Source organism: Mesorhizobium sp. NPDC059025 (assembly GCF_042739655.1).
Classification (GTDB): domain Bacteria; phylum Pseudomonadota; class Alphaproteobacteria; order Rhizobiales; family Rhizobiaceae; genus Mesorhizobium.
The window spans coordinates 57672-170261 of sequence record NZ_JBHYIM010000001.1; the positions used below are offsets into that span (position 1 = coordinate 57672).

Here is a 112590-nt window from a genome sequence, read left to right on the forward strand (position 1 = left end):
TCGCGCCCGCCGATGGTGCCGCGGCCGCCGGGAATATTGGCGTTGTTGTCACGCAGCGCCGCATTGACCTGATCGGCGGTCACGCCGAGTGCCAGCATCTTGTCGGGGTCGAGCGAGACCCGGATCTCACGGTTGACGCCGCCCAGCCGCTGCACTTTCTGCACGCCGCTGACCGCGAGCAACTCGCGGTTGATGGTGTCGTCGACGAACCAGGACAGTTCGACCGGCGTCATGCGCGGCGCCTTGACCGTGTAGTAGAGGATGGCGCTGCCGTCGACGTCGACGCGCGAGATCACCGGTTCCTGGATCGATTGCGGCAGATCCGAGCGGATCTGCTGGACTGCCTCGCGCACATCGTTGGTGGCGCGGTCGGGATCGACGCCGATCTTGAACTCGACCTCGGTGACCGAGGAACCGGTGGTGACGGTCGACTTGATGTGATTGACGCCGGCAAGGCCCGACGCCGCGCCTTCGACGCGTCGGGTGACCTGCGTCTCCAGCTCCGCCGGGGCAGCACTCGACTGCGTCACCGTCACTGTGACGATGGGGAAGCTGACATTGGGATTGGCGTTGATCGGCAGCCGCATGAAGGCGGCGAGACCCGCAAAGGTCAGCACGATGAACAGGACGATGGTAGGGACCGGCTTGCGGATCGCCCAGGCAGAGATATTGCTAGTGTGCATTTTTCATACTCGGTGGTCCTTCCGAAAATCGGTTCCGATTTTCGGGGCCTGTCATTTCTTCACGCTGCCGGCCTGCACCAGGTCGACGACCGTGACGGCGTCGCCTTCGCGCAGGGCCGCGCCGGCCTTGGCGACGATGCGTTCGCCGGGCTCAAGACCGGCGCGGATCTCGACCTTGCCGCTCTTGCGCAGGCCGGTTTCGACCGGTCGGCGCTGCACGCGGCCGTCATTGACGACAAAGACAGCGCAATCGTCGGTCCCACGGCCGTAGACCAGCGCGCTGTCGGCCACGACGATGGCCTCGCGCCTGGCGAAGATCACTTCGGCCTTGCCGAAGGCGCCTACAAACAGTGGCTCCCTGGTGTCGAGCGTGACTTGTGCCGATCCCAGTCGGGTCTCGCGATCTATCTTCGGGGCAACGATGCGCACCTTGCCGTCGATCTCTCCGGTACGGCCGGCGAGCCTCACCCTGACGGGCTGACCGATGGCGAGCGCCGGCAGATCGGCCTCCGGAACCTCGGCGGCGAATTCGACCGCGCCGTCGCGGATAAGGCGGATCAACGGTTCAGCACCGGCCTGCGCACCGGCACGCGCCAGGCGCTCGGAGACCACGCCGTCGGCGGGCGCGCGGACGACGGCGCGCTCGAGTTGCCGCTCCGCTTCGGCACGCTGCGCCTGCGCTTCGGCATTCTCCGCCCGCTGCACGGCAACAGCCTGTTTGGCCACTGCAACGGCGGAAGCGCGGTCCTCATAAGTCTGCTGTGAGATGGTGCGGGTCATTTGCAGCCGTTCGGCACGATCGAGTGCCGACTGGGTCTGCGCCAGCGTTGCTTCCTGCTGGGCAAGGGAGGCCTTGCTGCGCGCCACACGACCGTCCGATTCGCGCAGCTTGTTTTCCAGCATCGCCGTTTCCAGCCTGACCAGCACCTGGCCGGCCTTGACGTGTTCGCCGACTTCCACTTCGACCGCGGCGATGCGCTGGTCCTGCAGGGCGGTTCCCACGGCGATCTCGTCGCGCGCCACCAGCACCCCGGTGAAGGTCAAGGTCCATTCGGCAGGCTGCCGTTCCGCGATGAAGGTGGAAACGGTGCGCTGTGAGAAATCGGCCGTGGCTGCCGCGGCGCCTTCGGCCTGCAGCGATCCGATGCCTGCTGCGCCGATGAAAAGAGATGCCACCGCTGCCCGAACAAAGCGAGAAACGTAACGCATGGGTACTGTCGCCTATATCTGCGGCGTCCCCCGCCGCGCTCACTTATTTATTAGACTAGTCGATCTAATAAACGACTCTATCGGGTGTCAAGGCGCCGAAATGTGCTAATTTCGGCATTGACATGGCCCATATCGCTATTTATTAGACTGAGTAGTCTAGAAATAAAAAGGCGGAATTGAGGCGGAATGCGCAAGGTTGATCCCGAGAGGCATGAAGCGAAGCGCCAGCAGATTTTACAGGCGGCGGTCGCCTGTTTCGCGCGCAAGGGATTCCACCGTACCTCGACCGCGGAAATCTGCGCCGAAGCCGGCATGAGCCCCGGCAATCTTTTCTATTATTTCCCGAACAAGCAGGCGATCATCGCCGCCATCGTGGAGGAGGAGCGACGCCAGACCGCCGACTATTTCGAGGGCACCATTCAGTCGGCGGACCTGTTTGCCGAACTGCTCGACTTCATGGACATCGTGCTCGAGCTCGCTTCCGACCCGACCTATCTCAAGCTGGCGCTCGAGATCGCGGCCGAGGCAATGCGTGACGAAGGGATCGGCAAGCTTGTCACCAAGAACGACAACGAATTGCAGACGGCGCTGAACACGCTGTTGCGCAATGCTGCCGCCCGGGGGCAGGTCGATCCGTCGCTTGACCCTGCCGACAGTGCCCGTTGGATCGCGGCACTCATCGACGGCGTCTTCAGCCGGGTTGCCATCGACCCCGGTTTCAACCCCTTGGAGCAGCGGCCGATGCTGCGGCTCCTGATCACGCGCTTCCTGCGGCCAGGCGCGGCGCCGACGAGCTGAAGTCGGCGATCAAGGCGGCTTCCAGCATTGGAAAAGCCGCAAGTCGCATCCGGTTTTGGAAAGAAACGACGATGCAGATGCAGAAACGCTGGTGGCTGGGTTTTCTCGGCTTCATCGGCCTTTACAAGCTTCCCGACGTGATGGCGGCCTTCAGCGGGCAGGCCAGCGCCTGGGAGTACATCTACCTCTCCTGGCTGATCTGGCTGCTCTATTTCGTGCCCGAGAAAGCGCCGAAGCATGACGCCGCCGCACAGGACAAACAATAAACGTTCATCATCATGGCCGACGACCAAAAGGCACTGCGGCTGGCGCGCACGATCTGGCCTTATACCGGGCTCCAATTTGCCAGCATCACCGTTAATCTCGCCAACGCGATCACCGCGGTGGTCTATCCCTGGCTGGTCTACGACCTCTCGGGCAATGCCAGCTGGATGGGCATCATCGCGGCACTGACGCTGTTTCCGGCCATCTTCGGCTCGGCCTTGGGCGGCATCATCGCCGAGAAGGTCGGTATCCGCCGGATGGCGCTGCTTTCGGTGGCGATGGGGACTGTTGCCGCCATCGCCGCGGCCGCAGCGTATGACGCCGGCCTGCTTACCATTGGATTGCTGGCAAGCCTTGCCTTGCTCGGCGCCATTCTCGACGGGCCGGGCGGCATCGCCATCGAGGCGCGTGTGCCCGAGATCGCCAGGCTGGCGCGTCTGCCCCTGATCCGCGCCAACGCCATAGACGACCTCATCGACAACGGCGCGGCGATCGCCGGGCCGGCGATCGCGGCTTTCCTGGTCGCCGTCGCCAGCACGACGGTTTTGTTGTGGGTTATCGCTGCCATCAATCTTCTGGCCGCCATTCTGGTCGCCGTCAGTGTGCCGCGCTTCCGGCTGCGCCGTATCGCCGGCTCGACGCTCGGCCAGATGAAAGCCGGGCTCAGCTTCATCTTCGGCCAGCCGACGCTGCGTTCGGCGCTGATCCTGGCTGGCATCGGTACGAGCATCTTCGTCGCGGTCGAAGGCATTGCCCTGCCGGCGATCCTGCGCACGGAAGGCAGGTCGGCTGCATTGCTCGGCATGTTCTTGTCTGCGGCCGCCGCCGGCGCGATCGCCTCCAATGTCGCCCTGGCCTTCGCCAGCCAGGCGCCGTCGCTGCGTGGCATCTTTTCTACCGCCTTTGCCGGGCTCGCCGCTGGCGTCGCCCTGCTGCTGTTTGGCCGGTCGGTGCCGATCATGATCGCCTCGGGCGCCATGCTGGGCGTTGCCGCCGGACCGCTGTCGCCGGTCTTTGCCACCCTGTTGCAATCGAGTGTGCCGAAGGACCTGCGCGCCAACGTCATCGGCATCTCGCTGAGCCTGGTGCTGCTGGGCGCGCCGGCGGCAGCCCTCATTGCCGGGGTGGCGTTGGACACTTTCGGTGCGACCGCCGTGTTGGTCGCCTGTTCGGCTTTGCTGTCGTCATGCGCGCTTGCTGCGCTCGGCATGCCGGGCCTGCGCGGGGTGGCGGCCAGCCTTTCGGGCGAAGCGGCAAGGCCAGAGTAGCGCAACGCTTACGCTTGGCGGCTTGCACTTTCGTAGGGGCATTGCCACAAAGTACAATTCCTTTGCCTGATCAAAGCGATATCGTCATCCTTGCTCTATGCGTACGGGGATGATTCATCGTGCGGGGGCAGGCCCGTCTGCAGGCATATGCCTACAAAAGTAGCAGACGGGCTTTCCTTTGTCCGGCGTGCGGCCGGAACGGTCACCGCTTTCCAGTCTGCATCAATATTCAGTATCTCTGCGCTTCGGAGGGGCTGCGCATCCGTCGCTCTTCGACAAAGGGCAGCAGGTCACCGCCGAACAGGTGACGCACTGTTCTCAAAACATTGAATTGCCGCATCAGGTGATATGAACTATTCGGCGACCGCTTGGCGCCGGCCGAGGGGATCATATGGCCACCAGGGATATCTGGCGGCTTCCGGCGTTGGGAGCGTCTCTAACCATTGTCTCAAGGGATATTTCCATGACCAAAGTGGCCGTACTCGTCGGCAGCCTGCGCAAGGACTCTTTCAACCGCAAGATCGCCAAGGCGCTTGCTGCACTGACGCCGGGTCTTGAATTCGACTTCCTCGATATCGGCGCCGTTTCCTTTTACAATCAGGATCTCGACACAAATCCGCCGGCCGATTGGGTGGCCTTCCGCAAACACATCGCCGATGCCGATGCCGTGCTGTTTGCAACCGCCGAATACAACCGTTCTGTTCCGGGCGTGTTGAAGAATGCTGTCGACGTCGCCTCGCGCCCCTACGGCCAGGGCGCACTGAACGGCAAGCCGGCGGCGATCATCTCCACCTCGATCGGTGCTATCGGCGGCTTCGGCTCCAACCATCACCTGCGCCAGTCGCTCGCCTTCCTCAACATGCCGGTGATGGGACAGCCCGAAGCCTATATCGGTGGAGCTGCCAGCTTGTTCGACGAGGCCGGCAACCTGACCAACCAGGGTACCAAGGATTTCCTCATCGCATTCGGCAAGGCGTTTGCGCAACACATCGCCCTGCACGCCAAAAAGTAGCGGCAGGCTCCCTGAAAAGAAAAGGCCGGAGGAAAGATCCGGCCTTTTTTGTCTCGGCTGGGTTGCCTTGGTCAAAACCAGGCGATCGATGGTTTCGTCAGCATGAGCCAGAATATGGCGAGAACGCAGGCGAAGGCCGGCCAGCCGAAAGCGAACCAGATTCGATATAGACGGTAATACCGTTCGGGTAGCGGGCTCGCTGCCTCTGCAGCCTCCCGCGCGAGATCGCGCAAGCGAATTTGGATGACCACCACCGGTAACCAGAATAGTCCGGTGACGACATAAAGAACCAGCGAGAGAACGATCCAGCCTTCGGAAAGCGACCAGCCGAGTTGGTAGGCCAGAAGGGCGCCGGTGACTGGCTGCAGGATGACAGCTGTTGCCGTGAAGATCGTATCGGCTATGACGACCGTGCCTGCGACATGGGCAATCAAATCCGGCCTGAGGCTGCGGTGCGCGACGACCATGAAGAATGCGATGCCCAGGCCCGTGCCAAACAGCACCGTGGCGCCAAGCACATGGGCGAGCCGCAGAAGATCCACCATTGCTCAGCGTTCCTCGATGATGGCGAGCGCGACAACCGCCAGAACGATCTGCGGAATGACCTTCACCAGAACGCCGAGCGGGTCGAGCCAGAGCGAAGGTGCCAGCATGGACGCAGTCGCGAGATAACACAGCGAGAGGCCGATCATGCCAAGCAGAGCCGGGCGAACCGTGCGTCGCGCGGCGGCAGCCAGCCCCAGCCCGATATCCGCAAGACTGGTCGCGAGGGTGAGCAGCATAGCGCCCGCCAGAGGAACACCCACTTTTGTCAGATGAGTGCTGGAGGCATCGAAAAGGGTTAGTGACACCACGCCCGAGACGAACCAGAACAGTGACAGCGTGCCTATGACCAGCGGCTTCAGGAGATAGAGCCGAGCGAACCATAGATCCTGAGCTCCAGCGGGCTGGGCGTGGAGGGTTTCGTCGAGCGTTTTGGGGATGAAGGGCAAATTCACGTCGCCGGTGCTGGTCACCCCACCAGACGCGGCGACCATCGCTGTCGATCGCAAGGGCGAGCGCCATCCAAGCCAGCCGAGCCCATCGGCCAGGCGCGACACCGCCGATGCAACAAATATCGGGACAGCCAGGACAGATGCGGTCGGCAGGCCAAGCCACGCCCGGTGTCGCGCTACGATCTCTGCCAGCGTGAAGGTCTGCGGTGCGGCGACATGCAGATCGCGGCCGGCAGGAATACCGTTCTCCAGCGCCAGGATCACGGCGAGAGTGACGTCGTCCAGCGCAGTCACCTCGATCGGTGCGTCTGCATTCACCAGCGGTGTTACAAGTGGAAAGGCGGCCAACGCTCGCAGCAGCGATGAACCGCCGTAACAATTGCGGCCGATGACGAGTGCGGGCCGCAGGATGACGAACGGTAAACCGGACCGTGTCAGTGCTTCGTCAGCTTCTCGCTTGGTGGCAAGAAATTCTGTTGCTGCAGCGATCCCATCGGTCCGAGCCGAAATCTGCACCACAAGTTTGATGCCGGACCTCACCGAAGCATCATAAAGGGCGAGCATCGCGGTTTCCTGCAATGCCTTTACATCGTCGCGAGCTCCGTCTTGCAAAGCGCCTGCGCAATTGACGACGGCATCCATTCCCTTGAGCAAGGGTAGCCATGCTTCGGCATTGGAAAGGCGGGCGATGTCTGCCTTGCGCCAATCGACACCTGGCATGCGTCGCGATGCGGTAACGATATCACGCCCGATCGCCGCGAGTTCGTGACCGCGCCGCTTCAGCGCTAGCGTTACGGCCGAGCCTATCAATCCGCTGCCACCCAGAATCAAGACACGCATGTCTGTATGATAGCGGGTCACCCGGTGCGGTACAGTTGGGCGCTTTTCCCGTCGGCTGCCCGGCTGACAGGCGCGCCTCGCTCGCTTGTCGCTTCGTCAGCGCCAGATCCGTCAACAGATGCGCGTCCAGCTCACGCAGCGCCGCGCGCTGGCGTAGCCGCGACGATGGAGACTGGGCGAGATAACGCGCCAGTTCGAGGATGATGGTGCAGACTGGCATGGCGATCCCGGCTGGTGTGGTTCGCTATGATCGCGGGATGCAGCCTGCAAAGGAATTCTTGCATAGCTGATACAAAGCATTAGAATTTCTTTGCATGCGCGGGTTAAATCTGGACCAATTGCAAACCCTTCTCGATGTTGTCGAACTGGGCAGCTTTTCGGCCGCCGCTCGAAAGCAGGGGCTGACGCAACCTGCGATCAGCCTGCAAGTGCGGGAGCTGGAGAGACGGCTTGGGGTGAGGCTGATCGAGCGCATAGGTCGCAAGGCACAGCCGACGGCAGCGGGCATCGAGCTTTCCTTGCACGCCGAACGTATTGGTGCCGCGGCAGATGCCGCGCTGGACGCGATGGCGGGTCATGCCAGCAACCAGCCTGGCCGTGTTCGCATCGGCACCGGCGCCACGGCCAGCATTCATCTGCTGCCACCGGCGTTGAAAGCGTTGCGGGAACGCTTTCCCACAATGGAGATCACGGTGAACACCGGCAATGCGGCGGCGATCGTCGAGGCCGTGCAGGAAAACCGTATCGACATCGGACTTGTGACCTTGCCGGTCTCCGGCCGTTCGCTCGACATCAGGCCTCTGGTCGAGGACGAATTCGTCGCGGTTTTTGCCTCCGGCGCGCCGATACCGGTCGAAACGACACCCGAAACCCTTTCCGCCTTGCAACTCGTATTGTTCGAGACCGGCGGCAATGCCTACCGTCTCGTCGAGGGCTGGTTCGCGGCGGCGGGTATCCGCATGAAGCCTGCGATGTCGCTGGGCAGCGTCGAGGCAATCAAGGAACTGGTGGCGGCGGGGCTCGGCTGTGCGATCCTTCCCCGGCAGGCCGTGGACAACGAGCGGGACGCCAGGCGTTTCGGCATCAGGCAGCTGTCGCCGCCGCTTTCGCGTACTCTGGCCATGGTGCTGCGCACGGACAAGCTGCGCGACCGGGGGCTGCGCGAAACCGTGAAGGCTTTCGAGAGACTGGCAAAGTAGTCTCCGGTGGCAGCTATGTGACCAATGGGGTCTTGCCGTTAGCGACAGAATCTCCTTTGTCTCGGCCATGGAACTTTCACCCCAACAGGATGAGGCGCTGAAGGCGGTTACACGCTGGCTGAAAGTCGGCCAGCCGCAGGTCTTTCGTCTGTTCGGCTATGCGGGCACCGGCAAGACGACGCTGGCGCGTTATTTTGCCGAGCATGTCGATGGCCAGGTGCAGTTCGCGGCTTTCACCGGCAAGGCCGCGCAGGTGCTCCGTTCAAAGGGAGCGGTCAATGCCCGCACCATCCATTCGCTGATCTATCGCCCGCGCGGCGAAGAGGCCGTGGAGGACGAAACCACCGGCAAGACCTCGATAAACCCGACCTTTTCGCTCAACCGCCAGAGCCCGATCGCCAAGGCGGCGCTGGTGATCATCGACGAGTGCTCGATGGTGGACGAGCAGCTCGGACGCGATCTGCTGTCCTTCGGTACGCCGGTGCTGGTGCTGGGCGATCCGGCGCAGCTGCCGCCAATCTCCGGTGGCGGCTTCTTCACCGAGCATGAACCGGACTATCTGCTCACGGAGATCCATCGCCAGGCGCGCGACAACCCGATCATCCGACTGGCACTCGACGTGCGCGAGGGGCGTGAGTTCATGCGTGGTGATTATGGCGCCGCCCAGGTCATCGGCCGCGAGGAGGTCAACCAGGATCTTGTGTTGAAGGCCGATCAGGTGCTGGTCGGACGCAATCAGACCAGGCGGCGCTATAACCAGCGCCTGCGCGAACTGAAGGGTTTTACCGCAGACTACCCACAGGCCGGCGACAAGCTGGTCTGCCTGCGCAACGATCCGGCGAAGGGGCTGCTCAACGGTTCTCTATGGAAGGTGATGACATCTTCGCGCGAGACGGTGAAACCGGGTATCAATCTGCTGGTCTCGCCGGAAGAGGACGATCCCGATCGCGGAGTCGCCAAGATCAAACTGCTCAAGGTGGCTTTCGAGAATCCGGAAGAGGAGATTTCCTGGCAGCAGAAGAAACGCTTCGACGATTTCGACTTCGGTTATGCGCTCACCGTGCACAAGGCACAGGGTTCGCAGTGGAACGAGGTCGTGCTGTTCGACGAGAGCTTCGCCTTCAAAGAGACACGTCAGCGCTGGCTTTATACCGCCATCACCCGTGCTGCAGAGCGACTGACGGTTGTGCGCTGACCTGAGGACCGACGTGCGGCCACCTCACGCTGGCCAGGCAACGATTTCGAATAACACTGCCGTTGCATCGTCGCTTACCTTGAAGCGTGGATATTGCTGCCCGTCGGGATCCTCGTCGCGTTCGATGCGGCGCAGCTCTTTCATCAACTCGTGCAGACCGTGTTCTCCGGCGGTCCGGATCAATCCGGCGCCGTCATATCGCCCATATTTGTCTGCCAGAGCGGAAAAACCGTCAGTGCACAAAAGTCCGCGTGCCGGCAGGGCAGGGCCGAACCGGCGGATGGAAAGATGGGCGGCGGCGTCCGGCGCGCTGCCCAGCGTCCACACTGCGCCGCCGGGCTGGTTGTGGCGCGCCCGCGACCGACGCAGGGCTTCACGCACCACAGGCTCCTCGGCAAGCGAGCGCCAGGCGGCCAGGCCGCCAGCTTGTGCCACGGCGCGGCGCGCACCTTCGCTTTCCGCCTTGCTGTAGTCTCCATTGGTCTCGAACGCCGTGCCATCCGCGCCAGCCAGGAACAGCCGGCAATCGCCGAGACCGTAGACAGCCAATTCCCGGCCTTCCATGCGCACCAGTTGAAAGCTCGCTGTCGGCAGAGCCCAGGTTTCCAACGTGTCCCCGGCGGCGACTTCGACGATTCTTTGCCGGACACGCATGTTCACGTTGCGCACCACATCGGCGATCGGGTTGGTCATGTGGATTTCCGCTTCGAAAGCCTGTGCCGCAAAGACAGCAAGCCAAGCGGCGTCAGACGTGGCGTCGAGCAGGAGCTTGCCGCCGAGCCCCGTGGCGCCATCGATGACGAAAGCGCAAGCGGCGTTGCCACCGGCGATATCCTCATTGCGGCGAGCCGCGTTGCCGGGATCGGAAAGCGAATCGAGAATGCGCAGTGTCGGCATGGGAATCCTTGAGATGCTGCTCATCTTGCCTATCCAGCCCGAGCACGCAATCGAAAGCGGAAGGCTGGAACAGCCGAAAAGGATGTTGGTTTCGCCAGCGCTGGGCTATAGGTTCTGCCGCCCGCAACCGCCTCAAGGCCGACCATGCCCGCCAAGCTTTCCGTGAACCTCAATGCCATCGCGTTGCTGCGCAACCGTCGTGATCTGCCTTGGCCAAGTGTGACGGGTCTCGGTCGCGTTGCGCTTGCAGCCGGTGCGCATGGCCTGACCGTGCATCCGCGGCCCGATGAACGTCATACCCGTCATGCCGATTTGCCGGAGCTTCGCGCGCTGATCGACGACGAGTTTCCCCGGGCCGAGTTCAATATCGAAGGTTACCCGACCGAGGATTTTCTCGAGCTTGTGGAAAAGAACCAGCCCGAGCAGGTGACTTTGGTGCCGGACGATCCTGCACAGGCGACCTCGGATCATGGCTGGAACTTTGTCGAGCAGGCTGATTTTCTTGAACCCATCGTCAGACGTCTGAAGAAGGGCGGTTTCCGCGTTTCCCTGTTTTCTGATCCCGATCCCTCCGGTGCAACAGTGGCGCGTGATATCGGTGCTGATCGCATCGAGCTCTATACCGGCCCCTACGGCGGTTACCATTCCGATTCGGAAAAAGCAGCCAAGGAATTGGAAAGGCTAGGAAAAACGGCGGATGCGGCGATGGCTGCCGGGCTCCAGGTCAATGCCGGGCACGATCTGGTGGTGTCCAATTTGCCGCCCTTGGTGAAGCGCATCCCGGCGCTGGCGGAAGTCTCGATCGGACATGGCTTGACAGCCGATGCGCTGGAGTATGGCATGGCAGGCACGATAGGGCGGTTCCTGAAGGCGTGCGGGTGGTAGAGGCGATTTGTTCGAACCCGCGAATGTCAGCGTCATGACGCCGGGGCACTTGATATTGCATTGCGGCAAGCGTAGAGCACCGCGCGCTTGAAACGGAGTGTCACCGATGGCCGCTGCCAACCATGGCGCTGAGGCTGAAGGAACCGAACTGCCCGAGCATTCAGGGGTTGAGCAGCACAGCACCAAGGTGTTGATGCTGGGTGCTCTCGGTGTCGTCTATGGCGATATCGGTACGAGCCCGATCTATGCTTTCCGCGAAGCGCTGGTCGCTGCGTCCGGCAGCGAACTGTCCAAGCGCGAGGATGTGCTCGGCGTCCTGTCACTGGTGATCTGGGCGCTGACCATCATCGTCACCATCAAATACATCATGTTCGTGCTGCGCGCCGACAACCGCGGCGAGGGCGGCACGCTGTCGCTGATGGCGCTGGCGCGCGCCACGTTTCAGAAGCGCTCTGCAATCGTGCTTGGCATCGGCATGGTCGGTGCTTCGCTTTTCTACGGCGATGCCGTCATCACGCCGGCAATCTCGGTGCTGTCGGCCGTCGAAGGCATGAAGGTGGTCACCCCGGCGTTTGATCCCTATGTCGTGCCGCTGACGCTGGTGATCCTGGCGATCCTGTTTTCGGTGCAGCGGTTCGGCACCGGCAGCGTTGCCCTGATCTTCGGGCCGATCACCGCACTCTGGTTCCTTGCGATTGGTGTTTCCGGCATCGTCCACATCATCGACGATCCGGAAGTCCTGCTGGCGATCAATCCGTATTACATCGTGCATTTCCTCATCAATTCACCGGGCGTTGCCTTCGTCACCGTGGGTGCGATCTTCCTGGCGGTGACGGGCGCGGAAGCGCTTTATGCCGACCTCGGTCATTTTGGCCGCAAGCCGATTGTGCTTGCCTGGCTCTGGGTCGTCTTCCCCAGTCTGCTGCTCAATTACGCCGGGCAGGCTGCCTATGTGTTGGCGCGAGGTGGAGAAATTGGCCATCCGTTCTTCGAAATGAACGAAGGCTGGGCGCTGATCCCGATGGTGGTGCTTGCGACCGCCGCGACCGTCATCGCCAGCCAGGCGGTGATTTCGGGTGCTTTTTCGCTGACCCGCCAGGCCGTGCAGCTCAACATGCTGCCGCGTCTTGAGATCCAGCATACGTCCGAGAAACAGTCTGGCCAGATCTACATGCCGCGCGTGAATTTCATCCTGGCGATCGTGGTCATGTTGCTGGTTGTCGGCTTCCAGCAGTCGAGCTCGCTGGCCTCAGCCTATGGTATTTCCGTGACCGGCAACATGCTGGTCACGACCGTACTGCTGTTCGTGATCATGACGCGTATCTGGAAATGGCACCTCGGTGTCGCCGTGGCGCTGACGGCGCTATTTGCGTTCATCGATGTCGGCTTCTTCGTCTCCAACATCGTCAAGGTGTTCGAAGGCGGCTGGGCTTCGCTTGCTGTTGCATTCTCGGTGGTGCTGGTGATGTGGACCTGGGTGCGCGGCAGTCGCTATCTCTTCGAAAAGACGCGCCGCAACGAGATCCCGCTCGATTTCCTCGCCGGCAATCTGCTGAAGAAAAAGCCGCAGGTGGTTGCCGGTACGGCCGTGTTCCTGACCAGCGATCCGCTGAGTGCGCCGACCGCGCTCATGCACAGCCTCAAGCACTACAAGGTGCTGCACGAGCAGAACGTCATCCTGTCTGTGGTGACGGCGCCGCAACCGGTCGTGCCTGACAGCGAACGCGTCAAGATGGAGGCCATCAACGAGCTGTTCATGCGGGTTTCGTTGACCTTCGGCTACATGGAGCAGCCCAACATCCCGAAGGCGCTGGCGATATGCCGCAAGCAGGGCTGGAAGTTCGATATCATGACGACGTCGTTCTTCCTGTCGCGTCGGTCGCTGAAGGCTTCGCCAAATTCGGGCATGCCGTTGTGGCAGGACAGGCTGTTCATCGGCCTGGCGCGTACCGCCGCCGACGCGACCGAATACTTCCAGATCCCGACAGGTCGTGTCGTCGAAGTCGGTACGCAGGTGACGATCTAAGGATGGTCAGGCCGTGACCGAGGTCGCGGCCTTCAGGGCCGCGATCAGTAGGCGCAGTCGATCATCCAGCCTAAGACATCGGGGCGACGGATCACCGCGTTGACAGTCGCAGCCGGAGCGACAACTCTCGGTCGTGTTTCCACGAGGGTTACCATGCACGCCTTGTTCAAACGCTGTGCGGTTCTGGTTGGCGTTATCGTCACGGCCGTCTGGCCATTCAACGCCATCGCCGGTGAAACGGTGGTGACTTTGGAAAACGGCATCGTGGGTACGCTCAACCTGCCGGATGGCGCCGGCAGGGTGCCTGCGGTGTTGATGCTGCACGGCTTTGCCGGCAGCCGCGATGAGGTTGCTTCCATATACAAGCGCGAGGCGGAGGCTCTTGCCGCCACAGGTATCGGCTCGATGCGCATCGATTTCCGCGGCTTCGGCGAAAGCAACGGCAATGCAGAAGACCTGACGGTCGACAGCCAGCTGCAGGATGCACTCAGCGGTCTCGCCTTCCTGAAGGGCAATCAACGCATCGATGCGGCGCGGTTGGGCGTGCTCGGATTCAGCCTTGGCGGCGGCATTGCCATCCTGGCCGCGGACCGTCTGCCGGCTACCGTCAAGTCGCTGGCGACCTGGTCGTCGGTCGGCGATTTCCACAAGGACATGGTGGGTGACGTTGGCCAAACGGCTTTCGACAAGGCTGCCAGCAGGGGGGTCGCCGTCATCGACTTCGGCGATCACCAACTGGTGTTGAAGAAGGATTTCTTCGATAGCCTCGACCGGTTCCCGCTCGCACCGGCCATTGCCCGTTATTGCGGCGCCTATCTCGCCATCGCTGGCGATGCCGATTTTTCTGGAGCCTATGTCGAGCCTTTCGTGGCGTCTTCGGCGGCAAATCCCAAGGAGGCCCTGGTGCTGCCGGGCGAAGATCACATCTACCATGCGCTCAGCTTCTTCAGCAGCGGCGTCGAGCCGGTCATTGCCAAGACCGCCGACTGGTTCTCCAAGACGCTGTAGCCACGCATGGGTTTGCCTCTCGACATTGCGATCGCCGGTAGCGGTCCGGCAGGGCTCGCCGCGGCGCTTTATCTTCATCGCGCGGGTCACCGCGTCACCATCTTCGAGCGCTTCAGGGAGCCGTCGCCTGTCGGCTCCGGCCTGATCCTGCAGCCGACGGGGCTGACAGTGCTTGCCGATCTCGGCCTGCTGGATGCCATCCTTGCGCTTGGCAACCGCATTGAACGCCTGCACGGCGCCGACGCCGCGAGCGGCCGCACGGTACTCGATGTGCGTTACAACGCCCGGCCGGGTGGACGCTTCGGCCTCGCCGTGCATCGCGCGGCTCTGTTCGGCGTGCTCCATCGTGCGGTGGACGATGCCAACATCGGCATCGAGACCGGCGTCGAGCTGGCAACGCTGGAAATTGATCAGCAGGCCCACCTGGTTGGAGACAACGGGCGCAGGATCGGCCCCTTCGACCTGATTGTCGATGCTTCCGGCTCCCGCTCGAAGTTGCGGCACCATGCTGCGACGCCGGCGGAACCGCGTCCGCTCGCCTATGGTGCGTTCTGGGCTTCTCTCGGCTGGCGCGGCGAGGGCTTCGACGAACACGCACTCACCCAGCGCTATGATCGTGCCTCGGTCATGATTGGCGTGTTGCCGATCGGTCGCTCAAGCCTTGGCGGCGAGAAGATGGCGGCTTTCTTCTGGAGCCTCAAGCCGGCCGAGGCCGAGGTTATACAAGCGAGAGGGCTGGAGGCATGGAAGGAGCGGGTGCTTGCGTTGTGGCCGGAGTGCGCATCCTACCTCGCGCAGATCGACAGTTTCGACCAGCTGACGCTCGCTCGGTATGGCCACCATACCCTTAAGCGCCCAACTGGGCGGCGGTTGGCCGTCATCGGTGACGCCGCGCATTCAACGAGCCCGCAGCTTGGTCAGGGCGCCAATATGGCGTTGCTCGATGCCGCCGCGTTGAACCACGCGCTGAAGACGTGCAGCCACATCGAGGATGCACTCGCGTCTTATGCCAGCACACGGCGGCGTCACGTGCGCATCTTCCAGATGCTTTCCCTGATGTTCACGCCCTTCTACCAGTCGGATTCGGTGTTTCTGCCGTTCATGCGCGACCGGCTGGTCGCCATCGCGGCTCGCATGCCGCCCATGCCGCAACTGCTGGGCTCGATGGTGGCCGGAACGATGGTCGACCCGTTCCGGTTGATCGGCTTGACCGAACAGGACTGGACCAGGCTTGGCCTGACTGCTGCGAAGGCAGGATCGTGACAGGGCTTTGTTTATGCTGGGGCACTGCAAAATGGACAGGTTGGCTGTCATGAACTAGGTTGCCGTCAAGCAAACCATTCATGAACTGATTTCACAAAAACATGGCGTCCTCCCGCATCGACACCAACCGCCTCGGCGAAATGGATGTGTTTGTTCGCGTGGTGGGCTTATGCGGCTTTTCGCCGGCGGCCAGGGCGCTCAGGCTCTCGCCTTCCGCTGTCAGCAAGCTGATCGCGCGGCTGGAGGTGAGACTTGGTGCCCGCCTGTTCAACCGGTCTACCCGCAAGTTGGCGCTGACTGCGGAAGGCAATATTTTCTACGAGCGTTGCGTGCGTATTCTGGCTGACGTCGATGGCGCCGAACGCGAAGCCGCCGCAGGCGCAGTGCCGCGGGGGGCGCCTGAGGGTCAATTGCAATACTGCCTTCTCGCAATGGATGCTCACTCCGATCGTACCGGAGTTCCTGGCGCTCTATCCCGAGATCGTGCTCGACCTCGTTGTTTCCGACGTGGTGGTGGATCTGCTGCAGGAACACGCCGACGTGGCGATCCGCGTCGGTCCCCTTGCCAATTCCAGCCTGATTGCGCGCAAGCTCGGGGAAAGCAAGGCAATGGTGGTGGCTTCGCCGGTCTATCTGGAGCGTGCCGGCACGCCACGAACGCCGGCTGACCTTGCCAGCCACAATCTGCTCGGTTTTGGTTTTCCCCGTTTGATCGAAGGCTGGCCATTCCTCGATGAAAACGGGCAGGTGGTGCGCATCGCGCCGCAGGGCAACGCGCTGGTCAGCGATGGCGATACGATGAGACGGCTGGCCATTGCCGGCGTGGGTATTGCTCGCACAGCCCGTTTCCACATGGAAGAAGACCTTGACGCTGGCCGCCTTGTGCCGCTGCTGGAAGACTACAGCCCAGGCGAGGTCGAGCCGATCCACGCGGTCTATGTCGGACAAGGTGGTGTGTTGCCGGCACGTGTGCGTGCCTTTCTTGATTTTCTTGTTCGGAGGGTTAAGTTAATTTGATGTATGAATTTATACTGGAATTTGTAAGATTTTTATTGTAATATCTCGCAATAGATGGAGGGGATTTGCAATGAAGATTTATATCTCAGGATTTGTTCTGTGGAAATTTATTGCATTAATATCTGCGATATTTGTGTTTAATTTCATTAATGCAGCGAATGCATCGTCACTTTATGACGAGTTTATAAAAAATCGCAAAAATTTCCTTATCGTTCCGAATCTCATCCCCTCTCAGCAGATGTGGAGACAGGGCAACCATGAACGGTTGATGTCCATGATTGAGGGGGCTTGGCTGGACGCCAGCGCAAGGGCTCCCGGGTCGGAAGTAGATTTCAAAAAAAATTGCTCTGATTTCGGCGGTCTCTTCAAAAGAATAAATGGTTATTCATTCGAAATGATATTTAAGGATAGTTTAAGAAAAAGCAAATCAGACATCCGAGTCATTTATATATTTAAAGATGGTTTTGCATATAACGTGCGATATGATGTTGAAAAACAAATTGAGATGTTTGGGGAGCTTCAAGCTAAGGACTTTTTCAGGCGGGCAAATCAAACCAGCATTTTGATACTTATGTCTCCCAATGCGCTGTTGGAGATCAACGCCGAGACAGGTTTTCCAACATTATGGAGCCGATGCCTCCCATCCTGAATGCTCGAAAGCCGTATTTTCGCAAGCATGGGAGAGGTTGGTGCTACGGCGCGCCTTACGGTAGCGTCAAACATTCGTGCTGGGCTGCCAATTCTCCTCGAGCGGGATTGACGACGTCGGTTTCGGTTGTTAAAGCCGAACCGTAACGTACGGTACGGCGACGATCGACGATGGAAACGGACACCAATCAGGGCGGAGCGGAGGCGCAGAATGCGCAACCCGACGCGCTGACTGATCGCCAGAAGGACGTGCTGGACACCGTTTTGCGGCTTCTCGTTGAAGAGGGCGACAACCTTTCCATGACGACGGTGGCGCGGCGCGCCTCCTGCTCCAAGGAAACGCTCTACAAATGGTTCGGCGATCGCGACGGGTTGCTCACCGCGACCGTGCGCTGGCAGGCGTCGAAAGTGCGGGTCACTCCGGTCGACCAGGGTAATCCCGATCTGATTTCCCTGGTGGAAAGCCTGGAAGGCTACGCACGGGATTGGCTGAAGGTGATTGCCAGTGACACGTCGATCGCGCTGAACCGCGTTGCGGTCAGTCATGCCGGTTCAGGCAAGGATAACCTTGGCGCCATCGTTCTCGAAAACGGCCGCTTTGCACTCGCCAAGCGTCTGAAGCCGGTGCTCGATGCCGGCAGGCGGGCAGGGCTTCTTGTTTTCGAGGATGCCGAGACCGCCTTTCGTACTTTTTTCGGACTGGTCGCGCGCGACGTGCAGATCCGTCTCTTGCTCGGTGATTGGCCTGGTCTGACCGAAGCCACCATCGAAACCGACGCGGCGCGTGCCACCCAGCAGTTTCTCGCTCTTTACGGGCAAAACCCCGGCCGCAAGGCCTCTGACTTCAACGGGAAGGACTGAACAAATGCGTGTCTATTACGATCGTGATGCCGATCTGAACCTGATCAAGGGCAAGAAGGTCGCCGTCATTGGCTACGGTTCGCAGGGCCGTGCCCATGCGCTGAATCTCAAGGAGTCCGGCGTCAAGGAAATCGCCATCGGTCTCAAGGCTGGTTCGCCCACCGCCAAAAAGGTCGAGGCTGACGGTCTCAAGGTGCTCACCGTTGCGGAAGCCGCCAAATGGGCCGACCTGATGATGATGGCAACGCCTGATGAACTGCAGGCCGACATCTACAAGAACGAGATCGCTCCGAACATCCGCGACGGTGCCGCCATTGCTTTCGCGCACGGCCTTAACGTGCATTTCGGCCTGATCGAGCCGAAGGCAACCGTTGACGTGCTGATGGTTGCGCCGAAGGGCCCGGGCCACACCGTGCGCGGCGAATATCAGAAGGGTGGCGGCGTGCCCTGCCTTGTTGCCGTCCATCAGGACCCATCGGGCAACGCGCTCGACCTTGCGCTGTCCTACGCCTGCGGCGTCGGCGGTGGCCGCTCGGGCATCATCGAGACCAATTTCCGTGAGGAATGCGAGACCGATCTGTTCGGCGAGCAGGTGGTTCTGTGCGGCGGTCTGGTCGAATTGATCCGTGCCGGTTTCGAGACGCTGGTGGAAGCCGGCTATGCGCCGGAAATGGCTTATTTCGAGTGCCTGCACGAAGTGAAGCTGATCGTCGACCTGATCTATGAAGGCGGCATCGCCAACATGAACTACTCGATCTCGAACACCGCCGAGTGGGGCGAGTACGTTTCGGGCCCGCGTATCATCACCGCCGAGACCAAGGCTGAGATGAAGCGCGTGCTCACCGACATCCAGACCGGCAAGTTCACGTCGGAGTGGATGCAGGAATATCGTTCCGGTCTCGCTCGCTTCAAGGCAACCCGTCGTCTCAACGACGAGCATCCGATCGAACAGGTCGGCGAGAAACTGCGTGGCATGATGCCGTGGATCTCGAAGAACAAGCTGGTCGACAAGGCCAAGAACTGAGGCCTTACCGACCACTCCGCACCGGTGCGGAGCGCAGGATGCTTCGCGACGACATCCTCAAGTAATGTTCAGTCGCAAAAATCCAGGCCGGCGAATCACTTCGCCGGCCTTTTTCATGTGCCATTCCGGCACGGTTCCACCTGGCATGAAGGTCGCTTGTCGCTGGTTGGCGGCAGCAAGATCCTGAAATGGGTGTGCCGGGGTGGCCAAGCCCGGATGGTGACCGGGAAGCCAACAGTTCCGTACCGATGCGACCGGTCCCGCGGGGGGCTTCCGGTGGCGGTGCGAGAGCCGGCGCGGCGGGGGGCCGCGCCGGCTCGGTCATTTGAGCGATCTGCGTCTCAGTAGCGGTAAGGCGATACGCACTGCCGGCGCGGTCCGTAGTTGGGCTGGAAGGTGTTGTCCCAGGCCCGGTACGAACGATAGCGCGAATAACACCACTGCACGTGGCCGGATGCGCGAGGTGCGCGATAGATGCGCGGGCGCGGCCGATAGTAATAGTCGTCATAGAGCAGCCCGGAGCCGAGAAGGCCGAGGCCCAGGTAGACACCCGAATTGTTCCAGCCGCGACGGTGGTGACGATAGCGCCAACCGTCGTCCCGCCAGCCGCGACGCCAACCGCGATCACCACGCCAGCCGTCGCCACGCCAGCCGTCGCCACGCCAATGGCGGCCGCGCCAGCCATCTCCTCGCCAGGCGCGATCGCCGCGCCAGCCACGTCGCCATTCATAGCTGGTACTGCCGCGATCATTGCCGCCGGCCCAACTGTCGCGAACTTTTACGATGTCGGCGTTTGCTGCGGGTACAGCAGGTGCTGGCATCGGAACGGAAAGGGCCGGCGTAGCAAGGCCGACAAGCAGGCCGAGCGTCACGAGCCCGGTACGAAAGTTGATGAGCCGTTTCATAACACTCTCCAATGAAACACAGGCCTCCGCGCCCTTGGATTCCGAGGGAGGACGCGACAATGGGCTTCGATCCATGAACGGGCGATGAATGGAAAGGTTTCATCAACTATTCCAAACGGCTTGTCGCGTCCCGTTATCGAACAGGTTCAGCCTTGTCTTTGGTGCGGCTTGCAGGCAAAGCTCGGATCATGTCGCTGCGCCTCGCCACCTTCAATGTCGAGAACCTGATGAACAGGTTCGATTTTTCGGGCTATCGCAATCAGCTCAACGAGGATCGCACGCTGGCGCTCTTCGATATCCGCAGCGAGGCCGAGTACCGGCAGCTCGAACAGGCGCGGGTGATCGCCCATTCAGACGATACCAGGCAGCTCACGGCACTGGCTATCGCCGCGACACGGGCTGACATCATCTGCCTGCAGGAAGTGGACAATATCGAGGCGTTGAAAGCCTTCGAATACGGCTATCTGTTCAAGATGGTGGGTGAGGGCTATCGCCAGAAATACACCACCGATGGCAACGATTCACGCGGCATCGATGTCGCCGTGATGATGCGGACCGAAACCGCGCATGGCCAGCCGATCGACTTCGTGCGCATGACCAGCCATGCCTATGTCACCTTCGAGCAATTCGGCCTGTTCACGCCGGAGCTTGCGGCGCTCGGCTATGAAGCCAATGAGCGCATTTTTCGGCGCGATTGCCTGGAGATCGATGTTACGGTCGGTGGCGTGCCACTGACGCTCTATCTGGTGCATTTCAAGTCGATGGGGCCGCCGCGCAACGGGCTCGACGGCCGTGCCGCCACGATGCCGCTGCGCAATGCGGAAGCCCAGGCGGTGCGCCGCATCATCGAGCAGCGTTTCGGCGCCGAGCATGCCGCTGCCAAGCGCTGGGCGATCTGCGGCGACATGAACGACTATCGTCACCGCGTGCTGATCGGTGGCGATGCCTATGGTGGCTACAATTTCCAGCCGGTGGCGGAGACCGAATCCTGCCTGAACGTTTTCCTGGCAGATGGTTTTGCCGAGAACATCGTCGAGCGACGTCCTGAAATTGATCGCTGGACGCTCTACCATACGCGTGGGCCCCAGGAACGGCACCTCTGCCAGCTCGACTACATCCTGCTGTCGAAAGGCATGGCCGCGCGCAATGCGGCCATTCCCGACATCATCCGCAACGGACAGCCCTGGCGCACGCCATTCCCGCCCGGCCAGGAGATCGAGCGTTTTCCACGCATCGGATGGGACAGGCCCAAGGCTTCCGACCATTGTCCGGTGGCGGTCACGCTGGATCTCGTCTGAGAATGGCTCGCTTCGAGATTCCGCGCGGCACCATTGTGCCCGTTGCCTCGGTGGATGTGCGCCTCGACCCCGAACCGCATCCGTTCGAACTCGAGAACATGGTGCTCATCGAAGAGAACTGGCGGCGGGAGCACGCTGCCAATCCGCGTCTTTATGATGGCACCTTGACGCTGCCGTCGGAGTTGAAGCTCAACAGTCGGGGTGAACTGATTGGCCGCTGCCACGTGGCGCGGTTCGCAACGATGCTCTACTGGCGCAAGAATAAGGGCAGCCCGGACATTGAACATTGTTTTGCGCAGGCCGCATTGGTGGCAGGCGACGGTGCATTGATTGCGGTGCGCATGGGGCCGCACACGGCCAATGCCGGCCGTGTCTATTTCGCGGCGGGTTCCTTTGAACCCGAAGATTTTATTGATGGCCGCGCCGACACGGTGGGCAACATGCATCGCGAGGTTATGGAAGAGACCGGGCTCGACTTGACCCATACGCCATGTGAGCCGGGCTACCATCTGCATTCGATCAACGGCTCGACCATGCTGTTTCGCCGTTATTATCTCGACGAGGCTGCCGAAACCGTGGCTGACCGGATACGAGCCTTCGTCGCCTCTGAGGTCGAACCGGAGATCGAAGGTCCGGTGATCGTCCGTTCTGCACGTGATCTGCCCGAAGGAACGCTCAATCATCTCGCTGCTGTCGCACGCTGGCATTTCACCTGAGTTCACTGCGCGTCAGACAATCCTTGCTACCGGGATATCGTTACGTCACTGGTTGGCGTCGGCGATTTTGCCCGGCTGTTCCAGAAGGAGATCATGATCATGCAGATTGTTCGAAGGCGCCTTTTGTCCAGCATGGTCGCGCTGGCAGCAATGTCCTTGAGCGGTGCTGCGGGCGCTCTCGACAGCGGTAACACCGGCGCCAAGGTGGTCGTAAAGCCGTTGGCCTGGGCCACGACCACCGCCAGCGGGCAACCGATCGTTCTGCCGCAGAAAAACGTGCAGGTTCTGGTCTCGGCCTATGAGATTCCGAGCGGCGCTACCTTACCGGTGCACAAGCATCCGTCGGCCCGCTACGCCTATGTTCAGGGCGGCACCTTGCAGGTGACCAATGTCGAGACAGGCCAAAGCAAAACCTACCAGGCCGGCGATTTCATCGTCGAAATGATCGATACCTGGCATCAGGCCGTCAATCTGGGCGCCGATCCGGTCAAGCTGTTGGTCATCGACCAGGTCGAGGAAGGGACCGCGAACACGCTGCTGCAAAAATAGCTTCTGCTATTCGTGCCGCAACGCTTCGATCGGGTCCAGCCTCGCGCCGCGCAAGGCCGGGAAAAAACCGAACACCATGCCGATCAGGGCCGAGAAACCGACTGCGAGCAGGATGACCGCAGGGCTCGGCGAGAAGGGGATAGACATCGTCACGGCTGCCAGTCCGGCCAGGGACAGGCCTATAAGGATGCCGATGATGCCGCCGAGCAGGGACAGCACCGTGGCCTCGACCAGGAACTGGATGAGGATGTGACGTTCATGCGCTCCAATGGCGAGCCGGATGCCGATCTCGCGGGTGCGTTCGGTGACCGAGACCAGCATGATATTCATGATGCCGATGCCGCCGACCAGCAGGCTTACACCGGCGACGGCGCCCAGCATGCCGGTCATGGTCGCGGTGGCGCTCGCCATCGTGTCGGCGATCTGCGTCATGTCGCGGATGTCGAAGTCGTTTTCGCCATCCGGCGGCACACGCCTCGCATCGCGCAGCATGCCCTCGACACGCGGCAGAAGCACCGATGTCGGCGTCGCTTCGTCGGCGGCGACATAGATGTTGTCGACATTGCAGTTGCCGGCAATGCGCCGCTGGAAGGCATGCAGCGGCATCAGCACGACGTTGTCCTGGTCCTGGCCGAAACCGGTATAACCCTTTGCCTCGAGCAGGCCGATCACCTGGCAGCTCATCTGGTTGACACGGATTGCCTCGCCGACCGGGTCGCCGGCACCGAAGAATTGCTGCCGCACCGTCTCGCCGATCAGGCACACGCCCGTGCCCGAGCGGGTCTCTGATTCGGAAAAAGTGCGGCCGGAGGCGAGTTTCCAGTCGCGGGCATCGAGGAAGCCGCTCTCGGTTCCGGTCACTGCCGTGACCAGGCTTTCCGTGCCGAAGACGGCGCGAACCTGCTTCTGTGCTGCGGGGGCGATCGCACGCGCGCCGGACAATTGCCTGGACAGCGCCTCAGCATCCTTTTCCTCAAGTGGTCGTGCAACGGAATCGGAGCTTCTGGGGCCATTGAAGCGGCCGGAACGCACCACGAGCAGGTTCGATCCCAGCTTGGAGATGTCTGCCTTGACCTTCTGCGTCGTGCCGGAGCCGATGGTCAGCATGGCGATGACGGCGGCGACGCCAATGACGATGCCGAGCAAGGTGAGGAAAGAGCGCAATGCATTGCGGCGCACCGAGCGCAGCGCCAGACGAATGGTTTCCCAGATCATGGGGTCGCCTCCATGGTCGTCGCGTCGGAAGCAATATGGCCATCGAGGAAACGGATGGTCCTGCCGGCGTAAGCGGCGATATCGGGCTCGTGCGTGACCATGACGATGGTCAGGCCGAGCTCCTGGTTCAGCCGGGTGAGCAGGTCCATGATCTCGTGGCTGCGGGCAGTGTCGAGGTTGCCGGTCGGTTCGTCGGCCACCAGAAGGGTCGGGCGGCTGACGATGGCACGGGCAATCGCCACACGCTGCTGCTGGCCGCCGGAGAGCTCGGCCGGCGTATGGTGTTCGCGCCCGGTCAGCCCGACCTCTGCCAGGGCCTGCATGGCAAGCTGGCGGCGCTCGTTATGGGCGACGCCGCGATAGATCAGCGGCAGTTCGACATTCTCGACGGCCGTCGTGCGCGGCAGAAGGTTGTAGCCCTGGAAGACGAAGCCGATATGCAGGTTGCGCAAGGTGGCTCGGCGACCACGATCGAGCCTGCCGGCATCGACATCCATGAAGCTGTAGGTGCCGGCTGTCGGCGTATCGAGGCAGCCGACAATGTTCATAGCCGTGGATTTTCCGGAGCCGGAAGGGCCCATGATGGCGACGAATTCCCCGCGCGGAATGGCGAGATCTATGCCGGCCAGGGCATTTACCCGAGCCTCGCCTTCGCCATAGGTTTTCCAGACCTTGTCGAAGTTTATCAGGGGAGCCGCACGCATGGTCAGCTGCGCTGTTGCGCTGCTGTGATGACGAGATCGCCGTCGTCAAGTCCCGACAGAACCTCGGTCAGGTCGCCGTTGGTCGAACCCACCGTGACGTCCACGGGGCGAGGGCGGCCATCCTTCAGGATGAAAAGGCGCCGCGTGCCTTCCGGACCGCGAGCCTGCTGACGGTCGCGAGGTCCCGCATTGACGCGGTTCGGGCGGCCGGTGAACATCGACAGCAGGCTGAATTCCCGGTTGCGCGCATCCGCGGACGGGCGGAAGCGGAATGCTGAAGAGGGGACGGTCAACGCCCCCTTTGACTGCTTGGTCACCACGGAGACGGTGGCCGTCATGCCGGGGCGCAGCAGCAGTTCGCCATTGTCCACCTCAAGGCGTGCCTTGTAGGTGACGACGCCGTCGGTGGTGACCGATGCGTAAGCGATTTCACGGATCTGCGCGTTGAAAGGCCGCTCGGGGAAAGCATCCACGGTGAAACGCGCATTCTGGCCTGGCTGCACGGTGCCGATGTCGGCCTCGTCGATCGCGGCCTGCACTTCCATCTTCTTCAGGTCGGCGGCAATGACGAACAGGACGGGCGCCTGCAGCGACGAGGCCACGGTCTGGCCGGGATCGACTGAACGGGTGAGCACGATCCCGTCGATCGGCGCATAGATGGTGCTCTTGGCGAGATCGGTCTGCTGAGCCTTCAGGTCGGCGTTGGCGATGGCGAGGCTGGCTTCCGCGCTGTCCAGCGCTGCCTTGGCGCGATCGCGCGCTGCCTGCGCGGTATCCAGCGCCTGCTGGGTAGCCATGCCGCGCTTTGTCAGCTCGGAGGTGCGTGACAGACTCTGCTCGCTTTCACGCAGCGTCACCTCCGCCGTTTCGACGGCGGCGGCCGCCGCCTTGGCCGAGGCCGTCGCCCGTTCGATCTGGACTTCCAGCTTGGTGGTGTCGAGCGAAGCCAGCACGTCACCCTGTTTGACCTGCTGGTTCTCCTCGACGGCAACGGTACGCACGATACCCGACAGCTCCGAGGAGATGTCGACCTGGGTGAGGGGCTGCAAGGTACCGGTGGCAGAAACCTGGACAGTCAGATCCGCACGCGCGGCGGCCTGCGTGGTGTAGTCGATACGGGCAGGTGCGCCTGCATACCAGCGCCAGCCGCCAAGGGCCGCCGCAATGACAAGCACGGCCAAAGCCGCATAGAACCAGCCACGCCGGCGTTGCCGCCTTGCACCGGGTGTGTCGAGGTTGAGGGACGCCTTGATGGCGGAAGCCTCCTCCGCCCCTGGCTGCTTGACAGTCTGGTCCACGTTGGACCCCTATGCTGCTCGAAATGTCCCTGATTGCGACACATCAGGTTTTGTGCGGGCAATAGCAAATTAATTTTCAGTCATGTTGGCTGGCAGTCGAACGGGAATTCGTAAATGGCGGCGCGTAACTATCTGATTTATGACGTTTTTACCGATGAGGGCCTGGCTGGCAATCCTCTGGCCGTGGTGCTGGACTGCGAAGGGCTGGACCTCGATGCCATGCAGCGGATCGCGCGCGAGTTCAACCTGTCCGAATCGGTTTTCGTGCTGCCGCCGGAGAACCCGCGGCACCGCGCCCGTATCCGCATTTTCACGCCGGACTACGAGATGCCGTTCGCCGGCCACCCCACCGTTGGCAGCGCCGTGGCGCTGACAGAGCTGGCAAGCGGCAAGGAAGACGCCATCTTCGTGCTGGAGGAGAACATCGGGCCGGTGCGGTGCGCCGTAAGCCGCGGTGAGGGTGCCACCTTCGCCGAGTTCGACCTTGCCAAACTGCCGGAACAGCTCAAGCTCACGGCCGAGCCTGAAGCCATCGGTGCGGCGTTGGGGCTGGGACCGCACGAGATCGGTTTCGAGAACCACCGCGTCGCCTTCTTCAGCGCCGGCGTGCCCTATGTGACCATACCGGTCGCCAATCTGGCGGCTGCGGCCAAGGCGCGTCTCAACAACGACATGTGGGCTCAGCTGGCGCCAAAGAAGAGCGAATGGGCTTTTGCCAGCCCCTATGTCTACTGCCGCGAGACGGTGAACAAGGAGAGCGCCTTCCATGTGCGCATGATCGTGCCCGGCAATCCGTCTTACGAGGATCCGGCGACCGGCTCGGCGGCGGCGGCCTTCGCCGGCGCAATCATGCGTTTCGACCAGCCGGGCGACGGCATGACACGCTGCTGGATCGAGCAGGGCCTGGAAATGGGGCGTCCATCACGAATCCGTCTTGAGCTCGACGTCGCTGGCGGCAAACTGGCGTCTGCCCGCATCGGCGGCCAGGCAGTGAAGGTGGGCGAGGGCAAGCTGTTCGTCTGATCCGGAAGGCGCAAACCGGGCTCCAGACAGGTGCGGCAAAAAGAACCGTATCGATTTGTCGGGAAATGAAGCGACAGGGGCTGGACAGGAAGGGGAGTGGCGGCTATATGCCCGCCCAAGCTGGTTTTCACCAGCCCCGTGGGTGATTAGCTCAGTTGGTAGAGCAGCTGACTCTTAATCAGCGGGTCGTAGGTTCGATCCCTACATCACCCACCATTTCAACTACTTAGCATCCGCTCCGCCAGTGCCATTTTTGCAGGCTGCTCACGGTTTCGTGGATATCCGCGCCGGTTCTGTTCCGGCACGGATCGTTTTGACGATGTTGCTGCTGAGCGGACAGAAGCTGTGGCAGATCAGTCCCGATAGACTTCGACATCGATGAAGTCGGGATGGACCTTGACCCTGATCATCGGCGTACCGTTCACAATCGCCTGCCGGGACGCCTTGCTCGCCGTCCCCCGGTTCAGCATGTTTTCGAGCTTGGCCCGATTGCCCTTGTCGGAAAAGAACGAATCCGTCTCGTCCTCAGGGTCACCCTTTCCGTAGACATACAGATTGGCCCTGTCCTGGCGGATGATCGCGGCGACGCTGGTAAGGCGTTCGCCACTCGAGTTGAAATGGTCGGCGGCGCTCAACCTGGCGACATAGGATTCGATCTGCTGCGCGAAAGCAGCAGATGGCGGCAAGGCCAGCAAAAGACCGACAGACAAGAACAGTGATTTCATGATGCCCTCTTTTTCTCGCGGAGACTTACCCGCTCGGGCCGCGGCTGTCATCTGTGTCACGGGTAATGAGAGGCAGGTGATCGGGCTCGCCTCCCTCCAGACCGACCATGTTGCCTGAGCCCGCCGAGAACTGCTGTCAGGCGACCCCGATGAGCCGTGAAACTATCCGTCGCTGCAGACGCGACAAGTGCGACGATCGTCGTAGGCGCGGCTTGGAAGGGTCGACCGTCACCCCGTCGCCTAGGTGCACGCCGACAATTGTCGACAAGGCGGCCACGATAGTTGAAATACGCTTTTCCAATGCTTCGAACTTCAAGCCGCCCGACGGAAATCGCCGAGACAGAAGTTGCTTCGCCAAGCGAATGTCGCGATCGTCAGGCTGTCAGGATCTTGGCTTCCTTGGCTGCGGCTAGAAACGCTTGTCTGGCGATTTCAGGCTCGCTGCCTCCGCCAAGCACTCTCATGCAGGCCATGCGAGCCATTATGCGCTGCCCCGTCTCTCCGATCGGCCAGTCGTAAAGCAACAGTTCTGCCGCTTCACGCGTGCTCGTCACCAGCCTCTTTCCAGAAGGAAGCCGCACGGTCACCGGGTTTTCAAACGTTCCTGTTTCGCCGTGGTTCATCTGCAAGTCTCCAACGCGACCCCATGGAAAAGCATACGGCGGAATACCCGTTTCAGTTTCTTCACTTTCGGGCGCGTACGCTCACGTTGCGTGATGCATGGATGGCCAACCTCTTCAAAACCGAAGCCATGGCCCTCAACAGGTATGCGACCTGTTGAGGATGGGCTGACGCCAACTGGATGAGAGAAGGAGGTTTCGACGAGCGGAATTTATTGAACCTGGTTGGGTGGATCATCCCGTTCAGTCGCGTGCAGGGGGTATGAACAGTATTTTCGCTATACGCGCTACTTCCCGCAATAGCGGTCGTTGATGTCATTGACCGCATTGGCGTCAGGACCGACGCGGTGATAGGCGCAAGGGCCGACAGCCGTCGTGAACATCTGTTTGTCGTAATAGCGCGGGCCGCCGAACAGCATTTCGACAACGGTGCGTCCGGCCGGCACGTAACGCTCCTCGTGATGGACACGCTGCTTTTTGTGATGGTGCTTCTTCTCACCGGCGAAGGTTGGCGCGCTCAGGCCAATCGCCAGGACCGCCGTGAGTGCGCAGGTTGCGAAGTGCTTCATCGCCATCGAAAATCTCCATGCCGTCGGTCAGAAAGCAGCGGCCAGGGCGAAAGTTCCCGAGCATTGGAGATTCTCCGAAAAGCCGCGCATTGGCAATGCCGCGCTGGAGGCTTGCCACGGCGCCCGGAGGGCACGCTGCCTGCCATCCGGCTATTTTTCCGAAACACCTGCTTCCGCGAAGCTTGCCATGCCTGCGTGGCAGGCCAGCGCCGAGCGGACGAGATTGACGGCGAGGCAGGCGCCGGACCCCTCACCAAGCCGCATGCCAAGATCGAGCAGCGGTGTCAGGCCAAGCGCCTGCAGCAGGCCGCGATGGCCTGCTTCCGCCGAGACATGGGCAGCAAGGGTGTGGGCAAGGCCCGCGGCATGCAGCTTGGCCAGGGGGGCCGCTGCCGCGGTACACACGAAGCCGTCAAGCAGCACCGGCACGTTGCGGTGACGCGCGGCAAGTGTGGCGCCGAAGATGGCCGCCAGTTCGCGGCCGCCGAGAGCGGCCGCCGCCTTCAGCGGGTCGGCAAGCACCGCGGCATGACGGTCCAGTCCAGCTTCGATCGCAACGACCTTGCGCCTAAGGCCGGCATCGTCGACACCGGTACCGCGACCTGTCCATTTCTCGGCGCCGCCGCCGAACAGGGCAGCAGAGATCGCCGCCGCCGGCGTGGTGTTGCCGATGCCCATTTCGCCCAGGCAGAGCAGATCGAGATCCGCGTCCACGGCATCATAGCCGGCAGAGACCGCGGCGAGGAAAGCCGCTTCATCCATGGCAACACCCTGGGTGAAGTCGCCTGTCGCATGGTCAAGGTCGAGTGGGATGACATCGAGCTCCGCACCGGTCGCCCGGGCAAGCTGGTTGATGGCCGCGCCGCCATGGGCGAAATTGGCCACCATCTGCACCGTGACTTCGGAAGGGTAGGCCGAGACACCCTGGGCGGTGATGCCATGGTTGCCGGCGAAAACGAACACTTTCACCCGATCGAGCCTCGGCATGTCGCGGCCCTGCCAGCGCGCCAGCCAGGCGGCGATCGTTTCCAGGCGGCCCAGGCTGCCCTGCGGCTTCGTCAACGTGTCCTGGCGGCGGGCGACCGCAGCCGCGGCGGCCTCGCTGCCGGTCGACAGATCGCGGCAGGCTGCGCGCAGTTCATCGAATGATTTGAAGGGCATGACGGATTTGTCTCCGAAACGGAATCAGGTGAGTGCGACGGATGCAACGATGAGTACGGCGATTTCGCAAAGCTGCTGCAGGGCACCGGCGGCATCGCCGGTATGACCGCCGATCTGGCTGAGGCAGAGCTTGCGAAAACAAAGGAAGACCAAACCGAGCAGGGCGACGGCGGCAAGTGCGCCACCAAAGCCCAGCACCAGCAGCGCGACGGCACCCAGGATGATGCCCGCCTGCGCGGTGCCCAGCGAAACCGTGCCGATGCGGGAAGAGAGACCTTCGGCGGTGGCCGAGGGCAGCCAGTGCAGGAAAGCGCCGAGCAGGCCGCGCGAAGCGGCATGGGCAGCGACCAGCGCAAGCAAGGCGGACCAGCCGCTGGAAAACTCCGCCAAGGCACTCCAGCGGATGAGGATGCTCAAGCCGAGCGCGGAGGCGCCATAGGCGCCGATGCGGCTGTCATGCATGATCTCCAGCTTGCGTTCCGGCGTGCGGCCGCCGCCGAAGCCGTCGGCGACATCGGAAAACCCGTCCTCATGCAGGGAGCCGGTCGACAGCATCATGGCAGCCAGCGCAAGCGCCGCGGCTGGGCCGGACGCAACGCCGAAGCTTGTCGCCAGCGTGAAGGTGGCCGCGCCGACGATCGCCACCACCACGCCGGCGATCGGGGCTGCCCAGATCGCGTCGGCCAGCTTGCGGTCGCCGAAATCCAGAACCGGCAACGGCAGCCGCGTGAAGAAGACCAGCGACAGCGCGATGTCGGTGGCGATCCTGGCCGAGGCTGGGCTGGTGCTCATGGGTTCACCGCAATGGCGTGGAAAAACGTGCCGCTGACAAGGCCGCGCCGCGCACCGGAAGTGCCAAGCGGATTGCCCAGCCCGTCGGCAAGCTCGGCAAGCGGTTCATCCGAGCCAGCGTCTGTCACCTGTGCATAGTGGAATTCATGGCCGCGCACGACCGTGCCGGCTGGTCCAAGGGCGCAATCGCTCCTAAGCCGGGCTTCGCGATAGCCGAGATTCATCTTGCGCCTGGCAAAGGATGTCGAATGACCGAGCAGCCCGAGCATCGGGTGGGTGACGCCGTCGGCGTCTTCGAGCGCTGCGCCCAGCGTCATGAAGCCACCGCACTCGCCATGGATCGGTTTTGATGCCGCGAAGTGCTGCATGCCGCCGCGGAATCTCCCGGCCGCGGCGAGCCTGCCGGCATGCAATTCCGGATAACCGCCCGGCAGCCAGCAGACATGGCAGCTTGCATCCGGCGCCTCGTCGGCGAGCGGCGAGAAAGGCACGATCTCGGCGCCGGCGTCGCGCCAATGTGCTGCCACATGCGGATAGACGAAGGTGAAGGCAGCATCCTCGGCCAATGCGATGCGCTGGCCAGGTGGCGGCAGTGCTGCGCTGAAATCACCGGTTGCCGGTTGCAGCGGCGCGGCCAGCGCCATGATCGCGTCGAGGTTGAGCGAGGTTTCGGCCATGTCGGCCAGCCGGTCGAGATGCGACATCAACCCGGCATGCTCGCTGGCCTGAACGAGACCGAGGTGGCGCTCGGGCAAGGCAAGGGCTGAATCGCGCTGGATGGCACCCACCACAGGCAAGCCGAGAGCTTCGATGGCATCGGCGCAAAGCTTGCGGTGGCGTTCGCTGCCGAGGCGATTGAGCACGACGCCGGCGATGCGCACATTGGGGTCGTAGCAGGAAAAGCCCTTGGCGATTGCCGCCGCTGTCGTCGACTGGCCGGATACGTCGAGCACCAGAAGCACCGGCAGCCTGTAGAGTCGGGCAAGGTCGGCTGCCGAACCGGTGCGGCCGTCCGGCGACGGAATGCCGTCGAAAAGCCCCATGGCGCTCTCCAGCACCACCAGTTCGGCATCGCCGGCAGCGCGTGCCGCAAGGCCGTTGAGCAGGGAAGGCGGCATCGCCCAGCTGTCCAGATTGACGCCGGGAAGACCGGTGGCGGCGGCATGGAAGCCGGGATCGATATAGTCTGGGCCGGATTTCGCACCGCGCACGCGCACGCCGCGCCTTGCCAGCGCGCGCAGGATGCCGATGGTGACGCTGGTCTTGCCCGAGCCGGAACGCGGTGCGCCGACGATGATGGCGCTCATGATCTGGCCGCCAATCTTTCGCGCATGGCGACGATACCGCCAACGATGATGAGTGCCGGTGAAACGATCGCTTCCCGTGCGGCCGCATCCACCAGCGTGCCGAGGGTGGCGACGACGGTGCGTTCCTGCGGCAGCGTGGCGTTCTCGATCAGCGCTGCCGGCGTGTCGGATTCCAGCCCGCCGGCGAGCAGATCGGCGACGGTCGCTTCCATGTGGGTCAGGCCCATGTAAATGACGATGGGCTGGCCGGTGCGGGCGAGCGCCTGCCAGTCCGGGCGGTCGTCGGAGACCGCGGCAAAGCCGGTCGCCAGGATGATGGCGCCGTTGATGCCGCGCATGGTCGCCGGAATGCCGGCCGAGGTCAGCCCGCCGAAAGCGGAGGTCACACCCGGCAGGACACGATTAGGAATGCCGTTTTCGGTCAGCGCCAGCGTTTCCTCGCCGCCGCGTCCGAAAACATAAGGGTGACCGCCTTTCAGCCGAACCACCTTGCGGCCTTCCCTGGCGAGCTTCACCAGCAGCGTGTTGATCTCGCCCTGCGGGATGGACAACCGGCCGCCGCGCTTGCCGACGTAGAATTTTTCAGCCTGCCCGGCGACGTCGATGATCTCCTGCGAGACAAGCGCGTCATGCACCAGCGCATCGGCCTGGCTGAGTGCGGAGAGCACTTCCAAGGTGAGCAGGCTGGGGTCACCCGGGCCGGAGCCGGCCAGCCAGACATGGCCGGGCTCGAGCCTTGGCTTGTGTGCGGTGAGCTTTTCGAGCGTCGCGGAAAGCATCATAGCCGGTTCCTGAAACGGCGCTGGTAGTAGGCGTCGTAGAGCGAGCTTTCGGTGAAGTCCTCGGCTGCCAGCGAGCGCCCGACGAAGATCAGCGCGGTGCGCTCGATCGGATCGGCGGCCAGTGCGGCTGCCACAGTTTCCAAGGTCGCGCGGATGACGCGCTCGTCCGGCCATGTGGCGCGAAAGACGATGGCGACGGGACAATCGCCGCCATAGTGCGGGGTCAACTCCGTCACCACCTGCTCGATGGCGTGGATGGCGAGGTGGATCGCCAGCGTTGCGCCGGTGCGGCCAAAGGCCGACAAGGTTTCACCCGGCGGCATCTTGGAGGCACGGCCCGAAACACGGGTCAGTACCAGGCTTTGTGCCACTTCCGGGATGGTCAGTTCACGCTTGAGCGCTGCCGCGGCTGCGGCGAAGGACGGCACGCCGGGGGTCAGCGTATAGGCAATGCCGTTGCGTTCGAGGCGACGGATCTGCTCGGCGACGGCGCTCCATACCGAGAGATCGCCGGAGTGCAGCCTCGCCACGTCCTGCCCGGCCTTGTCGGCGGCAACATACTCGGCCTCGATTTCGTCCAGCGACATCGGAGCGGTGTCCACCAGTCTCGTGCCGGGCGCGCAATGGTCCAGCAGTTCCGGTGCCACGATGGAGCCGGCATAGAGGCAGACGGGGCAGGATGCGAGCAGCCTCGCGCCGCGCAAGGTGATGAGATCGGCAGCGCCCGGACCAGCGCCGATGAAATGCACGGTCATGCCGAGGCTCCGTTGACAGCGATGGCGCAGGTAACGGCGCCTGTTATGAGGCGCGGTCCAAGCAGTCGCGCGTTTTTGCCCGCCGCCGCGAGTGCCGCGCCTTCCGATACGGATGGCGAACCGGCAACGGCGAGGGAAGTATCGGAGCGGGTAAGCCCGGCCTGGGTGTTGCCCGCATCAGCGTCCTCAACGACGATCACCTCGAGGCCGAGCAGCTCCGCGGCGGCAAAGATGGCAGCCTCATCCTGCTTGAAAGTGGTGGTGGCGAGCGCGGAAAGCGCAGAGCGATCGAGGTCATGACTGAGAAGGGCTGCGTCGACCGCCGCCAGAACGCCGGCCGCGTCCACGCCCTTGCGACAGCCGATGCCCGCGACGATCATGGCTTGATCCAGCTCCATTGCGTTACCGGCAGGGCTGGCCGCCAGGCCTGCATGGTGCCGACGGGTGCCGCGCGCGAAATGGCGATGCGGGTCAGCGTGCCGCCCAACTCCGCCTGACGGGCGACCAGCAGCGCCTCCATCTCCAGGGTGACGGCATTGGCCACGCAGCGACCACCAGGCGGCAGTGCCTTCAGTGCCGCATCGAAGACACCGGCATCGGTGCCGCCACCGCCGATGAAGATGACATTTGGTGCCGGCAGGCCAGCCAGTGCTTTCGGTGCCTCGCCTTCGATCACCGTCAGTCCCGGTACTCCAAAAGCCGTGGCGTTGTACCGAATGCGCTCGGCGCGCTCGGCATTGGCCTCGATGGCAAGGGCGCTCAGCGAGGGATGCGACAGCATCCATTCAATCGCGATGGAACCGGAGCCCGCGCCGATGTCCCACAAGACCTCATCCCGACGTGGCGCCAGCGCGGACAGCGTTATGGCGCGCACTTCACGCTTGGTGATCTGACCGTCGGTTTCGAAGAGGTCGTCGGAAAGACCGGAGGCGAGGGGCAGGATCCGCGCCTGCGCTTCCGATTCAATTTCGAGCGCCAGCACATTGAGCGGATTGATGTTTTTGAGATTGAAATCGCTGGCTCTCGCGCCGCGGACGACCTCGTCCGGGCCACCCAGTGCTTCCAGAACGGTCAGCCTGGACGGACCGAAGCCAAGCTCGGCAAGCAGCGTCGCCAGCTTGGACGGTGCTGTCCCGTCAGAGGTCAATGCCAGGATCCGGGCGCCGGGCTGCAGCAACGGCCGGATCAGATCGTGCGGGCGACCATGCAGGGAAATCGTCTCGACCTCCTGCAGTGCCCAGCCAAGCCGTGAGGCTGCGAGCGAGATGGAGGAGGGTGCAGGCACCACCACCATGTCAGCGGCGGCGACCTTGCGTGCCAGCGTCAGGCCGACGCCGTGAAAGAATGGATCGCCGGAAGCAAGCACACAGACGCGTCGGCCGGCGCGATCGAGAACCGCTTCCATTTGCGGATCGAAAGGTGTCGGCCACTGGTGCATCTCGCCGGTGACAAGTGAGCCGGCGAGATCGAAATGGCGCTTGCCGCCGAAAACGAACTCGGCCTCCGCGATCAGTCGCTTGGCCTCGTCGCCCAGACCCGCTACACCGTCCTCGCCGATGCCGACAATGGCGAGCCAGGCTGGTACGGCGCGCGTTTCTTTCTCAGCAGGCATGATGTCCCACCGTATTCTCATTCTGGGCGGAACCACCGAGGCCAGGCAACTGGCCGGTCGATTGGCGGCAAGACCCGATGTTGAGTTGACCCTTTCGCTGGCGGGGCGCACGGAAAACCCGGTTGCCCAGCCTGTGCCGATGCGTGCCGGCGGTTTCGGCGGCGCCGACGGCCTCGCCGCCTATCTGAAGGACAACCAGACCGATCTGCTGATCGACGCGACGCATCCCTACGCGGCGCGCATTTCCACCAATGCGGCCAAAGCCGCGCGACTTGCCGGTGTGCCGATCCTGGCGTTGCGCCGCCCCGGCTGGGAACGACGGGAAGGTGACCGCTGGACGGAAGTGGATGGTGCTGCAAATGCCGCCGTCGCGCTCGGTCCCGCCGCTCGGCGTGTCTTCCTGGCGCTCGGGCGCCAGGACGTTGGCGTCTTCGAAGCGGCTGCCCATCACCACTATCTCCTGCGCAGCGTCGACCCGGTCGAGCCACCGCTCGGTATTCCCGGTGTCGACTATCTGCTGGCTCGCGGGCCTTTCGATGAGGCGGATGAGCATCGACTGTTGATCGAACACCGCATCGACGTCATCGTTTCCAAGAACAGCGGTGGCGAGGCGACCTACGGCAAGATCGCCGCGGCGCGAGCGCTTGGTATCGAGGTGGTTATGATCCGCAGGCCGGTTCTGCCGACGGTGCCTTCGGCGGCCGGCATCGTGGAACTGCTTGCGATGGTCGATCATTCCCTGCGTCCCGTCGCCGAGCGCGGTGTGTAGACCAGCGCTGGTTTGCCGTTGCGCTTGATGACACGGGTTTCGGGCGATCCGATGATCACGCAGGTTGCCATATCCGCCATATCTGCCCGGGCGAAGGCGAGCGAAGCAACTTCGATACGCTCGTCGGGACGGCCGGCGGCGCGACCGAAAATCACCGGTGTTGTACCCGGCAAAATAGCGGCGAGTGCCTCGAAGGCACGACCAAGCTGCCAGGGGCGGGCCTTGCTGATCGGGTTGTAGAGGGCGATCACGAAGCCGGCACCGGCTGCCGCCAGCAATCTGAGTTCGATCAGATCCCAGGGTTTCAGGTTGTCGGACAACGAAATGGCACAGAAATCATGGCCGAGCGGTGCGCCGGCACGGGCGGCTACGGCGAGCATGGCGGTGACGCCCGGCACGATCTGCAGGTCGATGTCACGCCATTCGGCAGGGCCATCCTCGATCGCTTCGCACACGGCGGCCGCCATGGCAAAGACGCCAGGATCGCCACCAGAGACGACAGCCACTGCATGGCCTTGCGCCGCCTTGACGATCGCCTCCTTGGCGCGCGCCAGTTCCTCGCGATTGTCGGAAGCGATCCGGGTCTGGTGCGGCTTCAGCTCGAGCCGGTCGACATAGGGTTTGTAGCCGTAAAAGAACTCGGCCTCAGCGACCGCAAGGTTTGCTTCCGGTGTGACCTGGTCGGCATTGCCGGGGCCGAGGCCGATGACGAAGAGACGGCCGCTCACAGGCTTGCCTCCGGGCGTCCGGACCAGCCGGCCACCAGCACCACGGCGAAATAGGGCGCCTTGTCGTCCGGCTTGTCCTGCAATGGCATCGACACCGAACCCGGCATCGTGCCGCGTTCGACATAGACGGCGCGTGCGAGCTTGCCGGTGGCGTCCAGCGCGCGGCGAATTTTCGCCAGGTTGCGGCCTACCTTCATGATGACCGCAGCGTCGGTGTCGGCAAGCCGCCGGGTCAGTTCGAACTCGTTCATGGTGCCGGGCAGGACGGTCAGCACATCGTCACCCTGCACGATCGGCAGGCCGTTGGCCGACCAGCAGCCGGACATGGCCGTCACGCCGGGAATGACCTCGGTCGGGTAACGATGCGCAAGGCGTACGTGCAGATGCATGTAGGAGCCATAAAAGAGCGGATCGCCCTCGGAGAGGATGGCGACCGTGCGACCCTGGTCGAGATGCTCGGCGACCCGCATCGTCGACTCCTCATAAAAACCGGTGATCGCCGCCTTGTAGTCGTCGCTGTCCTTGTCGATCTCAATGGTGACCGGGTAGACCAGCGGCAGTTCGATCCAGTCTGCCCGATAATGTGCACCGACGATGGTGCGGGCATTGCCGTTGGCGCCGCGCTTGGAAAAATGCGCGACGACATCGGCCTCGGCCAGCGCACGCACAGCCTTGAGCGTCATCAGTTCAGGATCGCCGGGACCGGTGCCGACGCCGATGAGGCGGCCTTTCGCCGACGCGCTCACAGGCCAGGCCTCGCCAGCGAATTCAGCGCGGCAGCCGTCATGGCACTGCCGCCCAGCCGGCCACGCACGATGGCGAAGGGCACGCCATAGGAGTTTTCGGCCAGGGCATCCTTGGATTCGGCGGCGCCGACAAATCCCACCGGCATGCCGATGATCGCGGCCGGTTTGGGTGCGCCGTCGCGCAGCTTTTCCAGGAGATAGAACAATGCCGTGGGCGCATTGCCGATGGCTACCACCGCACCTGCAAGCCGGTCGGTCCAGAGGTCGATTGCCGCAGCCGAACGCGTGTTGCCAATCGCCTTGGCTATGTCGGCGGTACGGGGATCGCGCAGAGTGCAGATCACGTCATTGCCGGCCGGCAGGCGGGCGCGGGTGACGCCATGCGACACCATTTCGGCGTCACACAGGATGGGCGCGCCTGCCTTGAGCGCATCACGGGCGGCGGTGGCGAAATCCGGCGAAAAGACGAAATGCTTGGCCGCCTCGACCTGGCCGCAGGCATGGATCATGCGGATGGCAATGTCGGCCTCGGCTTCCGAGAAGCGCGACAGGTCGGCCTCAGTGCGGATGATGGCAAAGGAACGCTCATAGATGGCGTTGCCGTCGTGGATGTAGTCATAGGCGGCCATACTCAATCCGTACCCAATCTCGCGAAGGCGTCGGTGATCGCCGCTTCACCCAACCGGGCAAGGCAGGTGGCGGCGGTTTCGTTGCCGCGCCTGGCACTGCCTGCCAGCGCGGCGACGCGGCCAATGCCGCGCGCGGCTTCATATCGCGGGCTGTATCGGGGCGGAAGAGCTTTCGCCGTCCCGTCCACGACAAGTCCGGCTCCGTTTTCGCCGCCGACCAGGGTGAGCGCTGCCGTCGCGGGATGCGCGCAGCCCTTGGCGCAACCGGAAACATGCAGGGTGAACGAGCCGTCGAGCAAGCCGGCATGGCTGGACGCAACCGTTTCGGCGATTTCGCGTGTCGCGATCCGGCCGGAGGCGCAGGCAGGCTCGCCGGGGCAGGCTGCTATATGCAGACGCGGATCGCCGGTTTCTGTCACGAAGCCGAGCCCATGGGCGGCCTGCTGCAAATCGAAACAGTCTTGTTCGCCTGGTATCAGGAACAGCAGGGTGCGCCGCGGTGCCGGGCGGATTTCGTCGGCGCCGCGTGCGTGTGCTTCCAGGCAGAGTTGTGCGATCCTTTCCGCAGGCATCGAACCGAAGGGCAGGGCGATGCCGACGGCGTGGGTATCGTCGGCCAGGGCAAGGATTCCGATGAGAGCAGAATCGCCTCGACGGCTTTGCTGATGTGTCGGTGCAGTGCCGTCGGCGGGCAAAGATGTGGCGCTCAAGTCGCGTGCGCGTCCCTCATGCCCGATCGCCGCAATGGCCTGGAGGATCGCTAGAACTCTATCGCATACGTCTGATTCATCCAGCAAAGCCAGCGGCCGCGCGGTGGCCGCGGTGCCGCCAATGGCTAGATGCCATCTCATGTTGCCGATGCCCCTGGCCGCGACGAGCCGGATGTCGGCCAGGATCGCATCCAGGCTGATGGCGCCGCCACCGTCGACGACGATGGAGACCTTCGGTCCGAGCCTGCCTGCCAGGTCCGTTTTTGCGATCGCCTGGCGGATCACTTCAGCCAGCGGGCGCGGATCGGCAATTTCCTGCGCATCCAAACCGGCCAGCGGGCCGGTTTCGACAGGAACGCCAGTTCGCACAGCGATGCCCAAGGCGTTTACTTCCGCGGCCAGCTGGCCGGCGCTTGCAAGGGTCAGGCCGCGGATCTGGATCGAACCTCGGGCAGTGACTTCCATGATGCCGTTGCCGTGCCGTGCGGCGGATTCCGTGAGTCCGATCAAGGCCTTGGGAGAAAGTCCTCCAGCAACCGGGTTGAGGCGCACCAAAAGCCCGTCGCCGGTCTGCATTGGCGTCGACAAGGCGGGGCAGGCACCGCGGCGCTGGAAGGCATTCATTCCGCCGCCTCCGCTCCCTTTGGTTCATGGCCTTGGGCTTCAGCGATCAAAGCAGCAAGGTCGTCGTCGACCGAGTTGCGCAGTGGGTGCCACAGGCCACGCCGCCTGGCCGACTGGAAGCGCTCGGCGATGAATTTGGCAGCCCGAGGGTTCTCGGCCAGCAGAAATGCCCGTACCACCTCATCGCCGAGGTAGGCATCGTGCACGGCACCGATCAGATTGCCGGCAATGGCATGGGTGGTCTCGGCGAAGCCGATCAGGCGATCGACCGTCTCGGCGAATTCCGACGCACCGCGCGGGCCGTGCCGCATCTGGCCCTCGATGAAGCGGCGGTTGATGGCGCGGGCCCGCACCACGCGTGTCACCGCTTCCGATACCGAGCGTGGCCTGGGTTTTGCGGGATCGGTCGTGTCGAGAACGATGACGTCCGCGCTTTTGCCCAGCGCGGCAAGCGCCGCGGAGAAGCCGCCAATGAAAGCGACGTCGGCCGAACCCTCGAGGATGTCGCGACCCGGATCGTCGCCCGTGTGGACAAGCAGATCAGCCTCGGCGATGCGCCCCGCAAAGGCGCCGGGAGCGGCGGAGCCTTCACCTTCAGCTCCGCCATAGGCATGCGAGGCGGCTTCGAGATAGGCGCGACCAAGTTCCTCTCGACGATCCCATTCGCCGCTGGCAAGCATCGCCTCCAGCCCGGCGCCATAGGTTCCCGGCGAGGAGCCGAAAATGCGCGGTTCGACCCGGCCTGCTGCACGCGTTGCCGCCGCAAGCGGGTTTTCGCTGTCGTCCTCGTCACGCTGGGCGACTGCGCGTGCCGCCGCATCGATCAGGGCGATCTGGGTGGGGAACATGTCGCGAAACAGGCCCGATATGCGCCAGGTGACATCGACACGCGGCCGCCCAAGCGTGGCTGGCGGCAGCACTTCGATACCTGTGACGCGACCAGTGGCGGCATCCCATTGCGGCCGGCAACCCATCAGCGCGAGCCCCTGCGCGATTTCCTCGCCGCCGGTGCGCAAGGATGCGGAGCCCCAGAGGTCGATGACCAGGGCCCGCGGCCAGTCGCCATGACCTTGCATGTAGCTGACCACGATTTCGTCGGCTGCCGCCTTGCCGAGATCGAAGGCGGTCGGCGTTGGCATGGTACGCGGATCGGCGGTGAACAGGTTGCGCCCGGTCGGCAGGACATCGCTGCGGCCACGAGCGGGCGCGCCCGCTGGGCCCGCAGTGACGTGGCGGCCATTGAGCGCCGCGAGCAACGCCGTCTTTTCGTTGGCCGCGCTTTGCAGGCGCAGCGGATCTGCTTCGCCCACCGGAGCACGACCATAAACGTGCAGGCCGTCCTTGACCGCGAAATCCTTGAGATCGCACAGCCAGGCATCGATGCGGCGCAGCGCTTCGTCGGGCGCATCGGTTTTGGCGACGCCGGCTTCCGAGGCAAGGCCGGTTTTAGCCGCGGTTTCGACAATCAGCCTGGCCAGCCGGTCGCGCCGGCGGCGGTCGAGCCCGTCGGCCTGCGCGTATTCATCTACGAGACGTTCCAGTTCCTGCTGGTGGTCGTCCAGGCCTGCGCCGGTCAATGGGGGTGGCAGATGACCGAGTGTGACCGCCGCGATGCGACGCTTGGCCTGCGCCGCCTCGCCTGGGTTGGAGACGATGAAAGGATAGATCACCGGCAACGCGCCGGTGACGATTTCAGGGAAACAGTTCGAGCCCAGGGCAACCGTCTTGCCGGGCAGCCATTCCAGCGTGCCATGTGCGCCGACATGGATGATCGCGTGCACGCCAAGCGATTTCTGCAACCACAGGCCGAAGGCGACCAGTTCGTGGCGCGGTGGCAGCGTCGGGTCGTGATAGTCGGCGCGCCGGTCGGCGGAGCGGCCACGATCCGGAGCCAGGGCTACGGTAACGTTGCCGAAGCTGGCGGCGCGGAAAGGAAAATCGGTTGACGAAGCTTTGCCCCATGCATCGACCACCGCCTGGCGCGCGTCGATCGGCAGGTTTTCGGAGAGCGTTGCGTAGTCCTCGGCATCAAGATGTTCGCCACCTTGTTCCAGGAGGTCGAGCAAAGCGCGCGCGGATTCAGGAATCTTCTCAACCGTGTAACCGTCTTCCTTAAGGTCGTGCAGCATGGAGAGCACGGAAGAGGGCACGTCGAGGCCAACAGCGTATCCGGTGCGTCCGGGCGCGCTGGGATAATCGGGGATGAGGATGACGACGCGTCTCTCAGCGGGTTCCGCCTGCTGCAGCCGGATATGAGCCACAATGCGGTCGGCGACGCGCTCGACGCGATCGGGTTCAGGCCTGTTGGCGAAAGGTCGGAAGGCAAGCGCCGAATCGGTCGCAACTTCGGCCTTGAAGGAAACCGCGCCGGCGAGGATGCGGCCGTCCAGCTCCGGCAGCACCACATGCATGGCAAGATCGGCCGGTGCCAGGCCACGCTGGTTGGTCTCCCAGGCGTCGCGGCGTGTCGTGGCGACGATGACCTGGAACACCGGCACCCCGGCACGGTCGAACAAGGTTTCGGCTCCCGGTTCCGCGCCGGAAGCGAATGCGGTGGCGGTGACGATGGCTGCCGGGTTCAGAGCGCCGAGTGTCTTTTCCACGAAACCCAGCGAGGCCTGGTTCTTCAGACTGGGCACGAAGATGGGTACGGCCGTGATACCGCGCACCTCCAGAGCTCCGGCCAGGGCATCGATGGGGGCGGCATCGGCCGCGAGCAGCATCGAACGATAGAAGAGGATGGGGACGGCCGGTTTGCCGGCGAAGATGGGAGGAAGCGCGTCCACGACCCCAACGCCGGGTTGATAGAAACCTGCCTTGGGCAGTTCGACAGGCGGGAGAACAGCGCGATCGTGGCCGCAAAGCCCAGCCAGTCGGCTGACCAGCGCAGACATGTTGGCCGGTCCACCCTGGCGGAAATAGGCAAGCAGGGCTTCCAGTTCGTCCGCGGGCAGGGTGGAAGCTTCGGTGAGGCGCGGATCCTCGTCGTGGGATTCGCCGGGCAGCAGCGCCAGCTTGATGCCCCTGGCGCGGGCTGTTGCCGCAAGCTGGTCGCAGCCGTAGCGCCACCAGTCGTAGCCGCCCAGGATACGCACCAGGATCACCTTGGCGTGCTGCGCAACGCTGTCGATCCACAGATCGACGGACATCGGGTGGCGAAGGTCGCGCAATGCCGCCAGCCGCATCGAGGGCAGGGCGGCGACATCCGCCTGCCAGCCGGACGCCAATCCGGCCAGATCGCTGTCGGTGAAAGACAGCGCCACCATCTCCGCCGGCTGCTGGCGCAGGTCTACCGGCTCGGCGATATCGTCGAGCGAGGCGGAGGTGGTGGTCAGGATATGCAAGGTTTATCCCACCAGGATCTTCTCGATGGCCGGGCGGTCGAGACCCTTGAGGCCAATCACCACCAGCCGCGAGCGACGGTCGTCGTCTGCCGTCCAGGCGCGATCATAGTAGTGGTTCACACGCGGTCCAACCGCCTGCAGCAGGAGCCGCATCGGCTTGGCATCGACTTCGACGAACCCCTTCACGCGCAGCACATTCTCCTTGTCCGCGGCTTCCGCGACACGGCGAGCGAGATCATCCGGGTTGGCAACTGCAGGAATCTCGACGACGAAGGTGTCGAAGTCGTCATGCTCATGGTCGCCCATGCCGTCATGGTGGCTCTTGCGGTTTTCGATATCGTCCTCGACGGCAAGACCGAGACCGAGCAACACGGACGGATCGACCTTGCCCTGTGCGGTCGGCACCACCTTGACCGCGCGGCCAACATGCTCGCTGAGAACGGCATTGGCGCGGGCAGCACCGGCCGCATCCAGCAGGTCGTTCTTGGAGAGGATGATCAGGTCGGCGCAGGCGACCTGATCTTCAAACACCTCCTCGACCGGATCGTCGTGGTCGAGTGAATCGTCGGCGGCACGCTGCGCGGCGAGCGCGTCCATGTCCGAGGCGACGCGACCTTCAGCCAGAGCCGGGCCGTCGACCACGGCGACAACGCCGTCGACGGTCACGCGGTTTTTCACAGTCGGCCACTGGAAGGCCTGCACCAGTGGCTTCGGCAGCGCGAGGCCGGACGTCTCGATCAGGATGTGGTCGACTTTCGGCGTGCGCGCCAGGATCTGGTCGAGCGCCGGTACGAAATCGTCGGCGACCGTGCAGCAGATGCAGCCATTGGCGAGTTCGACGATGTTCTCCTCCGGGCAGCTTTCAACGCCGCAGCCCTTGAGGATCTCGCCGTCGACGCCGACGTCACCGAATTCGTTGACGATGAGGGCCAGCCGCTTGCCCTTTGCGTTCTCGAGGATGTTGCGGATCAGCGTCGTTTTGCCGGCGCCGAGGAAGCCGGTGACGACGGTGCAAGGCACGCGGGAAACGGAAGCGGTCATATCTGGTCCTTCAACACAGCGAGGGGAGGGATACGCGCGACGAGGCCGCGCTTGAGGGAATCGGGACGGCCACGCCATGGGATGAGGCCATCCTGCGACGTTGCGAAAAGCTCTGCGCCAGTCACGAGGTCGGAACCTGATTCAACCGTCAGGTCGCCGAAGACGTAGCTCCAGCAATCGTTGCGCAGCAGTGCTGCCGAGAGGCGGCGCTTGCAGTTACCCAGGCATTCGACCGAGCGCACTTGAATGGTCTGGTTGCCCAGGGCGGCAGTCCTCGTGGCTTCGGCCAGCATCGTGCCGGCACGAGGATGGGCATCCGAACCGCTCTCGTCCCGACAGGACGAGCAGACGATGATGGTGACGGGGGCGGTTTCGACATCCGCCGTCACACTCGTCGTCCCGGCCGAGAAACTATCGCTGCGATCCAAATCAGGCTCCTTGCCCGGGACACCCGCCAGGCGTTGGGATTCTTGGTTTGACGGCAGGTCTCCTGGCTTGCGGGTCGCTGCCTCGGTGCCGCCTTCCCGGGAAATCCCAGTGGCTATCGGCCTTGGCTCGTCGCTCACAGTTGCGGGGACAGCCGCGGACTTGAAGCTTTGCCTCGCACCGCATTCCCTCTTCGCTCCTCCCGGTGAAGGGAGGAGACCGTCTTTGCCGGATTTAGGCTTGGGCAGGTGGCGCTGTCAACGCGCCGCAACGGCGGATCGCGTCGCAAGCGTGATGGTGCGGTTGGGCCACCGAGCCGACATCATGCCACGACGCAATCACGTTCCCGACTTTGAATGTGCAGATTGGCTGCCAGGAAGTCGATGAAAAGCCGTGTCTTTGCGAGTGGCAGGCGAGCTGCTGGCCAGACGATGTGGACTGGAATCGCGGGCTGTTCGAAGCCCTCCAGAATCACCTCGACGGTGTTGATGTCGACGAGATCCTGGATTTGCCAGAGTGGCACGCGGCCGATGCCGAGGCCAATGGCAACCGCCGCGTGGCTGGCGGCCGCGTTGTCGAGATGCAGCCGTCCGCCAACTTTCACGCTCAATGGCTTGCCGCCTTCCTGGAATTGCCAGGCGCCGGCATCACGATCGGTGTTGCGGAAGATACATTGATGTTCGGTGAGTTCGCGTGGGTGGCGTGGCCGTCCGTGTTTGCCGAAATAGGATGGCGCGCCGAAGACGACCCGGCGCATGACGCCGAGCCGGCGCGCCTTCAAGTCGGAATCCGCCAGTTCGCCAATGCGGATGGCAAGGTCGAGCCCTTCCTGGGCCAGGTCGACGAAGTGGTTCGACAGGCTGAGTTCTACTTCGAGCTTAGGGTGCATTTCCATGAAACGTGCGACGATGGGGATGAGATAACTAGGCCCCAGCAGTTCCGGTCCGCCAATCCTGAGCAGTCCGGTTGGCTCTGCGCTGCAGTTGCCAGCTTGTATCCTGGCTTCGACAATTTCCAGAAGCGCCGGTTTCACCCGCTGGTAGAAGTCATATCCCGCCTCGGTGGGCTGTGCCTTGTGGGTCGTGCGGTGCACGAGTTCGACGCCCACACTTCCTTCAAGGGCTGCCAGTGAACGGCTGACCGCCTGGAGAGAACGGCCGAGATGACGGGCAGCTGCCGACAGGTTGCCGCGTTCGACGATCGCCAGGAACGCCTCGACATCACCAAACCGATCCATAATGGTTCTCCGATTTTCGAGAGACCATATCACGAATTGACCATCTACCAATCGGCTGTCGAGAGATCGATGTTCCGACAAGTGGTTCCAACATGTCAGGAAAGCCGATGTCTGATCCGAACAGGAAAACCGTACTCGTGGTGGGCGCTTCCGGCCGCAGCGGTGGCTATGTCGCAGCGGAACTTGCCCGGCGCGGTGTCATCGTGCGGGCGCTGGTGCGCAACAAGGTCGCCGCGCGCGCGGCACGCGACAATGGCGCGTTGGAAATCGTGGATGGCGATCTGCGCGATGCCGAAAGTCTCGACGGCGCGCTCAAGGGGGTTCATGGGGTCTATCATGTCGGCCCGCCCTTTGTTGCGGACGAACCGGCACTCGGCATTGCCATGGTTGATGCGGCGAAACGCGCGGGAATTGGCAAGTTCGTGTTTTCGTCCGTCATCCATCCAGCTAACGGACTGGCCAATCATGCCAGCAAACTGCCGGTGGAGGAGGCGCTGCTGCGTTCCAATCTGGACTACACAATCCTGTACCCGGCGACGCTGTTCCAGAACATTGCCCCGGCATGGCAGGCCGTGGTTCGTGATGGTGTCTTCGCGGAACCCTTTTCGAACACGGCGCGGCTGGCGCGTGTCGATTACCGCGACGTCGCTGAAGTGGTGGCCAAGGCGTTGACAGGCGATCAGCTTGCCTATGGCTCTTTCGAGCTTGCAGCCGATGGGATGCACAACCGCATCGAGATCGCCGCCTTGATGGGCGCCTTGCTTGGACGCGCGATCGAACCGGTGGAACTCAGCTTCGAGGCATGGGCGGCAGCCGCCAAACCGCCTTTCGAAGGCGAGGCGCTGGCTCAACTGGCACGCGTATTTGAATCCTATACGGCGTTCGGCTCTGCCGGAAACAGCCTGACTCTGCGCGCCATTCTCGGACGCGAGCCCAGTACGCTGAGGCAATATTTCGAAGAACTCGGGGCTATCAATCCGGACGCTCTCCTGCGGGCCTGATACAGATTGTGCGAGCTCGTGACCTGCTCCACCTAAGGACTAGGGTGTCGCCAGACCAACTGAAGGATCCGGTCGACGGTCTTTTCGACCGGTGCGCTGGAATCAATCTCGTGGTCGGCCGACTCCCGAAGCAGCGGTTCGATCATTGCGATCAATTCGCCAATCCTGCGTCGTTCCTCATCGACATGACCGTATCTGCCCGGCGCTCGCGCGGACACGCGTTGCATAACCGTATCGATCGGCACAGAGAGCAGGATGATCGTGTCGATCAGCGGGAAAAGCTCGTCCATGTTCTCGGCACAGCCGCTGATGAAGAGTGCCTCGTCACGTGGTTGGGAAAGCAGCACGCGAACCTTGTCGAGCTGCCACACCCAATCCTTGCCGTCTCCGGGCGTCAGTGTGTCGCCAGGAGCGGCTTCGATCCAGTGTGACCACTCCGGCGTATCAAGGTCGTAGGCGGCATGGCCACGTGCAGCCAGTTCCCGGATCGTGGCCGATTTGCCGGTTCCGGACATGCCGGTGATCAAGACGCGTGTCATGCGGGTGCTCGAACGGCTGGCGGTTCAGAGATGAAGTGCGAGACGCTTGCGCATATAGACCGTGGTGCCTTCCATGTATGGCTCCCGTTCGGTGATGACGTAACCCAGGCGCTCATAGAGTGCGATGTTGGCTTCGAACGCGGCGTTGGTCAGCAGCCGGGTTTCGTTGTGGCCTGCCTGGCGAGCCATTTCTTCGGCATGATGGAGCAGCACTTTGCCGAGCCCTTTTCCTTGCTGAGCCGGCAAGACACAGACGTTCTCGATCCAGAGATGATCGTTTTCCTGGACGGTCTCTATCAAGCCGGCGATCTCGATGCCCAGGTAGAGCAGCGTGAACTGGTGCTTTTGCAGGGCCTCGTCATAGTCGGCTTTCATCGGACTCGGTTCGCGGCCGATCACCGGGATCCATTTCGAGTAGGCCGCGCGCACGATGTCGCGGACCAAAGCCACGTCTGCCGGAGTTGCAGCTCGAAATTGCGCAGCAGGTTCGTGCGGCATGGGGCAGTCTTTCGGTTGGCCGTTGGGCATTCGAAGATTCGGAGACGTGACGAGAGTGACACTGCCTCGCTGCTGGTCGCCAGCCGCCAGACAGAAATTTTGTCTGGCCATGTCGGAATGCGAAACGCTGCTTCGTCTTATTGTCAGCGTTACCGAAAACGCATGAGACAACCAACGGAGACCCCTATGTTCCGCGCATTGCTAGTTGCCGCTGCCTTTGTTCTCGCCAGTCCCGCCTTTGCCGGGACCGAACCCACCGGCGATCGTGTCGAGGTCAACGGTATGCAGATGTATTACGAAGTATCGGGCGCGGGCGAACCGCTGGTCGTCCTGCACGGCGCCTACATGAACATCCCCTCGATGGGCGAGATCATCCCGATGCTGGCCAAGACCCACAAGGTCTATGCGCTGGAGTTCCAGGGACATGGCCGCACAACCGACATCGACCGGCCGATCACCTATCCCAATCTCGCCGACGATGTCGCCGGTTTCATGGACAAGGTGGGGCTCAAGAAGGCGGATGTCTTCGGCTACTCGATGGGCGCGGCAGCAGGCCTGCAACTCGCCATCCGCCATCCTGAAAAGGTCAACAGGCTGGTTGCCGCATCCGTCGCCTATGATGCCAAGGGCTGGCAGCCCGAATTCACCGCCTTCGTCCCGCAGATGAACGTCGAGATGTTCGTCAACATGCCTTTCGCCGCCGAATACAAGAAGCTTGCCGCCAATCCGGACGGGTTCCCCGCTCTGGTTGCCAAGCTGATCCAGCTCGAAAAGGAGCCGATGGCGTGGGAGGCCGACGTGAAGGCGCTGAAGATGCCGGTGCTGGTCATCAGCGGTGACGCGGATGTGGCTACGCTCGAACACTCGGTTGCGCTGTTCCGGCTGCTTGGCGGCGGCGCCATGGGCGACATGGGCAAGCCGCTTGCCGCTTCGCGTCTTGCCGTCATGCCGGCAACGTCGCACACGGCAGTCATTACCCAGCCGGCGCTGCTCTCCGCCTTCACCGAACCCTTCCTGAAGGGCGAGACACCCAAGGGCATGTTCCAGTAGGCCGGATAGAGTGTGGCAGATGAGGAGGCGCTGCGGCGCCTCCTTTGCTTATTGTCAGGCCGCCCTTGCGGTCATGGCAATATCGGCGAGCGCCGGGCCGAGATCGCCAGCAGGCGTTATCTCGATACGTTCAAGGCCAAGCCAGTCTTGCATCAGCTTCAGTTCTTCGAACAGTTGGGCCGCGGTTTCCGGTGGCGCGCTGGGTTCGGCATAGGCCGCATGGACCCGCAGCACGCTGGCAGGCCGGTCGGCCTTGAGGTCGATGCGGGCAACGATCTTCTCGTCATAGAGGAAGGGGAGCACGTAATAGCCGTACTGCCGCTTGTCGGCCGGCGTGTAGATCTCGATGCGATAGCGGAAGTCGAACAGGTTCTCGGCGCGGCTGCGCTCGAACACCAGCGGATCGAAAGGGGCGAGCAGGGCGCGCGCTTCGACCTTGCGCGGCTGGCGCGCGTCCTTGTGCAGATAGGCCGGCTTGTCCCATCCCTCGACGCGAACCGGGATCAGTTCGCCGTCCTCGACCAGTTCTTCAAGCCGCCCCTTGGTGTCGTGCGGTGCGAGCCGGAAGTAGTCACGGAGACAGGAATACGTCGCCACACCATGTGCACGCGCCGACAGGCGCAGCAGTTCGCGATGCGCGTCCTCGGGAGAGGGGACAGGCATGTCACGCACGGCCTGTGGCAGCACGCGCTCAGACAGGTCGTAGAGGCGTTCGAAGCCGCGGCGCGAATGCGTGGTGATGCGCCCGGCCCAGAACAACCATTCGAATGCGTGCTTGGCGGCGCTCCAGCCCCACCAGCCACCATTGCCTTTGTGGCCCTCGATCTCGGAAGCGGCGATGGGACCACGGGCTTCGACCTCGCGGTAGATCTCCTCGATCATCGACGTGTTCTGGCAGCCCCATTTGGCGAGGCCCAGATACATTTCCTCACCGCGCCCGGCGCGTTCCATGCGCCAGCGCATCAGGGGATAGGTCTCGACCGGCAGCAACGAAGCCTCATGCGCCCAGTACTCGAACAACTGGCGCTTGCGGCCCGGCGCCATCGCCTCGTCGAGCATGGACATCGGGTAGGGGCCGAGACGCGAATAGAGCGGCATGTAATGCGCGCGCACCACCGCGCTGACGGAATCGATCTGTAAAAGGCCGGTGCGCGAAAGCACGCGGCCGAGGTGACGGCGGTCGGGTGTGCCAACTGGTCGCGGGTCGGCGAAGCCTTGTGCTGCAAGTGCGATGCGACGGGCTGTTCTGAGCGAGATCCTGTCTTTCATCCTGACGACATTTTGACTGTTGGAGTGAGCCGGAGCTGCCGGCGATTCCACCCATGCTAGCAGGGTTTGGCCGCCGATCCTGTCAGGAGAGAAAAGTGGAGTAAAAAGTGAAGGAAATCAAACGGGAGCCGATCGGACCAGTTTTGCTGGAAGAGGCGTCCACAGTCGCATTTTGAACAAGGTTTGACTTGCTTCGCCGAATGCGCTGCGCTAACCGTCGCCGCATTGCAGCATGGGCCCGTAAATCGGTTCAGCGGTTGAACCCACGTGCTTCCGCGCCAGGGTCATGTGCTGTATCAGGTGGATCAGCCACCAATGGAAAGTCGCAGCATGAACGCACTCCTCAGTTCGTATCTGCCCATCGTCCTCTTCATCGGTGTGGCGCTGGTCGTCGGCCTTGCCCTTATCGTGGCGCCATTCCTGGTCGCCTACCGCAATCCGGACCCGGAAAAGCTGTCGGCCTACGAGTGTGGTTTCAACTCCTTCGACGATGCCCGCATGAAATTCGACATCCGCTTCTACCTGGTGTCGATCCTCTTCATCATCTTCGATCTGGAAGTGGCCTTCCTGTTCCCGTGGGCGGTTTCTTTCGGCCAGATCGGCATGCTCGGCTTCTGGTCGATGATGGTGTTCCTCGGCGTGCTGACCATCGGCTTTGCCTATGAATGGAAAAAAGGAGCGCTGGAATGGGATTGAATGACAGTTCCGGCACGCTCGTCGCGCCGAAGCCGAAAGGCATTCTCGATCCGAACACCGGCAAGCCGATCGGTTCGGACGATCCGTTCTTCCTGGACATCAACAACGAGCTTGCCGACAAGGGCTTCCTCGTCACCTCGAGCGAGGCGCTGATCACCTGGGCGCGCACCGGCTCGCTGATGTACATGACCTTCGGCCTGGCCTGCTGCGCGGTGGAGATGATCCATAGCGCCATGCCGCGCTACGACAGCGAACGCTTCGGCATTGCGCCGCGCGCTTCGCCGCGCCAGTCGGACGTGATGATCGTCGCCGGCACGCTGACCAACAAGATGGCACCTGCACTGCGCAAGGTCTATGACCAGATGCCGGAGCCGCGCTACGTCATCTCGATGGGCTCATGTGCCAATGGCGGCGGCTACTATCATTATTCCTATTCGGTGGTGCGCGGTTGCGATCGCGTCGTGCCGGTCGACATCTATGTGCCCGGCTGCCCGCCCACTGCTGAAGCGCTGCTCTACGGCCTGCTTCTTCTGCAGAAGAAGATCCGCCGCACCGGCACGATCGAACGGTAAGCGATCATGAGTGAAGCCCTCAACGACCTTGCAGCGCATATCAAGGACAAGCTCGGCGCCACGGTGATCGACAGCGTTCTTGCCTATGGCGAGTTGACTGTGCTGGTCGATGCCGCCGACGTCGTCAAGGCGGCAACCTTCCTGCGCGACGATGCCAAGTGCCAGTTCATTTCGATCATCGACGTTTCCGGCGCCGACTATCCGTCGCGGGCTTTGCGTTTCGATGTGGTCTATCACCTGTTGTCGCCAAAGCAGAATCTGCGCATCCGCCTCAAGGCCCATGCCGACGAGGAGACTGTGGTTCCGTCCGTGACCACTGTCTGGCCGGGTGCCGACTGGTTCGAGCGCGAGACCTACGATCTCTATGGTGTGCTTTTCTCCGGCCATCCGGACCTGCGCCGCATCCTGACCGACTATGGTTTCGACGGTCATCCGCTGCGCAAGGACTTCCCGCTCACCGGCTTCGTCGAGGTTCGTTACGATGACGAGGCCAAGCGCGTGATCTACGAGCCGGTGGAGCTGAAGCAGGAATTCCGCAGTTTTGATTTTCTCTCGCCCTGGGAAGGCACGGAATACGTGCTGCCAGGGGATGAAAAGGCGAAGCAATGACCGGCGGCAAAGCGGCTGGCGGCTCGATCTTGCGCAAGGTGCTGTGGCTGGTTCTGGCCGGCGCCACCGCGTATGTCGTGGCTCAGCTCGTGAAGGCGCTCTAGGCAGCAAGGTCTGTGAAAACAAATGGCTGAGACCTCAGTTCGCAACTTCAATATCAACTTCGGCCCGCAGCATCCGGCCGCGCACGGCGTTCTGCGTCTCGTGCTGGAGCTGGATGGCGAGGTGGTTGATCGCGTTGATCCGCATATCGGCCTGCTGCACCGCGGCACCGAGAAGCTGATCGAGCACAAGACCTATCTGCAGGCAGTGCCTTATCTCGACCGGCTCGACTATTGCGCGCCGATGAACCAGGAGCATGCTTTCGCCCTGGCCGCGGAAAAGCTGCTTGGCATCGAGGTGCCGAAGCGCGGTCAGCTGATCCGCGTGCTTTATTCCGAGATCGGCCGCATCATGTCGCACATCCTCAATGTGACGACACAGGCCATGGACGTTGGCGCGCTGACCCCACCGCTGTGGGGGTTCATCGAGCGCGAAAAGCTGATGGTGTTCTACGAGCGGGCTTCCGGCTCGCGCATGCATGCCGCCTATTTCCGTCCGGGCGGCGTGCATCAGGATCTGCCGAAGCAGCTGATCGAGGACATCGGCAGGTGGATCGATCCGTTCCTGAAGTCGATCGACGATCTCGACGCCCTGCTCACCCCCAACCGTATCTTCAAGCAGCGCAACGCCGACATCGGCGTCGTCTCGCTGGCCGATGCCTGGGCCTGGGGTTTCTCAGGCGTGATGGTGCGTGGTTCGGGCGCTGCATGGGACCTGCGCAAGTCGCAGCCCTATGAGTGCTATTCCGAGCTGGAATTCGACATTCCGATCGGCAAGAACGGCGACTGCTACGATCGTTATCTCATCCGCATGGAAGAGATGCGCCAGTCGGCCCGCATCATGCGCCAGTGCGTTAATCTCCTGCTTGGCAAGGAGAGCGCTGGGCCGGTGTCGAACATCGACGGCAAGGTGGTGCCGCCGAAGCGTGGCGAGATGAAGCGTTCCATGGAAGCGCTCATCCATCACTTCAAGCTTTACACCGAAGGGTATCGCGTGCCGGCCGGCGAGGTCTACGCGGCCGTCGAAGCCCCGAAGGGCGAATTCGGCGTCTTCCTGGTCTCGGACGGTACCAACAAGCCTTATCGCTGCAAGCTGCGCGCGCCTGGTTTCGCGCACCTGCAGGCCATGGATTTCCTGTGCCGCGGTCACATGCTGGCCGACGTCACCGCCATCCTCGGCTCCCTCGACATCGTGTTCGGAGAGGTTGACCGCTAAATGTCAGTCCGTCGTCTCGCAGATGCAAGCGTCCAGCCAGCTTCCTTCGCCTTCAACAAGGCGAATGCGGCGTCGGCCAGGAAATGGATCGCCAAATATCCGAAGGGCCGTGAACAGTCGGCCATCATCCCGCTTTTGATGCTGGCGCAGGAGCAAGAGGGCTGGGTCACCAAGGCGGCGATCGAGTCGATCTGCGAAATGCTTGGCATGCCCTATATCCGTGGGCTGGAAGTCGCCACCTTCTATACGCAGTACCAGTTGAAGCCGGTCGGCACCCGCGCCCACGTCCAGGTGTGCGGCACCACGCCCTGCATGCTGCGTGGCTCCGAAGAGCTGATGGATGTCTGCCGCTCCAAGATCCACCACGACCAGTTCCATACCAATGCTGACGGTACGCTGTCATGGGAGGAGGTCGAGTGCCTCGGCGCCTGCGTGAACGCGCCGATGGTCATGATCTTCAAGGACACCTACGAGGATCTGACTCCCGAGCGGCTTGCCGAGATCATCGACGATTTCGAGGCGGGCAAAGGACATTCCGTGCCGGTGGGCCCGCAGAATGGCCGATATTTCTCAGCGCCGATCAGCGGCTTCTCCTCGCTTGCCGACGAGAAGGCGATCCTCAAGAGCACGCGCGACAAGGCTAGCAAGGCTGCCGCCAGAACCACCAAGGAAGCGCCCGCCGTTGTCGCCGAACCGGCCAAGGCCGCAGCTGTGCCACCCTCCAACGCTGCCAAGCCGAAGACCGATGCCGTTGAAACCAGTCCAGCGGTGAAGACGCCATCCAAGGTCAAGGCCGCTCCGGCCGCTGAAAACGCAGCAAGCGTCAAGGCTCCTAAGGCAAAGGCTGAAGCCAAGCCAGCCGCGGTGAAGGCTGAGATCGCCGCTGCGCCGAAGAAGGCGCCGGCAAAGAAGGAGGCGGCCCCAGCCAAGCCCTCGCTCGAAGACAACAACCGGCCGAAGGGTATCTCGAAGCCGGCCGCCGTCGATGATCTCGAACTGATCTCCGGCGTAGGCCCCAAGATCGCGGCCACGTTGCATGAACTCGGTATCTTCACCTATGCCCAGGTGGCGTCGTGGAAGAAAGCCGAGCGCGAGTGGGTTGACGGCTATCTTTCCTTCCACGGCCGCATCGAGCGCGAGGACTGGGTAAAACAGGCCAAGGCGCTCGCCAAGGGTGGCGTCGAGGAATACATCCGCGTGTTCGGCAAGAAACCGGTCTGAGGGACGAAAAATGCTTCAGGACAAGGACCGCATCTTCACCAATATCTACGGCCGCTTCGACCAGTCGCTGCAAGGCGCCATGGCGCGCGGGCAGTGGGATGGCACCAAAGCCATCATCGACAAAGGCCGTGACTGGATCATCAACGAGATGAAGGCGTCCGGCTTGCGTGGCCGCGGCGGCGCGGGCTTCCCGACGGGCCTCAAGTGGTCCTTCATGCCCAAGCAGAGCGACGGCCGCCCGAGCTACCTCGTCGTCAATGCCGATGAATCGGAACCGGGAACCTGCAAGGATCGCGATATCCTGCGCCATGACCCTCACACGCTGGTCGAGGGTTGCCTGCTCGCGGGCTTCGCCATGGGGGCCGTCGCTGCCTACATCTATGTCCGCGGCGAGTTCATTCGTGAGCGCGAGGCGCTGCAGCGGGCCATCGATGAAGCTTATGAAGCCAAGCTGATCGGCAAGGGCAACAAAAACGGCTACGATTTCGACATCTATGTCCATCACGGCGCAGGCGCTTATATCTGCGGCGAAGAAACCGCGCTGCTGGAGAGCCTCGAAGGCAAGAAGGGCCAGCCACGCCTGAAGCCGCCGTTCCCGGCCAATGTCGGCCTTTATGGCTGCCCGACCACGGTCAACAATGTCGAGTCGATCGCCGTGGCTCCGACGATCCTGCGCCGCGGCGCGGCGTGGTTCTCGTCGATCGGTCGTCCGAACAATGTCGGCACCAAGCTGTTCATGCTGGTGGGGCACGTGAACACGCCCTGCACGGTCGAAGAGGCCATGGGCATCACCTTCCGCGAACTCGTCGAGAAGCACGGCGGCGGCATCCGCGGCGGCTGGGACAACCTGCTCGCCGTCATCCCTGGGGGGGCTTCCTGCCCGGTCGTGAAGGCTGAGGATATCATCGACTGCCCGATGGATTTCGATGGCCTGCGCGAGAAGAAATCCTCGTTTGGCACGGCTGCCGTCATCGTCATGGACAAGTCGACGGATATCGTGAAGGCGATCGCCCGGCTCGCCTATTTCTTCAAGCATGAGAGCTGCGGCCAGTGCACGCCGTGCCGTGAAGGCACCGGCTGGATGTGGCGCGTGATGGAACGGCTGGTGCGAGGCGAGGCGCAGAAGCGCGAGATCGACATGCTGCTCGACGTCACGAAGCAGATCGAAGGTCACACGATCTGCGCGCTGGGCGACGCGGCTGCTTGGCCCATCCAGGGTCTGATCCGCAACTTCCGCCCGGAGATCGAGCGCCGCATCGATGAGTTCACCCGCAACGCACACCGTGCCGAGCCGGTGCTGGTGGCGGCTGAGTAAGGATAAGGCAAAAAACGGAAACCGGGACAAACCCGGGTTTCAAGGAAACGGCTGAAAGCAGGGCATCAGGAACGAAACGGCTTAGGAGTGAGCCAATGTCGATGTTTCCCATACCCGACACAGTGCCTGACAGGAACGAATTCGAGAAGATGACCCAGGATTTGACCAGGATGATGCCGCAGGAGATGGCCAATGCCGTCAACCTGTTCGCGCATCCGGTTGCAGGCGCCGCCGCTTTCTCGGCACTCGGCTTCGGTTTGGCCAGCCACGCCTTCGGCGTCTGGGTCGGCGCGCTGACCGGTGCCGCCGAAATGTCGCAGCGCCTGATGCAGCCGGTTCTGGACGATTTCCCTGGTTCCGCGACGAGTTTCGCGGACCGCGACGAAACACCCGCCGCCAAGGCTCCGGCAGCGCGGGCACGCGTTGCAACAAAAAAGCTGATCGCCGAGGTGCAGTCCGTGGCCGAGAAGATCGCGGAACCGGTCGTTGAGACGATGGAAGAAATCCAGTCCACCGAGACCGCCACGATTGAAGTGCCTGCAGTCGCCGTGACTGCCCTGATGCCGGAAGATTTCCGCAAGCCCGCAAGCATCGACAAACCTGCCGCTCCGGACGACCTCAAGGCGATCACCGGTGTCGGCCCGAAGCTTGAAAAGGTCCTGAACGACCTCGGTGTCTGGACCTATTCGCAGGTCGCTGCCTGGACGCCTGCCGAGGTTGCCTGGGTGGACGACTATCTGGGCTTCAAGGGCCGCGTCGAACGCGACGGCTGGCTGAGACAAGCGGCGGCTTTGACCGCCAAGACGAAAAACTGAGCGAAGGAAAGGCGACGGCGATGCAGGTCCACGACACGCGCGATGTGCTCGCCGTTCGCAACGCATACGAAGCGGCTCAGGCCGCCAGGAGCAATTGATGGCAAAGCTCAAGGTCGACGGGAAAGAGATCGAGGTACCCGACCACTACACGCTGTTGCAGGCGGCGGAAGCGGCGGGCGCCGAAGTGCCGCGCTTCTGCTTCCACGAGCGGCTGTCGATTGCCGGCAATTGCCGTATGTGCCTGGTCGAGGTGAAGGGTGGCCCGCCCAAGCCCCAGGCCTCCTGCGCCATGGGCGTGCGCGATCTGCGCCCCGGCCCGAACGGTGAACCGCCGGAAATGCTGACCAACTCCCCGATGGTCAAGAAGGCGCGCGAAGGCGTGATGGAGTTCCTGCTCATCAACCATCCGCTCGACTGCCCGATTTGCGATCAGGGCGGCGAGTGCGACCTGCAGGATCAGGCGATGGCCTTCGGCGTCGACTCCTCGCGCTTCCACGAGAACAAGCGTGCGGTCGAGGACAAGTATATCGGCCCGTTGGTGAAGACGGTGATGAACCGCTGCATCCACTGCACGCGTTGCGTCCGTTTCACGACCGAAGTAGCAGGCATTTCCGAGCTCGGGCTGATCGGTCGTGGCGAGGACGCCGAGATCACCACCTATCTCGAGCAGGCGATGACGTCGGAACTGCAAGGCAACGTCGTCGATCTCTGCCCGGTCGGTGCGCTGACCTCGAAGCCTTTCGCCTTCACGGCGCGTCCGTGGGAACTGACCAAGACTGAATCGATCGATGTCATGGACGCGGTCGGTTCGGCGATCCGCGTGGACTCCAGAGGCCGCGAAGTCATGCGCGTCCTGCCACGCGTCAACGAAGCGGTGAACGAGGAGTGGATCTCCGACAAGACCCGCTACATCTGGGACGGCCTGCGCACGCAGCGCCTCGACCGGCCTTATGTGCGCAAGAATGGCAAGCTGGCTCCGGCTACCTGGGCGGAAGCCTTCGAAGCCGTGAAGGGTGCGGTCGGCAAGGCGGCGCCAGAGAAGATCGGCGCCATCGCCGGTGATCTCGCCGCTGTCGAAGAAATGTATGCGCTGAAGCTGCTGGCGCAGTCGCTCGGCTCGACCAGCATCGACTGCCGCCAGGATGGCGCAGCGCTCGATCCGTCGCTCGGTCGTGCCAGCTACATCTTCAACCCGACCATCGAAGGCATTGAGCAGGCCGACGCCGTATTGATCGTTGGCGCGAATCCTCGTTTCGAGGCATCGGTGCTCAATGCCCGCATCCGCAAGCGCTGGCGCGTCGGCAATCTGCCGGTCGCCGTGATCGGCGAGGTCGGCGACACTCGCTATGATTATGAGGCGCTCGGCGCCGGCCCCGAAACGCTGAAGGACCTTGCCGAAGGCAACGGCAAGTTCTTCCAGACGCTGAAGAAGGCCGAACATCCGCTGATCATCGTCGGCCAGGGCGCGCTGTCGCGTTCGGACGGCGCCGCCGTGCTCGGCCAGGTCGCCAAGCTTGCCCAGGCGGTCGGCGCGGTGAAGGACGGCTGGAACGGCTTCGCGGTATTGCATACCGCCGCTGCCCGCGTCGGCGGCCTCGACATCGGTTTCGTGCCGGGTGAGGGCGGCAAGGACACTGCCGGCATCCTGAGCGACAGCGAAGTGCTGTTCCTGCTCGGCGCCGATGAACTCGACATGGCCAGGGCATCCGGCTTCGTCGTCTATATCGGCACGCATGGCGATGCCGGCGCGCACCGCGCCGATGTCATCCTGCCGGCTGCGGCCTATACGGAAAAATCAGCCACCTATGTAAACACCGAAGGCCGCGTGCAGCAGACCAACCGTGCCGGCTTCGCTCCGGGCGATGCCCGCGAGGACTGGGCGATCCTGCGGGCGCTGTCGGATGTGCTGGGCAAGAAACTGCCCTTCGATTCGCTGGCCCAGTTGCGGCAGAAGCTCTACGGCGAGTACCCGCATCTTGCCCGCATCGATCAGATCGCGGCAGGCGAGGCCGGTGATGTCGCCCAGGCGGCGAAGCTCGGTGGACGCCTCACCAAGACGGCCTTCACGTCTGCGGTGACGGACTTCTATTTGACGAACCCGATCGCGCGCGCTTCCGCGGTGATGGCCGAATGCTCGGCGCTCGCGAAGAACGGCTTCAGGCAGGCAGCGGAATAAACCATGGACAGCTTCTTCTCCTTCTACGTGCTGCCAGCGCTGATCATTCTGCTGAAGTCGTTCGCGCTGATCGTGCCGCTGCTCGTCATCATCGCCTTCCTTCTCTATGCCGATCGCAAGGTCTGGGCGGCGGTCCAGCTGCGCCGCGGCCCGAACGTGGTTGGGCCCTTCGGCCTGCTGCAGTCCTTCGCCGATCTGCTGAAGTTCGTGTTCAAGGAGCCGGTCATTCCATCCGGCGCCAACAAGGGCGTGTTCCTGCTCGCCCCGCTGGTTTCGGCGGTGCTGGCGATCTCGGCCTGGGCCGTCATCCCGGTCAATGCCGGTTGGGCCATCGCCAACATCAATGTCGGCATTCTCTATGTCTTCGCCATCTCCTCGCTGGAAGTCTATGGCGTGATCATGGGCGGCTGGGCTTCGAATTCGAAATATCCATTCCTCGGCGCCTTGCGTTCGGCGGCGCAGATGGTGTCCTACGAAGTCTCGATCGGCTTCGTCATCGTCACCGTGCTGCTTTGCGTCGGTTCGCTGAACCTCACCGACATCGTGCTGTCGCAGCAGGACGGCCTGGGTACCAAGCTCGGCCTGCCCAACACCTTCCTCGACTGGCACTGGCTCAGCCTGTTCCCGATGTTCATCATCTTCTTCATCTCGGCCCTGGCCGAGACGAACAGGCCGCCCTTCGATCTGGTCGAGGCAGAATCCGAGCTCGTCGCCGGTCACATGGTCGAATATTCGTCGACGCCGTTCCTGCTGTTCTTCCTCGGGGAATATGTGGCGATCGTGCTGATGTGCGCGCTGTGCACCATCCTGTTCCTTGGTGGATGGCTGCCGCCGTTCGACTTCGCGCCCTTCACCTGGGTGCCGGGTGTGATCTGGTTCGTGCTCAAGGTCTGCCTGGTCTTCTTCTTCTTCTCGATAGTGAAGGCATTCGTGCCGCGTTACCGTTATGACCAGCTGATGCGGCTGGGCTGGAAAGTGTTCCTGCCGATCTCGCTGTTCATGGTCGTTGCGACCGCGGCATTCCTCAAGATTACGGGATGGGCATGATGGGTGCTCTCGCTCAAGCCGCCAAGGCGCTGCTGTTGAAAGACTTCGTCGGCGCGTTTTTCCTGTCGATGCGTCAGTTCGTGGCGCCGAAGGAAACGATCAACTACCCGTACGAGAAGGGGCCGCTCAGCCCGCGCTTTCGTGGTGAGCATGCATTGCGCCGTTATCCGAATGGCGAAGAGCGCTGCATCGCCTGCAAGCTCTGCGAAGCGATCTGCCCGGCGCAGGCCATCACCATCGAGGCTGGTCCGCGCCGTAACGATGGTACGCGCCGCACCGTTCGTTACGACATCGACATGGTGAAATGCATCTATTGCGGCTTCTGCCAGGAGGCCTGCCCGGTGGACGCGATCGTCGAAGGGCCGAATTTCGAATTCGCGACGGAGACGCGTGAAGAGCTCTACTACGACAAGGACAAGCTGCTGGCCAACGGCGATCGGTGGGAGCGCGAGATTGCGCGCAACATCTCTCTGGACGCGCCGTACCGGTGAGTTTTGAAAAGTGGACGTGCCGCAACGGCTCGTCTAAGGACAACGCGGTTTCGCGACCGGAGGCGGGGCGAGACCGAACTGAATGGGGCAGGGCGTCAGCCAGGCCCGACAGGAACCCGGGGGAACCCCAATGTTGAACGGACTAGAGGCGGCTTTCTTCTACCTCTTCGCCTTTATCGCTGTGGCGTCGGCCTTCATGGTCATCTCGTCGCGCAATCCCGTGCATTCGGTTTTGTACCTGATCCTGACCTTCTTCAATGCGGCCGGGCTGTTCCTGCTTACCGGCGCCGAATTCCTGGCGATGATCCTGCTCGTCGTCTATGTCGGCGCGGTCATGGTGCTGTTCCTGTTCGTCGTCATGATGCTGGATGTCGACTTCGCGGAACTGAAGAGCGGCGCCTTGCAATATGCGCCAATCGGCGCGCTGGTTGGATTGATCCTGGCAGCCGAGCTCATCGTCGTGCTCGGTGGCTACACTTTTGCACCGCAGCTCGCCACGACGGTTGCGCAGAAGACGCCAGACATTGCCACCCGCACCAATACGGCAGCGCTCGGCGACATCCTCTATACGGATTACCTCTATTACTTCCAGATATCGGGTCTGGTGCTTCTGGTCGCCATGATCGGCGCGATCGTGCTGACGCTGCGCCATAAGCCGGGCGTCAAGCGGCAGTCGATCGCCGAGCAGGTCGGCCGCACGCCGGCGACGGCCATCGAAATCAAGAAAGTCGAGACGGGGAAGGGCATCTGAGATGACCGTCGGCATCGCACATTACCTCACGCTTTCGGCGATCCTGTTCACGCTCGGCGTGTTCGGCATCTTTCTGAACCGCAAGAACGTCATCGTCATCCTGATGTCGGTGGAACTGATCCTGCTTGCGGTGAACATCAATTTCGTCGCCTTCTCGGCGGCGCTGGGCGATCTCGTCGGCCAGGTCTTCGCGCTGTTCGTGCTGACAGTGGCGGCGGCTGAGGCGGCGATTGGTCTTGCCATCCTGGTCGTCTTCTTCCGCAACCGCGGTTCGATCGCGGTCGAAGACGTGAACATGATGAAGGGTTGAGCGAAGCTATCATGTATCAGGCAATCGTCTTTCTTCCTCTCATCGGCTTTCTGATCGTCGGGTTGTTCGGCAATTCGCTGGGCGCCAAGGCATCGGAATACATCACCTCGGGTTTCCTGGTGATCGCGGCGGCACTCTCCTGGGTGGCCTTCTTCACGGTCGCGCTGGGCTCGGGCGAAGCTTTCACCGTGCCGGTTTTGCGCTGGATCCAGTCGGGCGCGGTCGACGCCTCGTGGGCGCTGCGCATCGACACGCTGACCGCCGTCATGCTGGTGGTGGTCAACACCGTCTCGGCCTTGGTGCACATCTACTCGATCGGCTACATGCACCACGATCCGAACCGGCCGCGTTTCTTTGCCTATCTGTCGCTGTTCACCTTCGCCATGCTGATGCTGGTGACGTCGGACAATCTCATCCAGATGTTCTTCGGCTGGGAAGGCGTCGGTCTGGCGTCCTATCTGCTGATCGGTTTCTGGTACAAGAAGCCGTCCGCCAACGCCGCTGCCATCAAGGCTTTCGTCGTCAATCGCGTCGGTGACTTCGGCTTCGCGCTGGGCATCTTCGGCGTCTATATGCTATTCGGTTCGGTCAATCTGTCGACGATCTTCGCCAACGCCGCTTCGTTCGCACCCGCAGGCCATGATGCTGCTGCCGCCGCGACGGCACATGGCGAGACCGTGCTGACCTTCCTCGGCTATGCACTGGACAAGGGCGCGGCTCTGACCGTCGTCTGCCTGCTCCTGTTCATGGGCGCGATGGGCAAGTCGGCGCAGGTGCCGTTGCACACCTGGCTGCCGGACGCCATGGAAGGCCCGACGCCGGTTTCGGCGCTGATCCACGCAGCGACCATGGTCACCGCCGGCGTGTTCATGCTGGCGCGTCTGTCACCGCTGTTCGAGCTGTCGCACACGGCACTCACCGTGGTGACCTTCATCGGCGCCATCACTGCCTTCTTCGCGGCCACCGTCGGCCTGGTGCAGAACGACATCAAGCGCGTGATCGCCTATTCGACCTGCTCGCAGCTCGGCTACATGTTCGTGGCGCTCGGCGTTGGCGCGTATGGCGCAGCGATCTTCCACCTGTTCACGCACGCTTTCTTCAAGGCCTTGCTGTTCCTGGGCTCGGGCTCGGTCATCCACGCGATGTCGGACGAGCAGGACATGCGCAACATGGGCGGCATCCGCAAGCTGATCCCGACCACATATTGGATGATGGTGATCGGCACGCTGGCGCTGACCGGCGTCGGTATCCCGGCAACGGTCATCGGTACCGCCGGGTTCTTCTCGAAGGATGCCATCATTGAAAGCGCTTTCGTCGGCCACAACTCGGTTGCGATCTTCGCCTTCACGCTGCTTGTCATCGCAGCCTGCTTCACCTCGTTCTACTCCTGGCGTCTGATCTTCATGACCTTCCATGGCAAGCCGCGTGCAAGCCATGACGTCATGCATCATGTGCATGAATCGCCGCCGGTGATGCTGGTGCCGCTGTTCATCCTGGCAGTCGGCGCGATTGCCGCGGGCTTCCTCTTCCATGACTACTTCATCGGCGAGGCCTATGCCGAATTCTGGAAGGGCTCGCTGTTCACGCTGCCGGACAACCACATCCTGCATGACATGCATGGTGTGCCGATGTGGGTGAAGCTGTCGCCGTTCGTTGCCATGGTGGTCGGCTTCCTGGTCTCGTGGAAGTTCTACATCTCCTCGCCGCACATGCCTGTCGCACTGGCACAGCGCCATCGCGGCCTCTACGCCTTCCTGCTCAACAAGTGGTATTTCGACGAGCTCTACGACTTCCTGTTCGTGCGGCCGGCCAAGCGTCTCGGCTACTTCCTGTGGAAGAAGGGCGACGGCGCGGTCATCGACGGCCTCGGACCTGACGGCGTCTCGGCCCGCGTGGTCGATGTCACCAACCGCGTGGTCAAGTTGCAGACCGGCTATCTCTATCACTATGCCTTCGCCATGCTGATCGGCGTGGCGGCACTCGTCACCTGGATGATGCTCTGATGACCGACTGGCCAATTCTCTCCACGGTCACCTTCCTGCCGCTCGTCGGCGCGCTGCTGATCCTGTTCATTCGCGACGACAGCGAAGCAGGACGTCGCAACGTGCGTGCGATCGCACTGTGGACGACCATCATCACCTTCCTGGTGTCGCTGCCGATCTGGATCTATTTCGACAACTCCAGCGCCGGCTTCCAGTTCGTCGAGAAGACGAACTGGCTGGATAGCGGCATCTCCTACCACATGGGCGTCGATGGCATCTCGATGCTGTTCGTCATCCTGACGACCTTCCTGATGCCGCTCTGCATCCTGGCGTCGTGGAACTCGGTGGAGAAGCGCGTCAAGGAATACATGATCGCGTTCCTGATCCTGGAGACGCTGATGATCGGCGTGTTCTGCGCGCTCGACATCGTGCTGTTCTACGTCTTCTTCGAAGCCGGCCTGATCCCGATGTTCATCATCATCGGCGTCTGGGGCGGCAAGCGACGCGTCTACGCCTCGTTCAAGTTCTTCCTCTATACGCTGCTCGGTTCGGTGCTGATGCTGCTCGCCATCATGGCGATGTTCTGGCAGGCCGGCACCACCGACATCCCAACGCTGCTGACGCACAATTTCCCGGCCAATATGCAGACTTGGCTATGGCTAGCCTTCTTCGCATCCTTCGCGGTGAAGATGCCGATGTGGCCGGTGCACACCTGGTTGCCGGATGCGCACGTCGAGGCACCGACGGCCGGTTCGGTCATCCTGGCCGGCATCCTGCTGAAGATGGGCGGTTACGGTTTCCTGCGCTTCTCGCTGCCGATGTTCCCGCTGGCCTCCGAGTTCTTCGCGCCGATGGTGTTCGCGCTTTCGGTGGTGGCCATCATCTACACCTCGCTGGTGGCGCTGATGCAGGAAGACATCAAGAAGCTGATCGCCTATTCGTCGGTCGCCCATATGGGCTTCGTCACCATGGGCATCTTCACGATCAACCAGGAGGGCGTGCAGGGCGCGATCTTCCAGATGCTCAGCCACGGCCTTGTGTCGGGCGCACTGTTCCTGTGCGTCGGTGTCATCTACGACCGCCTGCATACCCGCGAGATCGCTGCCTATGGCGGCCTGGTCAACAACATGCCGAAATACGCCACGGTGTTCCTGATCTTCACCATGGCCAATGTCGGCCTGCCGGGCACCAGCGGCTTCGTCGGCGAATTCCTGACCATGCTCGGCGCTTTCAAGGTCAACACCTGGGTGGCGTTCTTCGCCGCCACCGGCGTCATCCTGTCGGCGGCCTATGCGCTGTGGCTCTATCGCCGCGTCATCTTCGGGGCGCTGACCAAGGAAAGCCTGAAGGGTATGCTGGACCTGTCGCTGCGCGAGAAGGTGGTGATCTACCCGCTTGTGGTCCTGGTCATCTTCTTCGGCGTCTATCCGGCGCCGGTGTTCGACGCCACGGCCGCTTCGGTCAAGTCACTCGTCACCAACGTCACCGCATCCATCGGCTCCGCGCAGACCGCGGCGGCGCACTGAGTAGAGCATCATGACCACGGATCTTATCTCCAGCCTTTCGCTCACCACGCCGGAGCTGATCATCGCCATCGGTGCGCTGGTCCTCCTGATGGTTGGCGCTTATTCGCGCGAAGCTTCGAGCGGAGCCATCACCGGGCTTGCGGTTGCGATCCTGATCGTTGCCGGCGGCTGGATGCTGTTCGTCTCGGGCGAAGGCAACGCCTTTGGCAGCGCCTTCGTACAGGACCCGTTCGCCCGCTTCATGAAGCTGCTCTCGCTGGTCGGCTCCGCGGTCACACTCATCATGTCGGTCCGCTTTGCCAAGGCAGAGCGTTTCGACAAGTTTGAGTATCCTGTGCTGATCCTGCTCTGCACGCTCGGCATGATGCTGATGATCTCGGCCAACGGCATGATCGCGCTGTATCTCGGGCTCGAACTGCAGTCGCTGGCGATCTACGTGCTGGCTGCCATCAACCGCGACAACGTCCGCTCAACGGAAGCCGGCCTGAAGTATTTCGTGCTCGGCGCGCTGTCGTCTGGCATGCTGCTCTACGGTATCAGCCTGGTCTACGGCTACACTGGCAATGTCTCCTTCGAGGCGATTGCCTCGGCGCTCGGACAGGGTGAGCGTCAACTCGGCCTGGTCTTCGGCCTGGTCTTCGTGCTTGCCGGTCTTGCCTTCAAGATCTCCGCCGTTCCGTTCCACATGTGGACGCCCGACGTCTACGAAGGCGCCCCGACCCCGATCACGGCGTTCCTGGCCGCCGCGCCGAAGATGGCTGCGATGGCGCTCATCGTGCGCGTGACGATGGGAGCTTTCGAGCCGATCGCCAAGGACTGGCAGCAGATCATCGTCTTCATCTCGATCGCCTCGATGGCACTCGGTGCTTTCGCCGCTATCGGCCAGACCAACATCAAGCGCCTGATGGCCTATTCCTCCATCGGCCACATGGGTTATGCGCTGGTCGGTCTCGCAGCCAACTCACAGGCCGGCGTGCGCGGCGTCGTCATCTATATGCTGATCTATCTGGTGATGACGCTTGGCACCTTCGCCTTCATCCTGGCCATGCGTCGCAACAACGAGAATGTCGAAAAGATCAGCGATCTCGCCGGCCTCTCCTCCACCAATCCGGCGATGGCCACCATCCTCACCATCCTGATGTTCTCGCTGGCCGGTATTCCGCCGCTCGCGGGCTTCTGGGGGAAGTGGTACGTGTTCCTGGCAGCCATCAACGCCAATCTCTATGCACTGGCGATCATCGGCGTGCTGGCTTCGGTGGTGGGCGCGTTCTACTACCTGCGCATCATCAAGATCATGTGGTTCGATGAGCCGGTCGGCGGCTTCCAGCCGATGGCCGGCGAACTGCGGCTGGTGCTGGGCGTTTCCGGTGCCTTCGTGCTGTTCTACGTGCTGATCGGCGGTCCGATCAGCGCTTACGCAGAAGCCGCGGCGAAGACGTTCTTTTGATGGGCTTCACGCTGGCGCCGACTGCGGCTTCCCAGGGCTATCGCCTCGAAGCGCATGACAGCGTCGGTTCCACCAATGCGCTGGCGCTGGAGCACGCCCGTGCCGGCGATCCGGGCAAGCTCTGGGTCGTTTCCAGAAAACAGGAAAGCGGACGCGGGCGTCGAGGGCGTGCCTGGGCGACGCTTGAAGGCAATCTCGCCGCTACGCTGCTCGTGGTTGTGGAAGGCGAATTGCGCACGGCTGCAACGCTCGGCTTCGTCGCCGGGTTGTCGCTGGCGGATGCGCTCGATGCAGTCGTGCCCAAGGGACGCGTCGCTGTCGGACTGGATGGTGCGAGTGCCGGTCGTAACCGTTTCGAACTGAAATGGCCCAACGACGTGCTGGCTTCCGGCGCCAAGCTTTCCGGCATCCTGCTGGAATCGGCGTTGTTGGATGGCGGCCGGTTTGCGGTGGCGATCGGCATCGGCGTCAATGTTGCTACACATCCGGAGGGGCTGCCTTATCCAGCCACGTCGCTGAAAGCTCTGGGCGCGACCTGCGATGCCGAGACCCTGTTCCTGGCGCTGTCTGACGCCTGGGCAGAAAATGCACGGCTGTGGGCTGAGGGGCGGGGGCTTGATGCCGTCCGCCAGCGTTGGCTCGAGCGAGCGGCGGGGCTTGGCGGCGAGGTCGCGGTCAGAATCGATGGCGATGTCGTGCGCGGCATCTTCGAGACCATTGACGAGGACTGCCGTTTTGTGATCCGCGAAAGCGGAGGACGCATGATAACAGTTGCCGCCGGCGACGTGCATTTTGGCGCGGTGGCTTCGACTGCCGCGCAATAGCTTCCGCGGCGCGAGTTACGCGCACGATGGAACGAAAGGAGAGACTGGATGGCGAAAGCGGATAACGCCGAACTCGTGTTCGTGCCGCTGGGCGGTGTCGGCGAAATCGGCATGAATTTCGCCCTCTATGGCTACGGTCCCGCCAACAACCGCGAATGGATCGTCATCGATGTCGGCGTCACATTTCCGGACCCGGCCCATCCGGGCGTCGACCTGATCCTGCCGGACACCCGCTTCATCGAAGACAAGCTCGCCAACTTGCGCGGCATCGTCATCACGCACGCGCATGAGGACCATTATGGCGCTTTGCACGATATCTGGCCGAAGCTGAAGGTGCCGGTCTGGATGACGCCATTTGGCGCCGGTCTCCTGGAAGCCAAACGTCAAGGCGAGGCCGACGCTCCGAAGATCCCTGTGACGGTCTACCGGGCAGGAGAGAAGTTCACCGTCGGGCCTTTCGAGATCGAGGCGATCCCGGTCGCGCATTCCATTCCCGAGCCGATGTCGCTGGCAATCACAACTCCGGCCGGTACTGTGATCCATACCGGCGACTGGAAAATCGATCCGGCGCCGTCGATCGGCCCGAAGACTGACGAAGCACGTTTCCGCGCTTATGGCGACAAGGGCGTTCTTGCGCTGGTGTGCGATTCCACCAATGCGCTCAGGGACGGGGATTCGCCTTCCGAGCAGGAAGTCGGCGCAAGCCTGAAAAAGCTGATCGAGGAGGCCAAGGGCCGTGTCGCCATTTCGACCTTCTCGTCCAACGTCGGGCGCGTGGTGGCGATCGCGCGTGCCGCTCGCGATGCGGGCCGACAGGTGCTGGTGCTAGGCCGTTCATTGAAGCGCGTCATCGATGTGTCGAGCGAACTGGGTTACATGGATGGGCTGCCGGAGTTCATCGGCGAGGAAGACTACGGCTTCATTCCGCGTGAGAACCTTGTCATCATCTGTACCGGCAGCCAGGGCGAGCCGCTGGCGGCTCTTGCCAAGCTCTCACGTGACGAGATGAAATCGGTCGCGCTGACTGCCGGCGATACGGTCATCTTCTCGTCGCGCACCATTCCCGGCAACGAGAAGGCGATCCTCGAGATCAAGAACCGCCTCATCGATCTCGGCATGAAGATCATCGAGGACGGCGATGCGCTGGTTCATGTGTCCGGCCATCCGCGCCGCAGCGAACTGAAGCGTATGTACGAGTGGGTGCGGCCTGAAATCGGCGTGCCGGTGCACGGTGAGGCCGCGCATCTGGTGGCGCAGGGATCGCTGATGTCGATGTCGGGCATCCGCCAGGTCGCGCAGGTGCGCGACGGCGATATGCTGAGGCTCTATCCGGGGGCTGCCGAAGTCGTCGACCAGGTGCCGTATGGCCGCGTCTACAAGGACGGCAAGCTGGTCGGCACCGACGAGGCGATGGGTATCCGTGAGCGGCGCAAGCTGTCCTTTGCCGGCCATGTCGCGGTCAATGTCGTGCTGGACGACAAGTATGAGCTCGCCGGCGATCCCGACCTTGTTGCCATCGGCGTGGCCGAGGCCGACGCTGCGGGCGAGCTTCTGGAAGACATCATGCTCGACGCGGCCGTTGGTGCGGTTGACTCCATCCCCCGCCAGCGCAGGAAAGACCTCGATCTGGTCCAGGAATCTGTACGGCGTGCCGTGCGCGCCGCCGCCAACGAGACCTGGGGCAAGAAGCCGCTGGTGACGGTGTTTGTGACGAGGTGAAAAAGGGATAGGCAATCGGCAGTCGACGGCTGAATGTCGTTTGCTGAACTGGCTTGGAGTCTTGATGCTCGGACGATTGAATCATGTTGCGATTGCCGTGCCGGATCTGGCCGCGGCCAGTGCGGTCTATCGCGACACGCTGGGTGCCAGGGTAACGTTGCCGCAGGCGCTGCCGGAACATGGCGTGACCGTCGTTTTCATTGACCTCGGCAACACCAAGGTCGAGCTGCTCGAACCGCTCGGCGAGAACTCGCCGATTGCGGCCTTCCTCGAAAAGAACCCGTCCGGCGGCATGCACCACGTCTGCTACGAGGTGGACGACATCCTTGCGGCCCGCGACCGGCTCAAGGCCGGAGGTGCGCGCGTGCTGGGTGACGGCAATCCGAAGATCGGCGCCCATGGCAAGCCGGTGCTGTTCCTGCATCCGAAGGACTTCGCCGGCACGTTGGTGGAGCTCGAACAGGCATGACTGGAGGCAGCATCACCCCGTGGGACTGGATTTCCATGGTCGCAGTCTACTTCGTGGTATGGTGGATCACGCTGTTCGCCATCCTGCCGTTCAGCTTCCGTCGGCAGGACGAGGAAAACGAAGTGGTGCTGGGCACCACGGCCAGTGCGCCCAAGAAACCCCGGTTCCTTTACGTTATCATCTGGACAACGATCTGGGCCTTCATCGTCCTGGGTGCTTACTACGGAGTGACTGCCGGCCTCGGCTGGACCGTCGATGACATTCCGCAGATCCTGCCCAAGTTCGATTGAGCCGGACAGCTTCCGGTGACTTTGCTGCGGCGCAGCATGAAATCTTCGCCGATGATTTTTTGACCAGCCTCGCAGTGGCGTGGATGAGGGGCCTGGCATGGCCATTTTTGACAATGTCATGACACTCGCGTGACGTTGCGTTCGCCATTGGATAGGCGGCAAGGGAGACCAATACCCCGTCAAGCATGGTCAGAAAAGCTGAGTAAATTCGGAAAGAAAATCCGGGCTGAACAGCAGACAAATACCGGCTGTCTGTCCTGAGCCGGCTTCACGGATTGCGTCATCGAATGAGGTCAATTTGCTGATTGCACAAAAAAAATGCAAGGCACGAAGCCTTGCAATTTAAACGCGTCCGATCTGCTTTCCGTTTCCGGCGGCTGCGAGTTACCGCGCCTAGATCGCATCCTCCCAAGACTTTGACCGCGCAGGAGAACAGGTCTTTAACCCGTCCTCTCGGTTATGTTGTCACAGTAGAACAGCGCGCATGAAAATGTCACGTTAAATTTTACGTCTAAACGTACTTTCCTGTGCTGCATTGCACAATAAAACGGCTTGGCTTGCTTAAGGAAAGAACAGCTTTTACCGGCGCGCACTTGCCACGGACACGCGGGTTTTCATTCCGCCATGAAATGGCTATGAAGCCCTTGCATTGAAGCCTGCTAAGCGCCGATTCCGGCGCGGCCTTCCTCATTTACGGACCAGCCCATGCGTTTGTCGCGCTACTTCCTGCCCATCCTGAAAGAAAACCCCCGCGAGGCCGAGATCGTCTCGCACCGCCTGATGCTGCGCGCCGGCATGATCCGCCAGCAGGGGCAGGGCTCCTTCACGATGCTGCCACTGGGCAAACGTGTGCTCGACAAGGTCTGCGCCATCATCCGGGAAGAACAGAACCGCGCCGGCGCGCTGGAAATCCTGATGCCGACCATCCAGTCGGCAGAGCTGTGGCGCGAAAGCGGCCGCTATGATGCGTACGGCAAGGAGATGCTGCGCATCAAGGATCGTCAGGATCGTGAACTGCTCTACGGTCCGACCAACGAAGAAATGGTCACGGAGGTCTTCCGTTCCTACGTCAAGTCCTACAAGGACCTGCCGCTCAACCTCTACCATATCCAATGGAAGTTCCGGGACGAGGTGCGCCCGCGTTTCGGCGTCATGCGCGGCCGCGAGTTCCTGATGAAGGACGCCTACACGTTCGACCTCAACTATGAGGGCGCCAAGGCTGCCTACTACCGCATGTTCGTGTCGTACCTGCGCACTTTCACCCGCATGGGCCTGAAGGCGATCCCGATGCGTGCCGATACCGGCCCGATCGGCGGTGACCTTTCCCACGAATTCATCATTCTGGCGGAAACCGGCGAAAGCCAGGTGTTCTGTCACAAGGACTTCCTGTCGCTGCCTGTGCCCAGCGAAAACGTCAACTATGAGAACGATGCCGAAATCGCCGGCATCGTTCAGGAGTGGACGACGCCTTACGCGGCGACCGATGAGATGCATGACGAAGCCGCCTGGGACAAGATCGCCGACGGCGAGCGTCTCTCCGCACGTGGCATTGAAGTCGGCCACATCTTCCACTTCGGCGATAAGTACTCGAAGCCGATGGGTGCCAAGGTGCAGGGGCCGGACGGCAAGGAACATAACGTTTCCATGGGTTCCTACGGCATCGGCCCGACGCGCTTGATCGCTGCGATCATCGAGGCGAGCCACGATGACGCCGGTATCATCTGGCCGGAGAGCGTAGCGCCGTTCGACATCGCGCTGATCAACATGAAGGCCGGCGATGCCGATTGCGACCGCACCTGCGACGAGCTCTATGCCGCGCTGACGGCGGCCGGAAAGGATGTTCTGTACGATGATACCGACCAGCGCCCTGGCGGCAAGTTCGCCACCGCGGACCTGATCGGTCTGCCCTGGCAGGTCATCGTCGGACCCCGCGGCGTCGCCGCCGGTGAGGTCGAGATCAAGAACCGCAAGAGCGGCGAGCGTGAAACGGTGCCGCTGGCGACCGCTCTACAGCGCCTGGGTGCTGCTGCATGAGCCAGACGGCGGCAGCCAAGCCGGCAGGCGCCGGACCTTTTTCGGGTTTCGAGCGCATGGTGGCATGGCGCTATCTGCGTTCGCGCCGCAAGGAAACGGTGATCTCGGTCATCGCCTCGATCTCCTTCCTCGGCATCATGCTCGGTGTCGCGACACTGATCGTCGTGATGGCGGTGATGAACGGTTTTCGAGCCGAGCTGCTGTCACGCATCCTCGGCATCAACGGCCATCTCATCGTGACGCCGGTCGATCTGCCACTGGAGGATTATGCCGAGCTTGCCAAGCGCATCAACGGCGTTCCCGGTGTCAAATATGCCATTCCGCTCGTCGAAGGCCAGGTCCTGGCGCAGGGCAATGTCGGTTCAGGCGGCGGTGCGCTGGTGCGCGGCATCCGCGGTGAGGACCTGGGCAAAATCATGCTGGTCGCCAACAACATCAAGCAGGGCTCGATCGTCGGTTTCGACACCGCCGGCGGCGTCGCCATCGGCCGCCGCATGGCCGAGAATCTCGGCCTTGTGCTGGGCGACACCATCACGCTGATCTCGCCGGATGGCGACGTCAGCCCGCTTGGCACCACGCCGCGGCTGAAGGGCTATCCGGTGACAGCGATCTTCGAGGTGGGCATGTCGGAGTACGACACCTCGATCGTCTACATGCCGTTCTCGGAAGCGCAGATGTACTTCAATTCGGAAGGCAAGGCGCAGAGCCTCGAGGTTTATCTCGACAATCCCGATGATGTCGAAGCGATCAAACCCAAGGTCGAAGAGGCGGCGCAGCGGCAGATCTATCTGACCGACTGGCGCCAGCGCAACCAGACCTTCTTCTCGGCGCTGCAGGTCGAGCGCAATGTCATGTTCATGATCCTCACGCTGATCGTGCTGGTGGCGGCGCTGAACATCATATCCGGCCTCGTCATGCTGGTGAAGGACAAGGGGCACGACATCGCCATCCTGCGCACCATGGGCGCGACGCGTGGCGCTGTCCTGCGCATCTTCCTGATGACCGGAGCCGCGATCGGCGTGGTCGGTACCGTCGCCGGCGTCCTGCTCGGCGTTCTCATCTGCCTCAATGTCGAGCGCATCCGCGAGTTCTTCTCATGGCTGTCAGGTACGGTCCTGTTCAACCCCGAGCTTTATTTCCTCAGCCAGCTGCCGGCCAAGATGGACGGGGGCGAGACGCTCTCTGTCATCGTCATGGCACTCGTGCTCTCCTTCATCGCAACGCTGTTCCCGGCCTGGCGGGCGGCGCGGCTCGATCCTGTTGAAGCGCTGAGGTACGAGTGATGGCCGAGCCGGTGCTGGAACTGAAAAGCGTCGAGCGGCACTATGTGCAAGGCCCGCGCAAGCTGACCATCCTGAATGGCGCCGACTTCACGTTGCGGCGCGGCGAGATGGTGGCGATGGTTGCGCCGTCGGGTACCGGAAAATCGACACTCCTGCACACCGCAGGCCTGCTCGAGCGGCCTGATGGTGGCGATGTCATCCTGTCCGGCAGAGCCTGTGGACGGCTATCGGATGACGAACGTACGGCAATCCGCCGCAATGACATCGGCTTCGTCTATCAGTTCCATCATCTGCTGCCGGAATTCTCGGCGCTCGAAAACATCATGATGCCGCAACTGATACGCGGCCTGTCGAAGCCGGAAGCCGCCAAGCGTGCGGCGCAATTGCTGGACTACATGCAGATCGGAAAACGCGCGCAGCATCGGCCGGCGGAGCTGTCGGGTGGCGAGCAGCAGCGCGTCGCAATCGCGCGCGCCGTGGCCAATGCCCCGTTGGTGCTTCTGGCGGACGAGCCGACCGGCAATCTGGATCCTGCGACGGCGTCTTATGTCTTCGACGCGCTGGAGGCATTGGTCAGGCAGTCTGGGTTGGCCGCCATGATCGCCACCCACAACCACGAACTCGCCGCCCGCATGGATCGTCGCGTGACGCTGGCCGAGGGCAAGGTCGTACCGCTGTAAGGAAGGGACACTTGGTTTCCATGGACTCCTACGGCATCGACCCGACCCGCCTGATCGCTCTGCAACACCTGGATGTCGCTGCATGAGCCAGACGGCGGCAGCCAAGCCGGCAGGCGCCGGACCTTTTTCGGGTTTCGAACGCATGGTGGCATGGCGCTATCTGCGTTCGCGCCGCAAGGAAACGGTGATCTCGGTCATCGCCTCGATCTCTTTCGTCGGCATCATGCTGGGTGTCGCGACGCTGATCGTCGTGATGGCGGTGATGAACGGTTTTCGAGCCGAATTGCTGTCACGCATCCTCGGCACCAACGGTCATCTTATCGTTTCGCCGGTCGATCTGCCGCTGGAGGACTATGCCGAGCTTGCCAAGCGCATCAACGGCGTTCCCGGTGTCAAATATGCCATTCCGCTGGTCGAGGGCCAGGTGCTGGCGAAGGGCAATGTCGGTTCAGGCGGCGGCGCGCTGGTGCGCGGCATCCGCGGCGAGGACCTCGGCAAGGTCACGCTGGTGGCCGACAACATCAAGCAGGGCTCGATCGCCGGTTTCGACACCGCCGGCGGTGTCGCCATCGGCCGCCGCATGGCCGAGAATCTCGGCCTTGTGCTGGGCGACACCATCACGCTGATCTCGCCGGATGGCGACGTCAGCCCGCTTGGCACCACGCCACGGGTGAAAGGCTATCCGGTGACAGCGATCTTCGAGGTCGGCATGTCACAATACGATGCCTCGATCATCTACATGCCGTTCTCGGAAGCGCAGATGTACTTCAATTCGGAAGGAAAGGCGCAGAGCCTCGAGGTTTATCTCGACAATCCCGATGATGTCGAAGCGATCAAACCCAAGGTGGAAGAGGCGGCGCAGCGGCAGATCTATCTGACCGACTGGCGGCAGCGCAATGAGACCTTCTTCTCGGCGCTGCAAGTCCAGCGCAATGTCATGTTCATGATCGTCACGATGATCGTGCTGGTGGCGGCGCTGAACATCATATCCGGCCTGATCATGCTGGTGCAGGACAAGGGGCAGGATATCGCCATCCTGCGCACCATGGGCGCGACGCGTGGCGCAGTCCTGCGCATCTTCCTGATGACCGGAGCCGCGATCGGCGTGGCCGGTACCGTCGCCGGCGTCCTGCTCGGCGTGCTCATCTGCTTCAATGTCGAGCGCATCCGTCAGTTCTTCTCATGGCTGTCAGGCACGGTCCTGTTCAACCCCGAGCTTTATTTCCTCAACCAGTTGCCGGCCAAAATGGAAGCCGGCGAGACGCTCTCTGTCGTCGTCATGGCACTTGTGCTTTCGTTCCTGGCGACGCTGCTTCCGGCCTGGCGGGCGGCGCGGCTCGATCCCGTCGAAGCACTCAGGTACGAGTGATGATCGAGCCAGCGCTTAAGCGCCATGCGTCGCCATGTGAGGGCACGTAAGCTGACCATCAGCGCCAGCCATAGCCATGAACTTGCCGCCGGCATGGACCACTGTGTGATATTGCCTGAAGGTCAGCTGGTACGCGGTAACCGGCTGACACCGGCTTGGCGTCCCGCCGTCTGAGACCTTTTTCATGGGGGCGGGCACGGGGCGCCTGTGAATTGCCGGCATAACCGGCGTCCCTTCGATCTCGTCAACCTTTCTTTAACCTTGGCTCCACGCGCCACCCGGAATCGTCCGATGGTGCTGCTTTGTTCCGTTGACTTTAGAACAAAATTAGAACAAATTACGTACATATTAACAACAGGAGCCAGCCATGACCGATTTGATCCAGGACGTTGCCTCTCTTGTCTGCATGAGCGCTTTCCTGGTCTCGATGGCGATGTGGATCGGCGCGATGTGAGGAAATCGTCGCGGCCGGCGGGCCGCGGCCCTATCACCGACGCTTCAGTCGACCACAAAAGACAGACTGCCAGTTTGGCCCGCTACGGACCTTTGGGCAAATCCCATCAGAACCAGCATTCATGAAGTCTAGGCGCGGTGTATCGCTCGTACGCTTGCGGTGATCGCAACGCGCTTTTCTTGGATATGTTCCTGCCTCGCTGCTTCCATAGCGACGATGGGAACCTTGTCAGGTCGTAGAGGCGGAGTTTGCAGGACTTTGCCTTGATCTCCAACTCTACAGGGCTTCAGCCTGCCTTGCGCTGCAACGCGACTTCGGGTGCCTCAGCAGGCCCGAATACGGTCTCGAAGCCTGCCTTCAGGGCGACGTCGAGATCAGCCATTGTCACCGGCAGGCCAAGATCAACCAGCGAGGTGACGCCATGATCGGTGACACCACAAGGAACGATGCCCCCGAAATGCGAGAGGTCCGGTTCGACATTGATGGCGATGCCGTGGAAAGACACCCATTTGCGCAGGCGGATGCCGATCGCCGCGATCTTGTCTTCAGCCGGGGCGCCGTCGAATGATTTTGGTCGGTCGGGTCGCACCACCCAGACGCCGACGCGGTCTTCCCGCCGCTCTCCCTTGACGTTGAAGGCGGCAAGGGTTGCGATGATCCACTGCTCAAGGGCTGCAACAAAGGCGCGTACGTCTTCGCGCCGGCGCTTGAGATCCAGCATCACATAGGCGACCCGCTGGCCAGGACCATGATAGGTGTATTCGCCACCACGTCCGGCTTTGAACACCGGGAAGCGGTCCGGGTCGATCAGGTCGCCTGACTGCGCACTGGTGCCGGCGGTGTAGAGCGGGGGATGTTCGACCAGCCAGATCATCTCGCCCGCAGTGCCCACGCGAATCGCCTCGGCGCGCGCCTCCATGACGTCGAGCGCGCGTGTGTAGTCGACAAGACCGGGCTCGATGCGCCACTCCACCGGCGCGGAGCCGGCAAAAGGCAGGAACGTCGTGGCTATCTGGCTGCGTTCGGTCATGGTGCTCACGGAAAGGCTGGACATCATATGGCGTCAATCCGCGCCGACGTCCAGTTCCGGCGATTGTCCCAGCCGTCTGGGAAATCTCGCAAGTTCGGGAAAGGGGCTGGCATTCGCCGTCCGGTCGAGCTGCGATACCTGCCTGAAATATGTCTCCCGGCTTGCATTGAGGTGAGACCTAAGATTTTTCAGTCGAAATAAATCGTTGAGAACCGCCTGTGAAGCACATGGTGTGGTTGAGGCACATCGCCCTTAGACATCAACACTTCTCACTCTTTCTTATCTCTTCTCACGGTTACGACGCTATATTAAGACGGCCCATGTGATCTCATCGCATATGAAAGGCGACGACGCGAGACAGGAGAGGAGCTGTCGTGCGGATAATGGTTGAGCCGATAGCCAAAGACACTGAAGCGTTTCCGCCTGGTAAACCAGACGAATTTTCGATTGGACACCACGTTCTTCTGAACGCTCTCAGTAACTGCAAAATTAATGGCACAGTGGCAATTTGCATAAATCACTTCGACGCCACGCTCGACAAGAGCAGTTCAAAAGGAAAGGTCTTTCTAGAGACCTAAGTTAGTCGAGGTTGGATACGCGGGTCGAACTTGAAGGAGAAGTCGGGAATATCTTTTTCGCCTCCGCGTTGATTGGATATCGTTGCGGCAGTTCATGCCGAATTTCATGCTGCAGGACTCCTCGAATCCGGTTGAGGCCTGAATAGCTCTACAAGATGTGCTAATGCAGATTGTCTTTGCCACTTCGGATTCGTTTGTCTTGATCGACGCGGTGATGTAAGCGGACTTTGCTTCTGCGGTTACCCCAGCATATTTTAGCATAAAAAGTTTTCTGCCGGCATGGAAACCGGCAGAAAACAAAATGTAGACGGTTCAGCCCGGAGGCACGGATGCCGGAGATCCCGGAACTGTATTTCCGATCAATTGGTTGTTCCCAAAGCTCTGCACATCGCCGCCAACGCCAATAGCATTGCCGGCAATCATCGAACTTCCCACTCGAATTGCAGCAGGGCTGACCGCTTGCAAGCCTATGTTATTGTTCGCGATCGTGGAATCGAGGATGTTCACACTGGTATTTCCACTAGCATTTATGCCGTGGCGATCGTTGTTAGACATAGAAGTATTTGTAATCGCTATTCTAATAGATCCAGATCCGCTATTGGCAACATTTATACCTAAGTCGTTATTGTCGATCGACGAATTTTTGATTAAGGCAGAGATGTTCGTTGCTCCAGTTGGCAAAAAGAGAATGCCGTGGCCAACGTTCGTTGCGCCATTTCTGAATATCTTGGTGTCGTTGATGACCACGCTCACGTTACCGCTAGATGGCGAGATCATGACACCATTTCCGTTGCCGGAACCTCCAGCTGTAAAGCTCTGAATGATGGCGTCCTCAATGATTAGGGTCTCGCCTTGCAGAAATCGAACGCCATTGATCCCAGGTGAGGTCGAAGGCGAGCCATTGATCGATAGACCTCGCAAGGTCACCGCAGCATTCGCGCCGTTCACGATAACGCCGTTAGTGGAAGATGAGAGGATGCTCCCAAAAGTACCTGTGCAATCGATTGTCATAGACTTTGTAATTGTGACTGCCCCGAAGCCGGCTGGATCTAAGCAGTTTATCTCACCACCAGTGGCGGTTTTGGATATTGCTCCAGCAAATGTTTTGCATGGAGCGGTGCGACTACAAGGGTTGGCATCATCACCTACTCCAGAAACCCAAGTGCGCGTTGCTTGAGCCGAAGCATAAGTCGCAGTAAGAAGCGCGCCTGCCGCAAACGCAGCAAACGCCAGAAAGACGTTGAATCTAGTCATTGGAATCCCCCCAAATAAACTATCACATAGTACTGCGAGTCCAACTTTCTGACAATGGTAACTGGCGGATCGAGAGAAGCCTCGGCCTTTTGTGTTTCTTGAGGAATGTAGGCCCAAAATTCTCACATTATACCCAAAGAAGCAATTATAGAGATCGTTCTCCCAACGTGTATACGCTGGATGAACAGTCTCGATCCGATCGGCTTTCAATTGAATGCTGGGATCGATTTTCTTGGCTAGGTAGCTTTGCTGCCGCTGTCATCATGTCGTTGTCATCGAATAAGATGGTTCTTTCTCTGAAATCATTGCACTGCTTTATGGAGTGCAGAAGATATCTGCAGGGTCGAGCATTAGACGTCCTTGTGTCGTTAGACTAGGGCCTCCTAACTAGTTAGGCCGCCTGAGTCACAGAGAGCTCGTAATGGGATTGGAGGCGATTGGGATTATTCTGGGACAGCGCTGCAACGGCCTTTTCGAAGCCTGTTAAGAATTTGTCATGTTCAGATCTGCCTGGATAAACTTGAATACTATCATCATGATTTTATGGTGTCGCGATCGCGTGGTTTAAGCCTTTGCCGCTAGCGTACAATCCAGCGGTTCAGGATCGAAAGTGCGCAAGTGATCGCGATTGACCAAATGACGTCGAAGCTACGCTGCAACTGCTCGCTAGCATCAATTGGTAGAAGACTTAGTTGGCCAATGCCGGAGGTACAGGTAATAGGAGATCAGTCCGACGAAGCGGATAGCTTTGCCGCCCATTTGATTGCCTGTAGTTGTCGCATGCTTCGGTAAGTAACGATCCAATAACGGCAGGGGGGGGCGAAAAGCGCAATTTCGCGGCCCTGAAGCATGGCGAGGTGGAGGATGTCACTCTTAGGCCGATTGTGACGGTGGCCTTGGATGCGAGTGATTAGAAATCCTAGGCACCGAAGGTAAGCGCCCTCTTTGGATTCACGTCAACCGTTCATGCGCAATCTGCGGGTGCGGCACCGATGTGCAGGATCATAACTAGTCAATCCAGTGCATCGGGAAAGCGCCAGCAGACAGTGCTTTTTTCTACAAAAAATGGTGCGGTCGAGAAGACTCGAACTTCCACGGGTTGCCCCACAGCGACCTCAACGCTGCGCGTCTACCAATTCCGCCACGACCGCACGTGGTAGGAGCCGGAGTGGACCGGCCCGCGGCGTGTAGCAAATCGTTTCCGGCGAAACAAGGCCATCTCAAGCAATAATCGCACTTCCGGCAAAGAGTTTTTGCCAACCGGAGCTGGCTGCTCGCGGAAGCCTGGATTGGCACACTTTTCCGGCGTTCAAACGGCTTCAATCCGGCGGCGTCTTGTTCTACACCGGCACTGACCCTTTCCCTTCAAACCGGTCGCGGGGAAATCATGCAAGGTGAAGAGCGCAACGAGGCCGAGCCGGTTCACGCCGAAATATACGGCGAGGACGGCGTCATCCGTGCGCCCTTCGTCGCCCATATCGGTGCAGCCATCGCCGACCGCGACATCCTCGCCCTCAAGCGGGAAGTGGGCGATCTGCACCAATCGGAAGTCGGCGATCTGCTGGAAGCGCTGCTGCCCGAACAACGCAGGGCTCTCGTTGACCTTCTCGGCTCCGATTTCGACTTCTCGGCGCTGACCGAGGTCGACGAGGCGATCCGCCTCGACATCGTCGACAACCTGCCCAACGCGCAGATCGCGCAGGCTGTGCAGGAGCTCGATTCAGACGACGCCGTCTACATCCTGGAGGACCTCGACCAGGAGGACCAGGACGAGATCCTGTCGCAGCTGCCGTTCACCGAGCGCATTCGGCTGCGGCGTGCTCTCGACTATCCGGAAGAAAGCGCCGGCCGGCGCATGCAGACCGAGTTCGTCGCCGTACCGCCGTTCTGGACTGTCGGACAGACCATCGACTACATGCGCGAGGACAAGGATCTGCCTGACCGCTTTTCCGAGATCTTCGTCATCGACGCGACATTCAAGCTGCTCGGCGCTGTCGGGCTCGACCAGGTGCTGCGCGCCAAGCGCGCGGTCAAGGTCGAGGAGATAATGCACGAGACCCGCCACGCCATTCCGGCGACGATGGACCAGGAAGAGGCGGCACGCGAGTTCGAACAATACGACCTTCTGTCTGCTGCGGTCGTTGACGAGAATGAACGGCTGGTCGGCGTGCTGACCATCGACGATGTCGTCGATGTCATCCAGCAGGAGGCCGAGGAAGATCTTCTGCGCATGGGCGGTGTCGGTGACGAAGAACTGTCCGACACGGTGGCGGCGACCTCGCGTTCGCGCGTGCCGTGGCTGCTGGTCAATCTCTGCACCGCTTTCCTTTCGGCATCGGTCATCAGCATGTTTGGTGCCACCATCGAGGAGATGGTGGCGCTGGCCGCGCTGATGCCCATCGTTGCTTCGCTTGGTGGCAATGCCGGTACACAGACCATGACTGTGACGGTGCGGGCGCTCGCGACCCGCGATCTCGACATCTACAATGCTGGTCGCGTCATTCGCCGCGAAGTGCTGGTCGGGCTGCTCAACGGGGCCATCATCGCGACCTTGCTTGGGCTGGTCGCAGGCACCTGGTTCCAGAATGTGGATCTCGGCCTCGTCATTGCGGCGGCGATGATCGTCAATATGCTGGCCGCATCCCTCGGCGGCATCCTGATCCCGCTTTTTCTCGACAAGTTCGGAGCAGACCCCGCGATCTCGTCATCGATTTTCACCACGATGATCACCGACGTGATCGGTTTCCTGGCTTTCCTGAGTTTCGCCAGCTGGTGGCTGCATCTGGGGTGAGTGCCATTCCGGGGCGCTAGCGAACTGGCCTGGCTCGCACTTCGCTCGCAGCAATCTGCTGTGAGCGAGGGCAAAGAGCATTCAAGCCGCTGAGTTACAGAAACAATTGAGGATTTTTGCCTGCAATTGACTTTTACGTAAATGCCGTGCGAAGCTTCAATGGAACCCGCATGCTGTTCGATTCTCGCATCATTCGTCTGCGAGGAGTGGCACGACGGACAACGGCGCAAGCGCCCGGAGTGACTATGCGGGAATACTACACGATCACCGAACTGACGCGCGAATTCGATATTTCGACGCGCACGCTGCGATTTTACGAAGACGAAGGGCTGGTTGCTCCGGTGCGGCGCGGGCGTACGCGTCTGTTTCGCCCCTCCGACCGCCATCTCATCCGTCAGATCCTGCGCGGCAAGCGGCTAGGGTTCGCCATCGCCGAGATTCGCGAAATCATCCAGATGTACAAGGAGCCGCCCGGCGAAGTCGGGCAGCTCAAGCTGATGATCAAGCGCATCGAGGAAAAGCGGGATTCGCTGCGCCAGAAGCGTCGAGACCTTGAAGAGACACTGGCTGAACTCGACCAGGCCGAGGAGTCCTGCGTGGAGCGGCTTGTGGAGCTGGGCGTCAGCACCTGAGCCCCGCCGGGTCTCATCCTTTGGTACTCCCCGGAACAGACGCCAAGCTTTTCCGTTGTACTCCCATCAGCGTCTCTGCAATGATCTAAGGGTTATGCGAGCTGGGGGGCTCGGGATTTGGATATGGACCTCAAGGGGCTCGACCTTGCCCTCGACAAGGTTGTGGAAGCAACGCTCATTCCGTCGCTTTGGCAGGAGGTGGTCGATGGTATCGCCCAGGCGACAGGCTCGCATGGTGTCAACATCATTCCGGTGGCAGAGCGAGCACCGGGGCTGATCGTATCGACCGAAAGCCTCGGGGGAGCTTTCGAGGACTATTTCAACAACGGCTGGTATGCGAACGAATGGCGGCTGCGTGGTGTGCCCTTCCTTCTGCGGCAAGGCACCGCCTGCGATCCAGAATACACGTCGCGTGATGATTTCGAAAATCATCCCTATTACCGCTTCCACGCCAAGCACGGTATTGGGCGCTCGTGCATGGTGGCCTTTTCGCGACCTGAGGACATGCTGGTCATGACGCTGCATCGCAAACTCACCGACGACTTCTTCAGCGATGAGGAGGTCGCGGTGCTGCGTGCGATGCGTGATCGTCTTACCATGGCATCGACGCTGATGCGCAGCGCCATGCAGCATCGAATCACCGGCATGATGGACGCTTTCGAGATGGCGGATGTGGCGGCCATCTTTTTCGACCGCTTCGGTAAGGTGACGAGTGCAAACGACACCGCCAGCCGGTTGCTGGGGGGCGAGCTGCAGGTCAGCAAAGGAGAACTGCGCTCGCGTCGTTCCGAAGAGACGAAGCTTATCCGAGAACGGATGCGCTCCGTACTCACCGAATCGTGGTTGCGTCCCGACGGTTCTGACGGCCCGATCCTGATAGCGAGGGAGGGAAAGCGGCCGCTGGCAATGCGCATCCAGCGGTTGGGCGGCAGCCTGCCAGACTTTTTCTCACCATCCGTCGGGGTTTGCCTCCTGGAGGACCCGGAGCGGCGCAACACGGCCGAGCCGCGACTTTTACGCCAGACCTTCGGGCTGACACGCACCGAGGCCGAAGTCGCCGCACTGCTCGGCCAAGGCTTGCGGTTGCGGCAGATTGCCGAACAGAAGTCGATCTCCTACGAAACGGCACGTGCGCATCTGCGTGCGATCTTCGCCAAGACCGGCGCCAGCCGACAGGCGGATCTCATCGTGCTGGCAGGCAATCTCGGAAGCGTCGGCTAGCTTCGCCGGGTCCTGTCGACACAGTCCTGTCATCGGCCAGCAGCTTGAATATCGCCACCTGTCCGCGGCTCTTCTGACGCCCTAATTCAGAGCGGGAAGCACCCACTCCAGCGCCGCGGTCACCGCAGCTCCCGCCGAAAACACGATCAAAGCAAATTTGTAGAACGGTGAAGGTGACGGGTCATACCCCCGAATTTTGTGTCCTGGATTACTCACAGTGATACTCCCCAACATCACTCAGCGTTCCAAAGCTAACACCGATGCGTTACCAGAAGGTACCAATGGCAATCCCTCCGAAACCCAAATCGAGCGGGATGGCTCGGCTTCGGATATTGCGCGCCCATCGGTGTCTCCGGGAGATCCGGGGCGGCTTCGAATACGCGATGAAGCCTGCGAGTTGCTCTCTTGCGGCGATCGCATCAGCTTGATGGAAGCGCGCATTCGCTTGCTCGACGGATGCTTGCCGTGTTCCGGCGATATATCGCTAAGTACTTTGGAGAAACTGGTACGCCCAAGGGGAATCGAACCCCTGTTACCGCCGTGAAAGGGCGGTGTCCTGACCGCTAGACGATGGGCGCAGCCAAGGCGGCTTATAGTGGCGTTGTGCGTGGCGGGCAACCCGTCAAAATCGGGTTTTTGCATTTTTTTCCAACCTTTTCGAAGCAGGCCCGAAACAGCAGGATTTGCAGGGTTTCCACGCCCCGATCTGCGTGGATGCCCCGAAATTGGTCTGGCGCAGCAAAGGTCGGAGCGCTGGCATGGTTGGCGCCGCATTGTTGCCGCCTTGTCCGACGCAGCGAGGGAACGTGACTTTCCGCGCGAACGCGAATCCGCCAGGGCGTGTGCGGCAAAGGTCGATGCGGCAGTCGGTTGGATATGGAGTATGCCATTGTTTTCGCAGGATATTGTTGATTTTTGGAGATTTCCTTTCGCAGGTTGCGACGTGCTCCATGACGACGACGCCTTTCTGCTCGCGATCAATCCTGCTCTCGACGAGGATGAGAGAGTGACTGTGCTGGAAACGACGGCAGGCAAGATCCTGGCGGCGGTGACGCCGTCGTTGGCCGACAAGGCTGGCCTTGATCGAGGGCAGCGGTTCTCGGTGCCGGTTTTCCACCAGAAGCTGGACAAGGCGGGAATCAGTCTGCACGGCGCCGACTATCTTTTCTATTTCCGCGAATCGGGACGGATCGAGCTTGCACTGGAAAGCGAGGATGTTGCTCGGCACTTGTCGCAACGAGACGAGGCCGTCTTCTCAGCCTTCCGGGCGGCAGCCTCCGAACAGGACCTCGATGACGCCTTTGTCGAACTCGATCACTGGGCGGTGTTCGGTTCCTTCCAGCAGGATCGACTGGTCAGCGCCGCCAGCGCCTATCCCTGGCGCGCCGATGGCCGGAATGATGCGCGGCTGGCAGATATCGGCGTGCTGACCCTCGCCGAATTTCGCGGGCGGGGACATGCGCGCAAGGCGGTGCGCACTCTCGCCAGGTACATCTATGAACAGGGCTACCATCCGCAATATCGCTGCCAGACCGACAATGTGGCCTCCGTCGCGCTGGCCAGGGCCGCAGGTCTGGCGCTGTTTGGCAGATGGCGTCTGATTTCGCCGGATTGCCTGGTCTGAACGTTTCGTTGCGAGCGTGCTATCCTTTCCAGAGGGAGAGGATGATATGGCGTTCGCGATCAAGACCGAGATTGCCGACCCGCAAGCAGAGCATTTTGCGTTCAGTGCGCAGAAGACGATGTATGGCGGCAAGGCCATTGCCGCCGGCGATACCATTTTTCTGTTCGCCAGCGAGAACGAGGGCGGAAATGGCCTGGTTGCGCGCGGTATCGTGCTGTCGGCCGAAGCCCTTGCGAGGCAGCCGGACATCGAGCGACAGACGCCGCGCGTCAGCATCACCGTCAGGCGTACCGCGCTTGCCAGGCGGTCGCTCGGCCGCAGCGAGCTCAGGCATTTGACAGACTGGCAGGATGGCCGGCCAGGAACCGAGCTCAATTTCAAGTTCTACCGCCAGGCGACGAACAAGATCGTCGGCCTCTCTGAGAGTGCGGCAGCGTTTCTGAAAAAGTTCTTCTAGGGCAGTTCCGGCAGGAATGCGCAGCGGAAACGCGCCAGGTCGACCTAACCGCGACGGCGGCAGCGCCAGTTCCAGTCGCGCTCGGGGCCAACGTCGACATGCACGGATTCTGTGTGGCAGTACGTGCCGACACCGCCGCGCCCCGGCAGCGAGCGCACATAAGTCGCCAGATCCCACTTGCTGACACCGGCGATCTGGATATCGGCTGCCGCGCAGTACATATGCAGCGAGTTCTTGGCGCCGCGCGCGCGCACATTGCGAGCCTGGTCACGATAGCCGGAAGTCACGATCAGCTTCTTGCGATAATGTCCTTCAATCTGCTTCAGCACGCGTACCAGCGATGGCTTGAGGCAGGCGACATCCACGCTTTCGGTCTGTTTGAGCAGGCCGTTGGGAGCAAGGCGTGCCATCCCGGCTGCGGAAGCCACCTGATATGCGCCGTCATCGTCCTCGTTCAGGTCGACGTCGCTGTCATCATAGGTACCCGAGCGGCGCGTGATCTCGAAGAGTGCGGTCTTGCGCACGCCAGGCAGATTGTTGAAGGCGGATGAACCGTCCACGGAGGCGAGCATCGCCTGCTTCTGGCCGGCTTCGGCTGAAGCCAGCGTGATGATCGGCTTGGCTGGCTTGTCTTCAGGAATGATCGCCTGCCTGGCTTCAGCCTGCTCGGTCGGCACGATCGGTTTCGGCTTCTCAGCAACCGGCGTCGCCTTGGCAGGCGATGAGCCGAACAGCGAGGCGAGGAAGCCTTTCTTTTCAGGTTTGGCCGGTGCTGCGGGCATTTCGCCCGCGGTCACATAGACCGGGTGATTCATTTCAGGCGTTGCCGCGCCGGCTGCTTGCGTTGCCGTGGCTGCCGGATCGGCCGCGCGCTGGCTTGCCGCGATGCCTTGCTGCGGCAGGACGGTGGTGGTTCCGGCCGCAACCTGCTGAGCCGCAGCCGCCGTCTCCTGGGCGCTCTGCTCCGGTGCGACCAGTTGCTGGGGAGTGGTGCCGGCGATCGCCTGCGCGTCGGCAGGAGCCGTCAGCGGGAATGCCGGCGTGCCGGGCTTTGCCGTGGGCAGGTAGGCGATCTGCTCGGGCAGGGCGGTATCGCCCTCGGCGGTCATCAACGCCTGCGATGTCGTCGTCGCTGCAAGGGCCGGATCGGTGGTGTTTTGCGCGGTGGGCGCGGCTGGATTCGTTCCGGCCTGGGAAGCCGCATAATTCGGATCGGCAACGCCGAGGTCAGGGGCGCCGGTCGAGGTGCAGGAAGCCAGCAGCAACGCGCACAACGCGGCCATGACGGCGCGGCGTTCTCCTTTCGCGAAGCGCGAGCTGTTTGCCCTCAAATCCAAATTCCCCCTCGCTAGCCGATACGAACCGTCATCTCAGGCGCTGGAGCGCCGCCGAATGATCGAGTTTCCGCAATCGGAAACGAGACCTGTGACAAATCCGCAAGCTTCCTTCTGAAATCGTTCGAGCCTGCGTGATTTGCGTCAAAATGATGATTGACGTGACCATTTCGCCCGCTTTGGCGGACAGGTCAACTCACCGCATATTACAGATTGTTACACTCGCACCTTCACGTAGTCGCCTGGGGCATCGCCCAGCGTTTCCATGGTCTTGCCTGGAATTCGAGGGGGCACGCGCGTGCCATCCTTCGCTTCGATCCAGCGTTGCCAGTGCGGCCACCAGGAACCTGGGTTCTCCGTCGCAGCGGCAATCCAGTCCTCGAATCGTCCAACCGGCTTGCCGCCGGTCCAATGCTGGTATTTGCCGAGGGCAGGCGGATTGACGACACCGGCGATATGACCGGAGCCCGCCATCACATAGTCGACTTCGCCGCCGAAATACTGGCAGCCGAGAAAGACCGAACGTGCCGGTGCGATGTGGTCTTCCTTGGAGGCCAGATTGTAAACCGGAATTGTGATGTCGGAGAGCGAGACCGTGTGTCCGGCAAGCTCCATCTGGCCGCGTGAAAGATTGTTCTCGAGATAGCAATTGCGCAGATAGAAGGAATGGTTGGCGGCTGCCATGCGTGTGGAATCGGCGTTCCAGTAAAGCAGGTCGAAGGGAAGGGGCTCCTTGCCGCGCATATAATTGTTGACGACATAGGGCCAGATCAGGTCGCCCGAGCGAAGCATGTTGAAGGCGGTCGCCATCTTGGTGCCGTCGAGGAAGCCTTTGCCGCGCATGGCGATTTCGAGTGCCGCAATCTGTTCCTCATCGACGAAGACCTTGAGATCCCCGGCATAGGTGAAGTCGACCTGCGTGGTGAAGAAGGTGACGGATTTGACGCGATCGTCGCCTTCCTGTGCCAGGAGAGCGAGCGCCGCAGCCAGCAGCGTGCCGCCGACGCAATAGCCGATGGCGTTGACGCCGCGTTCGCCAGTCGCCTGCTCGACGACGTCGAGGCCGTATTGCAGCCCTTCACGGATGTATGCTTCCCAGTTCTTGGTGCCGTGGCGTTCATCCGGGTTGATCCAGGAGATGACGAAGACCGTGTGGCCCTGTTCCACCGCCCAGCGGATGAATGACTTCTCAGGATTGAGATCGAGGATGTAGAACTTGTTGATCCATGGCGGGCAGATCAGCAATGGTCGTTTCAGGACAGTTTCGGTTGCCGGGCTGTACTGGATGATCTCGGCAACGTCGGAGCGTCCGACGACCTTGCCTGGCGTAACCGCGATGTTGCGACCGATCTCGAATTTCGAATAGTCCGCCTGGCGCAGTTTCAAGTCGCCTTTGCCGGCGGCGATATCCTCGGCGAACATCTTCATGCCCCGCACCAGGTTTTCCCCATGCGACGAAACGGTTTCGCGGAACAATTCCGGGTTGGTGAGAATGAAGTTGGACGGCGAGATCGCGTTTGACACCTGCTTTACGTAGAAACCGGCCTTGTGACGCGTGTGCTCGTCCAGCCCTTCGGCATGTTCGACCAGGTCAGATGCCCAGCGCGAGGTGACCAGATAGGCCTGCTTGAGAAAATCGAAGAAGGCGTTCTTGCCCCATTCCGGGTCCTGGAAGCGCTTGTCGCCGCGTTCTGGCTTGATGCCGGTGGCGTCGTCCTCGACGCCGCCAACGCGGTGGATGGCGCTGGCCCAGACATTCATGTAGCCCGCGAACAGCCTGGTTTGCGCCTCCAATGCCCGCTTGGGGTCGGCCAGCCAATATTCGGTGAGCTTGGAGAAGGTCTTGACCATGTCGGCCATCGGCTCGGCAACGCTGTCGCGCACCTCGCCGCGTTCACGCGGTTCAGCCCAGGCCGAGGCAGCTTTGCCCGCCTGCTCAACCACGCGCGCGAGATTGAGCGCGAAACGCTCTGGATCCTTTACCAGATACTGCTCGACGGATGGCGGTTCATGGGTGTCCGTCTTGCCTGCATCGGGTCTGTCGGCCATGGTTTGCGCGGTTCCTCCCTAGGCATTTCTTGACATAGTATCATGCAAGGTCGAATAGGAGCCAAGATGCTTTTGCTCTCCCGTGACGGGAAAGTGAGCTTTAATGGCCATTGCGGGAAAGTAGTATGACAATTCGTTTTGGTCAGCTTCTGGTTGCCGGTGCCGAACGGTTGTCGCTGGCGCTCGTTGTCGCCGGTGGTCTTGCCATGGCTGGCTGCGCGAGTTCGAGCAGTGGCCCTTCGATGGCAGTACAGTCCGGTGGTTCGGTGACCGGTCCGAAAGACACTGGCACATTCCCCAATCTGAACATCAAGCCGCGAAATGCGGCCACGCAGTTCACGGAAGACGAGAAGAACGCCAAGCTTGCGCAGCTGGCGGCTGCGAAGTCCAATGTGCAGGCCCATCCCGGCGACCCAGCCGCCGCGGCGGATGCCGCCGAGCTCGACAAGCTCAAGGCCAGCCACGCCAAGAATGCCCTGAAGCAGATCGGGGCCAAGTGTGACCCCGCTCTCGACCCGAATTGCAAATAAGGCTATAGCGCGCCGCCAAAGCGCCTCTCGATCGGAACGAACATGGAAGAGTTTCACAAAGTCCGCCGTCTTCCACCCTACGTCTTCGAGCAGGTGAATCGCCTGAAGGCCAGCGCGCGGTCACGCGGTGCCGACATCATCGATCTGGGCATGGGCAATCCCGATCTCCCGACCCCGCAGGCCATCGTCGACAAGCTCTGCGAAGTGGTGCGCGATCCACGCACGCATCGCTACTCGTCCTCGCGCGGCATCCCTGGCCTGCGACGCGCCCAGGCCAATTATTATGCACGTCGTTTTGGCGTGAAGCTCAATCCCGATACCCAGGTGGTGGCGACGCTCGGCTCCAAGGAAGGCTTCGCCAACATGGCGCAGGCAATCACCGCGCCGGGCGATGTGGTGCTGTGTCCGGATCCGACCTATCCGATCCACGCGTTCGGCTTCATCATGTCGGGCGGTGTCATCCGTTCACTGCAGGCCGAGCCGAATGACGGTTTCATCCCGGCGCTGGAACGGGGCGTGCGCCACTCGATCCCGAAGCCGCTGGCATTGATCCTCAACTATCCGTCCAATCCGACGGCCTATGTCGCGACGCTCGACTTCTACAAGGACGTCGTGGCTTTCGCGAAGAAGAACGACATCATCATATTGTCGGACCTGGCTTATTCGGAGATTTATTTCGACGGCAACCCGCCCCCCTCCGTGCTGCAGGTGCCGGGTGCGATCGACGTCACCGTCGAATTCACTTCCATGTCGAAGACCTTTTCCATGCCCGGCTGGCGCATGGGCTTTGCTGTCGGCAATGAGCGCCTGATCGCGGCGCTGACGCGCGTGAAGTCCTATCTCGACTACGGCGCGTTCACACCGATCCAGGTCGCTGCCACCGCCGCGCTCAATGGAGACGGCTCGGACATCGAGGAAGTGCGCGATATCTATCACAAGCGCCGCGACGTGATGGTCGACGCTTTTGCCCGTGCCGGCTGGGACATCCCCGCGCCAGCGGCGACGATGTTTGCCTGGGCACCTATTCCGGAGCCATTCAAGCATCTCGGTTCGCTCGAATTCTCCAAGCTGCTGATCGAGCACGCCGATGTGGCGGTGGCGCCTGGCATCGGTTTTGGCGAGCATGGCGACGATTACGTACGCCTGGCTTTGGTCGAGAACGAGCACCGCATCCGGCAGGCGGCTCGCAACATCAAGAAGTTCCTGGCGACTACCGCCAAGCAACCCAACAATGTGGTGCCGCTGGCGGCGCATCGCTGAACCGCTGCCGCCAATCATCCTGAATGATCGAGAAAGAGGGGCCGTCCATCATGGCTGAATCCTTGCGTGTTGGAATTGCCGGCCTCGGCACCGTTGGTGCCTCGGTTGTGCGCGTGCTCACCGAAAAGGCAGCCGAACTCACCCGCCAGTGCGGTCGTACCATTACGGTGACCGCCGTTTCGGCACGCAACCGCCACAAGGACCGCGGCGTTGACCTTGCCAAGGTATCCTGGTTCGAAAACCCGGTCGATCTTGCCCGCTCTAACGAGATCGACGTGTTCATCGAACTGATCGGCGGCGACGAGGGACCGGCGCGTGACAGCGTCAGGGCAGCACTCGAGGGCGGCCGTCATGTGGTGACCGCCAACAAGGCACTGCTTGCCAAGCATGGCGTGGCGCTGGCCGAGATTGCCGAGAAGAAAGGCGTGCTGCTGAACTATGAAGCGGCGGTGGCCGGTGGCATTCCAGTCATCAAGACGATGCGCGAGGCGATGGCCGGCAATTCGGTCAATCGCGTCTTCGGCATCCTGAACGGCACCTGCAACTATATCCTGACCCGTATGGAGGCCGAAGGCCTGTCCTTCGAGGCATGCCTGAAGGACGCACAGCGTCTTGGCTATGCCGAGGCCGACCCGACCTTCGATATCGAAGGCAACGACACGGCGCACAAGCTCGCTATCCTCACCAGTCTTGCCTTCGGCCACAAGATCGCTGCCGACGACATCTATCTGGAGGGCATTTCCAACATCACCCAGGCCGACATCCGTGCCGCAGCCGAACTTGGCTATCGCATCAAGCTGCTCGGCGTTGCCCAGCGCACCGAAAGCGGCATCGAGCAGCGCGTGCACCCGACCATGGTGCCGACCGCCTCGGTGATTGCGCAGGTGCACGGTGTCATCAACGCCGTGGCGATCGAGACCGACATACTGGGCGAACTGCTGCTGTCCGGCCCCGGCGCCGGTGGCAATGCCACAGCTTCGGCCGTCGTCGGCGACATCGCCGACATTGCCAAGAGCCGCCCTGGTTTCCAGCATGGACCGGTGTTCGGCCGTCCTGCCAAGGAGCTGAAACCTTACAAGAAGGCCCAGATGCGCAGCCATGCGGGGGGCTATTTCATTCGGCTAACCGTGCATGATCGCGTCGGTGTGTTCGCTTCCGTGGCCAAGCGCATGGCAGACAACGACATTTCACTGGAATCTATCGTCCAGCACGCCGTCGGGCCGGAGGCGGTCGACAAGAAGACCGTCATCCTGGTCACGCATGAGACCACGGAAGCGGCGGTACGCAAGGCGGTTGAAGCCATCACAAAGGACGGTCACTTGACCGACAAGGCACAGGTGATCCGCATCGAACGGGCTGGCTGAGAGCGCATGCCGCAATGGTCCGACATCCGATGAGGGCCGAGAGGCTTCAGATCCAGCGGCGCACGCGTTTAGCGTAGTCGTGATACTTCTTGCCGAATTTGCCGGCGAGGGTCTTTTCCTCGCGCTGGATCACCAGCCTGCTTGTCACCAACCCTGCCGCAAACGCCAGCAGGATAAGCCAGACGTTGCCGATGATCAGCCCGATACCGATGACCAGGGTTGCCAGAGACAGATAAATCGGGTTGCGGCTGAGGCCGAATGGTCCGCTGGTCAACAGGTGTGCCGGAGTGGCGACCGGGTTCAAGGGCGTTCTGGCCCTGTACATCAGGCGTATGGCGGTGAACCACAACGCCACCGCGCCCAGCGCAGCCAGCCAACCGAAACCGAACAGGATGTCGCCGAGGACGTCTCCGAACCAGGGCAGTGGATAGAGAATGCCCAGGCCAACTCCGACGATCAGCGCAATCAGGAAGATGATCGGCGGCAACGGAAACGGCAGGCGCGGGGCGTCGGTCATTGCGGTTCCCCAGGGCTCATGGCGTCCTCGGTCTGAACCGTGCATGTGCTGGCGAGGTCACTGATGCGCGTCCTGGCCGAAGCCGGCTGGTCGCCCTTCATGATGCCTGTCAGCAGGCCGTCCTTCTCGACCGCGGTGAGCATGCAGCCACAATAGCGCACACAGAACGCGGCGTCTCGGCTGTCTAGGCACGATGCCTGGCACGCATTGGTGAAGCCGAGCTTCGGATCCTGTGCGGGGGCAGGCCATATCTGTGCGAACAGCCATACGCAGCCGATCAGCACCGGCTGGTGGATGAGGTAGAAGGCCAGGCTGTGGCGACCGATGAAAGTGAGCGGGCGTTCAAGTGTCCGGCCGAACGAGACGTTGGCCAGCCGGTCGAACAAGCCAGCTGCCTTGGCGGTCTTGGTCAGGCCGATGCCTACCAGCACGGCGCCGAACCAGGGAAACAGCGGCACATAGTCGTTCGAGCGCGGATCGGCCGACGAGAGGCCGACCCACAGGAGTTCGGGATGATCGAAAATGGGCGAGCGCAGATAGAATGGAGCTGCGATCACCAGTGCGGCGACGATGAATGTCACCAGCGCCGGCATGCGCAGGAACAGGAGGCCGAGAACGCTGGCCAGGGCAATCTGATGCAGGATGCCGAAGAAGATGAAGCTGCTGGGCGTTGCGAAATACGTTACCAGCGAGATCGCAGCGGCCGCCGCCACCACCATGGCGAACCGTTTCCAGAAGCCCGGCCAGCGGATGCGGTCGCCGTGCGCAAGCACCAGCGAGACGCCGACCAGGAAGAGGAAACTCGACGCAATGCAGCGCGCATAGAGCTTCCAGGGTCCGTGCGCCGTCAGTCCGGCGCTTGCATACCCGAAGAACTCAAGGTCCCAGGTGAAATGGTAGCTGGCCATCGCCAGAAGCGCGATGCCGCGCAGGGCATCGATAACGGTAATGCGACGGGAGGGATTTGTCTGCTGTTCGAGGCTCATGCGGCGGGATTCGAAATTGCAACCGCACAATGCCTAGCACGGATACGGCCCAAGCGAGAATGGTTGGCGGCGCTTCTTCCGGTCAACCGCTCGAGCAATGGAATTCTGAAACGTTGACCGGATCGCCGCCGCCGTCTAGCAATGCGATCATGAACGTTGAAATGATCGCATTCGTGGTAGGAAGGCGCATGGGCGGGGTGGTGTAACCATCCGGCGAAAGCACCCATGCGCGGCAAACAGGCTCCTGACGGAGCCTTTTTTATTGCCGTCGGATCGGGTCGGCCATGTCCGATCCGCCAACCTCCACAAAATCAAGGACGCGATCATGACGAAAGATCGTCATTTCCCGGACACGGGTATACCGGGTGCGGGGACTGCGGGCAGCATTTCGAAATCTCGATTTGTCATTCTTGTCCTGCTGTCCGCACTCTCGGTGCTGCCTGTCAACATCATATCGCCGTCGCTGCCCAAGATCGCGATGGAATTTGGTGTGGACTTCGAGCTGATCAGCCTTGCGGTCGCGGGGTATGCGATTGTGACCGCGCTCGTGGAACTGATCTCTGGCGCGATGTTGGATCGATACGGACGCAGACCCGTGGCGCTGGTCTCGCTCTCGATCTTCATTCTGGCTTCTATCGGTTGCGCGCTAGCCCCTGATATTGTTGTTTTCCTCGTGTTCCGCGCAATGCAAGCTTCGATTGCCGCCTGCTTTTGCGTGGCTCTTGTCGCCATCAAAGAAACATCGAATGAATATGAGGGGACGAGCAGGGTGGGCTACGCCGCGATGGCATGGGCCTTGGCGCCGATGCTCGGTCCTACCTTAGGAGGAACGCTGGATGAACTCTTGGGGTGGCGGACGATCTTTGTCGTTCTTGCGGCCTTTGGCGCAATTATTCTCTCTCTGTCGAAACGAGAACTGAGCGAGACACTCTCTCCAGTCAGGCGAAGCGGGGTCTATCTCGGCTCATATGGACGGCTGCTAAGTTCGGTTGTGTTCTGGGCTTACATAGTCGTGATGGCCTCATCGTCCGGGATACTTTACATCTTCCTGGCCGGTGCACCTCTGGTGGTCGGTGGATCGAGTGCGCTGCTCGGCCTTTTCATGGGGATGGTCCCCGCGGGCTTTATCTGCGGCAGTTTTCTGACCGGCCGTTATGGCTTGAGGGTGCCTCGGGCCACATTGCTCATCGCTGCTCGTTTGCTGACCTGTGGCGGGCTCCTGTTTGGCCTGGTTCTGTCCGCGTTCGATATTACGCATCCCTTGGCGTTTTTCGGCCCGTGCATGTTCATCGGCCTTGGCAATGGGTTGACGCTGCCCGCCGCCAATATGGGGGCCATGACAATCCAAAAGGGCATGGCAGGCACCGCAGCGGGACTGGCAGCAGCAATGTCGATCGGTGGTGGGGCGTTGATCGTCGCGGTGGCGGGGCAGTTCCTCGGCGCGTCGGGAACTGTCAATACGCTTTTGAGCTCGATGTTGATCGTCTCTGCGATAGCCTTGGCAGCCGCGGTTGCCGTGGCCTTTGTCGATCCAGGCTCACGAAGAACGCACTGATCGATCCTCACAAGCTTGATGCGGCAGCCTATCGTTGTGCCAGCCGGTGCAAAGTGGTTGGCCGGCTTCGCATTCCGGCGCTAGCGCGTCGGTTTCCTGCTACCGGCCCGGCCATCGGCGACGCAGATTTCCCGTTGCGAGTCGTTAGTTTGGGAATCCATGTCCACGCATGTCCGCCATCCGATCTGGCTACCGGCGGTTCCGCCGGCGGACGCGCGCACCTTTGCTTCGCTTTACGCCATCGAATCTGCCGCGCGAGCCACGGTTGCCTCGGTTATCCCGATCCAGGCCTATGAGATCCTGAGGAACGAGCAGACGGTCTCGATCCTCTATACGATCGTCTCGTTGCTTGGTCTCTCGGTCACGCTGTTCATGCCGATGCTGATCCACCGCTTCGCACGCAGATGGGTCTACACAGCCGGTGCGCTGCTGCTTGCGATCGGTTCGCTGTTCTTCGTCACCCATTCGCTGCCTGGTCAGATCATCGGCATGCTCTGCCGGGTAATGGGCGCGAGTGCGCTGTCGATCACGCTCAACCTCTACATCATGGACCATATCCGCAAGACCGACCTCATGCAGGCTGAGTCCCTGCGCATGGCGTGGTCGATGATCGCCTGGACGAGCGGCCCGACGCTCGGTATCTTCCTCTACACACGCTACGGCATTTATGCTGCGCATGGAGCCGTGGCCGTTTTTGCACTCTGCCTGCTTGCGCTGTTCTGGTACTACCGGCTTGGCGACAATCCGATGATCGTGCCGGGCAAGAGCCGCCCCATCAATCCGTTCGCCAATATCGGGCGCTTCGTCAGCCAGCCACGGTTGCGGCTGGCCTGGCTTATCGCTTTCGGCCGTTCCTGCTACTGGACCACGTTCTTTGTCTACGGCCCGCTGTTCATGGTCATTACCGGCCAGGGTGAACTTGCCGGGGGCTTGCTGGTTTCGGCCGGCAACGCTCTCCTGTTCGCTGCCATTTTCTGGGGCAGGGCAGGCAAGCGTTATGGTGCACGCAACGTGATGACGCTCGCCTTTGCCGGGATGGCGGTGTCGCTGTGGCTTGCCGGCGCCATCGGCGAATTCATCCCGCTCGCCACCGCCGGCCTGCTCCTGGTCGGCGCCTTGTTCACCATCGCACTCGATGCGATCGGCTCCACCGCCTTCATGCGCTCGGTGCGCGCCTACGAGCGGCCGCAGATGGCCGCAGTTTACCGCACCTACCTCGATTTCTCGGAGCTGACACCACCTTTGGTTTATTCGCTGGTGCTGGCTTTCTTCGGCCTGGGATCGGTTTTCGCCACGCTTGGTTGCCTTGCTGCCGTCTGCGCCATTGTTACCTGGAGATATCTGCCGAAATCGATGTAGCGACGACAGCAGGTCACCAATGACGCGGATGCGTCTGGCGATGGCGGAATTTGGTTTGCCGGGCGCCAGAATTCTTTCTATAGTTCCCGCCGTCGTCGGTCCCTTCGGGACCAAGAGGGAATACGGTGGGGAGGGGGAAACCATCCGAAGCCGTGGCTGCCCCCGCAACTGTGAGCGGTAGTCCTCTCCAATGCCACTGAGGCTTGTCTCGGGAAGGTGGAGAAGGGCGCTGATCCGCAAGCCAGGAGACCTGCCGGCGACGGCAATGACGGTAATGCCCTCGGGTGGAGGGCGAAAGGACAGACCATGAATACCGCTTCCGTTTCTCTCGGCGCTTCGACCTCTTCGCAGTCGCGCTTCCTTCAGCTGGCAATGGCTGGCCTGCTCGGCATCTTCGTCATCGGCTTCACCGGCTTCTCGCATATCGAGGCCGTGCACAACGCCGCCCACGACGCACGCCACTCGATGGCGTTCCCCTGCCACTAACTCAGGGGGAACCCACCATGTCTGTTTTTCGCAACGTCGTGTTTGTCGCGGCGATCGCGGGCCTGTTGGCCGGCATCGTTCTCGCCTGCTTGCAGGCCTATGCAACCGTTCCCCTGATCCTGAAGGCGGAAGTCTATGAACAGGCCGCCGGCGGCCATGAACATGCGGCTGCGCCTGCAGCCCCCGCTGCCGATGCCGGGACCAACGCAATGAGTTCGGCTGCGCCAGCGCCCGCGGCTGCTCCGGCCGAGGAAGAGGAAGGTTGGGCACCCGCCGACGGCATCGAGCGGTTCTCGTTCAACGTACTCTCCAATGTCGTAACCGGTATCGGTTTCGCGCTGATCCTTGTCGCCTTCTCGGAATTCGCCGGCGGCATCGGCAACTGGCGCCAGGGTGTGTTCTGGGGGCTTGCCGGTTTTGCCGTCTTTACGCTTGCGCCAGGCCTTGGCCTGCCGCCGGAATTGCCGGCGATGCCTGCTGCCGATTTGCTGCCAAGGCAAGCCTGGTGGATCTCCACCGTCGTCGCCACGGCCATTGGCCTTGCGCTCATCGCCTTCCGCCGATCCTTGCCACTTACCGTGCTCGCGATCTTGCTGATCGTCGCGCCTCACGTCGTTGGCGCGCCGCAGCCGGAGAGCTACGACACGCCGATCCCGGAAGGCCTGCATCACCAGTTCGTGGTGGCGGTTACGCTGACCAACTTGGTGTTCTGGGTTGTGCTGGGTGCGGTCGTCGGCGTTGTGCGCGGCCGCTTTACCGGGCAGGCATCGAGCCTTCGCGACAGCTTTGCCTGATCGCCTGACCTTCATCATCGGCGGTGCGCGCTCCGGCAAGAGCGCGCATGCCGAAAAACTGGTTACGGCGCTGCCGGCGCCCTGGACGTATATCGCGACCGCTCAGGCTTACGACGACGAGATGCGCGAACGCATCGCGCATCATCGTGCTCGTCGAGGCGAAGGCTGGGAAACGGCGGACGCGCCACTCGACCTTGTCGAATTGCTGGTGCGCCTGCCTGCCGGGCGACCGGTACTGCTGGATTGCCTTACGCTCTGGCTGACCAATCATATGCTGGCCGGGCATGATATCGAGGACGAATGCGCCAGGCTGACCGCCACACTGTCGAAACCGCGTGGTCCCTGGTTTGTTGTGTCCAACGAGGTCGGATTTGGCATCGTGCCGGACAATGCGCTGGCGCGTCGCTTCCGAGATGCTGCCGGGCGTCTCAACCAGCAGGTTGCGGCGGTGGCCGACGATGTGGTGCTGACCGTTGCCGGCCTGCCACTCAAGGTGAAATGACATGGTCGAGATCGATGACAGCGAAGCCGAGCGCCATCGCACCAAGATGGCCAAGCGCAAGGCGGTGCAGGACGCAGAGGTGGCGCAAAAGACCATCGAGAAGGGCCTGCTCATCGTCAACACCGGTCCCGGCAAAGGCAAGACCACGGCTGCCTTCGGGCTGGCACTGCGCATGCTGGGCTACGGCCGGCGCGTCGGTGTCGTTCAGTTCATCAAGGGCAGATGGCACACCGGTGAGAAGGATGCTTTCAAGGCGTTCGGCGATCGGCTGGTCTGGTATTCGATGGGCGAAGGCTTCACCTGGGAAACGCAGGACCTGAAGCGGGATGTTGCCGCCGCAGAAGCTGCCTGGATGAAGGTGGAAGAGCTGATGGCCGATCCGTCCATCAGCCTGCTGGTGCTGGACGAACTCAACATCGCACTGCGCTACGACTATCTGGATGTCGATCGTGTCGTGACTGCCCTGAAGGGGCGGCGGGAAGACCTGCATGTTGTCGTTACCGGCCGCAATGCCAAGCCGGCGCTCACGGAAGCCGCCGATCTCGTCACCGAGATGGGGGCGACAAAGCATCATTTTTCCGCCGGCGTGAAAGCGCAGCAGGGAATTGAATTCTAAAGGCCTACCAGAGCGCCAGTGCAATCACGCCAAACAGCGCGACGAGCAGCATGTCGGCGGTCCAGTAAAGTCTCAGCGCCTGGCGGATGTCAGCGCTGGTAACGGCGGTGCGGCCGCCTTCTCCCATATGGCGGCCTTCCACCAGAACACCGCCATAAGAACGCGGGCCGGCAAGCGCGAGCCCCAGGGCGCCAGCCATCGCGGCCTCCGGCCAGCCGGCGTTGGGCGAACGGTGATGGCGTGCATCGCGGCGCATGGCGCGCCAAGCTTCGGCTGGATCGGCGCCCTTGATGAAAAACGCGGCGGCAACGATCAGGAGGCCGGTCAGGCGTGAAGCGGGCAGGTTGACCAGATCGTCAAAGCGCGCCGCGGCCCAGCCGAAAGCCTCGTGGCGCTCGGTACGGTGGCCAACCATCGAATCCGCGGTGTTGGCGGCCTTGTAGGCAGCGCCGCCGGCCAGGCCGCCGACGCCAAGCCAGAAGGCGGGGGCAACAATGCCATCGGAAAAATTCTCTGCCAGGCTCTCTATGGCAGCCCGTCCGACAGCGGCTTCATCGAGCTTTTCCGGATCTCGGCCGACGATCATCGACACTGCTTTTCGCCCTGCGACAACGCCGCCGCTGTCAAGCGCATCAGCCACTGCTTCGACATGGCTGGCGAGGCTTTTCTGCGACAGCAGCGAGCTTCCCAGCAGCGCAACGACGACAATGCCGAATGGCAGGGCCAGCAGGGCAGACTCAGCGATCCGAGCGATCATCGCCGGCACGGCAACGATGAGCAGTAGCGCAAACAGGCCGGCGATGCGACGCGCCGCGTCGCTGTCGGCGGCGCTGTTGAGCCTGCGATCGAGACAGGATATCAGGGCGCCGATCCACGTCACCGGATGTCCGATGGCGCGAAACAGCCGGTCCGGATAGCCGAGCCGAGCTTCGATCAGCAGCGACAGAAAGGCGGTCAGGGCGGACATGAGGCTTCCAGGCGAGGCAATTGCGGCAGTTGATCACGGCGGAAGCCTTGGCCGGGCCCGGGCGCTGTTTCCTGATGCACCGGAGCCGTTTGTCGATCTCTCGACCGGGATCAATCCGCACTCCTATCCGCTTTTCGATCCGCCCGCCACAGCGTTCACTCGATTGCCGGAAGCTGCGCGCCTTGCCGAATTGCTGGCGGCCGCAGCGGCGACCTATGGTGCGCCCTCGGCAGCAAACATCGTCGCAGGCCCCGGCACACAAATCCTGTTGCCGCGTGTCGCCTCACTGGTGAATGCGGGACGCGTTTTGGTGTTGTCGCCGACCTATGCCGAGCACGCACGGGCAGCCGCCATCGCCGGCCATGTCGTTGCCGAAACCACTGATTTCGATGCGCTGGCCGAGGCGGATGTCGCCATCCTGGTCAATCCCAACAATCCGGACGGACGCATCGTTTCGCGCGAGCGGTTGCTCAAGCTCGCCGATGCCATGAAAGCAAAAGCTGGCCTGCTCGTGGTCGATGAAGCCTTCATGGATGTCGGCCCGTGCGATGCTAGTCTTGCCGCCGATGCCGGACATGGCGGACTGGTAATTCTGCGTTCCTTTGGCAAGTTCTTTGGACTTGCCGGCGTGCGTCTCGGGTTTGCGCTGACGGATCGGGCGACTGCCGCACGGCTCGAGAGCCAGCTCGGTCCCTGGGCCGTGGCAGGGCCGACGCTGGAGTACGGCATTCGCGCGCTAGGCGATATTGCCTGGCAAGAAGCGATGCGGCAGCAATTGAGCGAGGATGCCGCACGGCTCGATGCGTTGTTTGTGCGTCATGGCGTGCCGGTCGCCGGTGGAACGTCGTTGTTCCGCTATCTCGATTTCGGCGGTGCGCCTGGCCTGTTCCGGGCGCTCGGCCGACAGGGCATACTGTTGCGGCATTTCGCTGAACGACCGCACACGCTGCGTTCTGGCCTGCCGGGTTCGGAAGACGAGTGGCAACGGCTGGATGCTGCACTTGCCGGCTGGGCTGCAAAGACCGATGGTTCACAAAACAGGATACGCGCATGATCATCGTTTGCCCGCTCTCCAAGGTCGAAGCTACGGTCAACCGCGTCGGTGCCGAGCGGCTGCTGTCCTTGCTGGCAGCTGGTACGGACATGGTGCGTCCGGCAGCCATCCGGCCCGAAAACCATCTGCATCTTGTCATGCATGACATCGCCGAGGCGCAGGAGGGCATGACGCTGCCCGGCGAAGAGCATGTGCGGGCATTGCTCGGTTTCGCACAGGGCTGGGATCGGTCGCGGCCACTGGTGATCAACTGTTATGCCGGCATCAGCCGCTCGACCGCATCGGCTTTCATCATCGCGTCCGCTCTCGCTCCGAAGCGCGACGAGATGGAGCTGGCCAGGACATTGCGCTGGCTTTCGCCCTCGGCCACGCCCAATCCGCGTCTTGTCGCTGTGGCAGACCACATCCTTGGCCGCAATGGCCGCATGGTTGCGGCTATTGCCTCGATCGGCCGCGGTGCCGACGCATACGAAGGCGTGCCGTTCGAGCTGGAGATAGAGTGAGGGACGCTTTCCATCGAGAATGGACGCGCTTCGGCCTCAAAGCACCCAGTCGTTTAACTTTGCTCCGCGCACGTCCTTCAACAATGCGATGAAACCGTCGGCCTGATGCTCGGCGGTCAGCCGGCCTTTCTCAGCGGTGGCTATCGAAGCGTCGCCCACGACACCATGCGGGTTCAGATCTCGCGCGATCCAGGCGTAGGCGTGGGTGCCAGTCTGGCGCATCAGCGAAAAGGCCTTCTCAGCCTTGGCGACGTTGGAGACGAAGTTCTCGGCGTTTGCCATGTCGACCAGGTCCGGCCGGAAATGCAGCATCAGCGACGTCTCGACGTCGCCGCCGTGGATGCCGTGGCGATCTTCGAGTTCGGTGTACAGTCCCGCTGGGCGGCCGAAACGCTGCCAGCTGGTCTTCACAGCAAGCATGTTTTCGCGCACACGCAGTTCGCGTGTGACGATGCCCATGATCTCCTCATTGCCGCCATGCGAGTTGACGACGACGAGCTTCCTCACCCCGGCACGCGCAATGGAAAGACCAAGCTCGGTCCAGGCATCGATGAGAGTCGCCGGCGGCAGGGTGAGCGTTCCCGGCGCATGCACATGTTCGTTGGATTTGCCAACGGCCTGCACGGGGAGGATACGGATATCGATATCCGCTGGCAGCCGCTCGATCATCGTCACCAGCATGCCGTTCATGATGCTGGTGTCGGTGGATACCGGCAGATGTGGGCCATGCTGTTCGATCGCCGCCACCGGCAACACGGCGATCGTCGTCTCCGGGTCTATTGCGGCATATTCCGTGGTTCGGAAATCGCCCCACCATACGCGTCTTTTCGTCGTCACATCAGCCTCCGGATTGTCGGCAACTCATTCGAGCTACTCTGTCATAGGGAAGGGCGCAGGCAGCTCACCCTGCCGCAATCACCTCAACCTCGACCTTGAATTCCGGTCGGGCGAAGCCGCCGACGATCATCAGGGTGGAGGCTGGCGCCGGATCGGAAAAAGTGCGGTCGCGCACGGCCATGTAAGGCTTGAGATAGGCGCGATCGGTGACATAGGCATTGATGCGCACGACATCCTTCAGGCTGAGGTCTGCCTCGGCCAGGACGGCTTCGATATTCTTGAAGCACAGCTCCGCCTGTTCCTCGACCCCTTCTGGAATATGATCGTCGGCGGTGATCGCCACCTGACCGGCGCACAGGACGAGGCGCTTGCCTGCAGGGACCTCCACGCCGTGGCTGTAGCGGGCAAAAGGCGCCTTGATCGATTTCGGCATCAAATATCGGAACATCGCGATCTCCATTCGAGGCAGGGAAACTAGGCCGGGATGCAGTCACGATTCAAGCGCTGCTCGTGCGGTGACAGTATTACTTTCACCATGAACTATTCGTGGACAGTTGCCCTGAAAGTGGGCACGATGACGTTTGAAGCTGCAGGGCAGGGAACACCCAACACAATGCTCTTCCGGAATTGCGCGGCGGGCGTTGTGGCACGGCCTTTGCTTTGTCGGTCGATATGACGCTGTGTCGCGTGCGAGCGAAGGGGAGAGGAAATCGATGACGAAGATCTTGACCACGGCCACCGTGGCGGCCGCGGCGTTGCTCGGCGGCTGGATGTCCGCTGCGATGGCCAATGAGAAGGTGACGTTTGCCACCAACTGGCTCGCCCAGGCCGAGCACGGCGGCTACTACCAGGCTGTCGCAGACGGCTCCTATGCCGCATGCGGACTGGATGTAACCATCCAGCAGGGCGGCCCACAGGGCAGCGGACGGCCACTCCTGATGGCCGGCAAGATCGATTTTTATATGGGTGGCAACATGCTGCAGGCATTCGATGCCGTGCATCAAGGCATTCCGCTGCGCGTCGTCGCAGCCACTTTCCAGAAGGAACCGCAGGTCATCATGGCGCATCCGGGCGAGGGCCTGGACAAATGGGAGGACCTGCCCAAGGCCGACCAATACATCATCGGCGACGAGGGAGCGCAGAGCTTCTTCCTTTGGATGGTGTCGGAATTCGGCTTCGACGCGGCCAAGCGCGTGCCGTACACCTTCAATCCGGCTGCCTTCATCGCCAACAAGAAGTCGATCCAGCAGGGTTATGTGACCTCCGAGCCGCATGCCGTGGCCAAGGAGGGCGGATTCCAACCCAACCTGTTCCTGCTCGCCGACTACGGCTTCAACACCTACGCCACTACGATCGAGGCGATGCAGACCACGATCGACAAGCGGCCGGAAGTGGTTCAGTGCTTCGTCGATGGCTCGGCAAAGGGGTGGTACAACTATCTCTACGGTGACAACAAGGCCGCCAACGAAGCGATCAAGAAGGACAATCCCGACATCAACGATGAGCAGATCGCCTTCTCCATCGAGATGATGAAGAAGTACGGCATCGTCGATTCCGGGGACACCAAGAAGCTTGGCATCGGCGCCATGACGGATGAGCGCATGCAGAGCTTCTACGACAAGATGGTCAAGGCAAAGGTGCTTCCGGCCGGCATCGACATCAAGAAGGGCTACACGCTGCAGTTCGTGAACAAGGGCGTCGGTCTCGATCTGAAGAAGTGAGCGGTATTCCGGCAAATCGCGCGGCAGGCGCAGACCCGTCCTGCCCTCTCAAGGGGCGCTGGAGAGACGGGCGCTTATCCGCGGAAAGGCACTGATGTTGCAGACGGTAGCCGACAGGGATGACAGCTGGCAGCGCGGAACCGCGCCGCTGCTTTCATTCAAAGGCGTGGGCAAGGTGTTCTCCAATGGCGTGGCTGCCTTGGACAACGTCAATCTTGCCATTCGCGAAGGCGATTTCGTCAGTCTTCTCGGCCCTTCGGGTTGCGGCAAGTCGACGGCACTCAGGCTTATTGCCAGGCTTTCCACGCCGACCTCCGGCCATCTGGAGTGGCGCAAGGCGCTGGGAGACGATTGCGTCGGCTTCGTTTTCCAGGAGCCGACACTGCTGCCCTGGGCAAGCGTGTTCGACAATGTCTGGCTGCCGCTGCGCCTGCGCGGCGTCTCGCGCATCAAAGCCACGCCGGCGGTGATGGAGATGCTGGCGCGCGTCCACCTGGAAAATTTCGCCGATGCCGTGCCAAGGGAGCTTTCCGGTGGCATGAAGATGCGCGTTTCCATCGCACGCGCCATGGTCACCAAGCCGCGCGTGCTGCTGATGGACGAGCCGTTTGCGGCATTGGACGAGATCACGCGCTTCAAGCTCAACAACGACCTGCTGGAACTCTGGCAACAGGAGCGGTTCACCGCCGTCTTCGTCACCCACAGCGTGTTTGAAAGCGTCTTCCTGTCCAGCCGCATCGTGGTGATGGCCGCCAAGCCGGGACGTGTGTTCCGCGACATGACGGTCGATGCACCTTATCCGCGCGACGAGGCGTTCCGTACGTCATCAACCTATGCGGAGCTGTGCCGGCGGACGTCGGACGCGTTGAGCGCGGCCATGGATGCCAAGGTGGAGGCGCGACCATGAGCGCCGTCGAAAACCGGTCGGTCGTGCTCGACCCGGAAGAAGCGCGCCGCGTTCGCCAGCAGCGGCTGGAAAAGGTCGGCTCCTGGGTGCTGCCGCTTGCCATCATGGTGCTGGCCATCTGGTTCTGGGACCGGATCTGTGTGTGGAACGACATTCCGAAGTACATCCTGCCGCGGCCAGGTGTGGTCGTGCAGACCCTTCAGGACGATGCGCCGCTGCTGTTTTCCTCGCTGCTCGTCACCCTCAAGATCACGTTCCTCAGCCTTGCACTGGCGATTCTCGGCGGGGTGGGGCTGGCCGTCTTGTTCGCCCAGTCGAAATGGGTGGAAATGTCGTTTTTTCCTTTCGCAGTTATCCTGCAGGTGACGCCGATCGTCGCGATCTTCCCGCTCATCAACATCTATGTCGACAACCAGACTGCCAAGCTTTTGCTGTGCGCCTGGATCGTCGCTTTCTTTCCGATCCTTTCCAATACGACGCTCGGACTGAATTCCGTCGACCGTAATCTGCGTGATCTGTTTCGGCTGAATGGCGCGACGCGCTGGCAGGAACTGTGGCACCTGCGCCTGCCAGCGGCGATGCCCTACTTCCTGGGTGGCCTGAAGATCGCAGGAGGTCTTTCGCTGATCGGTGCGGTGGTGGCCGAGTTCGTCGCTGGCACGTCGGGCCAGGCGTCGGGTCTGGCCTCACGCATCATCGAAGCCGGCTATCGACTGAATGCGCCACGGCTGTTTGCCGCGCTCATCCTGATCTCTCTGACCGGCATCGTCATCTTTCTCGCGCTGTCCCTGCTGTCGCATCTCATCCTGCGCCGCTGGCACGAGAGCGCGCTGAAGCAGGAGGCATGATGGCAGCCGTTTCAGTCACTTGCCGAGGCTGCATTCCGTTCACTTTGAGTGACCGGGCTGTGGCGGACGCGGAGGTGCATTGAATATACTGCCGATCCCGCCATCTGGAGCCTATGTATTCGAAAATGCTAGCCTTCATGTTTCTCTGATCGTTGGCTTCGACGGCTTGGCAGACGCCGACGGCTTTGTGAGCGCAGATATCGCTGTTGACGGTGACCGCATCATCACAATCGCTCCACATCGTTTGGGGCCGTCGCCCGCGTCAGGAGCGATCGATCTCAAGGGGCGCATCGTGCTGCCCTGTTTTGTCGACTGTCACACCCATCTCGACAAGGGCCATATCTGGCCACGCAGCCCCAATCCGGACGGTTCGTTTGCCGGCGCATTGCGCGCAACGCACGCTGACCGGACCGCGCGCTGGAACGCGAAAGACGTTTCGCGGCGCATGGACTTTGCCTTGCGTACGGCTCTCGCGCATGGGACCAAGGCTATCCGCACACATCTCGACAGTGCCGCACCGCAGGATGGAATTTCCTGGCCGGTGTTCGAGGAAATGCGGGAAAAATGGCAGGGACGTATCGACTTGCAGGCCGCTTGCCTTGTCGGCATCGAGGAAACCCGCGACCAAGTCTGGTTCGCAGGATTGGCGCGACGCGTGGCAGCGGCGAGAGGCGTCCTGGGCGCTGTCACCTATATGGTTTCTGATCTTGATGCCTTGCTGGACCAGATGTTCGCCCTCGCCGTCGAGCATGAACTCGATCTGGATTTTCATGCCGACGAGACCGATGCTGTCGACGCGATCTCCTTGAGGAAAATAGCCGAAGCAGCGCTTCGTCATCGTTTCGAGGGAAACATCCTCGTCGGTCACTGTTGTTCCCTGGCGCGCCAACCCGACAGTGATGTGCGGGACACCTTGGACAAGGTGGCGCGGGCAAAAATGGCCGTCGTGTCACTGCCAATGTGCAATCTCTATCTGCAGGACCGCAGGCATGACGGGACTACGCCACGCTGGCGCGGTGTGACACTGCTGCATGAAATGAAGGCGCGGGGCATTCCCGTCGCGGTGGCTTCGGACAACACGCGTGATCCGTTCTATGCCTATGGCGACCTCGACATGCTTGAGGTTTACAGGATGGCCACCCGCATCCTGCACCTTGACCATCCGGTTGGCGATTGGCCACGCACGGTCGCGCAGACTCCGGCGGACGTCATGCGATTGACCGGCACAGGAGTGTTGCAGCCGGGCGGACCAGCCGACCTGGTTGTTTGCAAGGGGCGGAACTGGACCGAATTGTTGTCCCGCCCGGAAGCCGATCGCATCGTCATTCGTGACGGCAGGCAGATCGACACCAGCCTGCCGGACTACGCCGAACTCGATGAATTGATGGGGACATGATGGATATCGCGGCGCTGAAACGAGACATCGAGGGACTGAAGATCGAGGACAACGAAAAGATCGTCCAGCAGAAGAGCCGCGACTTCTACTGGTACAGCCCGGTGCTCAAGCGCCAGCTCGAACATGTCACGGGAGACCTCGTCGTATCGCCGAAATCCGAAGCTGAAGTGGTGCGCATACTTGCAGCCTGTTTTTCTCACGGCGTACCGGTGACGCCGCGCGGTACTGGCACCGGCAATTACGGGCAGGCGATGCCGCTTTCCGGCGGTGTGGTGCTGAATCTGGCCGACATGAATGAAATCGTTGCGATTTCTCCCGGTCGCGTGGTGTGCCAACCGGGCGCCATCCTGGCCGATATCGACAGGGCGACGCGTGCGCATTCGGCGCAGGAACTGCGCCTGCACCCATCTACCTACAACACCGCTTCCATCGGTGGTTTTATCGCTGGTGGTTCCGGTGGCGTCGGCTCGATCAACTTCGGTGGTCTGCGCGACTTCGGCAACATCATCCGGTTGCGCGTGGTAACCATGGAAGCCGAGCCGAGAGTGCTGGAACTGACCGGCGAGGACCTGCACAAAGTCACCCACGCCTATGGGACAAACGGCATCATCACCGAAGTCGAGATGCCGTTGACGGCGGCCTACGACTGGGTGGACGTTCTGGTCGGTTTCGACAGTTTCATGGCTGCTGCGCGCTACGGCAATTCACTGGCCTGCCAGGATGGCTTGCTGACCAAGCTGATCACCCCGATCGCTGCTCCCGTGCCTCAGCTTTACTTCAAGCGGCACCAGAGGTTCCTGCGTGATAGACAAAGCATCTGCGCGGTCATGGTCGCCCCGCATTCGTTCGATGCATTTCTTGCCTTCACGCGACGCGAGGGTGGCGAGGTGATCTTCAACGCCGCGGCTCTGAGCGACGACGAGAAGAGAGGCCTGCCGCCGGCATTCGAACTGGCGTGGAACCACACGACGCTGCGGGCGCTGCGCGTCGATCCGGCAATCACATACCTGCAATCGCTCTATCCGTTTCCCGATCATCTGGCTTTGGTCGAAAAGATCGACGCGTTGTTTCCAGGTGAGGTGTTCTCGCATCTGGAGTTCGTGCGGCTGGACGGCAACATCACGTGCTTCGGCCTGAATCTGGTGCGCTTCACCACGGAGGAGCGGCTGGACGAGATCGTGCGGCTGTTCGAGGCGAATGGCTGCCCGATCTTCAATCCGCACCGTTATACGCTGGAGGAGGGGGGCATGAAGCAGACGGATTCCGTCCAACTCGCCTTCAAGCGCGAGGCCGATCCGCAAGGGCTGCTCAATCCCGGCAAGATGATCGCCTGGGAAAACCCAGACTACGATTATCGCTCGGGGCGAACGTTCCTGTTCAAGGGTCTGGCAAAAGCAAGTTGAGCGCTGCGATGCGTGTCCTGGTTCTTTATGCGCATCCGGTCGAAACAAGTTTCAACGCTGCGCTGCACAAGATGATCGTCGAGCGTCTCACGGCGAACGGACATGAAGTCGACGATTGTGATCTGTATGCCGAGGACTTCGATCCGCGACTGACACGCGCCGAGCGCATGGCCTATCACGATGCACCGGGCAATATCGAGCCAGTGCGAGGCTATGTAGAACGACTGCGCAAGGCGGAAGGGCTGGTCCTATGTTTTCCGGTTTGGAATTACGGTTATCCGGCCATTCTGAAAGGGTTCTTTGACCGCGTGTTCCTGCCAGGCGTGTCGTTCCGGCTGGTCGAAGGCAAGGTGCGTCCCACGCTCGACAACATCCGCAAGGTGGTGGCGGTGACCAGCTATGGCGGCTCCCGCCTGCGCGCTTTCCTGGTTGGCGATCCGCCACGCAAGCTTGTCCAGCGCCTGTTGCGCGCTTCCATCAAGCCGGGTACCCCGGTCTCCTATCTGGCGCACTATTCGATGAATTTGTCGACGCCACAGTCACGGGATCGTTTTATGGCAAAAGTGGCGCACAGGATGGAAACGTTCTGATGCGGGTGCTGGTCGTCTATTGCCACCCGGTGCCGGAAAGCTTTTGCGCGGCCGTGCGCGATGCCGCGCTCGACGCCATCGCGGCCAAGGGATGCGAGGCGCGGCTGATCGATCTCTACGCGGAGAATTTCGACCCGGTGATGCGGGATGGCGAACGGCGCGAATACAACGAACGAGCGCCGGCGGACCCTGCGCTCGTGGAACATATCGCTCACCTGAAATGGGCCGAGGCGATCGTCTTCGTCTATCCGACCTGGTGGTACGGGTTGCCAGCAATGCTGAAGGGCTGGCTGGACCGCGTCTGGGCCAAGGATGTCGCTTTCGCGCTCGATCCCGGTGGGAAGATCACCCCGCTGATGGGGCACGTCCGGAAGATCGCGGTGGTCACCACCTGCGGTGCGCCGCGCTGGTGGTCGCATATTGTGGGCCATCCGGGACGAAAAACCATCCTGCGCGGCATCCGTGCCTTGTGCGCCAAACGCTGCAAGACCCTGTTTGTTGCACATTACCTGATGGATGCCTCGACGCCGCAAAGCCGGGAGGCTTTCCTGGCGCAGGTAAGGCAGAAGCTGAAGGCGTTTTAGCGCTTTTCCTTCTCCCCGCTTGCGGGGAGAAGGTGGCCCAACGGGCCAGATGAGGGGGCAGAACTCCCCTCGAACAGTTTGTACTGCCCCTCATCTGCCTGCCGGCATCTTCTCCCCGTAAATGGGGAGAAGAGAACTACATCCGCACCCTCTCTGCCTTCGGATCATACATCGGCTTCAGCGAAACCTCTGCAACGAAGCGCTCGCCTGCAATCTCGATCTCATAGCGGGAGCCGAGGATATCCGCTTCGCTCTCACCCTTGGCCGGCACATAACCCATGCCGACGGCACCGCCGAGATGGTGGCCGTAGTTGCCTGACGTGATGGTCCCGACGATCTTGCCGTCGCGCACGATCGCCTCATTGTGGAACAGCAGTGGTTCGGGGTCGGTCAGGCGAAACTGCGCCAGGCGGCGCTCCAGCCCGGCATCCTTCTTCGCCAGCACGGCGTCGCGGCCGATGAAATCACCTTTTGCCGTCTTCACCGCAAAACCGAGGCCGGCCTCCAGCACATGATCCTCGTCGGTGATGTCATGGCCGAAATGGCGAAAGGCCTTTTCGATGCGGCAGGAATCCAGCGTATGGAGGCCGCAGAGTTTCAAGTCCAGCTCTCCGCCCGCGTCCTCGACCGTCTCGAACACATGTGCGGCCTGGTCGGTCGGAACATAGAGTTCCCAGCCAAGCTCGCCGACATAGGTGACACGGTGGGCACGGGCGAGCCCCATGCCGACCTCGACTTCCTGAAATGTGCCGAATGGATTGTTTTCGTTCGAGAAATCGTTCGGGCTCACCTTTCGAATCAAGTCGCGTGAACGCGGCCCCATGAGACAAAGGACGGATTCTGCGGCTGTCACATCCGTGATGACGACGAACTCATCCTTCACATGCCTGCGCATCCAGGCGAGATCGCGCTGCAACGTGGCGCCCGGAACAACTGCGAAGAAAGCCGTCTCGGAAAGTCTCGAGACGGTCAGGTCGCTCTCGATGCCGCCGCGCCGGTTGAGCATCTGCGTGTAGACGATCTTGCCCGGCGCGACATCGAGATCATTGGCGCAGAGCCGTTGCAGGAAGGCGAGGGCATCGCGTCCTTCGATCCGGATCTTGCCGAATGAGGTCATGTCGAACAGGCCGACATTGTTGCGCACGGACAGATGTTCCTCGCGCTGATTGTCGAACCAGTTCTGGCGTTTCCAGGAATAGCGGTATTCGCGTTCCTGTCCGTTCCTGGCGAACCAGTTGGCGCGTTCCCAGCCGGCGACCTCGCCGAACACGGCGCCGCGCGCCTTCAGATGCTCATGAATGGGCGAGCGTCGCACGCCACGCGACGTGACCACCTGCCGGTAGGGGAAATGGTCCGCATAAAGCAGGCCAAGCGTCTCGGAGACACGCTCTTTCAGATAGGCACGGTTCTTCTGGAAGGGCTGGGCGCGGCGGATGTCGACCTCCCAGAGGTCGAATGGCGCCTCGCCGTCGTTGATCCACTGTGCCAGCGCCATGCCAGCGCCACCCGAAGAGACGATGCCGATCGAGTTGTAGCCGGCGGCGACCCAGTAGCCGCCGAGTTCCGGCGCTTCGCCAAGATAATAGCGATCGTCCGGCGTGAAGCTCTCCGGGCCGTTGAAGAAAGTGTGGATGCCGGCGGTGCCCAGCATCGGCATGCGATTCACGCCCATTTCGAGGATAGGCTCGAAATGCTCGAAATCCTCGGGCAACTGGTCGAAGCAGAAATCTTCGCGGATGCCTTCCATGCCCCAGGGTTTCGCCCTCGGTTCGAAGGCGCCGAGCATCATCTTGCCGGCATCCTCCTTGTAGTAGGCGCATTCGTCCGGCACGCGCAGAACCGGAAGACGAGTCAGTCCGGCGATGGGCTCTGTGACCAGATAGAAGTGCTCGCAGGCATGCAGCGGAATGGTGACGCCGTTCTGCGCACCCAGTTCACGCGCCCACATGCCGGCGCAGTTGATGACCACATCGGTCTCGATCGTCCCCCGATCTTCGCCCTGCGCCCAGGACACACCGGAGACGCGTCCGTTTCTGGTGTGAACCCTGGTGACCTTGACGTTCTCAACGATCCTGGCGCCACGTTGGCGTGCACCCTTTGCCAAAGCCATGGCGATGTTGGCAGGGTCGCATTGGCCATCGAGCGGCAGATGCACGGCGCCGACCACGTCCGACACGTTGAGATGAGGGTACATCTCCTTGACTTCGCTGGGAGAAATCTCGCGTACGTCGACGTCAAACGCACGGGCAAGCGACGCCTGCCTGTAGATCTCGTGCTTGCGTTCTTCGGTGAGGGCGACGGTGATGGAGCCGACCTGGCGCATGCCGGTACCGACGCCGGTTTCTTCCTCGAGCTTGACGTAGAGGTCGGCGGAGTACTTGGCCAGCCGTGTCATGTTCTGCGAGGCACGCAATTGGCCGATCAGACCAGCGGCGTGCCAGGTCGTGCCTGACGTCAGCTGCTTTCGCTCCAGCAGCACGATGTCGGTCCAGCCGAGTTTGGCCAGATGGTAGGCGACCGAGCAGCCGGACACGCCGCCGCCGATGATGACGGCGCGGGCTTTGGAGGGCAGAACGCTCATGCGGCCTCACGTCGATAGGTGGAAACGAAACGGCGCAGCCTTTCGGCCGCTTCGAGAAGGATGGGTTCAGGCTGACAGAGGCTGACGCGAATATGGCCGGCCGCGGCGTCGCCAAACGAGGATCCCGGCATGACACCGACATTCTCGCGATCAAGGAAAGCCCAGGCGAATTTCTCGTCGTCCGGCTCGACGGCGCTGATGTCGAGCATGGCATACATGCCGCCCTCCGAGCCGCGAACGGTCACGTTGTTCATGCCGCGCACCGCGTCAAGGAAGAGCTTGCGCCGTCCGGCATACAGCGCGGCGATCTGTTCCACGCCATAGTCATTGTTCAGCGCTTCGATGGCTGCGCGGCTGACAAAATCGGTCAGGCCGTAAGTGGTGACAAGATTGAGGCTGATCAGCAGTGTTATCAGTTCCTGGGGCCCGGTCAGCCATCCCAGGCGCCAGCCGGTCATGCCGTGGCTCTTCGACATCGAATTGACGACCAGCGTGCGCTCGTCCATGCCGGGCAGGGCGCGCGGCGAAAGATGCTCGCTGTCGCCGAGTGTCCAATACACCTCATCACTCAGCAACCACAGATCGTGGTGGCGGCAGATGTCGGCGATGCTTTGGAGCGATTTCCTGGAGTAGACCGCGCCCGTGGGATTGTTGGGCGTGTTGATCAGCATGGCCCGCGTATTTGGCCGGACTGCGGCCTCGATTATTTTAGGGTCTGGTTGGAAGCCGTCGGTGGCGCGGGTCTCGACGACCGTAAAATCGGCGCCGGCAGCGCGGAATGTGCCCGGATAGGTGGCGTAGTAGGGCGCCACGACAATGGCGTGGTCGCCCGGGTCGAGCACGCCTTGCACGGCGGCATAAAGCGACGCCTGGCCGCCAGGTGTGGCAATGACCTGTTCGGGGCTCGTCGCGACGCCGGTGCATCGCGTGGAGATTCGCGCCATCGCCTCACGCAGTGCCGGAATGCCAGGCAGCTGGGTGTAGTGGTGGTGGCCGGCCCGCAGCGCGGCAACTCCGGCTTCAACCGTCTCGGTGGGGGTGTGGAAGTCATGGTCGCCGACCGAGAGCATGATGATGTCCTGGCCGGCCTCCAGGCGTTGCCAGGCGGCGAAATGCACCTCCCAGCCAT

At 61.8% G+C, this 112590-nt stretch carries 107 protein-coding genes, 3 tRNA genes, 1 pseudogene and 2 riboswitches (2 of these 113 running past the window's edge); of the genes and pseudogenes, 68 read left to right on the plus strand and 43 right to left on the minus strand.

Annotation, left to right across the window (positions count from 1 at the left end; all coding sequences use genetic code 11):
* Together ACFWYE_RS00225 and ACFWYE_RS00230 are read right to left on the minus strand one after the other, a co-directional pair.
* Positions 1 to 683 carry the 5' end (the start) of an efflux RND transporter permease subunit gene (locus tag ACFWYE_RS00225; RefSeq protein ID WP_379108872.1) on the minus strand. The gene continues 2419 nt to the left of window position 1, outside the view, so 683 of the gene's 3102 nt are visible here — the first part of the coding sequence; its start codon is at positions 681 to 683; the stop codon falls past the left edge of the window.
* Positions 684 to 734: 51 nt separating this feature from the next.
* The gene (locus ACFWYE_RS00230; protein WP_379108874.1) at positions 735 to 1892 is read right to left on the minus strand and encodes an efflux RND transporter periplasmic adaptor subunit; all 1158 of its coding nucleotides are present in this window, start codon (positions 1890 to 1892) and stop codon (positions 735 to 737) included.
* 186 nt (positions 1893 to 2078) lie between these two features.
* On the opposite strand from ACFWYE_RS00230, the gene ACFWYE_RS00235 reads away from it, so the two are divergent.
* From ACFWYE_RS00235 to ACFWYE_RS00250, 4 genes are all read left to right on the plus strand, one after another.
* Positions 2079 to 2690, plus strand: coding sequence for a TetR/AcrR family transcriptional regulator (locus ACFWYE_RS00235; protein ID WP_379069479.1), 612 nt, complete (start codon positions 2079 to 2081; stop codon positions 2688 to 2690).
* 71 nt (positions 2691 to 2761) lie between these two features.
* The gene (locus ACFWYE_RS00240) at positions 2762 to 2956 is read left to right on the plus strand and encodes a hypothetical protein (RefSeq protein ID WP_379069482.1); all 195 of its coding nucleotides are present in this window, start codon (positions 2762 to 2764) and stop codon (positions 2954 to 2956) included.
* Between the two features lie 12 nt (positions 2957 to 2968).
* Complete coding sequence (locus ACFWYE_RS00245) at positions 2969 to 4222, plus strand: MFS transporter (protein ID WP_379108875.1); 1254 nt, start codon at positions 2969 to 2971, stop codon at positions 4220 to 4222.
* A 463-nt stretch (positions 4223 to 4685) separates the two neighbouring features.
* Positions 4686 to 5234 (plus strand): NADPH-dependent FMN reductase, encoded by a 549-nt coding sequence (locus tag ACFWYE_RS00250; protein WP_379069488.1) that lies wholly within the window; start codon positions 4686 to 4688, stop codon positions 5232 to 5234.
* Positions 5235 to 5305: 71 nt separating this feature from the next.
* On the opposite strand, the gene ACFWYE_RS00255 is transcribed toward ACFWYE_RS00250, so the two are convergent.
* Positions 5306 to 5779: a DUF2269 family protein gene (locus ACFWYE_RS00255; protein WP_379069491.1), complete on the minus strand. Its 474-nt coding sequence runs from the start codon at positions 5777 to 5779 to the stop codon at positions 5306 to 5308.
* Positions 5780 to 5782: 3 nt separating this feature from the next.
* Positions 5783 to 7069 (minus strand): SDR family oxidoreductase, encoded by a 1287-nt coding sequence (locus ACFWYE_RS00260; RefSeq protein WP_379108876.1) that lies wholly within the window; start codon positions 7067 to 7069, stop codon positions 5783 to 5785.
* Positions 7070 to 7383: 314 nt separating this feature from the next.
* Here ACFWYE_RS00260 and ACFWYE_RS00265 point away from each other — a divergent pair, with 314 nt between their 5' ends.
* Both ACFWYE_RS00265 and ACFWYE_RS00270 read left to right on the plus strand, forming a co-directional pair.
* Positions 7384 to 8268, plus strand: a complete 885-nt coding sequence (locus ACFWYE_RS00265) for a LysR family transcriptional regulator (RefSeq protein ID WP_379069497.1) — start codon at positions 7384 to 7386, stop codon at positions 8266 to 8268.
* Between the two features lie 67 nt (positions 8269 to 8335).
* The gene (locus tag ACFWYE_RS00270; protein ID WP_379108878.1) at positions 8336 to 9463 is read left to right on the plus strand and encodes an ATP-dependent RecD-like DNA helicase; all 1128 of its coding nucleotides are present in this window, start codon (positions 8336 to 8338) and stop codon (positions 9461 to 9463) included.
* Between the two features lie 24 nt (positions 9464 to 9487).
* Here ACFWYE_RS00270 and ACFWYE_RS00275 read toward each other — a convergent pair whose 3' ends face one another.
* The gene (locus ACFWYE_RS00275; protein WP_379108880.1) at positions 9488 to 10384 is read right to left on the minus strand and encodes a hypothetical protein; all 897 of its coding nucleotides are present in this window, start codon (positions 10382 to 10384) and stop codon (positions 9488 to 9490) included.
* 120 nt (positions 10385 to 10504) lie between these two features.
* On the opposite strand from ACFWYE_RS00275, the gene ACFWYE_RS00280 reads away from it, so the two are divergent.
* The 8 genes and pseudogenes from ACFWYE_RS00280 to ilvC all read left to right on the plus strand — a co-directional run bounded on the left by ACFWYE_RS00280 (position 10505) and on the right by ilvC (position 19092).
* The gene (locus ACFWYE_RS00280) at positions 10505 to 11245 is read left to right on the plus strand and encodes a pyridoxine 5'-phosphate synthase (protein ID WP_379108881.1); all 741 of its coding nucleotides are present in this window, start codon (positions 10505 to 10507) and stop codon (positions 11243 to 11245) included.
* A 106-nt stretch (positions 11246 to 11351) separates the two neighbouring features.
* Positions 11352 to 13271 (plus strand): potassium transporter Kup, encoded by a 1920-nt coding sequence (locus ACFWYE_RS00285; protein ID WP_379069506.1) that lies wholly within the window; start codon positions 11352 to 11354, stop codon positions 13269 to 13271.
* Between the two features lie 153 nt (positions 13272 to 13424).
* A complete protein-coding gene (locus tag ACFWYE_RS00290; RefSeq protein WP_379108883.1) occupies positions 13425 to 14279 on the plus strand; it encodes an alpha/beta hydrolase family protein in 855 nt (284 codons plus the stop codon).
* A gap of 6 nt (positions 14280 to 14285) precedes the next feature.
* Entirely contained in the window at positions 14286 to 15542 is a 1257-nt protein-coding gene (locus tag ACFWYE_RS00295) for an FAD-dependent oxidoreductase (RefSeq protein WP_379108885.1), read from the plus strand.
* 101 nt (positions 15543 to 15643) lie between these two features.
* Positions 15644 to 16559: pseudogene (locus ACFWYE_RS00300) on the plus strand (LysR family transcriptional regulator).
* Positions 16560 to 16629: 70 nt separating this feature from the next.
* Positions 16630 to 17208 (plus strand): hypothetical protein, encoded by a 579-nt coding sequence (locus tag ACFWYE_RS00305; protein WP_379108887.1) that lies wholly within the window; start codon positions 16630 to 16632, stop codon positions 17206 to 17208.
* 170 nt (positions 17209 to 17378) lie between these two features.
* Positions 17379 to 18068, plus strand: a complete 690-nt coding sequence (locus tag ACFWYE_RS00310; protein ID WP_379108889.1) for a TetR/AcrR family transcriptional regulator — start codon at positions 17379 to 17381, stop codon at positions 18066 to 18068.
* Positions 18069 to 18072: 4 nt separating this feature from the next.
* Positions 18073 to 19092 (plus strand): ketol-acid reductoisomerase, encoded by a 1020-nt coding sequence (gene ilvC, locus ACFWYE_RS00315; RefSeq protein WP_129414460.1) that lies wholly within the window; start codon positions 18073 to 18075, stop codon positions 19090 to 19092.
* A 341-nt stretch (positions 19093 to 19433) separates the two neighbouring features.
* Here the strand turns inward: ilvC and ACFWYE_RS00320 are convergent, their stop codons facing one another.
* A complete protein-coding gene (locus tag ACFWYE_RS00320; RefSeq protein WP_379108891.1) occupies positions 19434 to 19997 on the minus strand; it encodes a BA14K family protein in 564 nt (187 codons plus the stop codon).
* 188 nt (positions 19998 to 20185) lie between these two features.
* On the opposite strand from ACFWYE_RS00320, the gene ACFWYE_RS00325 reads away from it, so the two are divergent.
* From ACFWYE_RS00325 to ACFWYE_RS00335, 3 genes are all read left to right on the plus strand, one after another.
* Complete coding sequence (locus tag ACFWYE_RS00325; protein WP_379069520.1) at positions 20186 to 21295, plus strand: endonuclease/exonuclease/phosphatase family protein; 1110 nt, start codon at positions 20186 to 20188, stop codon at positions 21293 to 21295.
* 2 nt (positions 21296 to 21297) lie between these two features.
* Positions 21298 to 22011, plus strand: a complete 714-nt coding sequence (locus ACFWYE_RS00330; protein ID WP_379069522.1) for a hypothetical protein — start codon at positions 21298 to 21300, stop codon at positions 22009 to 22011.
* 132 nt (positions 22012 to 22143) lie between these two features.
* The gene (locus tag ACFWYE_RS00335; protein ID WP_379108893.1) at positions 22144 to 22560 is read left to right on the plus strand and encodes a cupin domain-containing protein; all 417 of its coding nucleotides are present in this window, start codon (positions 22144 to 22146) and stop codon (positions 22558 to 22560) included.
* A 6-nt stretch (positions 22561 to 22566) separates the two neighbouring features.
* Here the strand turns inward: ACFWYE_RS00335 and ACFWYE_RS00340 are convergent, their stop codons facing one another.
* The 3 genes from ACFWYE_RS00340 to ACFWYE_RS00350 are packed head-to-tail and all read right to left on the minus strand — an operon-like array spanning position 22567 to position 25777.
* Positions 22567 to 23775 (minus strand): ABC transporter permease, encoded by a 1209-nt coding sequence (locus ACFWYE_RS00340; protein ID WP_379108895.1) that lies wholly within the window; start codon positions 23773 to 23775, stop codon positions 22567 to 22569.
* Complete coding sequence (locus ACFWYE_RS00345; RefSeq protein WP_379108897.1) at positions 23772 to 24479, minus strand: ABC transporter ATP-binding protein; 708 nt, start codon at positions 24477 to 24479, stop codon at positions 23772 to 23774. Before ACFWYE_RS00345 ends, ACFWYE_RS00340 begins: the two co-directional genes overlap by 4 nt.
* Before the next feature lie 2 nt (positions 24480 to 24481).
* A complete protein-coding gene (locus ACFWYE_RS00350) occupies positions 24482 to 25777 on the minus strand; it encodes an efflux RND transporter periplasmic adaptor subunit (protein WP_379108899.1) in 1296 nt (431 codons plus the stop codon).
* A gap of 114 nt (positions 25778 to 25891) precedes the next feature.
* Here ACFWYE_RS00350 and ACFWYE_RS00355 point away from each other — a divergent pair, with 114 nt between their 5' ends.
* Together ACFWYE_RS00355 and ACFWYE_RS00360 are read left to right on the plus strand one after the other, a co-directional pair.
* Positions 25892 to 26800 carry a PhzF family phenazine biosynthesis protein gene (locus ACFWYE_RS00355; protein WP_379108901.1) on the plus strand — a complete coding sequence of 303 codons (909 nt, stop codon included), beginning with the start codon at positions 25892 to 25894 and terminating at the stop codon, positions 26798 to 26800.
* A 140-nt stretch (positions 26801 to 26940) separates the two neighbouring features.
* A tRNA-Lys gene (locus ACFWYE_RS00360) sits at positions 26941 to 27016 on the plus strand.
* 137 nt (positions 27017 to 27153) lie between these two features.
* Here the strand turns inward: ACFWYE_RS00360 and ACFWYE_RS00365 are convergent.
* The 10 genes from ACFWYE_RS00365 to cbiE all read right to left on the minus strand — a co-directional run bounded on the left by ACFWYE_RS00365 (position 27154) and on the right by cbiE (position 35123).
* Positions 27154 to 27525: a hypothetical protein gene (locus ACFWYE_RS00365; RefSeq protein WP_379108903.1), complete on the minus strand. Its 372-nt coding sequence runs from the start codon at positions 27523 to 27525 to the stop codon at positions 27154 to 27156.
* A 374-nt stretch (positions 27526 to 27899) separates the two neighbouring features.
* Positions 27900 to 28148: a DUF982 domain-containing protein gene (locus ACFWYE_RS00370; protein WP_379108905.1), complete on the minus strand. Its 249-nt coding sequence runs from the start codon at positions 28146 to 28148 to the stop codon at positions 27900 to 27902.
* A 284-nt stretch (positions 28149 to 28432) separates the two neighbouring features.
* Complete coding sequence (locus ACFWYE_RS00375) at positions 28433 to 28720, minus strand: hypothetical protein (protein ID WP_379108907.1); 288 nt, start codon at positions 28718 to 28720, stop codon at positions 28433 to 28435.
* Positions 28721 to 28864: 144 nt separating this feature from the next.
* Complete coding sequence (gene cobT / locus ACFWYE_RS00380; RefSeq protein WP_379108909.1) at positions 28865 to 29875, minus strand: nicotinate-nucleotide--dimethylbenzimidazole phosphoribosyltransferase; 1011 nt, start codon at positions 29873 to 29875, stop codon at positions 28865 to 28867.
* A 24-nt stretch (positions 29876 to 29899) separates the two neighbouring features.
* Positions 29900 to 30667: an adenosylcobinamide-GDP ribazoletransferase gene (locus ACFWYE_RS00385; protein ID WP_379108911.1), complete on the minus strand. Its 768-nt coding sequence runs from the start codon at positions 30665 to 30667 to the stop codon at positions 29900 to 29902.
* The gene (locus tag ACFWYE_RS00390) at positions 30664 to 31974 is read right to left on the minus strand and encodes a cobyrinate a,c-diamide synthase (RefSeq protein ID WP_379108913.1); all 1311 of its coding nucleotides are present in this window, start codon (positions 31972 to 31974) and stop codon (positions 30664 to 30666) included. Before ACFWYE_RS00390 ends, ACFWYE_RS00385 begins: the two co-directional genes overlap by 4 nt.
* Positions 31971 to 32756 carry a uroporphyrinogen-III C-methyltransferase gene (cobA, locus tag ACFWYE_RS00395; RefSeq protein ID WP_379108915.1) on the minus strand — a complete coding sequence of 262 codons (786 nt, stop codon included), beginning with the start codon at positions 32754 to 32756 and terminating at the stop codon, positions 31971 to 31973. Before cobA ends, ACFWYE_RS00390 begins: the two co-directional genes overlap by 4 nt.
* Complete coding sequence (gene cobM / locus ACFWYE_RS00400) at positions 32753 to 33511, minus strand: precorrin-4 C(11)-methyltransferase (RefSeq protein WP_379108917.1); 759 nt, start codon at positions 33509 to 33511, stop codon at positions 32753 to 32755. Before cobM ends, cobA begins: the two co-directional genes overlap by 4 nt.
* A complete protein-coding gene (locus tag ACFWYE_RS00405; protein ID WP_379108919.1) occupies positions 33508 to 33891 on the minus strand; it encodes a cobalamin biosynthesis protein in 384 nt (127 codons plus the stop codon). The genes cobM and ACFWYE_RS00405 overlap by 4 nt, the downstream gene beginning before the upstream one ends.
* On the minus strand, positions 33888 to 35123 hold the full coding sequence (cbiE, locus tag ACFWYE_RS00410) for a precorrin-6y C5,15-methyltransferase (decarboxylating) subunit CbiE (protein ID WP_379108921.1): 1236 nt from the start codon (positions 35121 to 35123) through the stop codon (positions 33888 to 33890). The genes ACFWYE_RS00405 and cbiE overlap by 4 nt, the downstream gene beginning before the upstream one ends.
* A gap of 1 nt (position 35124) precedes the next feature.
* Between cbiE and ACFWYE_RS00415 the strand changes: the two genes are divergently transcribed.
* Positions 35125 to 35892 carry a cobalt-precorrin-6A reductase gene (locus tag ACFWYE_RS00415; protein WP_379108923.1) on the plus strand — a complete coding sequence of 256 codons (768 nt, stop codon included), beginning with the start codon at positions 35125 to 35127 and terminating at the stop codon, positions 35890 to 35892.
* On the opposite strand, the gene ACFWYE_RS00420 is transcribed toward ACFWYE_RS00415, so the two are convergent.
* From ACFWYE_RS00420 to ACFWYE_RS00455, 8 genes are all read right to left on the minus strand, one after another.
* Positions 35856 to 36620: a precorrin-3B C(17)-methyltransferase gene (locus ACFWYE_RS00420; RefSeq protein ID WP_379108925.1), complete on the minus strand. Its 765-nt coding sequence runs from the start codon at positions 36618 to 36620 to the stop codon at positions 35856 to 35858. The two genes, ACFWYE_RS00415 and ACFWYE_RS00420, sit on opposite strands and share 37 nt — an antisense overlap.
* Entirely contained in the window at positions 36617 to 37366 is a 750-nt protein-coding gene (locus tag ACFWYE_RS00425) for a precorrin-2 C(20)-methyltransferase (protein WP_379108927.1), read from the minus strand. Before ACFWYE_RS00425 ends, ACFWYE_RS00420 begins: the two co-directional genes overlap by 4 nt.
* Entirely contained in the window at positions 37363 to 37995 is a 633-nt protein-coding gene (locus ACFWYE_RS00430) for a precorrin-8X methylmutase (RefSeq protein WP_379108929.1), read from the minus strand. Before ACFWYE_RS00430 ends, ACFWYE_RS00425 begins: the two co-directional genes overlap by 4 nt.
* A gap of 2 nt (positions 37996 to 37997) precedes the next feature.
* Positions 37998 to 39329 (minus strand): precorrin-3B synthase, encoded by a 1332-nt coding sequence (gene cobG, locus ACFWYE_RS00435; RefSeq protein ID WP_379108931.1) that lies wholly within the window; start codon positions 39327 to 39329, stop codon positions 37998 to 38000.
* Complete coding sequence (cobN, locus tag ACFWYE_RS00440; RefSeq protein WP_379108933.1) at positions 39326 to 42673, minus strand: cobaltochelatase subunit CobN; 3348 nt, start codon at positions 42671 to 42673, stop codon at positions 39326 to 39328. Before cobN ends, cobG begins: the two co-directional genes overlap by 4 nt.
* Before the next feature lie 3 nt (positions 42674 to 42676).
* Positions 42677 to 43714, minus strand: coding sequence for a cobalamin biosynthesis protein CobW (gene cobW, locus ACFWYE_RS00445; RefSeq protein WP_379069603.1), 1038 nt, complete (start codon positions 43712 to 43714; stop codon positions 42677 to 42679).
* Complete coding sequence (locus tag ACFWYE_RS00450) at positions 43711 to 44142, minus strand: DUF1636 family protein (protein WP_379108935.1); 432 nt, start codon at positions 44140 to 44142, stop codon at positions 43711 to 43713. Before ACFWYE_RS00450 ends, cobW begins: the two co-directional genes overlap by 4 nt.
* Positions 44143 to 44176: 34 nt before the next feature.
* A riboswitch (cobalamin riboswitch) is annotated at positions 44177 to 44379 on the minus strand.
* A gap of 83 nt (positions 44380 to 44462) precedes the next feature.
* Positions 44463 to 45377, minus strand: coding sequence for a LysR family transcriptional regulator (locus tag ACFWYE_RS00455; protein WP_379108937.1), 915 nt, complete (start codon positions 45375 to 45377; stop codon positions 44463 to 44465).
* Positions 45378 to 45484: 107 nt separating this feature from the next.
* Here ACFWYE_RS00455 and ACFWYE_RS00460 point away from each other — a divergent pair, with 107 nt between their 5' ends.
* A complete protein-coding gene (locus tag ACFWYE_RS00460; protein ID WP_379108939.1) occupies positions 45485 to 46378 on the plus strand; it encodes an NmrA family NAD(P)-binding protein in 894 nt (297 codons plus the stop codon).
* Between the two features lie 32 nt (positions 46379 to 46410).
* Here ACFWYE_RS00460 and ACFWYE_RS00465 read toward each other — a convergent pair whose 3' ends face one another.
* Both ACFWYE_RS00465 and ACFWYE_RS00470 read right to left on the minus strand, forming a co-directional pair.
* Complete coding sequence (locus ACFWYE_RS00465; protein ID WP_379108941.1) at positions 46411 to 46917, minus strand: shikimate kinase; 507 nt, start codon at positions 46915 to 46917, stop codon at positions 46411 to 46413.
* Between the two features lie 24 nt (positions 46918 to 46941).
* Positions 46942 to 47415 carry a GNAT family N-acetyltransferase gene (locus ACFWYE_RS00470; protein WP_379069616.1) on the minus strand — a complete coding sequence of 158 codons (474 nt, stop codon included), beginning with the start codon at positions 47413 to 47415 and terminating at the stop codon, positions 46942 to 46944.
* A 186-nt stretch (positions 47416 to 47601) separates the two neighbouring features.
* Here ACFWYE_RS00470 and ACFWYE_RS00475 point away from each other — a divergent pair, with 186 nt between their 5' ends.
* Complete coding sequence (locus tag ACFWYE_RS00475) at positions 47602 to 48465, plus strand: alpha/beta fold hydrolase (protein ID WP_379108943.1); 864 nt, start codon at positions 47602 to 47604, stop codon at positions 48463 to 48465.
* A 54-nt stretch (positions 48466 to 48519) separates the two neighbouring features.
* Here the strand turns inward: ACFWYE_RS00475 and ACFWYE_RS00480 are convergent, their stop codons facing one another.
* The gene (locus tag ACFWYE_RS00480) at positions 48520 to 49734 is read right to left on the minus strand and encodes a winged helix-turn-helix domain-containing protein (RefSeq protein ID WP_379108945.1); all 1215 of its coding nucleotides are present in this window, start codon (positions 49732 to 49734) and stop codon (positions 48520 to 48522) included.
* 330 nt (positions 49735 to 50064) lie between these two features.
* Here ACFWYE_RS00480 and ACFWYE_RS00485 point away from each other — a divergent pair, with 330 nt between their 5' ends.
* The 23 genes from ACFWYE_RS00485 (at position 50065) to ACFWYE_RS00595 (ending at position 74677) form a co-directional block, all read left to right on the plus strand.
* Complete coding sequence (locus tag ACFWYE_RS00485; protein ID WP_129414490.1) at positions 50065 to 50430, plus strand: NADH-quinone oxidoreductase subunit A; 366 nt, start codon at positions 50065 to 50067, stop codon at positions 50428 to 50430.
* Entirely contained in the window at positions 50421 to 51002 is a 582-nt protein-coding gene (locus ACFWYE_RS00490) for an NADH-quinone oxidoreductase subunit B (RefSeq protein ID WP_326892764.1), read from the plus strand. The genes ACFWYE_RS00485 and ACFWYE_RS00490 overlap by 10 nt, the downstream gene beginning before the upstream one ends.
* A 6-nt stretch (positions 51003 to 51008) precedes the next feature.
* On the plus strand, positions 51009 to 51611 hold the full coding sequence (locus tag ACFWYE_RS00495; RefSeq protein ID WP_379069626.1) for an NADH-quinone oxidoreductase subunit C: 603 nt from the start codon (positions 51009 to 51011) through the stop codon (positions 51609 to 51611).
* A gap of 126 nt (positions 51612 to 51737) precedes the next feature.
* The gene (locus tag ACFWYE_RS00500; protein ID WP_379108947.1) at positions 51738 to 52928 is read left to right on the plus strand and encodes an NADH-quinone oxidoreductase subunit D; all 1191 of its coding nucleotides are present in this window, start codon (positions 51738 to 51740) and stop codon (positions 52926 to 52928) included.
* The gene (locus tag ACFWYE_RS00505) at positions 52929 to 54149 is read left to right on the plus strand and encodes an NADH-quinone oxidoreductase subunit E (protein WP_379108949.1); all 1221 of its coding nucleotides are present in this window, start codon (positions 52929 to 52931) and stop codon (positions 54147 to 54149) included. It abuts the gene before it with no gap.
* A 10-nt stretch (positions 54150 to 54159) separates the two neighbouring features.
* The gene (gene nuoF / locus ACFWYE_RS00510) at positions 54160 to 55464 is read left to right on the plus strand and encodes an NADH-quinone oxidoreductase subunit NuoF (RefSeq protein ID WP_144223072.1); all 1305 of its coding nucleotides are present in this window, start codon (positions 54160 to 54162) and stop codon (positions 55462 to 55464) included.
* 95 nt (positions 55465 to 55559) lie between these two features.
* Complete coding sequence (locus ACFWYE_RS00515) at positions 55560 to 56279, plus strand: NADH-ubiquinone dehydrogenase (RefSeq protein ID WP_379108951.1); 720 nt, start codon at positions 55560 to 55562, stop codon at positions 56277 to 56279.
* A 97-nt stretch (positions 56280 to 56376) separates the two neighbouring features.
* Positions 56377 to 58455, plus strand: a complete 2079-nt coding sequence (gene nuoG / locus ACFWYE_RS00520) for an NADH-quinone oxidoreductase subunit NuoG (protein ID WP_379069635.1) — start codon at positions 56377 to 56379, stop codon at positions 58453 to 58455.
* A gap of 3 nt (positions 58456 to 58458) precedes the next feature.
* The gene (gene nuoH, locus ACFWYE_RS00525; protein WP_379069638.1) at positions 58459 to 59502 is read left to right on the plus strand and encodes an NADH-quinone oxidoreductase subunit NuoH; all 1044 of its coding nucleotides are present in this window, start codon (positions 58459 to 58461) and stop codon (positions 59500 to 59502) included.
* Entirely contained in the window at positions 59502 to 59993 is a 492-nt protein-coding gene (gene nuoI / locus ACFWYE_RS00530; RefSeq protein WP_379073000.1) for an NADH-quinone oxidoreductase subunit NuoI, read from the plus strand. Before nuoH ends, nuoI begins: the two co-directional genes overlap by 1 nt.
* Before the next feature lie 130 nt (positions 59994 to 60123).
* A complete protein-coding gene (locus ACFWYE_RS00535) occupies positions 60124 to 60744 on the plus strand; it encodes an NADH-quinone oxidoreductase subunit J (RefSeq protein ID WP_326892756.1) in 621 nt (206 codons plus the stop codon).
* A gap of 1 nt (position 60745) precedes the next feature.
* Entirely contained in the window at positions 60746 to 61054 is a 309-nt protein-coding gene (gene nuoK / locus ACFWYE_RS00540) for an NADH-quinone oxidoreductase subunit NuoK (RefSeq protein ID WP_054308100.1), read from the plus strand.
* An 11-nt stretch (positions 61055 to 61065) separates the two neighbouring features.
* Positions 61066 to 63057: an NADH-quinone oxidoreductase subunit L gene (gene nuoL, locus ACFWYE_RS00545; RefSeq protein ID WP_379073001.1), complete on the plus strand. Its 1992-nt coding sequence runs from the start codon at positions 61066 to 61068 to the stop codon at positions 63055 to 63057.
* Positions 63057 to 64562 carry an NADH-quinone oxidoreductase subunit M gene (locus tag ACFWYE_RS00550; protein WP_379069641.1) on the plus strand — a complete coding sequence of 502 codons (1506 nt, stop codon included), beginning with the start codon at positions 63057 to 63059 and terminating at the stop codon, positions 64560 to 64562. The genes nuoL and ACFWYE_RS00550 overlap by 1 nt, the downstream gene beginning before the upstream one ends.
* Before the next feature lie 10 nt (positions 64563 to 64572).
* On the plus strand, positions 64573 to 66009 hold the full coding sequence (gene nuoN / locus ACFWYE_RS00555) for an NADH-quinone oxidoreductase subunit NuoN (RefSeq protein ID WP_379069644.1): 1437 nt from the start codon (positions 64573 to 64575) through the stop codon (positions 66007 to 66009).
* A complete protein-coding gene (locus ACFWYE_RS00560; RefSeq protein ID WP_379069647.1) occupies positions 66009 to 66833 on the plus strand; it encodes a biotin--[acetyl-CoA-carboxylase] ligase in 825 nt (274 codons plus the stop codon). Before nuoN ends, ACFWYE_RS00560 begins: the two co-directional genes overlap by 1 nt.
* Positions 66834 to 66881: 48 nt before the next feature.
* Entirely contained in the window at positions 66882 to 68552 is a 1671-nt protein-coding gene (locus tag ACFWYE_RS00565) for a ribonuclease J (RefSeq protein WP_379108953.1), read from the plus strand.
* A gap of 64 nt (positions 68553 to 68616) precedes the next feature.
* Positions 68617 to 69021 carry a methylmalonyl-CoA epimerase gene (gene mce, locus ACFWYE_RS00570; RefSeq protein ID WP_379069653.1) on the plus strand — a complete coding sequence of 135 codons (405 nt, stop codon included), beginning with the start codon at positions 68617 to 68619 and terminating at the stop codon, positions 69019 to 69021.
* The gene (locus ACFWYE_RS00575) at positions 69018 to 69311 is read left to right on the plus strand and encodes a DUF1467 family protein (protein ID WP_379069656.1); all 294 of its coding nucleotides are present in this window, start codon (positions 69018 to 69020) and stop codon (positions 69309 to 69311) included. Before mce ends, ACFWYE_RS00575 begins: the two co-directional genes overlap by 4 nt.
* 705 nt (positions 69312 to 70016) lie before the next feature.
* Positions 70017 to 71345 (plus strand): proline--tRNA ligase, encoded by a 1329-nt coding sequence (gene proS / locus ACFWYE_RS00580; protein ID WP_379108955.1) that lies wholly within the window; start codon positions 70017 to 70019, stop codon positions 71343 to 71345.
* Positions 71342 to 72628 carry a lipoprotein-releasing ABC transporter permease subunit gene (locus ACFWYE_RS00585; RefSeq protein ID WP_379108957.1) on the plus strand — a complete coding sequence of 429 codons (1287 nt, stop codon included), beginning with the start codon at positions 71342 to 71344 and terminating at the stop codon, positions 72626 to 72628. Before proS ends, ACFWYE_RS00585 begins: the two co-directional genes overlap by 4 nt.
* Positions 72625 to 73308, plus strand: coding sequence for an ABC transporter ATP-binding protein (locus ACFWYE_RS00590; protein ID WP_379069664.1), 684 nt, complete (start codon positions 72625 to 72627; stop codon positions 73306 to 73308). Before ACFWYE_RS00585 ends, ACFWYE_RS00590 begins: the two co-directional genes overlap by 4 nt.
* 82 nt (positions 73309 to 73390) lie before the next feature.
* Positions 73391 to 74677 carry a lipoprotein-releasing ABC transporter permease subunit gene (locus ACFWYE_RS00595; protein WP_379069666.1) on the plus strand — a complete coding sequence of 429 codons (1287 nt, stop codon included), beginning with the start codon at positions 73391 to 73393 and terminating at the stop codon, positions 74675 to 74677.
* 740 nt (positions 74678 to 75417) lie between these two features.
* On the opposite strand, the gene lipB is transcribed toward ACFWYE_RS00595, so the two are convergent.
* The 3 genes from lipB to ACFWYE_RS00610 all read right to left on the minus strand — a co-directional run bounded on the left by lipB (position 75418) and on the right by ACFWYE_RS00610 (position 79144).
* Complete coding sequence (gene lipB, locus ACFWYE_RS00600; protein WP_379109728.1) at positions 75418 to 76161, minus strand: lipoyl(octanoyl) transferase LipB; 744 nt, start codon at positions 76159 to 76161, stop codon at positions 75418 to 75420.
* A gap of 890 nt (positions 76162 to 77051) precedes the next feature.
* A complete protein-coding gene (locus ACFWYE_RS00605) occupies positions 77052 to 77993 on the minus strand; it encodes a right-handed parallel beta-helix repeat-containing protein (protein ID WP_379108958.1) in 942 nt (313 codons plus the stop codon).
* Between the two features lie 1066 nt (positions 77994 to 79059).
* Positions 79060 to 79144: transfer RNA gene (locus ACFWYE_RS00610), tRNA-Leu, on the minus strand.
* Positions 79145 to 79380: 236 nt separating this feature from the next.
* Between ACFWYE_RS00610 and mgtE the strand changes: the two genes are divergently transcribed.
* From mgtE to ACFWYE_RS00625, 3 genes are all read left to right on the plus strand, one after another.
* Entirely contained in the window at positions 79381 to 80784 is a 1404-nt protein-coding gene (gene mgtE / locus ACFWYE_RS00615; RefSeq protein WP_379069669.1) for a magnesium transporter, read from the plus strand.
* Positions 80785 to 81029: 245 nt separating this feature from the next.
* Positions 81030 to 81416: a MerR family DNA-binding transcriptional regulator gene (locus tag ACFWYE_RS00620; protein WP_054308087.1), complete on the plus strand. Its 387-nt coding sequence runs from the start codon at positions 81030 to 81032 to the stop codon at positions 81414 to 81416.
* A 123-nt stretch (positions 81417 to 81539) separates the two neighbouring features.
* Positions 81540 to 82637 carry a helix-turn-helix transcriptional regulator gene (locus tag ACFWYE_RS00625; RefSeq protein ID WP_379108960.1) on the plus strand — a complete coding sequence of 366 codons (1098 nt, stop codon included), beginning with the start codon at positions 81540 to 81542 and terminating at the stop codon, positions 82635 to 82637.
* Between the two features lie 503 nt (positions 82638 to 83140).
* On the opposite strand, the gene ACFWYE_RS00630 is transcribed toward ACFWYE_RS00625, so the two are convergent.
* Positions 83141 to 83215, minus strand: a tRNA-Glu gene (locus ACFWYE_RS00630).
* A 29-nt stretch (positions 83216 to 83244) separates the two neighbouring features.
* On the opposite strand from ACFWYE_RS00630, the gene ACFWYE_RS00635 reads away from it, so the two are divergent.
* Both ACFWYE_RS00635 and ACFWYE_RS00640 read left to right on the plus strand, forming a co-directional pair.
* Complete coding sequence (locus ACFWYE_RS00635; RefSeq protein ID WP_379108962.1) at positions 83245 to 84261, plus strand: GNAT family N-acetyltransferase; 1017 nt, start codon at positions 83245 to 83247, stop codon at positions 84259 to 84261.
* A 46-nt stretch (positions 84262 to 84307) separates the two neighbouring features.
* Complete coding sequence (locus tag ACFWYE_RS00640) at positions 84308 to 84718, plus strand: hypothetical protein (protein WP_379108963.1); 411 nt, start codon at positions 84308 to 84310, stop codon at positions 84716 to 84718.
* Between the two features lie 44 nt (positions 84719 to 84762).
* Here the strand turns inward: ACFWYE_RS00640 and ACFWYE_RS00645 are convergent, their stop codons facing one another.
* Positions 84763 to 86001, minus strand: coding sequence for a YcbK family protein (locus tag ACFWYE_RS00645; RefSeq protein ID WP_379108965.1), 1239 nt, complete (start codon positions 85999 to 86001; stop codon positions 84763 to 84765).
* Positions 86002 to 86268: 267 nt separating this feature from the next.
* Positions 86269 to 88101 carry a class I poly(R)-hydroxyalkanoic acid synthase gene (gene phaC / locus ACFWYE_RS00650; protein ID WP_379069679.1) on the minus strand — a complete coding sequence of 611 codons (1833 nt, stop codon included), beginning with the start codon at positions 88099 to 88101 and terminating at the stop codon, positions 86269 to 86271.
* A gap of 125 nt (positions 88102 to 88226) precedes the next feature.
* Here phaC and ACFWYE_RS00655 point away from each other — a divergent pair, with 125 nt between their 5' ends.
* The 3 genes from ACFWYE_RS00655 to ACFWYE_RS00665 are packed head-to-tail and all read left to right on the plus strand — an operon-like array spanning position 88227 to position 91255.
* The gene (locus ACFWYE_RS00655; RefSeq protein WP_379069682.1) at positions 88227 to 88631 is read left to right on the plus strand and encodes a hypothetical protein; all 405 of its coding nucleotides are present in this window, start codon (positions 88227 to 88229) and stop codon (positions 88629 to 88631) included.
* A 42-nt stretch (positions 88632 to 88673) separates the two neighbouring features.
* Positions 88674 to 89891, plus strand: coding sequence for an LL-diaminopimelate aminotransferase (locus ACFWYE_RS00660; RefSeq protein ID WP_379069686.1), 1218 nt, complete (start codon positions 88674 to 88676; stop codon positions 89889 to 89891).
* Between the two features lie 50 nt (positions 89892 to 89941).
* Positions 89942 to 91255 carry a homoserine dehydrogenase gene (locus tag ACFWYE_RS00665; protein WP_379108967.1) on the plus strand — a complete coding sequence of 438 codons (1314 nt, stop codon included), beginning with the start codon at positions 89942 to 89944 and terminating at the stop codon, positions 91253 to 91255.
* 46 nt (positions 91256 to 91301) lie between these two features.
* Here ACFWYE_RS00665 and ACFWYE_RS00670 read toward each other — a convergent pair whose 3' ends face one another.
* The gene (locus ACFWYE_RS00670) at positions 91302 to 91772 is read right to left on the minus strand and encodes a methyltransferase family protein (protein ID WP_379069697.1); all 471 of its coding nucleotides are present in this window, start codon (positions 91770 to 91772) and stop codon (positions 91302 to 91304) included.
* Complete coding sequence (locus ACFWYE_RS00675; protein ID WP_379108969.1) at positions 91769 to 92758, minus strand: DUF1624 domain-containing protein; 990 nt, start codon at positions 92756 to 92758, stop codon at positions 91769 to 91771. Before ACFWYE_RS00675 ends, ACFWYE_RS00670 begins: the two co-directional genes overlap by 4 nt.
* A gap of 325 nt (positions 92759 to 93083) precedes the next feature.
* Here ACFWYE_RS00675 and ACFWYE_RS00680 point away from each other — a divergent pair, with 325 nt between their 5' ends.
* The 6 genes from ACFWYE_RS00680 to cobO all read left to right on the plus strand — a co-directional run bounded on the left by ACFWYE_RS00680 (position 93084) and on the right by cobO (position 98070).
* Positions 93084 to 94313, plus strand: a complete 1230-nt coding sequence (locus ACFWYE_RS00680; protein WP_379108971.1) for an MFS transporter — start codon at positions 93084 to 93086, stop codon at positions 94311 to 94313.
* Between the two features lie 159 nt (positions 94314 to 94472).
* A complete protein-coding gene (locus ACFWYE_RS00685) occupies positions 94473 to 95672 on the plus strand; it encodes an MFS transporter (protein WP_379108973.1) in 1200 nt (399 codons plus the stop codon).
* Between the two features lie 79 nt (positions 95673 to 95751).
* Positions 95752 to 95945, plus strand: a riboswitch (cobalamin riboswitch).
* 33 nt (positions 95946 to 95978) lie between these two features.
* On the plus strand, positions 95979 to 96158 hold the full coding sequence (locus tag ACFWYE_RS00690) for a CbtB-domain containing protein (protein WP_129414525.1): 180 nt from the start codon (positions 95979 to 95981) through the stop codon (positions 96156 to 96158).
* 17 nt (positions 96159 to 96175) lie between these two features.
* Positions 96176 to 96952 (plus strand): CbtA family protein, encoded by a 777-nt coding sequence (locus ACFWYE_RS00695; protein ID WP_379108974.1) that lies wholly within the window; start codon positions 96176 to 96178, stop codon positions 96950 to 96952.
* Positions 96945 to 97454 (plus strand): bifunctional adenosylcobinamide kinase/adenosylcobinamide-phosphate guanylyltransferase, encoded by a 510-nt coding sequence (cobU, locus tag ACFWYE_RS00700; protein WP_379108976.1) that lies wholly within the window; start codon positions 96945 to 96947, stop codon positions 97452 to 97454. The genes ACFWYE_RS00695 and cobU overlap by 8 nt, the downstream gene beginning before the upstream one ends.
* Before the next feature lies 1 nt (position 97455).
* Positions 97456 to 98070, plus strand: a complete 615-nt coding sequence (gene cobO, locus ACFWYE_RS00705; RefSeq protein ID WP_379069715.1) for a cob(I)yrinic acid a,c-diamide adenosyltransferase — start codon at positions 97456 to 97458, stop codon at positions 98068 to 98070.
* Between the two features lie 4 nt (positions 98071 to 98074).
* On the opposite strand, the gene cbiB is transcribed toward cobO, so the two are convergent.
* Positions 98075 to 99037, minus strand: a complete 963-nt coding sequence (gene cbiB / locus ACFWYE_RS00710) for an adenosylcobinamide-phosphate synthase CbiB (protein ID WP_379069718.1) — start codon at positions 99035 to 99037, stop codon at positions 98075 to 98077.
* Between cbiB and cobD the strand changes: the two genes are divergently transcribed.
* Entirely contained in the window at positions 99036 to 100091 is a 1056-nt protein-coding gene (cobD, locus tag ACFWYE_RS00715) for a threonine-phosphate decarboxylase CobD (protein WP_379108978.1), read from the plus strand. The genes cbiB and cobD overlap by 2 nt on opposite strands.
* A complete protein-coding gene (locus ACFWYE_RS00720; protein ID WP_379108980.1) occupies positions 100088 to 100594 on the plus strand; it encodes a tyrosine phosphatase family protein in 507 nt (168 codons plus the stop codon). The genes cobD and ACFWYE_RS00720 overlap by 4 nt, the downstream gene beginning before the upstream one ends.
* 36 nt (positions 100595 to 100630) lie before the next feature.
* On the opposite strand, the gene ACFWYE_RS00725 is transcribed toward ACFWYE_RS00720, so the two are convergent.
* On the minus strand, positions 100631 to 101431 hold the full coding sequence (locus ACFWYE_RS00725; protein ID WP_379108982.1) for a creatininase family protein: 801 nt from the start codon (positions 101429 to 101431) through the stop codon (positions 100631 to 100633).
* A gap of 64 nt (positions 101432 to 101495) precedes the next feature.
* Positions 101496 to 101879, minus strand: coding sequence for a RidA family protein (locus tag ACFWYE_RS00730; protein WP_379108984.1), 384 nt, complete (start codon positions 101877 to 101879; stop codon positions 101496 to 101498).
* Positions 101880 to 102144: 265 nt separating this feature from the next.
* Here ACFWYE_RS00730 and ACFWYE_RS00735 point away from each other — a divergent pair, with 265 nt between their 5' ends.
* From ACFWYE_RS00735 to ACFWYE_RS00765, 7 genes are all read left to right on the plus strand, one after another.
* Positions 102145 to 103152: an ABC transporter substrate-binding protein gene (locus ACFWYE_RS00735; protein ID WP_379108986.1), complete on the plus strand. Its 1008-nt coding sequence runs from the start codon at positions 102145 to 102147 to the stop codon at positions 103150 to 103152.
* 94 nt (positions 103153 to 103246) lie between these two features.
* The gene (locus ACFWYE_RS00740; protein ID WP_379108988.1) at positions 103247 to 104059 is read left to right on the plus strand and encodes an ABC transporter ATP-binding protein; all 813 of its coding nucleotides are present in this window, start codon (positions 103247 to 103249) and stop codon (positions 104057 to 104059) included.
* A complete protein-coding gene (locus ACFWYE_RS00745; RefSeq protein ID WP_379069737.1) occupies positions 104056 to 104907 on the plus strand; it encodes an ABC transporter permease in 852 nt (283 codons plus the stop codon). Before ACFWYE_RS00740 ends, ACFWYE_RS00745 begins: the two co-directional genes overlap by 4 nt.
* An 88-nt stretch (positions 104908 to 104995) precedes the next feature.
* Positions 104996 to 106303 (plus strand): cytosine deaminase, encoded by a 1308-nt coding sequence (locus tag ACFWYE_RS00750; RefSeq protein WP_379109730.1) that lies wholly within the window; start codon positions 104996 to 104998, stop codon positions 106301 to 106303.
* Positions 106303 to 107706, plus strand: coding sequence for an FAD-binding oxidoreductase (locus ACFWYE_RS00755; protein WP_379109732.1), 1404 nt, complete (start codon positions 106303 to 106305; stop codon positions 107704 to 107706). Before ACFWYE_RS00750 ends, ACFWYE_RS00755 begins: the two co-directional genes overlap by 1 nt.
* A gap of 8 nt (positions 107707 to 107714) precedes the next feature.
* Positions 107715 to 108296 (plus strand): NAD(P)H-dependent oxidoreductase, encoded by a 582-nt coding sequence (locus ACFWYE_RS00760; protein WP_379069739.1) that lies wholly within the window; start codon positions 107715 to 107717, stop codon positions 108294 to 108296.
* Entirely contained in the window at positions 108296 to 108880 is a 585-nt protein-coding gene (locus ACFWYE_RS00765) for an NAD(P)H-dependent oxidoreductase (protein WP_379069742.1), read from the plus strand. The genes ACFWYE_RS00760 and ACFWYE_RS00765 overlap by 1 nt, the downstream gene beginning before the upstream one ends.
* A 136-nt stretch (positions 108881 to 109016) precedes the next feature.
* On the opposite strand, the gene ACFWYE_RS00770 is transcribed toward ACFWYE_RS00765, so the two are convergent.
* Entirely contained in the window at positions 109017 to 111461 is a 2445-nt protein-coding gene (locus tag ACFWYE_RS00770; protein WP_379108990.1) for an FAD-dependent oxidoreductase, read from the minus strand.
* Positions 111458 to 112590, minus strand: the 3' portion of a protein-coding gene (locus ACFWYE_RS00775; protein ID WP_379108992.1) for a pyridoxal phosphate-dependent aminotransferase. Its footprint extends 49 nt past the window's final position; 1133 of the gene's 1182 nt are visible here — the last part of the coding sequence; its start codon lies off the right edge, out of view; its stop codon occupies positions 111458 to 111460. Before ACFWYE_RS00775 ends, ACFWYE_RS00770 begins: the two co-directional genes overlap by 4 nt.

Excerpts from the sequence above, each read along its gene's own strand:
- ACFWYE_RS00275 (WP_379108880.1), bottom strand. The coding sequence starts at position 10,384 with ATGAGCAGCATCTCAAGGATTCCCATGCCGACACTGCGCATTCTCGAT.
- ACFWYE_RS00770 (WP_379108990.1), bottom strand. The coding sequence starts at position 111,461 with ATGAGCGTTCTGCCCTCCAAAGCCCGCGCCGTCATCATCGGCGGCGGC.
- cobW (WP_379069603.1), bottom strand. The coding sequence starts at position 43,714 with ATGACCGCTTCCGTTTCCCGCGTGCCTTGCACCGTCGTCACCGGCTTC.
- ACFWYE_RS00620 (WP_054308087.1), top strand. The coding sequence starts at position 81,030 with ATGCGGGAATACTACACGATCACCGAACTGACGCGCGAATTCGATATT.
- nuoK (WP_054308100.1), top strand. The coding sequence starts at position 60,746 with ATGACCGTCGGCATCGCACATTACCTCACGCTTTCGGCGATCCTGTTC.
- ACFWYE_RS00470 (WP_379069616.1), bottom strand. The coding sequence starts at position 47,415 with ATGCCGCACGAACCTGCTGCGCAATTTCGAGCTGCAACTCCGGCAGAC.
- ACFWYE_RS00735 (WP_379108986.1), top strand. The coding sequence starts at position 102,145 with ATGACGAAGATCTTGACCACGGCCACCGTGGCGGCCGCGGCGTTGCTC.
- ACFWYE_RS00500 (WP_379108947.1), top strand. The coding sequence starts at position 51,738 with ATGGCTGAGACCTCAGTTCGCAACTTCAATATCAACTTCGGCCCGCAG.
- ACFWYE_RS00595 (WP_379069666.1), top strand. The coding sequence starts at position 73,391 with ATGAGCCAGACGGCGGCAGCCAAGCCGGCAGGCGCCGGACCTTTTTCG.
- ACFWYE_RS00755 (WP_379109732.1), top strand. The coding sequence starts at position 106,303 with ATGGATATCGCGGCGCTGAAACGAGACATCGAGGGACTGAAGATCGAG.
- nuoH (WP_379069638.1), top strand. The coding sequence starts at position 58,459 with ATGGACAGCTTCTTCTCCTTCTACGTGCTGCCAGCGCTGATCATTCTG.
- ACFWYE_RS00280 (WP_379108881.1), top strand. The coding sequence starts at position 10,505 with ATGCCCGCCAAGCTTTCCGTGAACCTCAATGCCATCGCGTTGCTGCGC.
- ACFWYE_RS00345 (WP_379108897.1), bottom strand. The coding sequence starts at position 24,479 with ATGCGTGCGGCTCCCCTGATAAACTTCGACAAGGTCTGGAAAACCTAT.
- ACFWYE_RS00640 (WP_379108963.1), top strand. The coding sequence starts at position 84,308 with ATGGCGTTCGCGATCAAGACCGAGATTGCCGACCCGCAAGCAGAGCAT.
- mgtE (WP_379069669.1), top strand. The coding sequence starts at position 79,381 with ATGCAAGGTGAAGAGCGCAACGAGGCCGAGCCGGTTCACGCCGAAATA.
- ACFWYE_RS00690 (WP_129414525.1), top strand. The coding sequence starts at position 95,979 with ATGAATACCGCTTCCGTTTCTCTCGGCGCTTCGACCTCTTCGCAGTCG.
- ACFWYE_RS00505 (WP_379108949.1), top strand. The coding sequence starts at position 52,929 with ATGTCAGTCCGTCGTCTCGCAGATGCAAGCGTCCAGCCAGCTTCCTTC.
- ACFWYE_RS00305 (WP_379108887.1), top strand. The coding sequence starts at position 16,630 with ATGAAGATTTATATCTCAGGATTTGTTCTGTGGAAATTTATTGCATTA.
- ACFWYE_RS00240 (WP_379069482.1), top strand. The coding sequence starts at position 2,762 with ATGCAGATGCAGAAACGCTGGTGGCTGGGTTTTCTCGGCTTCATCGGC.
- ACFWYE_RS00660 (WP_379069686.1), top strand. The coding sequence starts at position 88,674 with ATGGAAGAGTTTCACAAAGTCCGCCGTCTTCCACCCTACGTCTTCGAG.
- ACFWYE_RS00515 (WP_379108951.1), top strand. The coding sequence starts at position 55,560 with ATGTCGATGTTTCCCATACCCGACACAGTGCCTGACAGGAACGAATTC.
- ACFWYE_RS00340 (WP_379108895.1), bottom strand. The coding sequence starts at position 23,775 with ATGATCTGGGAAACCATTCGTCTGGCGCTGCGCTCGGTGCGCCGCAAT.
- cobM (WP_379108917.1), bottom strand. The coding sequence starts at position 33,511 with ATGACCGTGCATTTCATCGGCGCTGGTCCGGGCGCTGCCGATCTCATC.
- ACFWYE_RS00415 (WP_379108923.1), top strand. The coding sequence starts at position 35,125 with ATGTCCCACCGTATTCTCATTCTGGGCGGAACCACCGAGGCCAGGCAA.
- nuoF (WP_144223072.1), top strand. The coding sequence starts at position 54,160 with ATGCTTCAGGACAAGGACCGCATCTTCACCAATATCTACGGCCGCTTC.
- ACFWYE_RS00460 (WP_379108939.1), top strand. The coding sequence starts at position 45,485 with ATGTCTGATCCGAACAGGAAAACCGTACTCGTGGTGGGCGCTTCCGGC.
- ACFWYE_RS00675 (WP_379108969.1), bottom strand. The coding sequence starts at position 92,758 with ATGAGCCTCGAACAGCAGACAAATCCCTCCCGTCGCATTACCGTTATC.
- ACFWYE_RS00745 (WP_379069737.1), top strand. The coding sequence starts at position 104,056 with ATGAGCGCCGTCGAAAACCGGTCGGTCGTGCTCGACCCGGAAGAAGCG.
- ACFWYE_RS00390 (WP_379108913.1), bottom strand. The coding sequence starts at position 31,974 with ATGAGCGCCATCATCGTCGGCGCACCGCGTTCCGGCTCGGGCAAGACC.
- ACFWYE_RS00250 (WP_379069488.1), top strand. The coding sequence starts at position 4,686 with ATGACCAAAGTGGCCGTACTCGTCGGCAGCCTGCGCAAGGACTCTTTC.
- proS (WP_379108955.1), top strand. The coding sequence starts at position 70,017 with ATGCGTTTGTCGCGCTACTTCCTGCCCATCCTGAAAGAAAACCCCCGC.
- ACFWYE_RS00645 (WP_379108965.1), bottom strand. The coding sequence starts at position 86,001 with ATGGCCGCGTTGTGCGCGTTGCTGCTGGCTTCCTGCACCTCGACCGGC.
- ACFWYE_RS00405 (WP_379108919.1), bottom strand. The coding sequence starts at position 33,891 with ATGATCGTCGCGGGCATCGGCTGTCGCAAGGGCGTGGACGCGGCCGGC.
- ACFWYE_RS00550 (WP_379069641.1), top strand. The coding sequence starts at position 63,057 with ATGACCGACTGGCCAATTCTCTCCACGGTCACCTTCCTGCCGCTCGTC.
- ACFWYE_RS00355 (WP_379108901.1), top strand. The coding sequence starts at position 25,892 with ATGGCGGCGCGTAACTATCTGATTTATGACGTTTTTACCGATGAGGGC.
- ACFWYE_RS00330 (WP_379069522.1), top strand. The coding sequence starts at position 21,298 with ATGGCTCGCTTCGAGATTCCGCGCGGCACCATTGTGCCCGTTGCCTCG.
- ACFWYE_RS00320 (WP_379108891.1), bottom strand. The coding sequence starts at position 19,997 with ATGAAACGGCTCATCAACTTTCGTACCGGGCTCGTGACGCTCGGCCTG.
- ACFWYE_RS00385 (WP_379108911.1), bottom strand. The coding sequence starts at position 30,667 with ATGAGCACCAGCCCAGCCTCGGCCAGGATCGCCACCGACATCGCGCTG.
- ACFWYE_RS00490 (WP_326892764.1), top strand. The coding sequence starts at position 50,421 with ATGGGATTGAATGACAGTTCCGGCACGCTCGTCGCGCCGAAGCCGAAA.
- ACFWYE_RS00310 (WP_379108889.1), top strand. The coding sequence starts at position 17,379 with ATGGAAACGGACACCAATCAGGGCGGAGCGGAGGCGCAGAATGCGCAA.
- ACFWYE_RS00255 (WP_379069491.1), bottom strand. The coding sequence starts at position 5,779 with ATGGTGGATCTTCTGCGGCTCGCCCATGTGCTTGGCGCCACGGTGCTG.
- ACFWYE_RS00720 (WP_379108980.1), top strand. The coding sequence starts at position 100,088 with ATGATCATCGTTTGCCCGCTCTCCAAGGTCGAAGCTACGGTCAACCGC.
- ACFWYE_RS00605 (WP_379108958.1), bottom strand. The coding sequence starts at position 77,993 with ATGACTAGATTCAACGTCTTTCTGGCGTTTGCTGCGTTTGCGGCAGGC.
- ACFWYE_RS00465 (WP_379108941.1), bottom strand. The coding sequence starts at position 46,917 with ATGACACGCGTCTTGATCACCGGCATGTCCGGAACCGGCAAATCGGCC.
- nuoN (WP_379069644.1), top strand. The coding sequence starts at position 64,573 with ATGACCACGGATCTTATCTCCAGCCTTTCGCTCACCACGCCGGAGCTG.
- ACFWYE_RS00235 (WP_379069479.1), top strand. The coding sequence starts at position 2,079 with ATGCGCAAGGTTGATCCCGAGAGGCATGAAGCGAAGCGCCAGCAGATT.
- ACFWYE_RS00295 (WP_379108885.1), top strand. The coding sequence starts at position 14,286 with ATGGGTTTGCCTCTCGACATTGCGATCGCCGGTAGCGGTCCGGCAGGG.
- ACFWYE_RS00680 (WP_379108971.1), top strand. The coding sequence starts at position 93,084 with ATGACGAAAGATCGTCATTTCCCGGACACGGGTATACCGGGTGCGGGG.
- nuoL (WP_379073001.1), top strand. The coding sequence starts at position 61,066 with ATGTATCAGGCAATCGTCTTTCTTCCTCTCATCGGCTTTCTGATCGTC.
- ACFWYE_RS00285 (WP_379069506.1), top strand. The coding sequence starts at position 11,352 with ATGGCCGCTGCCAACCATGGCGCTGAGGCTGAAGGAACCGAACTGCCC.
- cbiE (WP_379108921.1), bottom strand. The coding sequence starts at position 35,123 with ATGCCTGCTGAGAAAGAAACGCGCGCCGTACCAGCCTGGCTCGCCATT.
- nuoI (WP_379073000.1), top strand. The coding sequence starts at position 59,502 with ATGGGTGCTCTCGCTCAAGCCGCCAAGGCGCTGCTGTTGAAAGACTTC.
- ACFWYE_RS00765 (WP_379069742.1), top strand. The coding sequence starts at position 108,296 with ATGCGGGTGCTGGTCGTCTATTGCCACCCGGTGCCGGAAAGCTTTTGC.
- ACFWYE_RS00565 (WP_379108953.1), top strand. The coding sequence starts at position 66,882 with ATGGCGAAAGCGGATAACGCCGAACTCGTGTTCGTGCCGCTGGGCGGT.
- ACFWYE_RS00730 (WP_379108984.1), bottom strand. The coding sequence starts at position 101,879 with ATGTTCCGATATTTGATGCCGAAATCGATCAAGGCGCCTTTTGCCCGC.
- cobT (WP_379108909.1), bottom strand. The coding sequence starts at position 29,875 with ATGCCCTTCAAATCATTCGATGAACTGCGCGCAGCCTGCCGCGATCTG.
- cobA (WP_379108915.1), bottom strand. The coding sequence starts at position 32,756 with ATGATGCTTTCCGCGACGCTCGAAAAGCTCACCGCACACAAGCCAAGG.
- ACFWYE_RS00455 (WP_379108937.1), bottom strand. The coding sequence starts at position 45,377 with ATGGATCGGTTTGGTGATGTCGAGGCGTTCCTGGCGATCGTCGAACGC.
- ACFWYE_RS00430 (WP_379108929.1), bottom strand. The coding sequence starts at position 37,995 with ATGGCCGCCTATGACTACATCCACGACGGCAACGCCATCTATGAGCGT.
- nuoG (WP_379069635.1), top strand. The coding sequence starts at position 56,377 with ATGGCAAAGCTCAAGGTCGACGGGAAAGAGATCGAGGTACCCGACCAC.
- ACFWYE_RS00335 (WP_379108893.1), top strand. The coding sequence starts at position 22,144 with ATGGTCGCGCTGGCAGCAATGTCCTTGAGCGGTGCTGCGGGCGCTCTC.
- ACFWYE_RS00760 (WP_379069739.1), top strand. The coding sequence starts at position 107,715 with ATGCGTGTCCTGGTTCTTTATGCGCATCCGGTCGAAACAAGTTTCAAC.
- ACFWYE_RS00480 (WP_379108945.1), bottom strand. The coding sequence starts at position 49,734 with ATGAAAGACAGGATCTCGCTCAGAACAGCCCGTCGCATCGCACTTGCA.
- cobO (WP_379069715.1), top strand. The coding sequence starts at position 97,456 with ATGGTCGAGATCGATGACAGCGAAGCCGAGCGCCATCGCACCAAGATG.
- ACFWYE_RS00260 (WP_379108876.1), bottom strand. The coding sequence starts at position 7,069 with ATGCGTGTCTTGATTCTGGGTGGCAGCGGATTGATAGGCTCGGCCGTA.
- phaC (WP_379069679.1), bottom strand. The coding sequence starts at position 88,101 with ATGGCCGACAGACCCGATGCAGGCAAGACGGACACCCATGAACCGCCA.
- ACFWYE_RS00370 (WP_379108905.1), bottom strand. The coding sequence starts at position 28,148 with ATGAACCACGGCGAAACAGGAACGTTTGAAAACCCGGTGACCGTGCGG.
- ACFWYE_RS00655 (WP_379069682.1), top strand. The coding sequence starts at position 88,227 with ATGACAATTCGTTTTGGTCAGCTTCTGGTTGCCGGTGCCGAACGGTTG.
- cobD (WP_379108978.1), top strand. The coding sequence starts at position 99,036 with ATGAGGCTTCCAGGCGAGGCAATTGCGGCAGTTGATCACGGCGGAAGC.
- ACFWYE_RS00560 (WP_379069647.1), top strand. The coding sequence starts at position 66,009 with ATGGGCTTCACGCTGGCGCCGACTGCGGCTTCCCAGGGCTATCGCCTC.
- ACFWYE_RS00245 (WP_379108875.1), top strand. The coding sequence starts at position 2,969 with ATGGCCGACGACCAAAAGGCACTGCGGCTGGCGCGCACGATCTGGCCT.
- ACFWYE_RS00265 (WP_379069497.1), top strand. The coding sequence starts at position 7,384 with ATGCGCGGGTTAAATCTGGACCAATTGCAAACCCTTCTCGATGTTGTC.
- ACFWYE_RS00575 (WP_379069656.1), top strand. The coding sequence starts at position 69,018 with ATGACTGGAGGCAGCATCACCCCGTGGGACTGGATTTCCATGGTCGCA.
- ACFWYE_RS00375 (WP_379108907.1), bottom strand. The coding sequence starts at position 28,720 with ATGGCGATGAAGCACTTCGCAACCTGCGCACTCACGGCGGTCCTGGCG.
- ACFWYE_RS00625 (WP_379108960.1), top strand. The coding sequence starts at position 81,540 with ATGGACCTCAAGGGGCTCGACCTTGCCCTCGACAAGGTTGTGGAAGCA.
- ACFWYE_RS00475 (WP_379108943.1), top strand. The coding sequence starts at position 47,602 with ATGTTCCGCGCATTGCTAGTTGCCGCTGCCTTTGTTCTCGCCAGTCCC.
- ACFWYE_RS00670 (WP_379069697.1), bottom strand. The coding sequence starts at position 91,772 with ATGACCGACGCCCCGCGCCTGCCGTTTCCGTTGCCGCCGATCATCTTC.
- ACFWYE_RS00740 (WP_379108988.1), top strand. The coding sequence starts at position 103,247 with ATGTTGCAGACGGTAGCCGACAGGGATGACAGCTGGCAGCGCGGAACC.
- ACFWYE_RS00325 (WP_379069520.1), top strand. The coding sequence starts at position 20,186 with ATGTCGCTGCGCCTCGCCACCTTCAATGTCGAGAACCTGATGAACAGG.
- ilvC (WP_129414460.1), top strand. The coding sequence starts at position 18,073 with ATGCGTGTCTATTACGATCGTGATGCCGATCTGAACCTGATCAAGGGC.
- ACFWYE_RS00535 (WP_326892756.1), top strand. The coding sequence starts at position 60,124 with ATGTTGAACGGACTAGAGGCGGCTTTCTTCTACCTCTTCGCCTTTATC.
- ACFWYE_RS00585 (WP_379108957.1), top strand. The coding sequence starts at position 71,342 with ATGAGCCAGACGGCGGCAGCCAAGCCGGCAGGCGCCGGACCTTTTTCG.
- cbiB (WP_379069718.1), bottom strand. The coding sequence starts at position 99,037 with ATGTCCGCCCTGACCGCCTTTCTGTCGCTGCTGATCGAAGCTCGGCTC.
- mce (WP_379069653.1), top strand. The coding sequence starts at position 68,617 with ATGCTCGGACGATTGAATCATGTTGCGATTGCCGTGCCGGATCTGGCC.
- ACFWYE_RS00495 (WP_379069626.1), top strand. The coding sequence starts at position 51,009 with ATGAGTGAAGCCCTCAACGACCTTGCAGCGCATATCAAGGACAAGCTC.
- lipB (WP_379109728.1), bottom strand. The coding sequence starts at position 76,161 with ATGACCGAACGCAGCCAGATAGCCACGACGTTCCTGCCTTTTGCCGGC.
- ACFWYE_RS00665 (WP_379108967.1), top strand. The coding sequence starts at position 89,942 with ATGGCTGAATCCTTGCGTGTTGGAATTGCCGGCCTCGGCACCGTTGGT.
- ACFWYE_RS00695 (WP_379108974.1), top strand. The coding sequence starts at position 96,176 with ATGTCTGTTTTTCGCAACGTCGTGTTTGTCGCGGCGATCGCGGGCCTG.
- ACFWYE_RS00290 (WP_379108883.1), top strand. The coding sequence starts at position 13,425 with ATGCACGCCTTGTTCAAACGCTGTGCGGTTCTGGTTGGCGTTATCGTC.
- ACFWYE_RS00270 (WP_379108878.1), top strand. The coding sequence starts at position 8,336 with ATGGAACTTTCACCCCAACAGGATGAGGCGCTGAAGGCGGTTACACGC.
- ACFWYE_RS00365 (WP_379108903.1), bottom strand. The coding sequence starts at position 27,525 with ATGAAATCACTGTTCTTGTCTGTCGGTCTTTTGCTGGCCTTGCCGCCA.
- ACFWYE_RS00485 (WP_129414490.1), top strand. The coding sequence starts at position 50,065 with ATGAACGCACTCCTCAGTTCGTATCTGCCCATCGTCCTCTTCATCGGT.
- ACFWYE_RS00230 (WP_379108874.1), bottom strand. The coding sequence starts at position 1,892 with ATGCGTTACGTTTCTCGCTTTGTTCGGGCAGCGGTGGCATCTCTTTTC.
- ACFWYE_RS00685 (WP_379108973.1), top strand. The coding sequence starts at position 94,473 with ATGTCCACGCATGTCCGCCATCCGATCTGGCTACCGGCGGTTCCGCCG.
- cobG (WP_379108931.1), bottom strand. The coding sequence starts at position 39,329 with ATGAATGCCTTCCAGCGCCGCGGTGCCTGCCCCGCCTTGTCGACGCCA.